The following is a 104811-nucleotide window of genomic DNA, read 5'->3' on the forward strand; positions in this document are numbered from 1 at the left end:
TTGAAGATGCGGGTGGCGTCGCCGCTGTTGGTGTCGCGGAGGTAGAAGGTGGAGTTGCTGGGTCGGAAGACGCCGACGGTGTCGATGCCGTCGTTGTTCCAGTCACCCGAGATCGGCACATCCTCCGAGCGAGGGCCGGCGGAGTTCCAGAGCGAATCGACGATGATCTGCGCGTCCGCCGCCTGGGCCTGGTAACGGTCGGGGTAGGCCGACACCTGCACCGCCTGGCAGACGTCGCCGATCGGGGCGTTGGCCCAGCTGCCGTTGGGATACTTCCTCACCATCGCGTCGAGGAAGGCGTTCGTCGCGTAGGCCGGGTTGAGCCGCTCCGCCCGGGTGCCCCACCACTCCTGCTGCTGGAACAGGCCGAGGCTGGTGTGGTCCACCTCCTCGCTGATGTTCTGCAGGTGGGTCTCGACGATCACCGTGGTGATCGCGATGACCGCAGCGCGCGAAGCGAGGCCTCGTGCCCGCACCGCCTCGACCACCTCTCGCGCGCAGGACACGCGGTACGCCGTCATGTAGCCCCGCATGTCCGAGTTCAGCCGCGAGTTCAGTTGGGTGGCGAGGGTCGCGTCACTCCCGGTAGGCCCGGCGGGGTCGCACGCGACCGTCTGGTAGAGCGCGGTCATCGGAGCGAGGGCCGGCGGCAGGTCCGAGCCCGGCTCCGCGGCCAGGGCGGGGGACGCCCCGAGCAGCGCGGTCGTGGCCAGCGTGACCGTGACGCCGAGGGTTACCGCCTTGGAGGAGAGGTCTTTCACCAGTGACAATCCAATCGCCGAGGTACTCGATGACATGCCCGGCTCCATCGGCCGGGCTTGTTCCCAGAGATTCGCGTATGCCGCTGGCCGAACGCTGACGCGTCGCTGTCAGGACCGAACCTGTACCTGGCCGGCGTCCGGGGGTTCCGGGGGTGGCGGAGGGTGCGCCCGCGGCCCGGATCGGTCAGGATGACCACGGGAGGCCGTCGCCGGGTTGCGCCGCGGCTGACCGGAAGGAGTCCACGTTGTCCTCGTCCGATCTGCTGCTGTCCCGTCGTGACCTCGCGTTCCTGCTGCACGACTGGCTGGACGTGACCAGGCTGACCGAGCGGCCCCGCTACGCCGAGCACTCCCGGGAGACATTCGACGCGGTGCTGGACCTCGCCGCCCAGGTCGCCGCCGAACGGTTCGCTCCGCACAACCGGGCCGCCGACACCGGCGAGCCCACGTTCGACGGGCAGCGCGTGCGGACCATCCCGCAGGTCAAGGCCGCCCTGGAGACGTTCGCCGGCACCGGGCTGCTCGCCGCCACCATGGACGAGTCGGTCGGCGGCATGCAGCTCCCGCACGCCGTGGCCGCCGCCGCCTTCGCCTGGTTCCAGGCCGCGAACGTGGGCACGGCGGCGTACCCGATGCTCACCCTCGGCAACGCCAACCTGCTGCTCGCGCACGGCAGCGCCGAGCAGATCGACACCTGGGTCCGCCCGATGGTCGAGGGGCGGTTCTTCGGCACCATGTGCCTGTCCGAACCGCAGGCGGGCAGCTCACTGACCGACCTCACCACCCGCGCCGAGCCGCAGGACGACGGCACCTACCGGGTCGTCGGCACCAAGATGTGGATCTCCGGTGGTGACCACGAACTGGCCGAGAACATCGTCCACCTGGTCCTCGCCCGCATCCCCGGCGCGCCGCCCGGCGTGAAGGGCCTGTCGCTGTTCATCGTGCCCAAGGTGCTGCTCGACGACGACGGGAGGCCCGGGCCGCGCAACGACGTGGTGCTGGTCGGGCTCAACCACAAGCTCGGCTACCGGGGCGCCACCAACACGCTGCTCAACTTCGGCGAGGGCGTACACCGGCCGTACGGGCGGGCCGGGGCGGTCGGCTACCTGGTGGGACAGCCGCACCGGGGACTCGCGGTCATGTTCCACATGATGAACGAGGCGCGCATCGGCATCGGGGCCGGCGCCACAGCGCTCGGCTACACCGCGTACCTGAAGTCCGTCGCATATGCCCGGCAGCGCCCGCAGGGCCGGCCGGTCGCCGACAAGGACCCCACCACGCCGCAGGTGCCGATCGTGGCCCACCCCGACGTACGCCGGATGCTGCTGGCCCAGAAGAGCTACGTGGAGGGCGCGCTCGCGCTGGTGCTCTACTGCGGACGGCTGCTGGACGAGCAGAAGACCGCGCCCGCCGAGGCCGACCGCGAGCGGGCGCACCTGCTGCTGGACCTGCTCACCCCGATCACCAAGAGCTGGCCGGCGCAGTGGTGCCTGGCCGCGAACGACCTGGCCATCCAGGTGCACGGCGGGTACGGCTACACCCGCGACTACGACGTCGAGCAGCACTGGCGCGACAACCGGCTCAACGCCATCCACGAGGGCACCCACGGCATCCAGGCGCTCGACCTGCTCGGCCGCAAGGTCACCATGCGCGACGGCGCCGCGCTGGAACTGCTGCTGGACACCATCCGAGGCACCGTCACCCGGGCCTGGAAGGCGGAGGGGTTCGCCTCGGAGCTGGCCGGTCAGCTCGGCGCGGCGGTGGACCGGATCGCCGTGGTGACGCGGCGGTTGTGGGCTCCGGGTGATCCGGAGCTGGCGCTGGCGAACGCCTCGGTGTACCTGGAGGCGGTCGGGCACGTGGTGATCGCGTGGATGTGGCTGGAACAGGTCCTGGTGGTGGAGGCGCTGGGGTCGCCGGAGGGGGCCGAGGGGGAGTTCTTGGCGGGGAAGAGGCAGGCGGCGCGGTACTTCTACCGGTGGGAGCTGCCGAAGGTGGCGGCGCAGTTCGACCTGCTGGAAGGGCTGGACCGGACCACGCTGGACATGCGTGAGAGCTGGTTCTGAACTGCCAGGGGTTGCGTGGGGCCGACGGATGCCGCCACCGCGATCCGATCAGGATCCGTGATGAACGCCTTGTGGCAGCTCCGTACGCCCGATGTTGTCCTGCGGTAACTGTTCTTGGTGATCAGGCGGCGCCACGCTCGCTGACCGGCCGGCGGCGCAGGCTCGGGTTCAGCAGGGCCGGGGGCAGGTAGGCCTGGTCGAGCCGGGTGACATCGGTGCCGGGCGCGACGATCTCGTCGATCCGGTCGAGGATCTCGTCGGTGAGCGTGACGTCGACGCCGGCGAGCAGGTCGTCGAGGTGCTCCATCGTGCGCGGGCCCAGGATCGCGCTGGTCACGCCGGGGTGTGCGACGGCGAATGCCATGGCGAGGTGGGTCAACGGCATGCCTGCCTCGTCGGCGAGCGGGACGAGTTGTTCGACGACGTCGATCCGGCGCTCGTCGGTGAGGTGCTTGGAGAAGCGGGCGCGGCGCAGGTCGTTCTGCTCGCCCTTGCGGACCCGGCCGGTGAGCATTCCCTGCCCGAGCGGGCCCCACACCAGCGTGCCCATCCCGTAGCGCTGCGCGGCCGGCAGCACCTCGCTCTCGATGCTGCGGTTGAGGATCGAGTAGGGCGGCTGCTCGGTGTGGAAGCGTTCCAGCCCGCGTCGTTCGGCGACCCACTGCGCCTCGATCATGTCGGATGCGGGCATCGTGGACGACCCGATCGCCCGGACCTTGCCACTGCGGATCAGGTCGGAGAGCGCGGAGAGGGTTTCCTCGATGTCGGTGTCGGGGTCCGGACGCTGGATCTGGTAGAGGTCGATGTGGTCGGTCTGCAGGCGGCGCAGCGAGCTCTCGACCGCGGTCATGATCCAGCGGCGGGATGCGCCTCGCTGGTTGGGGTCGGTGGCCGCGGTTGCGCCCGGCGTCCGGGGCAGCGTGTTCAGCCTCGGAAGGCCCACCTTGGTCGCGAGGACGACGTTGTCCCGGCGCCCCTTGAGGGCCCGGCCCACGATCTCCTCCGAGTCGCCGTACGCATCGGCGGTGTCGACGAGGTTGATCCCCGCGTCCAGCGCCTTGTGAATGACCTTGATCGAGTCGTCAGGATCGGGGTTCCCGATCACCGTGGCGAACATCAGCGTGCCGAGCGCGTACGGGCTGACCTTCATGCCCGTCCGGCCCAGGGTGCGGTACTGCATGCGCGTCTCCCTGCGGTATCGTCGTATGCGGAATCTCTTTCCGGAACTATACGGAAAGCCTTTCCGGAAAAGCAAGGGAGGCGTAGCTGTGTCCGACGACACATCAGACTTCGTTGTTCGCGAACGCGCCCCGCGTCGGAAGCGCACTGACGCACGCCGCAACATCGAGTCCCTGCTCGAAGCGGCGAAGACGGTCTTCAGCACCGTCGGCGTCGACGCCCCCGCCAAAGAGATCACCGATCTGGCCGGCGTCGGCGTCGGCACGCTCTACCGGCACTTCCCGCAGCGCTCGGACCTGATCAAGGCCGTCATCGAACGCGAGATCGACGCCTGCGCCGACGCGGCCCCGGCGCTGGCCGCCGAGCACGAGCCGGGGGTCGCCCTCGCGAAGTGGCTCGATCGGTTCACCGCGTTCGTCGCGACCAAACGCGGCTTCGCCGCGGCCCTGCACTCCGGCGATCCGGCGTTCGACGGCCTGCCCGGCTATCTCATGCAGAAGCTGGGACCGGCCCTCGAGTCCTTGCTCGAAGCCGCGACGGCCAGCGGCGAGATCCAGGCCCGGATCACTGCCCAGGACCTGCTGTACGCCGTGGCGAAACTCTGCGCGCCCATGCCGAACGAGGACCCCGACTACGGCCGGCGCATGGTCGCACTCCTCGTCGACGGACTACGGTCCGGCGAATCCCCGCACTGACGTATTCACCGTCGGCCGGCCATGCGTGAAGCGCCACGGTGCGCTCCGTCGCGCAGCCGATGCTAGGTTCGCCGGCATGACGGGGCAGATCACGGCCGGGCAGTTCCACGAGGCCGACGGTGTCGAGGACTGGCGCTGCCTCTACCACGTGGTCTCGGCGTATTTCCGCACCGCCTCGCTGGCCAAGGGCATAGCGTTCGTCGATGAGGTCGGTCGGCTCGCCGGTGGCGCGGAGCAGCAGTACGTCAGCATCGATCTGCGTCATGCCGGCGTCACGGTGTCCCTGTTGTCGCGCGACGTGGCGCTGGCCCGGCGGATCTCGGCTGCCGCCAGGGAGCTGGACATCCCCGCCGATCCGACCGCCGTGCAGCTCGTCAACGTCACCCTCGACGCCCTGGTCGGCGCGGACGTGCTGCCGTTCTGGCGCGCGCTGCTGGGTTACCGCCAGATCGATGACGACTATCTGGCCGACCCGGCGCGCAGGGGTCCGGGCTTCGGGGTGCAGCCTATGGATGCCCGGCGTCCACAACGCAACCGCATGCACCTTGATGTCGCCGTCCCACATGACCAGGCAGAGGCCCGCATCGCCGCCGCATTGGCTGCGGGTGGCCAGCTGGTCTCGGATGCGCACGCACCGAAGTGGTGGATCTTGGCCGACGCCGAGGGCAACGAGGCGTGCGTCGCCACGTGGGTCGGCCGATGACAGCGGCCCAATGGCTCGACCGTCGGCCACACTTACGGCATGACAACGACGATCGTGCCGGTAGCCCCCGCCCACCCGGCGTTCGATCAGGTAGCTGCTCTGTTCGACGACTACCGGGCGCACTACGGCCAACCGTCAACCCCGGAGATCACCCGCTCCTGGCTGCACGACCAGATCGCACAACACCGGATCTGCGTCGCTGCCGCCATCCGAGCTGACCGCGTCCGCGGCTTCATCACGGTCACGGTCACGCCGGCATCGCTCAGGCTGGGCACCTCATGGTCGATCCGCGACCTCTACGTGGCCCCGCACCATCGCCGAAGCGGTATCGCGAACGCCCTGCTCCAGCACGTCATCCGCAACGCCCGTGCCGCCGGTGCGCATCGCGTCTCACTCCAGACCGAGACCGACAACATCCCCGCCCTGACGCTCTACACCGAGATCGGCTTCCAACCCGTCACCGGCCTGGAACTACTCAACCTCACCTTCGATCCCACCCACCAGAATCCAGGAGACACGGCCTGACTGTTCCACCGCCCGGCCTCGATCGAGGACGTACAGGGATGCGGTCGCAGACACCTACCTCGGAGCCCTCCCATCGCGGTCCGCGACGACAGCATGTAACGCACGCTCATCGGCAGGTGTGAAAGCTGGCGAGGGCTGGGCGGCATCCGGCGTCTATGCCGGGGCGGGCGGGCTCAGCCACGCCATCGGTGCGCCGGTGAGGGCGGCGTCGGCGAGGCGGTGAGCGGAAGCGGTCTTGAGCGCCGCCCGCGAGCTGTCGATCCAGCGCTGAACGTCCGCGACTCCCTGATGCCGGTACTCGACCGCTTGGACGAGGCACTCCAGCTTGTCCGCGTCCCGGGCCACGACCGCTTCCAGAGTTTCGCCGGCCTCGTACTCGGCGACGGCAGCGTTGATCACGTCGGCAACGGCGGGCGGGCAGGCGGCGACCTGGTCGGCGGTGACGGCGGTATTGGGTGCGGCCGTGAGATAGCGCTTGGCGATGTGGGGGATGTCGGTGATCCGGGTCTCCTGCGTGTCGTGCAGGACGCACAACATCGAGACGCGAGCCGGATCGGCGCCCTCCATGGCCGCGAGCATCATGCCGATGAGCGCCGTGCGGAACGAGTGCTCGGCGATCGACTCGGGGTGCTTCACACCGGCGAACCACCATCCGGTACGGGCGGCGCGCTTGAGCACGCCTGCCTCGAAGATGAAGCTCATGGCTCCTGCATGAGGATCGTTGCCCATCGGAAGTGTCCTCTCATCCGGCAAGCTTGTCGACAGCGCATCGCTCGTGCCGACTCGTCAGTCGATGGGAAGGCGGTAGACGAGTTCGTACCGGCCGCCTGGTAGCACGATGTCGGCGGTCTCCACCGGCGTACCGCCCGCCGTGTAGGTCCGCTCGATGGTGTGCACGAACGTGCGGGCCGGCAGGTGGAGCGCCTCGACCTCGTCGGCCGTCGCTGATCGAAGGCTGACGCGCTCCACGACCTCGTCGACCCGTATGCCGATGGCGTCCATGCGTGCGAGGACGCCCTTCACGTCGCTGTCCTCCGGCCACTCGATCGGAGTGCCCCTGGTGAGGGCAAGCGGCTCGTACGACACGGAGAGCTTTATCGGCTCGCCGTCGGAGAGGAAGCGGTACGACGTCCGCATCACCGGCGCTCCCGGTTCGACGCCGAACCGGGCGGCAATCCGCTCATCGGCCTGCTCGCGTCGGCTGTCGTGCTCCCAGGTGCCCTGCTGCCTGGCACCGGCTGCGTCGCGGGCGAACGGAGAAGTCGGGCCGTCGGCGGAGGGGACGTCGCGGCCTCGGGCGTGACGGACCAGCCGGGTGGCGTCCCGGACGTACACGCCGGATCCGGCGCGACCCTCCACGATGCCCTCGCCCTTGAGGACGGCGATCGCCCATTTGGCGACGGTCCGGCTCACCTCGTACTGGCGCATCAGGCCGGACTCGGACGGCAACTTGGCTCCAGCGGGGAGTTCTCCGGACAGGATCGCGGCGCGTAGGTCGGCGGCGATAGCCAAGTAGGCAGGCGGCGTTGGCATGTCGGCGGCACCTCCGGTCAGCCCAACCAGTCGATCACAGAGTGCGGGGGAGCGGCAGGGAGCAACCGCCTCGACGTCAATACAAGAGCAGCGATCCACGTACACTGGCGAACGGGCATGCCGACTCACCGGCCGATGCCGCAGTCCCAGCCCTCGTCCTGGGAGGCAGGCGAGACATGGCGAGCAAGGCCGACACGATCGGCGCCCGGATCCGCTACTGGCGGATGCGCCGTGGCGGAATGAGCCAGGCCGTCCTCGCCGGGCTCGCCGGAGTCAGCCAGTCCTACATCTCCCAGGTCGAGTCCGGTCGCAAGACGATCGACAGGCGCTCCACCCTGGTCGCCGTCGCCGCCGCGTTGCAGATCACGGTCGCGGACCTGCTCGGTCAGGGCACCGAGACGGGCGATCCGGCGCGTGAGCGTGCGGCCGAGTGCGTGCCGGCGATCTGGTCCGCGCTGATCGAGATCGAGGACGGCGAGCGGCGGCCATCGATCCTCACCCGGGAGGAGTTGGCAGCGGGTATCGCGCGCAGTGAGCAGCTTCGCCACCGCTCGAACTTCCCGGCCATGGCCCAGATGCTGCCCGGCCTGCTGCTGGAGGCTGCTGCGGCGAGCGGACCGGCGCTCGCTCAGGTGGCGTACCAGGCGTCGGCCTGCCTGCGGCACCTCGGGTACCGCCACCTGGCGTTGAACGCGGCGCGGGTCGCGGTCGCGGCGGCCGAGGACGTGGAGGAAGCGGCGTGGCTTGGCGCGACCCGTTTCGCGTACGCGCAGAGCCTGCCGATCGAGTCCGCTCCGCTCGCCGCGCGGGCGGCTGACCGCTCCCTTGCAGAGCTGCAGTCCGCCGCCTCCGACGAGCGGGTCCGGCAGATGCTCGGTCAGTTGCACCTGTCGGCGGCTCTCGCCTCGACAGTCAGCGGGCGCCCGGACGTCGCGCGTGACCATCTGACCGAGGCTGCCCGGGAAGCGGCGACCCTCGGCGACCCGGCGGACGGCATGGGATTCAACGGCTGCGGGTTCGGGCCGACGAACGTGACGCTGTGGGAGATGTCCATCGCCGCCGAGTCCGGCGAGCCCGGCCGGGTGATCGAGCTGTCCCGCACGGTGCGGCCGCAGGTGTTGGCGGCGTCGATCCGGCAGATGTCGTACTGGCTCGACCTCGGACGGGCGCTGGCCGATTCCGGTCGCCGGGACAACGAGGCGATCGCGGCGTTCGTACGCGCGGAGCAGGCTGCCCCGGTGCCGTTCTCCCTCAACCCGCTCGCCCAGGACGCGGTCGTCGCGATGGCGCAGCGGGCCAAGCGCCGGGCCGTGCCCAACGAACTGCGCCTGCTGGCCGGGCGGCTGGGCATAAGCCTGGCGGCATAACCAGCGGTAATTTCTCCATCACCAGGCGGCCCTAGTGTCCGTTTTCGGGTGAGGAGACGCCTCATCCTGCCGGCGCGACGTCGCACTCCCTTGTGAAGTGATCCGTCGCGCCGGAGCGGACGGAGGTGGTGATGGGCGGTCGGAACGGCTGGCGCCGAACGGGCCAGGAGGCACAGAGGGCCGAATGGGAGGCGGCGAAGCGGCGGATCCTCGCGCTGGCTGAATTGGATCACGCGCAGGCAGCGCCCGGCGAGTCGACAGCGGGCCAAGCGCCGCACCGGGACGCCGACGTCGTCGCACCAGCCGAGCGGCGCCTGCCGTACGAGGGCTACCTCCTCGCCGTCGCGTCGACGCTCGTACGCCGGCATCGCCCGGCCTGGTCGTGGCGGAAGTGGCGGTGGGTGTGCCGGTGTGGTGCGGAGCTGCCGTGCCGCAACCGCCACCGCGTACCGATCAATCGCGGTCACTGGCCGTCGCAGGAGGACCAGTGATGACTGCGGAACAGGCGATCCTGGCGGTGCACGTACGGGGTCTGGACGGGATGTGCGTGGGTTGTCGGCTGTGGTGGGCGCGGCTGACTCCGTACCCCTGCTGGCAGGTCGCGTGGGCGACCAGCAGGCAGGCGCGCGCGAGCGTCGCCCGCTTCCTGGGGGTGCGCGGGTGAGCACCCACGGGCCGATGCTGCCGGTCTGGTCGTGCGGTGGGTGCGGTGCGCCCTGGCCGTGCGCGTTGCACCGGCGGTTCCTGGGGTGGCTGCGGTGAGCGTGCTGCGGGCCGGCGACGAGAAGTTCCACTACAGCGACGGGTCGCACCGGTGGACGGCGCCGGATCCGGAGTACGACCAGGAGGTGTGGGAGGGAGCAGGTCCGCCAGCACAAGTTGGGGCATCTGCGTAACGAGCGCCCGAGGGTACGCATCCGGCGGATCGGGTGACGCCGGCCTGGTGCGAGACTGGGCCGGTGACTCACCTGCTCGCGCGCCGTGTCTATGACACCTGCCACCTCACCGGAGAGTTCCGTCTCAGGTCGGGGCAGGTCAGCGACGAGTACTTCGACAAGTACCTGTTCGAGGGGAAGCCGGAGTTGCTGCGCGACGTCGCCGAGGCGATGGTGGATCTGTTGCCGGAGTGCGACGTGCTGGCGGGGATGGAGATGGGCGGCATCCCGCTCGCCACGGTGATGTCGCAGCTGACGGGTCTGCCGACGGTCTTCGTGCGCAAGCACGCGAAGGAGTACGGCACCGCGAAGGTGGCCGAGGGCGGGCCGGTGAACGATCTGCGGGTCGTGGTGATCGAGGACGTCGTGACCACGGGAGGCGCGCTCCTGGCCTCGTGCGGACACCTGCGGTCCGTCGGCGCGCAGGTCGAGACGGTGGTCTGCGCCATCGACCGCGAGCAGGGCGGCCGGGAGAACCTGGCGGCCGAAGGGCTGCACCTCCGCTCCGCCCTCACCCGCCGGGATCTGGACGCCTCACTGGTGGCGTGAGGCTCGCACCCCACCTACAGCTGGGGCTGCGCCGGGCCGCTGCTGATGTTGTACGAGTTCTTGGCGGCGACCACGGCCGCCTGGATGTGCTCGGGGTCGACGCCGTGGACGTTGAGCGGCGGGTGCAGACGCCGGACGAGTTCGGCCTCGATGTCCGCCGGCTCGGGGTCCTCCGCCCAGGTCAGGCGCAGGTGTTCGTGCATCCAGGCGGTCAGCCGCGTCTCGTCCTCGGGGATGAGGACGACGCGGTCGGTCCAGGTCGTCCGATAGCCCTCGGACACGAGGAGACCAGCCAGCGTGCGGCGCAGCGTCGAGCTGCCCGACCGTCGCAGGTGGTTGCGCAGGATCCGGCCCCGCAGACTGGTCGCCCGGCCGAGATAGAGCATCCGCCGCGACGGGTCGCTGTTGTTCGGTGGCCCGGGGAGGTCGGGGAGGACCGAGGGTGGGGCCCACCAGGCGTAGACGCCGCTGCCACGGGCGAGGCGCTTGACGGCGACGTCGAGCGCGACCGGCGGGCCGGAGAGCAACCGCAGGGCCTCGTCGACCCGTTCTTCGTCGGTCGGGACGTCGGCGGATCGCCGTTCGGGGAAGGTCACCGGGACCATCCTAGGCGCTTGGCGGGTCGAGGCCGGAGGCTCTCCCCGCAAGGCCCCGGGATGCAGCGGCAGATGGACACGCCCGACTTGACTCTCGACCCGGTCGAGGGCCGACCCTTCCCGGGTGACATATGAGGAGCGCGACAAACGATCAGTCCCTCTCTCGATCGACCTGGAGATGCTGCGGCCGGTGCTGCGCGCCGGCTGGGGAGCGGACACCTGCGACCCGCACGATGTGCAGGATTGGCATGCCGGCAACGCAGCCCGTGGTCAGTGCGGGGTGACCGCATTGATCATCCAGGATCTGCTCGGCGGGGAGCTGATCCTCGGCGAGGTCCACGCCGGAGACGCCAAGGTCGGCTACCACTACTGGAATCGACTGGCCGACGGCCGCGAGGTGGACCTGACGGCTGACCAGTTCCAGCCACCGGAAGTCGTCGTCGGCGGTCAGGTTCAGCAACGCCCGCCGGGCCCACCTGTGCGATGCCGCCGGCAGTACGAGATCCTGCGGGACCGCGTCTTCGCAGCTCTCTACGGCGGGAGGTCAAGGTAACTGATCTGATCTCAACCGCGGTTGAGGTTGCAGGAAGCAAGGCCGAAGCGCGCATGAGCGGTGTTCCCACCTACACCGTCGTCCGCGAGGTCGGTCCCGGACCACAGCGTCTCGACGCCTGACCAGGAGGTGTGGCGCCGGGACCAGGAACAGCAGGGCCCGCTCGGCGGCCCTCGCCGTGCGAGGCTGAACGCGTGGCTTCCCGATCGGCGTGCGCGTGGAAAGCCCGGTTGTCCGGCGGCTCGGTACGCGCCTCGGGCGCGTCGCTGCATCTGAAGACCGGCGAGAGCGCGGTGACTGGCATGCCCCAGTCCCTCAGTCGGCGCGGCGCCTGCCGGTGACGCCCGGATGAGCCTGGCGTCGGCGTTCGTACCGATCTGGATCCTCACCGCGGTCGGCTACGCGGCCTGCCGCTGGGGCCTGCTGGGCGAGGCGGCGGCGTCGGTGCTCGGCCGGTTCGTGTTCCACCTCGCGATGCCGGCCGCCCTGTTCCTGGCCCTGTCCCGGATGCCGCTGTCCGCGTTCGCCGGCCGTTCGCTGCTCGCCTTCGGGGTGAGCACCGCAGCGGTGGTCGGGTTCGGGTGGGCCGGCGCGAGCCGGCTGTTCGGTCGCGAGCCCGGCGAACGGCCGATCTGGGGCATGGCCGCCGGGTACGTGAACTCGGCGAACCTCGGCATCCCGATCGCGACGCAGGTTCTCGGCAGCGTGTCGTTCCTGGCCGAGGTGGTGCTGCTGCACGTGCTGGTGGTGACGCCGGTGATCCTGGTCGCGCTGGACCGGCACCGCGACCCGCACGGGCGGGTGAGGGTGCGCCGGATCGCCTCCCTGCCGGTACGCAATCCGGTGATCCTGGCGTCGCTGCTCGGTGTCGCGTGCTCGGCTGCCGGCCTGCAACCACCGTCGGCGGTCGCCGCGCCGCTCACCCTGCTGGCGGGCGCCGCGGTCCCGGCCGCGCTGGTCGCGCTCGGCGCGTCGCTGCACCACACGGCGCCGTCGCGGGCAGAACCGGCAGAGCCAGCAGAGCCGGCAGAGCCGGCCGGGCCGGCCGAGCTGGCCGCGATCAGCGCGCTGAAGCTCGTCGCGCAGCCGGTCATCGCGTACGCGGCCGGGCTGGCCCTGCACCTGTCCGCGCCGCAGTTGCTCGCCGTGGTGGTGTGCGCGGGCCTGCCGACAGCGCAGAACACGTTCATCTACGCCCAGGAGTACGGCGTCGCCGAGGCGGTGGCCAACCGTGCGGTGGTGGTGACCACGACGCTGTCGCTGGCCACAGTGGCCGCGGCGGCGACGCTGCTCGGGTAACCCGGCCGATCACCGCTACGAGGGGAACCGCCTCCAGTGCCCCTCGGAGACGACCTCGACGGCGCCGTCGGTCACCTTGATGGCCGTCTGGTCGTCGATCGCGTACGCCGGACCGGCGATCTCGGCTGCCCATCTCTCGGCATGAGCCATGGTGTTGTCCGGCTCGAGGCCCAGATGCGGGAAGATCGAGAAGTCGACGAGCCCCAGCGTGCGGTCGTCGGGCGCGGACTGCCATTCGACGAATCCCTTGCCGACCCGTGGGGTCAGCACCATGCTGCCGGCACTCAACCCCACCCAGACGGTGTCGGGCAGCGACGGCAGGAGGTCCGCCAGCCCGGACTGCCGCATCCAGTGGCACAGGTACGTCGCATCGCCGCCGTGCACGAGCATGACGTCGGCCTCGCGGACCCAGGGGACCCACCGCTCCTCGCCGATGCTCGGCAGCGCCGTCAGCTCGAGGACGCCCAGCGACTTCCAGCCCAGCCCGCTCATGGGTAGCGGCGTCTGACCGGTGATGAAGCGCCAGGCCGAGGCCGGTCCGCCCATCGGGTAGGCCGCGGTGGGGATGCAGAGGGCGCTGGATTCGGCGATCGGCTTGCCCAGCAGGTCGACCAGCGCATCCTGGATGCTCGGATTCTGGACGCCCGCGGATGTGAGAAGAAGCTTCACGCTTGCCTCCTGTACGTGGCGGTCATGACGCTCTCCCGGGAGTCGGGGGATCGGGTGCACGGCAATACAGACCGGAAGCCGTAACGAAACTCATCGCCGTTGCGACCCCTCAGGTCCTCCGAGGACGTGGCGTCACTCGCGGATCTCCATCTCTGCGACCAAGCCGTCGTCGAGGCGGTAGACGTGCGTGACGACGTGGTCGGCGATTTTCGCTCCAGCTTTGTCGTGGACGACCTGATGAACGGTGACGGCGATGCGGCCGTCGGCCTCCGTGCCGAACGCGGTCGGCGTGACGACGGGCTCGAGCTGGTCCCACTGCCGGCGCCAGTAGGCACTCACCTGGTCGCGGCCGCGAACGACACCTCCCTCCCAGCCGTTGGGCCACGAGACATCCGGCGTCATGGCGGCCAGCAGCGTGGGGATGTCACGCCTGTTGAACGCCGCGTAGAGGTTCGTGAGCAGGGCCTGGGAGGTAGGGCGTCCCGGTGAATCCACCGAGCCAGCATGGCCGGTGGACGAGGGCGCATGAAGACCTCTTCGCGGTCAGCAGAACGCGAGCAGCGCCGGACGGTAGGGGGAGCGGTGTCGTCGGCGTGGCCACGTGTGCTCACCGTCTTGTGCGGATGCGTCGTACCTCGACGTAGCGGCGGATCTTCTCTGCGGTTCCGCAGTCGTCCATGCTGCACCAACGACGGCTGCGGTTCTTGCTCTCGTCGATGAACAGGAAGCGGCAGCCCGCGCATCGCTTGAGCCGGTCGAGCGCACCCGTGGTGAGAAGCTGGACCGCCGCATGGACCACCGGACGTAAGGGCCGGGCAAGCGTGTGGTCGTCTCGCCAGGACCATGCGAATGTCTTCCCGCGCACGAGCTGTGCGTGGGCGAGCGCGTCGGCTTCGTCGTCGCGCAGCCGGGTCAGCGCCGCGACGCCGGGGTCCTCGCCGACGGCCAGTGGCCGGAACACCTCGTCCAGGTAGTCACGGGTGCGCAGTGCTTGTGCGAAGGCGGTGTCGGTGCTGTCCGGACTGCCGCGGGACAGCCGGCGCAACGCCGCCGCTTGCGTTTCGGTGAGGGTGCCCGCGTACACGCTCCAGGCGATCAGCTCGGTGTAACCGGTGAGCACGTCGTCGTCCGGAGGCCCGACGGGTGGGCCGGCGCGGGTGTTGAGGAAGTCCAGCGCGAGGTCGCCGCCGACCAGGCGCATCCGCGTAACCCCTGCTGTTTCCATCAAAGCCCACTTTACCAGTTGCCCCGCGACAGGAACGTTCCTAGAGTGTTTCCGTCATAGCCGGTTTAGGGGGTAACGATGGGTCAGGCGCATGCACACCGGCGGGCAGTGGGAGCGCTGATCGGCCTCGCCGGCGGAACGTTCCTCTACACCGCGGCCGAGGCGCTGCCGATCGGGCTGCTGTTGCCGATGGCCGTGGACCTGGCCGTGTCGCCGTCCCAAGTGGGCATGCTCGTCACCGTGTACGGCGCAGTGGTGATGGTCGCCTCGGTCCCGTTGACGGCGCTGGTGCGCAGAATCCCTCGCCGGCGGTTGCTGTCGGCGCTCCTGGCGGGCTTCGTCGTGAGCAACGCGATCACGGTGTTCGCGAGCACGTTCACCATGCTGATGGCAGCCAGGATCGCCACTGCGGCCACTCATGCGTTGTTCTGGGCGGTCGTTGTGCCGACCGCGGCTGAGCTGTTCCGGCCCGGGCTGCAAGGACGGGTGGTCGCGGTCGTGTTCGCCGGCGGCAACGTCGCTCTGGTCCTGGGCGTGCCCGCGGGCACCTGGCTGGGTGAACGTGCCGGCTGGCGGGCATCGTTCCTGGCGGTGGCCGGGCTCGGTGCGCTCGTCCTCGCCGTGGTGGCCTGGTTGCTGCCGTCGACGGGGCCGGCGCAGGAGCACGCCGGCCGGGGCAGAACCCCCGACTCCCGCCGATTCTGGCTCTTGGTCGTCGTGGCCGTCCTGTCGACCGCCGGTGCCATCGCCGCCTACACCTACATCGCCCTGTTCGTCACCGAGGTCACCGGATTGCCTGCCGCGTCGATCGCGACCATCCTGCTGGCGCGCGGCGTCGCCAGCGTCCTCGGCATCCTCGCCGCCGGACCGATCGTCGACCGCAGCCCGTGGTCCGCCCTGGTCGCGACGGTCGCACTGCAGTGCGTGGCGCTGCTCGGCCTGTACGCGTTCGGCCACCACCCGGCGGTCGCCGTCGTCCTGATCGCAATCGCCGGACTGGGGTTCGCCGCGTTCACCGCGGCGCTCGGCGGCCTCGTCCTCCAGGTAGCGCCCGGCCGCTCCGACATCGCCGCCGCGACGCTGTCCGCCGCCGTCAACGTCGGCATCACCGGCGGCGCCTTCTTCGGGGCCCTCATGCTGGAGAGCCACGGTGCCGCCAGCACGATGTTGATCGGCGCCCTGCTCGGCGCTGTCGCCCTAGCACTTGCCCTCGGCGAACGACTCATTCCGCCGCCGCACAACAAGGGCGGCGCGGCGACGCCCGCGTCCGTGGCCGCCGCGCCTCCCGACCCGCGTCCTGCCCAATAGGTGAGGACGTCAACTGATCGCGGGCGTGAGCGTGCCGGCAGCGCAAGCCACCCTTGCCGACCTGGTGATCGGTTCCGCCCGCGGCGCCGCCTTTCGCGAGTCGATCCCGGCGGGGCGCCGGCGGTGACGGCGGGGCGTCCGCGATGCTGTGGGCGTGGAGTACGTCTCCAGAGTGCCTCGACCGCCGCTGGACGGGCTCGTCGACGACCTCTACTACCTGGCGGGCACACCGCCGTACGCCCGGCTGACGCTGCCGCCGATGCCGGCTGCGCTGCTCGTCGTCAACCTCGGGGCGCCGTTCCGCATCCGCGGCGGCACCGACATCCAGACGGCCGAGTACGCCGACGGCTGCGTGATCACCACACCCACCCGCGCGTTCGAGTTCGGCTACCCACGCCCCACCCGGTCCGTCGGCGTGCACGTCAAGCCGTGGGGCCTGGCGCCGTTCCTGCCGATGCCCGCGGCCGAGTTGTGTGACCGGCCGGTGACACTGGAGCAGGTCTGGGGTCGGCCCGCAGTCGCCGAGCTGCGCGACCGGCTGGCCACGGCGGACGGACCGCACGAGATGCTGACGCTGCTCGAGGAGGAGCTGATGCGACGGCTGAGCGAAACCGCGGGCCTGAGGCTGATCCGCCATACGAGCGGTGTCATCGCGGCGACCAGCGGTGCGGTGGCGATCGGCGACCTGAGGACGGCAGCCGGCGTCAGCAGCACCCACCTGGCGCAGCGGTTCAAGGAGCTCGTCGGCGTCACGCCGAAGCGGATGGCCCGCACCTACCGCTTCGCGGCCGCCGTGTTCGCGATCGACCCCGCCGGCCCTGTCGACTGGGGCCGGCTCGCCAGTGGGGCGGGCTACTTCGACCAGGCCCACTTCGGCCACGAGTTCCGGGCGTTCACCGGGCTCACACCGACCCGGTACGTCGAGGTCCGGCGGCGGTTCCTGCGCGAACACCCCGGCCACGCGATGGACGGCTGGCCGCTGCCGGCCGATTGATTTCATACAAGAACGGCAGCTCACGGGACGCTAGCTTGGGGGCACCCAAGACAGAGGAGAGCCGGTGTGGGCACTGTGGTCCTGTACAGCTCGGTGTCGGTGGACGGCTTCGTCGCGGACGGGAACGACCAGCCCGGACCGCTGTTCGACTGGTTGACAAGCGGTGACGTCCCGTTGGACGACAGCGGCGCGTTGAAGGTGTCGCAGACGTCCTACGACTACATCCGGCCGTACTGGGACCGGATCGCTGTGACAGTCGTCGGCCGGCACGTCTTCGACCTGACCGACGGCTGGGACGGGACGCCGCCGAGCGGGATCGACCACGTGGTCGTCGTGACGCACCGGCCCGCGCCCGAGGGCTGGGACGCCGAGGCGCCGTTCCACTTCGTCGAGGGCGTCGAGGCAGCCGTGGCCAAGGCGCAGGAACTCGCGGGGGACCGCGTCGTCGAGGTCGCCGCCGGCGACGTCGGAGGCCAGGTGCTCGCCGCGGGCCTGGTCGACGAGGTACGCATGGACGTCGTACCCGTGGTGTTCGGGTCCGGGAAGCGCTACTTCGGCTCGGTCGACGCGCAGCATCTGCTGGAGGATCCGGACGTGGTGCTCCAGGGCGATCGGGTGCTGCACCTGCGCTACCGGGTGCGCCACGGTGTTCGCGCTGCGGGCGACAGATCCGGATGACCGTCGGGCTGCCGGGTAGTGTGTCGAGGCGGGGATGATGTCGGCGTGGACTATCCGCCGCCGCTACCGGATCCAGCCGACGGCACCATCCGCCGCTACGTCATCGTCGCGGCAGAGCCGGAAGGCCCTCGCTACCTGCATCTCCTTCACGGCGGAATCGGCCGGCCGGACGCGCAGCAGAACGTCCCGGTTGTGCAGGCCCTGCGCCAGGATTCTCGACGCATCAGCGATGAGGAACTTGTCTTCCTGCTCCAACCGGGCAGGATGCCGAACTGGCGATCGCGGTTGGTCGCCGCCTATCTCATCGGGATCGATAGACGTACCCGGTTCCGGGAGACCGTCGGCCACCTGCTCCTGTCGAGCGAGGTCTGCTTCAGCGGGCAGGCCTACTGTTTCGCCCTCGCCGCCTTCGGTGACCACCACGACGCCGAGATGCTGACCGCCTACCTCGACCGCTACCTGCCCAGACTCGACCTCCGCTACGACCAGCACTGGGCGCTGGGTGCCCTGCAGTACATCGACCTGCGACTCGGGACGAGCCACGCCGACCGCTACCTCGCCCCGGACGGCATGTGGGAACGCTGGGCCGGCGCTGTCTCCCACCCACCGGCCGTCGACAACTGCCGAGACCTGATCGTCAACCTGTGCGCCCTGTGAGCATGCGCGATGCCATGACCGACGCGGTCAGAGCAGTGCGAGTTGGCCCGGCATCGGCTCGTCGTCGAGGCGGGCGTCGAGCTGCCACAGCCGGAGCTGATCGTCCTCGTGATGACGGGTGAGCCATCGGCCTGGCTGGTACGACGGGTGGACAGCGCCGGATTCGTCCTGGTGCGGGTAGCGCACCTGGGATCGGCACCGGAGGCTGAGCGCCGACAGCAGTAGATGGCCCTCGGCGTCGTCCGGCAGGTCTGCGGCGTTCACGGCGACGAGGATCAGTCCCTCGCTCAGGAACACGGCACGGTCCACGTGTCGGCAGCCCGCGAGGCCTGACGGCGCGCCTGGCAGATCTTCGAGGTGTCGTGCCGTGATCACGGCGTCGGAGGCGACGTCGCGGACGGACAGGAACCCGTCGAGCGTCAGTGTCAGGTAGCGGCCGCCTGCCGGGCTGAAACCGGCAAGATCGCCACCGGCCAACGGTCGCAACACGATGTGCTCGGCGTCAAGCCTGATGAGCAAGGCGCGAACCTGGTCAGGATCGGCCAGCGTCAAGCCGGTCCAGACGCCTTCGGGTGTGTGCAGGAACCAGGCGGTCTCGGGACCGGGCAGCGGCACGCGACGGATCTCCGCGCCGCTCGCACCGTTGACGGCGACAAGTTCCTCGTTATCGGCCAGACGGATCCAGAGGACGCGGTCACCGTCGAGGTGGAAGTCGGCGCCTGCGCCCCCGCCGAGCCGACCCCAGCTGGTGCGCCATCGAACCACGCCGTCGTGGTCGAGCACGACGATCTGATGCTCGTCGCCCGCCGCGACGAGTCGACGGGTGGCGCTGACCTTCATCTGCGGGCCGTCGAGAGGCGCCGCAAGTCGCGCCACGCGACGTAGTTCGTGGTCGAACAGGTTCACAGCGGGACGGTCTTGTTCAGTGACCACCCAGCCGAGACCGGTTGCCTGCGCGACATGGCGAATGCCGGGAAGCCGCACCTGGTTGATCAAGCGGGGTCGCATCGCGGCAGCATAGAGCCACCTCGGCGAGCCCGTCGGGCCGCCTGCGCGGCCGCCCCTGCCGTATGGCGCATCCGTCGGACTCGGTTCAGCGTGGTCCGAGCCCGGTGCGCCCGTCGATCAGCTCGCGCACGGCGTCCAGGTGACCGGCGTGCCGAGCGGTCTCCTCGATGACGTGCAGAATGATCCGTCGCAGGTCGGTGGTCTGCGACGCCAGCGTCTCGTCGGGATGCCGGCCGGCGGGTGTCGCCGACAACGGGGCCGCGGCGATGATCACGTCGGAGATGTCGCACTGGTCGCGATAGAAGCCGAAGACCTGAGACGGCGATCGAGTCGTGCGGAGTGGTGTGTTCTCGTCCGGCCAGGGCAACGGCTCTACGGAACCGCGAAAGACCTCCTGGAACCAGTGGCGTTCCGCATGCCCGAGGTGCTCCACCAGCCCGAGCGGCGACCACCCGGAGGGCAGGACAGGCGCGCGCAACGAGGCCACGTCCAGACCCGCCAGGATGGCTCGGACGCTGACACGCTGGTATTCGAGGAACTCACACAGCGTGGCCTTCTCCAGATCGACCTTCATCACGCCCGCAGGCTAGCGGCCGGCACCGACAGTTCCGCTGCCCCTCACCTCAGTCGATCGACGAGCCGGCAAGCACACGCTCAGTCCGCTTACGTTCTCGACGCCCGGTCGTATGCGATTGACACGTCCAGGTCGGCAAGGGCAGGGTTGCGGTCGGCCACGCGCACCGCGTGGGCACTCTGCATGAGGGAATGACGCCTGTGATCCGGGTAGGCCGAGCGGCCGCCTGAGTGTCGACCACGCGACGGATGACCGTCGCGTGCCTGCGACACGGCGGGGCGGCCCGACGTTTTCCTCCGCCCGTCGCAGCTTCTCTCATGCATCGAGGTTTCCCGTTGAACATGGATGCCCGCATCCAACAGTCCGTCGTCGCCAACCTGTCGCGCCGGCCCGCGCCCGTCGAGGTGGGGCCGTTCGTGATCGGGCTGGACCCGACGACGACCAGCCCATACGTCAACTACGCCACGCCGCGTCCCGGCGCCGCCGTCACCGCGGCCGACGTCGCCGCCCTGGTCGCGGCGTTCCACGCCGCCGACCGCAAGCCCCGCCTGGAGTACGTCACCAGTTGCACCCCCGGCCTGGAGGCGCTGCTGAAGGCGGCAGGCTTCACTGTGGAAGCCCGGCACACCTACCTGGTCTGCGTACCGGGCACGCTGGCGTCTCCACCCGTGCCGCACCACCTGAGGCTGTGCGAACCGCGTGGTGATTCCCAGCGAGCCGCGCTGATCAGCGTGCAGAACGAGGCGTTCGGCGGCGATCCGGTCGCCTCCGGGGCCGACGTGGCTCGCCTGCGGCGCCAGCAGGACGCCGGCGGCGTGGTCGTCATGGCCGCCACCGAGGACGGTGGCTGCGCGGGCGGCGGCGGTGCGGCTGCGCCTGTCGGCGCGGTCAGCGAGGTGGCCGGCATCGCCGTTCGCGTGCCCTACCGCCGCCGGGGACTGGCGTCTGCGATCACCGCCGACGTCACCCGGCGGCTGTTCAGCGCCGGCACGGAGGTCGCCTGGCTGGAGGCCGGCGGCGAGGATTCGTGGCGGGTCTACGAGCGCGTCGGCTACCGGCCCGCCGGTCAGCGGCTCTACATCGCGATGAACTGAGCCCAGGCGAGGTGCCCGGGCTGAGGTTCGACGACCGAGGCCCGGGCCACGGCGGCAAGCCGACCTTCGGACCCTGCGCCGGTTTCTGCTCCCGATCGCGGCCACCGGGACCGGCCGGTACGGTGCGCCGTCGCGTCTCCCCGGTCACCGCGAAGATGTGCAGTTCGTGCTGCTCGGGCGGGTCGTGGCCGGTGCGTACCGAATCGTGGCGGCGGCCGGAGCGAACGGTGCCCCGCTGCGCGGCCGGCTCGGGAGCCCATATCGGCTGGCGGCCGCCGCGCGCTCCGGGTACACCTGGTCGGTGATCCTCATTCAGCGGGTCCGCGTCCGGTGGACCGCCGCCGCCCGCGGTGCGCCCGCGGCGAACGCCCGCCGCGGCCTCGTCCGGGCGATGCCGCCGCCCCGGTCGCTGCCGGACGCCGAGGTGGTCGTCCACGACGTGCTCGCCGACCAGGAGGCCGGCTACGAACACCGAGACGGGGTACGCGCCGGAGGCGTCGCGCTGGCCCGCGAGGTCGGACTGTGGCTCGGGCACGATCGGGTGTCGGTCGTCGTGGACCGGCTACCCGGGTCCGCGGCGTATCCGCGTGCGCCGGCCTCGGCGCGGCTGTTCACGCTCGCACCGGGGCAGGTCGGCCGCTACCGGGCCAACTTCCGGTTCACCGGATGCGCGTGCAACCCGAGCTGGTACTACGAGGAATGGCTGGTGCACGTGTGTCACGGCACGGGGGCGGCTTTCGGGTACGGCGAGCCGGACCGCGACGTCGACCACCGCGTCCGGCTGTACGGGGGTGCGATCGCGCGGCTGCGAGACCCTCCGGGTGACTCACCCCGCGCACGCCGGAGTGAGTGAGCGGTGATCAAGCGGTCCGCTGGTTCGGCCGCTCGCGACTTCCCTGCGGTGTCACGAACGCGGCGTCCGATCCCCGCCGGACAACCGGTCCATCTTTGACCAGGCTTTCCACCATGAACAACGCACTTGACGGCAAGGTAGCTCTGGTCACCGGTGGTGGCCGTGGCATCGGCGCGGCGGTGGCCCTGCGCCTGGCCGAGGACGGCGCCGATGTGGCGCTGACGTTCCAGCAGAATCAGCGTCGCGCCGACGACGTGGTGGAGCAGATCGAGGCTGTGGGACGGCGCGCGATCGCCGTGCGGGCCGACAGCGCCGATCCGGCAGCGGTGGTCGCGGCGGTGGACCGGGCAGCCGGTGAGCTGGGCCGGTTGGACATCCTGGTCAACAACGCGGGCGCGTTCCTGCTCGGGCCGCTGGAGCAGTTGAGTCTCGACGAGTTCGAGCAGACAGTCGCGGTGAACGTCCGGGCGCCGTTCGTCGCCTCGCAGGCAGCGGTGCGCCACATGTCCGCGGGCGGACGGATCGTCAACATCGGCAGCAACACGGCCGAGCGGGCGGTCTTCCCGGGCTTCTCGCTCTACGCGATGAGCAAGACCGCCCTGATCGGTCTGACCAAGGCGCTCGGGCGCGAACTCGGCGGTCGGGCGATCACGGTGAACCTGGTGAACCCCGGTGCCACGGACACCGAGCTGAACCCGGCCGACGGGCCGAACGCGGACACGATCAACGGGTTCACCGCCCTCGGCCACTACGCGCAGCCGGCCGACGTGGCCGCGGCGGTGGCGTTCCTGGCCGGCCCGGACGGGCGTTACGTCACGGGCGCGACGGTGAACGTCGACGGCGGATTCACCATCTGACCGGCTTCCTTCCTGGCACACGGCCGCGGCCCGTCCCCACCCGCTTCACCGGGGACGGGCCGCACCCCGTGCAGGCGCGAGTCAGGCACTGTCACCACCACCCACCAGGCGGCAGCTAGGCTGTGCCGGTGCGGAAGGCGGTGTACCGGGATGACCGCCATGGCTGACGCGGACGACGTCCGCCGGGTGGCGCTGTCGCTGCCGCACGTGGTCGAGATCGACAGTGACGGCTTCGACTTCCGGGTCGCCGGCAAGGGGTTCGTCTGGTCGTATCCCGAGCGCACGCCCGGCAGGCCGCGGCGCATCCGCACCGACATCGCCGTGCTGTACGTGGGCGACGAGGCGGAGAAGCAGGCGTTGCTCCTCGGCGAGCCCGACCTGTTCTTCACCACGCCCGCGTACGACGGGTCACCCCTGGTCATGCTGCGGCTGGCGCACGTCGGCGTCGAGCGCCTGACGGAACTGGTCACCGACGCGTGGCGGATGCGTGCCCCCGATTCGCTGATCGGTGACCCCGAGGAGGGCGCCGGCGCGTGACGTCGGCCGTCTCGACGACGGGCCACGCCGGCCGCTCGCTATCCGTCGAGGATCTGCTCCCGCAGGATGTCCGCGTGCCCGCAGTGCTGGGCGAGTTCGCGCAGGACGTGGAGATACACCCAGCGCAGCGGAAGCGGGCCCCGTCGGTGCCCGGTGAGGATGTCGTCCAGACCTCGCGTGGAGGTCGCCCGGCGTGACGCGTCGCGGGCGTCGCGGTAGGCCCGCCGGACGCCGGCGATCGTGTCGCCGTCGTCGAGGAGGAACGAGTCCTCCGACCGCTCGGGGATGCCGATCTCGGCACGCGACCGGCCCGTGACGGCCTCGTCGAACCAGACCTTCTCGACGAAGGTCGCGTGCTTCACCAGACCCAGCAGCGTGGTCCGGGAGGCCACCAGTGACCGGCGTGCCTGCTCCTCGGTCAGCCCGTCCAGGCAGCGGTCGAGCGCGTCGCGGTGTTCATCGAGAAACGCTTCGAACTGGGGCTGCGCCGGCTGCGCGACGACCTCGGCGGAGAAGGTGGGCGGGAAGGAAGGCATGGGCGAAGCATTCCAGATCGACGCCCGCCGCCCGGCGGACAGACGCCGGGCCGGTGTCGCGGGTGCCCCCGTGCGTCCGGACGAGCGCGGGGCGTCTCAAGCGGTCCGCTGACGTACCGCGACGATCTCGGCATGGTGAGCGACCGCCCATTCGGCCAGCGCGGAAAGCGGCTCCAGAAGGCTGACACCGAGTGGCGTCAGCCGGTACTCCACGCTCGGCGGCAACGTCGGAAACACCTCACGTTCGACCAGGCCGTCGCTCTCCAGCGCACGCAATGTCCGGGTGAGCATGCGCGGGCTGAGGCCCTCCACGGCCCGGTGCAACTCGTTGAACCGGTGCGGATGTCGGCCGAGCAGGGTGATCAGCAACAGCGTCCACTTGTCGCTCACCCGCCGCAGCACGTCGGTGACCGGACAGCGATCGTACTCGCCGACCGGAACCGGCATCGGTAGCCGATGATCGTGCAGCGAGGCACTCACACCGGTGTCACCTGTGGACATGGAAGTGCCTTCTTTCGCCTCCGCCGACCCGCTGCCCAGGATGAGGCAGGTCGATGAGCAAACGATAAGGGGGGCGACGTGGGCGTCGTGGTGGTCAGTGGCGGTACGAACGGGATGGGACGTGCGTTCGCCCTGGGGCGGGCCGAACGTGGCGACCGCGTCCTGGTGCTCGGCCGCAACCGTGAACGTGGCGAGGCGATGGCCGGCGGCCTGATCGCCTTCCTTCCGGTCGATCTGTCCAGCATGGCCGAGACGCGGCAGGCCATCGAGCACATCCTCGGCGAGCACCAGGTCGTGGACGCGTTGGCGCTGTTCGCCAATGCCGTGGCGCCGCGTCGCATCGTGACGGGGGAGGGACTGGAGCGCACGTTCGCGCTCTACTACGTCAGTCGCTACCTGCTCAGTTTCGGTCTGCGTCCGGCGCTGGACCGGGCGGCTGCGCCGGTGATCGTGAACGTCGCCGGTGTCGGAGTCACGAAAGGCGGGGTGAGATGGGCCGATCCACAGATGACGGCGGGCTGGTCGGCCGTCGCCGCGCAGTTGCAGGCCGGTAGGGCCAACGACCTGCTCGGCGTGGGCTTCGCCCGGCGGTCCGGTAGCCGTGCCCGATACGTGCTCTACCATCCCGGGTTCACCAGGAGCGGTGACCGTAGCGCGCTCCCGTTCGTGGTGCGGGGGCTGCTCGCGGTGGCGGCGGCGGTCGCAGCCCGGTCCGTCGCGGACGCGGTGGCGCCGATTCACCGGTTCCTGGACGCGCCGCCGACCACGCCGGTGACCGCCGTCGACCGGGGGAAGCCACTTCCGCTCGATTTCCCGACCCTCGACCCCCATGACGCCGAGCGGTTGATGGACCTCACGGAGAGGCTCCTGCGGTGAGCGCCTGCACGCGCGGCGCGCCGACGCTACGGCTGGAAGTACTCGGACATCATGTCGCCGACCCATTCCGGCTGCCGGACGTCGGCGGGGACGAACTCCTTCAGCACCGGCTTCAGGTCGATGACGGGCGTGCCTGACACCGCGTCGAGGCCCACCACCGTCAGCTCGCGGCCGTCGACGGACTCGATCCGGCAGCAGGTCACGCCGATGCGGTTCGGCCGGCGGGGGCCACGACCGGCGAACACGCCCATCGGCGGGAGGTCGGTCCGGCCCCGGTAGGGGCGGGGCTCCCGGAAGTCACCGCCGTCCGGGAACCGGTCGAAGACGAAGAAGACCTCCACGTGGGAGAACTCCTCCAGGCCCTGGAGGCACGCCTCGCCGAAGCGCTCGTCGACGACGATCGTGCTGCGGACGGCGCCCCAGTTGTCGCTGTGCTGGATGTCCGTCCGGTCGTTGCGGACGGTCCCGATGGAAGTGATCTCGAAGCTGCGCATGATCGGATTCTCCGTTCCGTGGTGGCCGGTCAGGCGGCGAGCAGGAGGGCGCTGATCACCAGCATCACCAGGGCGGTGGCGCCGTGAACGCCGTAGACGGCGGTCGCGGGGCCGTTGCTGCGGCGCACGATCAGCGCGTCTCCGACGGGTATGCCGGTGGCGGCGAGCATGAACCAGCCCAGCAGATGGGGTGTCGCGCCGGCCACCAGGATGAGGAGGAAGACGCCCGAGGCGATGTCGCGTACGGCCTTGACGGTCAGCCAGGCCCGGAAGGTGGGGTCCTCGGTCGGCGTGTCGGGAATGCCGAAGCCGGCGGCAGCCTGCGGCGCCCGGAAGGCGAGCAGTCCCATGAGGACGCAGCCTGCGCCGATCAGTCCGGCGAGCACCGTGGCGACTGTGGTGAGCATGGATGGCATCCCCTCGGTGACGGCGGCGGTCTGCTAGCGGCGCTAGCAGTGAGAGCGACGATAGATTGCCGTCGACAGGATGTCTAGCGCTGCTAGGATGCGGTCATGTCCGCAATCAGCGAGCGCCGCGAACGTGAACGGGCGCAGCGTCATCGACTGATCGTCGCCACCGCGCGCGAACTGGCCGAGACCGAGGGCTGGGAGGCGGTCACCACCAGGCGGCTGGCGGAGCGGGTCGAGTACAGCCAGCCTGTGCTCTACAGCCACTTCGACGGCAAGGACGCCATCGTCGCCGCCGTCGCCCTGGACGGGTTCACCGAACTCGCCGGCCATCTGAGCCGCGCACGGCAGGCCGCGCCCGATCCCGGGCAGTCCCTACGCGCCGTCTGCCACGCCTACCTGGACTTCGCGACCGAGCGACCGGCCCTGTACGACGCCATGTTCGTCCTGCCCACCGAGCTGCGGTTCGCCAGCGCCGAGACCCCGCCGCCGCTGCGAGCCTGCTTCGACCAGTTCGTCAGCTGCTTCGACCCCGGAGACGAGCGGCGGGAGTTGTCCGCGGAGGTCATCTGGAGCGCGCTGCACGGCATCACGGTGCTGTCCCGCAGTGGCCGCATCCCGGCGGGCGGGCAGGAGGAGCGACTCGACTTCCTCGTCGCCCGCTTCGGGACAGCCGAGGACGGGCCGCTGACCTAGGATCGTGATCATGGACGTTCTCCGATACGCGGCGTTCACCGCCGATCCCGCCGGTGGCAACCCGGCCGGTGTCGTCCTGGACGCCACCGGGGCGGGCGACGCGGAGATGCAGCAGGTGGCGGCGCAGGTCGGTTACTCCGAGACGGCGTTCCTCGTGCCCTCGGGCGGGGGTGGGCGGTTCACGGTGCGCTACTTCAGCCCGAAGGCGGAGGTGCCGTTCTGCGGCCACGCGACGATCGCGTCGGCAGTCGCCTACGCGGAGCGGCACGGCCCCGGTGTGCTGCACCTGGACACGCGCGCCGGTCTGGTCGAGGTTGCCACGAGCGTGCCGGCCGACGGCACCACGACCGCCACGCTGACCAGCGTCGCGCCGCGCACCGTACCTCTGCGCGCCGGCGACCTGGCGGCGCTGCTCGCCGCGCTGCGCTGGTCGCCGGACGATCTCGACGCGACGCTGCCGCCGCGTGTCGCGTACGCCGGGGCCTGGCATCCGATCGTGGCCGCCGCGACCCGGCAGCGCCTGGCGGACCTGGACTACGACATGGCGGCGCTGAGCGCGCTGATGGCCGAGCGGGACTGGACGACGATCGACCTGGTGCACCGGGAGTCTCCGCTGGTGTTCCACGCGCGCAACCCGTTCCCGCCCGGCGGCGTGGTCGAGGACGCCGCGACCGGGGCGGCGGCCGCCGCGTTCGGCGGTTACCTGCGCGAGCTGGGCCTGGTGCAGCCGCCCGCGACGGTCACCGTGCGGCAGGGCGAGGACCTGGGCCGTCCGAGCCTGCTCACGGTCGGCATCCCCGCCGGACCAGGCGCCGGGATCGCGGTGACCGGCACCGCCGTGCCCATCCCGGAGGAGGGCGTGCGGTGACGGGCAGCGGGCCACGCGCACATGACGAAGGCGTTCACCGACGCGGGCTGCCGCCTGTCGGATCCGCGGCGGCTCGTTCGTAGTACGGGTGAGAGGCGGCCGGACCGGGCCGCCCGGACAAGGGAGTCATGGCATGCCGCGGTACCTGATCTCGTTCAACGACGGCGCGATGGACCACATCCCCGCCGAGGAGATCCCCCAGGTGGGCAAGGACGCGCACGCGGTCATCCAGGAGGCCGTGAACGCGGGCGTGTTCGTGTACGGCACCGGGCTCGAACGCCAGCAGGCGAGCATCGTGGGTACGGACGGGGTGGTCACCGACGGGCCGTTCCCGGAGACCAAGGAGGTCATCGGCGGGTTCGTGGTCCTCGACGTGTCCTCACGCGACGAGGCGCTGAAGTGGGCCGCCAAGATCGCCGTCTCGTGCCGCTGCGCCCAGGAGGTCCGGGAGATCATGCCCGACCCCGAGACGGAGGCGATGCTCCGCGCGGCCGGTCGGTGACGGCTCCGACGTCGACGCGATGACGGGGTGGGCGTGGCACCCGGACGGCAGCCACGCCCACCATGATCGTTAGCCTCGTGCGGTGAAACGTGAACTCGCCGCACTGTCCCTGCTGTTCGTCTCCGCGTGTGCACCGGCGGAGCCCGCGCCGTCGTCGTCCGCCGCGCCGTCGTCGTCGTCCGCCGCGCCGTCGTCGTCCTCCGCCGCGGCGGCGTCGGCCGCTCCGCAGGCCGGCTCGACCGCGCCCGCGGACAAGGTCGCGACCGGGGCGTGCAACATGGTGGCCCGGGTGATCGAGCAGCAGGACGTCCGCTTCACCTCGAACTCGCCGATCGCCCTGCGGGCCCGCAGGGCGGCCGACCCGGGCGTCCGGGAGGCCGGCGAGCGACTGGCGGTGGTGACGAAGGAATCCGGAGACATGTTCGTCCGGAACGACCCCAACGAGGACACCGGCCCGGTCGACGCGCGCATGGCCGAGGCGCAGCGCGGGCTCCTCACCGCGTGTACGGCGCTGTTCGGCCCGCAGCCGTGGCCGTTCGCCCCGTCGCCGACGGCGACCAACTGAGCCGGGTGCTGCGCGGCGCTCCGTGGTGACGCGGGTTCAAGCCTGGCCGGCGGCCTGAGCGACGACGAGGGTGTGCTGGTATTCGCGCCAGTGGGCCAGCTTGCCGTGCCGGGTGCGCAACACCCCGATGAACGGCGCGGAGGCGGTCACCCCGGTCGTCGTGTGCGTGCCGACGAGTTCGTACTCCACCACTATCACCTCGGGATCGGCGGTCTGGTGTACGACCACGCCGCGGCAGTCGTCGAATCGCACCGGGAACGACGCCCGGCCCGCTTGCGTGAACTGGAGAACGGCTTGTTTTCCCTCGGTGCGCGTCGGATGGCCGGGTGCGGCGAAGGGCGTCTCGATCACCACGTCGTCAGCGAGCGAATCCGCCTCGAAGGTGGGAAGGTTCGCCAGCCACCGGGCGCACATGCCGTCGAAGATCTCCTGTGGTGTCATGCCGACCTCCGAGATAATGAGTGATGACTCGACTTGTCATCGAGAATAATGAGTGGAGGCTCATTTTGGTAGAGGGTCCGCCCTTGCGCGCCGACGCGCAGCGCAACCGGGCACGCATCCTGGACGCCGCCGAGGCGGTCTTCGCCGAGTTCGGCACACGCGCCTCCACCGAGGAGGTGGCCCGCCGGGCCGGCGTCGCCATCGGCACGGTCTTCCGTCATTTCCCCACCAAGGAGGACCTGCTCGTCGCGCTCATGAAGCGACTGCTCGCGCAGCTCGTCGAGGAGGCGGGAAGGCACGACCTCTTCGGGTTCTTCAGGCACACGGTGGCGCAGGCCGCCGCGAAGAAGACCGCTGTCGACCTGCTCGCCGGATCCGGCTTGGGCATCCGGCTTCCGGACGCGGTGGGCCACCTGGAGGAGGCGGTGGGCAGGCTGCTGGAACAGGCCCAGGCCGCCGGCGCCGTCGCCGACTCGGTACGGCTACCCGAGGTGATGGCGCTGCTCGCCGGCATGTGCCAGGGCGCCCTGCACGGTGGATGGGACGAGCACCTGCAGACCCGCACGCTCGCGGTCGTCTTCGCCGGCTTCGAGCACGGCTGACGATCCGGCGTGGAGCACCCGGCACCGGCAGGCCGCGGCCGCCACGGTGAACCGCGAAAACCGGTTGGCGGCCCCCGCGAGCGCTGTTAGCTTTCCGGTGGCCGTGCCGGAGGACGAGGGAGGTGGTACCCGTGACCGCAGTAACGACATGGGTGCTCCCCTCGGGGGTCACGGCCGGGCGATAGGTCGTCCGGGAGCGCCGTCGCACTCCCGAAAGGCACGACCATGCGATTCACCTCCGAACAGCGCCTCGCCGACGGCGTCCGCGAGCGCACGTTCACCCTCGGCGAGATCCCCGGCCTCCTGTGGACGCCCACATCCACGTCCGCGCCGGCCCCGCTGATCCTGCTCGGTCACCCGGGCGGCCTGCGCCGGATGTATCCGCGCCTGGTGGCCCGGGCGGAGGGCTGCGTCGCGCAGGGCTTCGCGGCCGCCACCATCGAGCTTCCCGGTAGCGGCGACCGGCCCGCGTCCGCCGCCGCCGAGCAGGCCCGCGCCGACCTGCGCCGCGCGCTGGCAGCCGGTGAGCCGGTAGCCGACGAGGTCGTCGACCGGCTCGTCCTGCCGCTGGTCGACAAGGCGGTCCCGGAGTGGCGGGCCGCGCTCGACGCCCTCCTCGCGCTGCCCGAGGTCGGAGGCCCGGTCGGGTACGCCGGCGGGGTGATCTCGATCGGCGTACGGCTGGCGTTGGTCGAACCGCGCATCGTGGCCGCGCTCCTGTTCGCCGGGAGCTTCGTGCCGCGCACCATCGTCGAGGAAGCGCGGCGGGTCACCATCCCGCTGCATGTCCTGCTGCAATGGGACGACGAGGGCAACGACCGGCAGATGGCGCTGGACCTGTTCGACGCCTTCGGCTCGGCGGAGAAGACGCTGCACGCCAACATGGGCGGGCACACGGGCGTACCGCATTTCGAGGGGGAGCCCGCGAACCGGTTCTTCGCCCGGCATCTGCGGTAGCGGCGCGCAAGCGCCTGACCCCGGCGGGGCTCGCCGATAGGGTGGGACGCATGGCGCCCGTCACCGGACTCGACCATGTCGTCATCGCCGTGTCCGACTGGCGGGCCGCCACCGGCTTCTATCGCGACGTCGTCGGCGCCGAGGTGATCGGCGTCGGCGGCGACCGCGTCGCCTTCCGGATCGGCCCCCAGCAGTTGAGCGTGCACGGGCCGGGTCTCGACCTCGGCGGCAACGTCGCCCGCGTCCCGGTCCGCCCGGGCAACAGCGACGTCTGCTTCGTCTGGGCGGGGCCGATCGAGGAGGCGGTGGCGCACCTGCTGCGGCACGGCGTCGAGGTGGAGACGGGACCGGTCCGGCGGGTGGGTGCCGGTGGCACTGGGACCAGCGTCTACTTCCGCGACCCGGACGGAAGCCTGCTGGAGTTCATCTCCTACCAGGAGACGCCGTAACGGTGGCCGGTCAGAGCGGGATTCACATCGGCCCGCCGACCGGCGACGCCCAGGTGGGGCGCCGGATCAGGCAGAACGGGTGGCCCGCGGGGTCGGCGTACACGTGGTCGCCCGGCAACCGCCGCGCGCCCAGCGCGAGTACCGCCGCACCCGCCGCGTCCTGGTCGTCGACCATCACGTCCAGGTGCATCTGCTGCGGCACCGCCGGATCCGGCCACGTCGGCGGCGTCAGCCCGGGGGCGCGCTGGAACGCGAGCCCGGACGCCGCCGTACTGGTCGACACGACGGCGAAGTCGTCGTCCGCGTACGTGATCGGGTCGCCGAGGACCGCGCTCCAGAACCGTGCCTCGGTCATCGGATCCGGGCAGTCGACGATCAGGTGGTGGAGCCTGCCGAGCGGCACCGCGATCACCTCGTCAGCTCAGCCGCAGGTCGTGCTCGTCGAGGGCGGCCTCGATGACGCCCAGCGCCTTCGGCCCCATGCCGTGCAGGCGGGCCAGCTCCGCGCGCGGCACCCCGGCGAGCCGGCGCAGCGTGGTGTAGCCGGCGGCGGTCAGCGCTCTCGTGGCCGGTGCGCTGATCTTCGGCAGGCGGTCCAGGGACGACGTCATCGCCCGATGCTAGACCGCTAGGACCAGGCCCGATGTCCCTCCGAGCGCCCGGCCGCCCCGGACGCGAACTCGTCGCCTTCATGTGGCCCTCAGGGCGGACTCGGGGAGAAGGCCCGATGGGCGTATCGGGGCGTTTCCGTATAGGACTCGGGTGGGACGCCGCTGAAGAATCGACGAGTATCCACACACCGGGAGGTGCCGTGTTCCGACGTACCGTGGCCGTCGCTCTGGCCGCGCTCACCGTCCTGGCGGGACTGCCCGGCGCGGCGCGCGCCGATGGTCCGCCGCAGCGGCTCGTCTGGGGCGAGTGCGCCGACGACCTGCCGAACGTCCCGCCGGACGAGCGCGTGCGATGCGCCCGGCTCCGCGTGCCGGTGGACTGGGCCCGGCCGAACGGCCCGACGTTCGAACTCGCCGTGGCACGTCGGCTCGCACGAGCGCCGGAGCGGCGGGTGGGCACGCTGGTCTTCGGGCCGGGCGGCCCCGGCGACTCGGGGGTGGAGCGCATCCGCAAGGGCGACCGGTTCAGCGGCGAGCTGCTGGACCGGTTCGACCTGGTCAGCTTCGACCCGCGCGCCGTGGCCCGCACCGCCGCGCCCGTCTGCACGCCGGATCCGGTGCTGCGCAAGCCGCCCGTCCCGCTGACCGGTCAGGCCGACTTCGACGCCGCGGTGGCCTACAACAGGGCCCTGTGGAGCAGGTGCCGCCCGACCAGCCCGGTGTTCGACCACGCCGACACGCTCAGCACCGTCCGTGACCTCGACGCGTTGCGGCGGGCGCTGGGGGAGCGGCGGCTGTCCTTCCACGGAAGCTCGTACGGCACACTGCTGGGCCAGCAGTACGCCGAGCGGTACCCCGGCCACGTGCGGGCCGTCGTGCTGGAAGGCGTGTTCGACCACAGTCTCGACGTGCGGTCCTTCGTGCGGACACAGGCCGCCGCGTTGCAGGACTCGTTCGACGAGTTCGTGTCCTGGTGCGACAGGTCGGCGGACTGTGTGCTCCACGAACGGGACGTGCGGTCGGTGTGGGCGCGGGTGCTGGCCCGCGCGGACCGTGGCGGGTACGCGCCCCGTACCGCCTTCGACGTCACCGCCGTGGCACTCGGCCTGCTCGCCGGCCCGCGCTGGCCGCAACTGGCCGCGACCGTGCGGGACATGGACGCCGGCACGCCGCCACCGGAGGTGAACCTCCCGCTCTCGGTCGCGGCGTTCTGCGCGGACCGGCCGGCGCGGGTGCGCGACTACACCGACTACGCCGGCCTGGTCCGGGACGCCGTGGCCGTCGCCCCGGACGTCCGGTACGGCGCCGGTCTGCTGGCCGTGCAGACCTGCCTGGGCTGGCCGTCCCCGGTCCGCAACCCGCCGCGCGCGCTGAACGTGCACACCCGCACGCCGCTGCTGCTGCTCAACGCGCGGCACGATCCGCGCACCGGCTACGCCTGGGCGGAGAACGTCGCCCGGCAGTTGGGCCGGCACGGACGTCTGGTCACCTACGAGGGCTGGGGCCACGGCACCTACCAGCGCACCGCCTGCACGGAGGCGGTGGTGGACAGGTACCTCGTCGACCTGACGGTGCCCGCCCCCGGCACGCGATGCCCGGCGAGCTGACCCGGCGCGCCGCTAGAGCACCGGTCCCGGGTCCGACGCGCCGGCGAACGTACGGGCCGCCGGGCGCCGGTGCGGCAGCGCCGCCAGGCCCAGCACGAGCAGCAGCAGGACTGTGCCGACCAGGAACGGCAGTGACAGGGCGGGCTGGCCGAGCCACTCCCACGGCACGTGCCAGCGCGGGTGCGGCTCGTCGAGGTGGTGCGTCAGCATCAGCGGCGCGCCGAGCAGGATCGGCGCGGCCCAGAACACCATCGCGACGCCGTACAGGATCTTCGCGGGCCCCTGCACCAGCGGGCGCCGTCCTTCGGTGCGCCGGCTGGCCCAGCCGAACAGCACCCAGCCGCCGGCAAGGCCCAGCACGAAGCCGAGCAGCCCGGCGGGGTAGGCGGTGCCGGGGGTGGCGCGACTGAGGGTGACGTTCGTCGAGCCGTCGGCGGTGAGTTCCACGGCGAGGATGTGGTCGCCGCGTTCGGCGTACACGGTGATGTCGGAGGGGATGGACGCCGGGTCGCATTGCGGGGTGTCGGGCACGCAGTCGTAGGCGTTGGCGTAGAAGGGCTCGTGGCGCTTCCACCCGGCGGCGTCCAGGCGTTTCCGCAGGTCGGTGAGGCCGCCGGCCGGCGTCTGGTCGAACGACGCGGTCAGCTCCGCCAGTGCGTACTCGCCGCCGTCGCCGAGCAGCAGCTCGGACAGGAGATCCTCGCCGAGCGGGTGCCCGTAGATGAGGAACACGGCGGGCGGGTCGTCCTGGTCGATGTGGCCGGCCTGCCGGTCCGGATAGAGCTGGCCGACCACGGCGGCCAGGTCCCGGTGGTCGAGCGGACGGGAGCCGAGCCAGGCGAGCCAGGTGCCGAACGACGCGGCGAACAAACCGCAGACCACCGCGAAGACCGACGCCCAGGCCACGACGGTACGGCTCGCCGGTCGTCCCAGCCGGGCGCGCAGACCATGGCGTACGAGATTCGCCGCCATCCGGCTGCGCCGGTGGGCCGGGCCGACGTCCCGTACCGTCTCCAGGATCTCGGCCCCGCGCGTGCGGCGGTAGTCACGGGGGTAGGCCAGCAGCAGCCAGCGGTGCACGGGTTTCTCCCTACGAGGCCGTGACGGTGGGGGTCAGGCGGTGCGGGGCCGCAGGGCGCGCAGCCGGGTCTCGGCGGCGGACGCGAGCTGCCGCAGCCGCTCGGTCTGGCGTGCCAGCTCGGCCTGCCCGTCGGCGCGCAGCCGGTAGTAGCGGCGCAGCCTGCCGTCGACCACCTCTTCGTGGCTGGGTTCGACGAGGCCCTGCGCGACCAGGCGGTCCAGGGCGGCGTAGAGCGTGCCCGGCAGCAGGTTGACGCGACCGCCGGACAGGCCGGCGACGTCCTGGATGATCCCGTAGCCGTGGCGCGGCTCGTCGGCCAACGCGGTCAGGATCAGGAAGGTCGCCTCGCGCATCTCACTCACCGAGGCAACATATACAGTCAATCAATACATCGTCAACGGTCGTCGAGCAGTTGCCGCTCCGCCAGGAAGGCGCGCAGCGTCCCGGCTTCCTCGGCGGACATCAGCCAGCGGGGGATCACAGTGGCCGGCATCCGTCCCACGTACACGATCCAGAAGTCCGTGGTCTCGGTGACCCGCGTGACGCCGTCCCAGGCGATGCCGCCGGACTCCGAGCCGCTGCGCATCATGATGTTGCGGTCGTCGATGTCGTAGCCGCCCTCGACGGCGTAGCCGCCGGAGCGGCGCCGGGCCCGCCACCGCACCCACGGCGCGTACAGCATCGACAGCACGCCGGCCACGACGAGCGCGGTCCACAGCGACGCGAAGCGGTCACCCCGCTCCGACGCCTGCGAGGCGACCCACCCGATCACACCGATCGCGGCGAGGCCCGCGCCGATGTAGCCGAACCGGCGCAGCCGCGCGGCGGCCAGCGCGGCGGCCACACGGGCCGGATAGGCGGGGTCGGCCGGTACGGCGAAACGGATCTGCACGCCCGAACGATAGTGCCCCGCCCGCCTGTCCCGGACTGGACCCGCGTGGCGCGCCGATCAGATCCGGCGCAGCACCAGCGTCACGAACCCCAGCACGCCGCGGTATCCCCGCAGCCACTGGTCGCGGTGCTCCCGGGCGGCGGCCAGCGCGCCGGAGGCATCCGGGTGACCCGGGTTGTCCAGCGCCCACTCGGTCAGCGAACCGGTCCACGACCACTCGTAGTCGTCCCACTCGGCGGCGTCGCTGACGTGCGCGTACACCGGGGTCCAGCCGGCCTGCTCCGCGGCCGTGACCAGACCGGCGAGGTCGGTGTGGTCCTCGGGCTTCGCGCCCAGCGCCGCGAGTGCCTCCGGCGTCGGCGGCACCTGCCAGAAGCCGTCGCCCACCATCAGGATGCCGTCGGCGTTCACGTGCCGGCCGGCCAGTTCCAGCGTCCCGCCGAACCCGTCGAACGCGTGCGTCGACCCGACGCAGAGCACCAGGTCGTAGTCGCCGTCCGGCACGTACGACCGGGCGTCGCGTTCGTGCAGCGTGAGCCGGTCGGCGAGGCCGCGCACGGCGGCGGCATCGGTGGCGCGTTCGAGCGCGTGCGGGTTGAGGTCCACGCCGTCGGCGTGCCCGTCCGGGTGGTGCGCGAGTGCCTGCAACGCCCAGGCGGCCTCGCCGCAGCCCAGGTCGAGGATCCGGGCCGCCGGCCGGCGACCGGCCCGGCGCAGCAGCCGGTTGACGTTGACGCCGGAGAGCGGGGCCGCGATCGGGTGGTGCGAGTGCGCGATGCTGCTCAGCCGTTGACGGTCCATCGTCGCAGTCAACACGAGGGCGCCCCGCCCGCGCACCCCGGTTGCCGTGGCGGGGGAAGCCGGGCTGCCCGGCGTGCCCCTAGGGTGACGGCATGGGCGGGAGCGGAGAGATCGTGCGTCTGCAGAAGATCAAACGCCCTGGTGGGGTGTTCTGGTTCGACCTTCGTCAGGTCGGGCAGGACGACGACGGGACGTGGCTGCACGGGCCCGTGGGTTCACCATGGGGCGCTCCGCACGAGTGCGGCGTCCTGGCCGTACCGGTCGTGGTGTTGCTCTCGGCAGGCCGTCCGTGGGCGACATGGTGGGTCGGCGACCCCGCCGACGAACGGATCGAGATCGACGTCTGCCTCCCGCCCGAGGTCGTCGGCACCGGCTGGCGGTACGTCGATCTGGAACTGGACCCGGTGCGCCACGAGCGCGACGGCCGGGTCGAGATCGAGGACTGGGACGAATACGACGAGGCGTGCCGCGACGGCTGGATGACAGCGGACGAGGCGGATCTCGCACGGACCACCGCGGAGCGCTGCGCGGAGGACCTCCGTCGCGGGCAGCCGTTGCTGTCGCGCGGATGGCAGCGTCTTCGGCGGCCGGACTGACACCGGGCGCCGCCTCTCGACGTTCCCGTCCACAGTGACGGCGACAATCAGGTGCGGCAGATGACCGTCGCGTCGTCGGTGGCCACGCCCTCGCGTGCCTCCGCCTCGCGCACCCGGCGGACCACCTCGGCAGGGCCGTCGGTCTCCAGCAGGCGCAGCAGCCCCGGCCAGCCGGTCAGGCCGAACGTGTCGACGAGGCGGCTCGCGCCGTTGCTGAGCAGCGCCGCCGTGCGTACGTCGTCGGCCGGGCACTCGCCGGTGACGGCCTCGTCCACCACCCGGGGGTCGTCCTTGGCGACCCAGAACCCGCCGGGACTATTCCGCCGGGCCCGCAACTCCATGAACAGCCGCCGGTACTCGTCGCCGCCCTCGGGCACGTCCCTCAGCCGCTCCTCGAAGGACCGGGCGATCACCACCTCCCGCGGATCGTGGGCGACGACGGGCTCGCCCACCGCCCGGCCGACCACCACGACCGCGTCGCCGAGGACCAGGTGCTCGACGGTCCCGCCGGAGAACCGGAGCATCGCCACTGCGGCGAACGGGCTGATCGGGTGGGTGACGTCGCAGGTGTCGCGGTGCTGGTCGGTGACCCGCTCGATGCCCTCGGCCAGCACGCCGCGCAGGCTCCGATCCTCGGACAGCGCCCCGAGCAGCGCGCCGCCGAGCCGGGTCGCGTACCAGGCGATGCCGTGGTGGCAGACCTCGCCCGCGCCGGAGATGCCACCGGCGCCGTCGACCAGCACCATGCCGCAGGGGACGGCGCCGGCGAAATCCTCATTGGTACGGCCGGGATGCCCCGCGTCGGTCGCCATCGCTACCCGCATGCGCCCCATCATGCCTGCGTCGGCGGCCATGCGGTGCCCCGCGAGGCTTGACCTCAAGCGCGGTTGAGGTTCTAGCGTCGTGCTCACCCGACCACTGCCGGAGGTAGACCACCATGACGACGCCGCACCTGTCCGACGCCGAACTCGCGGGCCAGCCGGCCGCCTACTGGACGGGCGTCGCGTACGAGTCGCTGATCGCCTTCACCCGCGCCCGGCAGGCCGAACACGGCTTCACCCAGCCCCAGTTCTGGCTCCTGCGCAACCTTTCCCCGAACGACCTGCTGCCCGGCGGCGGCGGGCTGACCGTCCCCGAGCTGCGGCAGGCGATGGCCTCGTATCTGCGGGCCGAGGACGACCTGGACGCCGAGGCGGAGGTGCTGCGCGAACGCGGCTGGCTCAGCCGCGACGTCGACGGCCGGCTGCGGATCACCGAGGCGGGGGAGGCCGCCCGGGTCCGCCTCAAGCAGCACGCGCCGGCGATCCGCGCCCGCATCCACGAGGGCGTCGACGACGCGGACTACGTCACGACGCTCAAGGTGCTCCGGCAGATGATCCGCAACACCGGCGGCACCGGGTAGCGAACCGGCCCGACTCAGGACGCCCGTAGCCGCCGGACGGCCAGGCGCACTCCCTGATGGAGCAGCACGCCGGCGCCGGTGTTGACGACCGCGAGCACCGCCGCGCCGAGCAGTCCGGTGCCGACGGCCATCACGTCGGCCGCGACCAGCACGGCCGGCCAGGCCAGCGCGGCGGCGACGAGCGACGACCGCCACCAGCGCCCGAGGAGAACCCCGAACAGGATCAGCACCGGGATCATCGCGGGCGACCTCCCACCGTCGGCTCGTTCGAGCGTACGCCCAGCTCACCCTGCTCATCGGCCGGTCGTGGCCCGGGCCGCGGCGAATCGGCCGTGCGGCCGCACCCGGGCGTTCAGGATGAGGTGATGCGCGCCAGTCAGAAGATCCGCCACCGGCACGCCGACGTCGACGGACTGGAGGTGTTCCTCCGCGAGGCCGGACGCCCCGGCGACCCGGCGGTGCTGCTGCTGCACGGATTTCCCAGCTCGTCGCACACGTTCCGCGAGGTCATGCCCGCCCTCGCCGAGGTCGCGTACGTGCTCGCGCCCGACCTGCCCGGCTTCGGGATGTCCTCGTCGCCGACAGCCGCCGAGTACGACTACACGTTCGAGAACCTGTCGTGGACGGTCGAGCGCCTCCTCGGCCGGCTCGACGTGGACCGCTTCTTCGTCTACCTGCACGACTTCGGCGCGCCGGTCGGATACCACCTGGCCACCCGCGCCCCGGAACGGATCCGCGGCCTCGTCGTGCAGAGCGGCAACGCGCACGCCGACGGGCTCGGCGCGCAGTGGGACACCGCGCGGGCGTACTGGGCGGACCCGGGCGAGGCCACCCGCGCCGCGCTGCCGGACTGGCTGACCTTCGCCGGCACCCGGGACCAGTACCTCGCGGGGCTGCCCGACCACGTACGCCGGTTGCAGGCGCCCGAGCCGTGGCACCTGGACTGGGCGCGGATGACCCGGCCCGGCAACGTCGAGGCGCAGTTCGCGCTGTTCACCGACTACGCGAACCACGTCGCCCGGTTCGGCGAGATCGCCGCGTACCACAGCGCCCACCAGCCGCCGGCGCTCGTGCTGTGGGGCCGGCACGACGCGTACTTCGACGTGGACGAGGTGCTCGCGTACCACCGCGCGCTGGACCGGATGGACGCGCACATCTACGACGGCGGCCACCTGCTGCTGGAGACCCACGCGGCCGAGTGCGCCGCGCTCATGCGCGCGTTCGTGCGGGACAACTCGTGAGCGGGGAACCCGCCGAGCTGGCCCCGCGGCTGAGACACGAGCTGTACCACAGGCTGCGGCCGATGACCGGTCGTGACCCCGGTGAGAAGGGCCGGTCCACCACGCCGCTGGAGCTGCTGTACGACCTGACGTATGTCGTCGCGTTCGGCGCCGCCGCCGACCAACTCGCCCACGGCATCGGCGACGGGCACGTGGGAGCGGCGCTCGGCGCCTACGCGTTCGCGATCTTCGCGGTGACGTGGGCATGGATCAACTTCACCTGGTTCTCCTCGGCGTACGACAACGACGACGCGTTGTTCCGCGGCGCGACGCTCGTCCAGATGCTCGGCGTCGTCATCCTCATCTTCGGGCTGCCGGTGAGCTTCGACGACACCGCCGAGGGCGGCAGCCCGAACAACCTTCTGCTGGTCGTCGGCTACATCGTCATGCGCGTACCCATCATCGGGCTGTGGCTGCGCGCCGCCCGCCAGGACCCGACGCACCGCCGGACCACCGTCGCGTACGCGGTCACCATCGCCGTCGCGCAGGTCGGGTGGTTGCTGTCCGCGATCCTCCCGCTGCCGGTCGGCGTCGTCGTCGCCGCGCTCGTGCTGCTGGCCCTGGCCGAGATGGTCCTGCCTGTGGTGACGGAACGGCGGCTCGGCAGCCCACCGTGGAACGCCGGTCACCTGGCCGAACGGTTCAGCCTCCTGACGCTGATCACGCTCGGGGAGGTGGTCGCGGCCACGACCGCCGCCGTCGGGGCGCTGATCCGGGAACAGGGGTGGAGCGTCGCCGCCGTCGTGATCATCGCGTCCGGGCTCGTCCTCGCCGCCGCGCTCTGGTGGGCGTACTTCCTCGTGCCCTCCCGGCCCGTCCTGGAACGGTGGCCTGCTCGCGCGTTCGCGTGGCGCTACGCGCACCTGCCCGTCTTCGGCGCCATCGCCGCGGTGGGCGCCGGGCTGCGCGTCGCCACCAGCGCGGTCGAGGAGGAGAAACTCTCCGTCCTCCAGGTGGCGCTCTCGCTCGCGGTGCCGACGGCCGCGCTGCTCGTCATGATCTTCGTGACGTGGAGCGTGCTCCTGCACTCCTACGATCTGACGCACGTGCCGCTGCTGGTGGCGTCGCTCGTACCGCTCGCGGCGGCCGTCGCCGTCCCGTCCGTGCTGGGCGCCACCGGGCCGGTCCATCCGGACGACCGGGCCAGCCTGACCGCGCTCGTCGCCGCGATCGCGTTGGTCGCGCTGTCGGGGATCGTCGAGGTGGTCGGGCACGAGACGGTCGGCTACCGGCACACGATGCGGGCGCTGGACCGGGGCTGACGTCACGACGTGCGCGAGGGCTTCGCCTTCTGCGGGTGGATCGTCTCGTGCCGGGCCAGCATGGCGACGAACTCCCCGATCTTGCGCTGCCGGGTCTCCGCGCGCTTGACCGCGTTGAGCCGGTGGATGAGCGCGAACCTGTTGGCGCTGGTGAGCACGTCGAACATGGCCTGGGCGGCGGGCTCGACGGCGATGGCGGCGAGCAGGTCGGCGGGCACCTCGGCCTCCGACGGCGGCGCGTAGGCCGCCGCCCACCGGCCGTCCGCCTTCGCGGCCTCCACCGCGGCCCGGCCCGCGGGCGTCATCCGCCCCTCCGACTCCAGCCGGGCCACGTGCGCGACGTTGCGCTGCGACCAGGCGCTGCGCGCCCGGCGCGGGGTGTACCGGATCCAGGAGCTCTCGTGGTCGCGCTTGCGGGCCTGCCCGTCGATCCAGCCGAAGCACAGCGCCTCGTCGACCGCCTGCTGCCAGGTCAGCGTCGTGATCGTGCCGCCCTTGCGGCCCAGCGCCAGCCAGACACCGGGCGACGTGTCGTGGTTGGCGGACAGCCACGCGCGCAGCGCGTCCGCGTCGGGCACGATCAGCTCGTCCAACTCCTCGCTCGCCATGGCGGGAAGGCTATGCCAGGGGTACGACGCTACGGCCGGGCCCGCAGCTCAGCCGCCCGCTGGTCGCCCTCGGACGACGAATCGCCCGCGCGCTGCTCGCCGTCGGTCGAGGGGTCGGCCGCCCGTCGCAGCCGCCGTCCGGCGACCAGCATCGCCACGCCGGCGCCGGCGAGCCCCGCGCCGAGCAGCCCGCCCGCGACCCCCGCCGCCGGATCGCGCTCCCGGAACGCGTACGTGACGGCCGACGTGAGGATCGGCGCACCGAGGGCGATGGCCATCCAGCCGCCGAGGATGTCCTCCTTGTCGGCGAAGGCGTTCGTGGTGATGAGGAAGAGCAGCACCATGGCTGCGGCGAGGCCGACGAGGAACAACGCCGCGAGGATCAGCGCGGGGTCGCGGGGGAGCAGCCCGGCGGCCGCGGCGAGCACGTAGATGATCGCCGCCGCGATGAGGTTCGCGAGGACGTTCGTCATCACGTTCGCGACGAACCTTCGCAGGCCGCCGCGCCCGGCGCCGGTCGGTGGCGTCACGACGTCCGCGAATCGTTCGACCGGCGGGCGGCCAGCAACTCGTCCAGGTGCTGCTCGCTCCACCTGCGGGCGGCCGCGACGAGCGTCAGCAGGCTGCGGCCCAGCGGCGTCAGCGCGTACTCCACGCGCGGCGGGTTCTCGTCGTAGGCCGTGCGTGTGACCAGCCCGTCGCGTTCCATCGCCCGCAACGTCTCGGCCAGCACCTTCGGCGTGATCGTGCGCAGCGGCACCCGCAGCTCGGTGAACCGGCGCGGCCCGTGCTCCAGGCACAGCACCACCATCGCGGTCCACCTGTCGCCGATCCGCAGCGGCATCACCCGCGACGGGCACGCGGGATCGAACATGTCCGGATCGAGCGGCGTCACCGTCAAAGCGTAACGCCGGTACCGTTGCGGTAACCGGCACCCGGCGCTCTAGCGTCGCGCCATGACCAGCATCGCCGTCCTCGGCGCGGGCGGCCGCGCCGGCCGTGCCGTCACCGCCGAGGCAAACCGCCGCGGCCACCGCGTCACCCCGGTGGTCCGCGACCCCGCCCGCCACCCCGACCTCACCTCCGCGGTACGCGGCGACGTCACCGACCCGGAGGCGGTCGCCTCCATCGGGTACGGGCACGACGCCGTCGTCCACGCGGTCAGCCCGGCCTCCGGGCCGGAGGCGCTCGCCGCCGCCGGCCCCGATCCGGAGTTCTTCGTCCGGGCGGCCGACGCGCTGCTGCACGGCCTGGCCCGCTCAGGTGTGCCGCGGCTCGTGGCGATCGGGCTGTTCGCCACGCTCACCGACGCGCACGGCCGGCCCCTCTACGACGACCCGGCCGTCCTGCCCGCCGAGTTGCGGCCGTTCGCGCTCAGCCACGCCGCCGGCCTGGACCGGCTCCGTGCGGCGGACACCACAGTCGACTGGCTGGTGCTCACCCCGCCCGCCGCGCTGGACGTGGACGGCGCTCGCACCGGCCGGTACCGGCTCGGCGGCGAGCAGGCACCGGCGTCGGCGCACCTGTCGTACGCCGACCTGGCGGTCGCGGTGGTCGACGAGATCGAGTCGCCGCGCCACCACCGCACCCGGGTCTCCGTGTTCGGCTAGCTAGCCGCCCGCGCCGTTGTGCCGCGCGACCAGGTCCGGCAGCTCGTCCAGCGAGTCGATGCGGAACAGGCACCGGTCGGCCACGCCCGGCAGGTCGAGGATGTGACCCCACGGGCCACGCCGGATCAGGCACGCCGCCATGCCGGCGGCCATCGCGGGCGCGGCGTCGTTGTCCGGCCGGTCACCGACGTACAGGATCGCCGACGCGTCGCCGCCGCCCTCGCGGACGACCCGGGCGAAGAACTCCGGCGCCGGTTTCGCCACGCCCCAGGCCGCCGACGTGCCGATCACGTCCACCGGCAGGTCCAGTGCCCGCAGCGTTGCCTCGGCGTGCTCCGGCTGGTTGCCGGCCAAGCCGACGCGCAGTCCCTGCTCCCGCAGGGCGGCCAGGCACGCCCGCGCGTCCGGGTAGAGATCGTCGGCGCCGAACGACTCCGGGTCGCCGGCCGCGACCCGGCGCGCGAGTTCGGCGGTGAGATCGAAGTCGGGCCGGAAGGCCCGGAACACCTCCTGGTAGTCCAGGCCACGGGCGATCACCGCGCCGAAGACGGCGGAGAACGTGTGCCGTGGAACGCCCAGCCAGTCCGCCCAGGTCGCGAACTCGCGTGCCTCGTCGAGAATCGTCCCGCCCACGTCGAAGAAGACCGCCCGGATCATCAGCGGATCGTACTGTCGTTGATCAGCCAGTGGGGGACGCCCGGGTGGCGCAGACTGCCCGCATGAACCCCGCCTTCCTCCCCGAACCGCCGCAGAGCCCGGCGGCGAAAGCCGCGTACGAGGACGACCTCGCCGCCGACGGCTACGTCAACAACCTCACCCGCGTCTGGTGCTGGCGTCCGGACGTGCTGATGTCGTTCCAGAACACGCGCACCGAGTTGCTGTCCGAGTCCACGTTGTCCTCACGGGAGGTGGCAGTGCTGGTCGCCGCCACGGCCGCCGCCCGCGGCGACTCGTACTGCGCGCTGGCCTGGGGCGCGCGGCTGGCCGGGATGAGCGACGAGACGACCGCTGCCGCGGTGCTGCGCGGCACCGAGGCGGACCTGTCCGAGCGGGAGACGGCGCTCGCCGACTGGGCCCGCCGGGTCGTGACGGACCCGAACGCCACCATCGAGGCCGACACGCAACGCCTGTGCGACGCCGGCCTGAGCGACCGGGAGATCTTCGAGGCGACCGCGCTCATCGCGTTCCGGCTGGCGTTCTCCACCGTCAACGACGCGCTCGGCGCGCGACCGGACGCGCAACTGGCGGAGAAGGCGCCACGGCTCGTCCGGGAGGCGGTCACCTTCGGCCGCCCGGTCTGAACGAGCGGGCCCCGACCATCGGCCGGGTGGCCACGGGACAGCGGCCCGTCAGGCGACCGGAGATCATCATCTGGTGACCGACACCGCCGCGTACACCTTGGCCGTTCCGCCGCTGTTCGCCGCACTGGCCCCGGCACGTGACGTCCTGATCGCCGGCGCCGGTGGCGGCTTCGACGTGTACGCCGGCCTGCCGCTGGCGCTGGCGCTGTGGCAGGCCGGCAGGCGGGTGCACCTGGCCAGTCTCTCCTTCTCGGAGCTGGAACTGCTCGACCGGCAGGTGTGGGTGGACGAGCACGTCGCGGCGATCCGGCCGGACACCCTCAGCCCCGACTGGTACTTCCCGGAGGCGCACCTGGCCCGCTGGCTGGCGGGCCGGGACCTGCCGTCGACCGTGTACGCCTTCCCGCCGCTGGGCGTGCAGCCGCTGCGCGAGGCGTACCGGCACCTGGTCGACCGGCTCGACGTCGACGCGATCGTGCTCGTGGACGGCGGCACCGACATCCTGCTGCGCGGCGACGAGAGCGGCCTGGGCACACCGGTGGAGGACATCACCAGCCTGGCCGCCGTGGCCGGGCTGGACGTGCCGGTGCGGTTGGTGAGCAGCCTCGGGTTCGGCATCGACGCGCACGACGGCGTCAACCACGTCGAGGTGCTGGAGAACCTGGCCGCGCTCGACCGGGAGGGCGGCTACCTCGGCGCGCTGTCCATTCCGGGCTCCAGCCGTGAGGCGGTGCTCTACCGCGAGGCGGTCGCGCACGCCCAGGCCGCCACCCCGCACCGGCCGAGCATCGTCCAGGGGCAGATCGCCGCCGCCACCGGCGGCGCGTGCGGAGACGTACGGTTCAGCCGGCGCACCGGCCACGGCGACCTGTTCGTCAACCCCCTCATGGCGATCTACTTCTCCGTCGACCTGCCCCGGCTCGCCGCCCGCTGCCTCTACCTCGACCGGATCGAGAACACGATCGGGCGGCGTCAGGTCGTCACCCGCATCGAGGCGTTCCGCGACGAGCTGCGGGCCACCCGGATCCCGCGGGCGTATCCGCACTGATGGCCACGCATGTCGTACCGGTGTGGGAGGGTCCGGGCATGACGACGTTCGTGCTCATCCACGGTGGCGGGGGCAGCGCGTGGGACTGGCATCGGCTGGTTCCCGAGCTGGCCGCCCGGGGTCACGACACGGTGGTGCCGGAGCTGCCGATCGGGGACCGGTCGGCGGGGTTCGCCGACTTCCGCCAGGCGGTGATCGACGCCGTCGGCAATCGCGACGACCTCGTGGTGGTCGGGCACTCGTACGGCGCGTTCACCGCGCCGCTGGTCGCCGACCGGCTGCCGGTGCGGCTGCTGGTCCTGCTCACCCCGATGATCCCGCGGCCCGGTGAGAAGCCGGGGGAGTGGTGGGGCAACACCGGCTACCGCGAGCCGGAAGGGGTCAGCGAGGAGCAGCAGTTCTACAACGGCGTGCCGGCCGAGATCGTCGCCGAGGCGCCGGCGCACGGCCGGCAGCAGGTCAGCGCGGAGTGGGACGAGCCGTGGCCGTCGGCCACCTGGCCGGCCGTGCCGACGAGGGTGCTCATCGGCCGCGACGACCGGTTCTTCCCCGCCGACTTCCAACGCCGGGTCGCCGCCGACCGGCTCGGCGTGGTTCCGGACGAGATCGACGGCGGCCATGCGGTCGCGCTCAGTCATCCGGGCCCGCTCGCCGACCGGCTGACCGCCTACCTGGCGGTCTGACCGTCCGGCCGCCGGGTTCGGGAGACCGCAGCGGCCGGGCGTGCGGGCTCCGGGTCGCGCGTGTGCCGACGGGTCGGCAGCAGCAGCGGCGTGGCGAGCAGCAGCACCCCGGACGCGGTGATCGCGGCGAGTGGGCCGACAACAGTGGCGAGGACGCCCCACGCGGTCATCAGCGCGGCCTGGGTGAGCCGGCCGGTGACGCTCCACGCGGTCAGGACCTGTGCGGTGTGCGCCTGCGGGGTCCGGCGCAGGCGCTCGGTCGCGTAGATCGGGTTGAACACGCCCATGCACGTGATGAGCGCCGACTCGACGGCGATCACGGTCAGCAGTCCGGTGGTCCCCGGGTGGGTGAACGCGAGACCGAGCGGAACGATCGACCGCAGCCAGCCGGCCACCGTCATCACCCGCCGCCGCCCGTACCGCCGCACGAGGCGCGGGCTCAGTCGTGCGCCGAGCACGCCGCCGAGTGCGGAGACGCCGAAGACCAGCCCGTACTGCCAGGCCGCCACCCGGTACTCACCCAGCAGGAGCACCGCCAGCAACGGCGCGGTCGCCATGATCAGGCCGCCGACCAGCACCGAGTTGAGGAACAGCCGCCACAGCACCGGGTCGCGGCGCACGAACCGCCAGCCCGCGCCCAGGTCGGCGGCGCGCGAGCCGCCCGCCGGGACGCGGGGCGCCGCCGTGTCGCCGGCCCGGATCCGCCGCACCGCGAACGCCGACAGCAGATGGCTCACGGCGTCGGCGGTGACGGTGACGACCGGGCCGAGCAGCCCGACGAGCGCGCCCCCGAGCGGGGGCCCGGCCGCCGTCGCGGCCCAGCTCGTCGCCTCGAACCGCCCGTTCGCCACCAGCAGCCCGTCACCACGGACCAGGCGCTTCAGGTACGCCCCGGACGCGGCGGTGAACGTGATGCCGGCCGTCCCGCAGACCACCGCGACGACGAGCAACTGGCCGTAGGACAACACCCCGAGCGCGTACGCGGCCGGCACGCTCGCCAGCGCCGCGAACCGGACCAGATCCGTCGCGACCATCACCGGCAGCTTGGGCCGGTGGGCCACCCACGGGCCGAGCGGGACCGCCAGCACCGCCGCCACGGCGAGCCCGGCCGCCTCCAGGAGCGACACCGCGAACGCCGACGAATCCAGCACCCGCACCGCGATCAGCGGAAACGCGCCGAACGCCAGCCAGGTGCCGTACGTGCTCGCCGCGTAGGCCGACCACAGCCACCCGAAATCCGATCCCAGCCTCCGCACGCCCCGCCCCCGTCACCGATGCCCCGCGCATCAGACCGGCCGCGCTGGTGCCGCAGCAAACAACCGCCGCCCGGCGCGCCACAACCATCGGCTGGGGCCGCCTACTGTGGGCCGGTGGACAGCGAGGCGGTGCGGTCGTTCGTGCGGGCGGCCGAACTCGGGCAGTTCCGGCACGCCGCCGACGAGCTGGGCGTCACCCAGCAGGCCGTGTCGAAGCGGATCGCCGCGCTGGAGCGGGAGCTGGGAGTGCGCCTGTTCACCCGTACACCCCGGGGCGTCGAGCTGACAGGCGACGGCCTGGCGTTCCTCCCGCACGCCCGGGGCGTCGTGGCCGGCGCGGACCGCGCGGTCGCCGCGGTCCGGCCCGGCGCGCGGGCGCCGCGCATCGACGTGCTCGGCCTGCGCAGCGCGCAGGCCGTCCTCCTGCACGACTACTGGCGCTGCCACCCGGGCGTGGACCTGGACGTGGTGACGCTGCGGGTCGACGACCCCCGGCAGGTCGCCACGGCGGTCCGGGCCGGCGACGTGGACGCCGCGTTCCGCACCGTCACCGACCCGGCCGCGCTGCCGCCCGAGGTGCGGATGGTCCGCGCCTTCGACTCGCCGCTGCAACTGCTCGCCGGGCCCCGGCATCCGCTCGCGTCCGCCCGCACGCTCACGCCGTCCCGGCTGCGCGGACACCGGCTCCGGGTGCCGGGCATCGTGCCGGGCAGCGAGTGGGGCGAGTTCTACGAGCAGCTCGCCGACGCCTTCGACCTGTGGGTGGACGCGACCGGGCCGAACTTCGGCACCGACGTGCTCCTCGACACGCTCGCGGACTCGGCGGACGTGGCGACGCTCGTCGGCGCCCGGGACCGCTACCTCTGGCCCGCCGGCCACGACCTGCGCCGCATCCCGATCACGGGTCCGGTGCTCGCGTACCCGATCAACCTGATGCTGCCCCGGACCGGCCCGCACCCGGGGCTGCGGCCGGTGATCCGCCACTTCGCGGGCCTGCCGCCGCTGACCGGGCCGGTCTGGCGGCCCTCGTGGGCCGCGTGATCAGGGCCGCGACGTCCGCCGCGCCAGGTGGACCGTGACGTCGGCGGTGACCTCGACCGTACCGGGCAGGGCGTCCCGGACACGGCGGAACACCTGCTCGCGTACGTGCGGCGGCAGTTCGAGATAGGCCGAGACGGTCGACAGCAGACCGACGTAGTCGTCGGCGCTGATCGTGATCCGCCGCTCGATCTCCGACTGGCGCACGTCGGCGAACCACTCGGACGCGCGCAGCTCGGTGCCGGGCCACTGCATGCCGGCCGACGGCGGCGTGCCGTCCGGCGACGGGATCTCGTCGTCGGCGACGAACTCGGAGCGGGCCGCGGCCACCGCGTCGCGCAGCGCCGGGTCGGCCAGCCGCAGCGGGCCGCCGAACGAGGCGAACACGCCATTGGGCGTGAGCAGCCCGGCGATCCGCTCCCACCGGCGGTCCGGGTCCGTCCAGTGCAGGGCTGCCGCCGCGTACACCAGGTCGTGGCGCTCGCCGGCGCGCAACTGCTCGAACGCGGCCTGCCGGACCCGGACGTCCGCGGGCACGTGCCGGCGCAGCTCGGCGAGCATCGCGGCGTCCGGGTCGGTGGCGGTGACCGCGATGCCACGCCGGGCGAACAGCCGGGTCGCCTTGCCGGTCCCGGCCCCGATCTCCAGGGCGGTCCGGACCGGCCGGTCCGCGTACGCCAGCACCAGGTCGGCCAGTTCCTCGGGATAGCCGGGCCGGAACCGCTCGTACGCCTGCGCGGCCGCTCCGAAGCTCAACGCACGACCCGGCATGCCGGCCATCCTCCCACGGTCAGGCCGCCGTCCCTACGCGCCCGGGTCCCACGCGGCGATCCGGTCGAGCACCTGCCGGTCGCCCGCGATGGTGAGCGCGTCCAGCGGTATCCGGCCGTAGAAGGCCAGGACCAGATCACCGGCGCTGGAACTGGCGGCGGTGTCGGCCGGACCCGCATCGGCTCCGGCGGGCAGGCTGGTGACCCGTACGCCGTCGGGGGAGAGCCGCACGCGCCAGGATCCGCCCTCGGTGAGGTGGTAGTCGAGGACGGCCGGCTCGTACGGCCACGGCACCGTGGTCGCGCAGCAGGTGAACAGGAAGTCCTCCACGCCGTCGAGGGCCACCTCGACCGGCACCGGCTGCGGCGCGCCCACGGTGAGCTGGGCGTCGTAGGTGTGCACCGCGATCTCCTGGAGCTGGTGCCGGGCGACGGCGCCGCAGTTCTGCGGCGACTGCGACGTGTCCCACCACGTCCAGCAGCCACGATCGGGGCCGGCGTCGCGCAGCGCGACCAGCAGCCGCTGGGTGGACTCGGCCAGCCAGTCCCGCAGCGCCGTACGCTCCCGGGGCGCGCCCGGCCCGTCCGGCGCGGCCCGCCCGGACGCCTCGGGACCGGCGGCGACGGTGGCCGCCCACGAGCGGCGTCCCTCACCGATGTGCCGGGCCAGGTCGAACAGCGTCCACTCGGGGCAGGTCGGCACCGGCGCGTCGAGGTCCGGCGCGGCGGCGACCGCTTCCCGGAACGCGGCCGCCCGGTCGTCGATCAGCCGCAGCCGATCGGAAAACGTCAGGGGTTCGGTCACCCCGGCTGTCTACCACCGTGCCCGGAGGCCCGACAGCGAGTTTCGGCGCGCACGTGCGCGGCGACGGCGTCGGCCACCTGCTCGGGCGGGGCGGAGGCGTCGACCAGACGGGCGTCGGTCACCGACGCGAACGTGGCGAGCGCCCGGGCGACGTGGTCGTGCCGCCAGGCGCGCGCGCCGACCTCGACCTGGTCGGCGTCGATCCGGGCCCGCAGCCGGCCCTCGGGCAGGGTGAGCACCACCTCGCGGAGGTCGACCCCCGCGGCGCGGATGCCCCCGAGGATCTGCGCGCGGTACGCCGGGTCGAGCAGGCTCATCGGCACGATCCAGACGCCCGGGTGGTGACGGTCCAGCCCGGTGACCGTCTGCACGACGAGGTGACGCCACAGCGGCAGGTCCTGGAAGTCGCCGGTGGGGGAGGTGACGAACGCGGTGAGCATCGAGCCGAGGAACTCCGGGTCGAACAGCCGCGCGTCCGGCAGCGCGCTCGTGAGCAGCCGTGCCGTGGTCGTCTTGCCGACGCCGAAAGCGCCGTTGAGCCAGACAATCATGGGCATGATCATGGCACGAGCGTTGCTAGCCTGATGCGGTGAGCTTCGATGTGGACGCTTCCGCGTACGGCCGCTTCATGGGTCGATTCGCCGAGCCGCTGGCGGTGCGCTTCGCCGACGCCGCGGGTGTCACGCCGGGGCTGCGGGCGCTTGATGTCGGGTGCGGGACCGGCGCGTTGACCGCGGAGCTGGTGGCACGGCTGGGGCCCGACGCGGTGTCGGCCGTCGACCCGTCGGCGCCGTTCGTCGAGGCGGCCCGGGTGCGCCTCCCGGGGGCCGAGATCCGGCGCGCGTCGGCCGAGCTGCTGCCGTTCCCCGACGGCGGCTTCGACGTCACGCTCGCTCAGCTCGTCGTGCACTTCATGACGGACCCGGTCGCCGGCCTGCGGGAGATGGCCCGGGTGACCCGTCCCGGGGGCGTGGTGGCGGCCTGCGTGTGGGACCACGCGGGCGGTCGCGGGCCGCTGACCGTGTTCTGGCAGGCGGTCCGGTCGCTCGACCCGGACGCGCACGACGAGTCGGGGCTCGCCGGGGCGCGGGAGGAGCACCTCGCCGAGCTGTTCACCGCCGCCGGGCTGCGGGACGTGCGGTCCTCGATGCTCACCGTCCGGACCAGTTTCGCGAGCTTCGACCAGTGGTGGGAGCCGTACACGCTCGGGGTGGGCCCGGCCGGGGACCACGTCCAGCGGCTCGACGCGGCGGGCCGCGCGGCGTTGCGCGACCGGTGCGCGTCACTTCTCGGCGAGCGGTGGCCGATGGAGGTCCCGGCCTCGGCCTGGACGGCGATCGGCCGGACACCGTAGACGGTCAGCCGGCGAAGTCGACGCCGGCCAGCGGCACGCCCCGGTACGCGGCCAGGCGCTCGGCCTCCGCGACCACCGCGTCGCGTGCGCTGCCGGTGAGCTTGCGCCACTGCTGAACGGCGACGGTGAAGGTCCGGCCCGACTTGCGGGGCCGCCACGTGCCGACCAGCTCACCGTCGGCCAGCACGGCGCCGGGGCGGCCCAGCACCGGCCACAGCTCCTTGACGCGAGCCGCGTCCGGCACCAGCGTCGCCCGGTCCTTCGCCTGAAGGAACAGGTCGAACGGGCCGAGCAGGCACGTCGCCGTCGTCTCGGCCGACGCCAGCGCGGCCTCGTCGGCAGCGAGCAGCCAGCGCGTCTCGCCGTCAACGCTCACCTCGACCGTGTCGCGGGGCCAGCGAGCCTTGACCTCCTTGACCGGGGCGTCGAGGTAGTCGGCCACGTGCTTCGGGGTGGCCGGGCCGAGCAGCCGCAGGTAGGCGCGGACGAGGTCGAACCGGTCGCCGGGCGCGTCGGCCGGACGGAATCGGGGAATGCGTTCCAGGATCGGCGGCGACGTGTCGAGCCGCAGTTCCAGGCCGGCGCGCACGGCGGCCAGCCGGAACGGCATCTCGTAGAGGTGGGTCGCGTTGCACGGCCGGCAGAACCGCAGGTAGGGCTTCGGCATCACCTCGGCGAGCCGCCCGGAGACCTCACCCTTGACCGTCGGCTTGCGGACGATCTCCCGCATCCGCGCGGCCACCTCGTCGAGCGCGGCGACGATGCCGATGCCCGCCGCCTTCAACGGCTTCGCCGCGTCGTAGATGCGCTTGCCCGCGTCGGCGTCGGAGAACGGCTCGACCGCGGCGGCCACCGCGCCCACGTCGGCACGGCGGTAGAGGTGCGGGGCGCCGCGTACGGTCCAGAGCATGACCACGTCGTCGCCGGTCAGCGGAGCCACGTCGACACCGCGCGCGGCGAGCGCCCACCGGCCGCCGTCGGGGCCGGTGTCCTGCACGCCGATGTCGAGCACGGCCGTGTCGGCGAGCGAGCCCTCGGCCCGGTCGAGCTGCTGGGCGCCCACGCGGAAGGCCATCACCTGACGTCTGTCGACCATCGCCACAGCGTAGGCGCCGGCACCGACACGTCCGGCGCAGCGCGCTGACCGGCGTGGCCGGGTGCTGTCAGCGCGCGGCGCGCGGCACGGAGTCCTGCCGCCGGTCCGGGCCGGAGCGCTTGAGCAGGAACACCCCGCCTCCGATGAACACGAGGCTGAGCACGATCCCGACCAGGTTGCCGTCGGCGAGCGTGCCGAAGATGCCGAGCAGGCCGAGGACGACGGCTACGCCGCCGACCAGGCGCATGACGTAACGACCGACTGACTTACCCCGTGAGTCCACCATGGATGCTCGTCTACCCCTGCCGCCATGACGGCAAACGGGCGGCCCGCGTCAGCGGTCGGCGAGCAGCCGTTCGCGGACCTCGCGGCGCAGGATCTTGCCGATCTGGGAGTACGGCAGCTCGTCGACGATCACGACCCGGCGTGGCACCTTGTAACCGGCCAGGTGGGTGCGGCACGAGGTCCGGATCGCCTCCGGGTCGCCGGCCACCGCCGGGTCGACCACCACCGCGGCGACGACCTCCTCGCCGTCGTCGGTGGGCATCCCCACGGCGGCGGCCTCGCGTACGCCGGGAACGCGGCGCAGCGCCTCCTCCACCTCGGACGGGTAGACGTTGAAGCCGCCGGTGATGATCAGTTCCTTGATCCGGTCGACCACCGTCACGAAGCCGTCGGCGTCCATGGTGACGATGTCGCCGGTACGCATCCAGCCGCCCGGCAGCAGCACCTTGGCGGTCTCCTCGGGCCGGTGCCAGTAGCCGGAGAACACCTGCGGGCCGTGGACCAGCAGCTCACCGGCCTCGCCGGGCGCGCGGTCGCGGCTCGGGTCCTCCGGGTCGACGATGCGCACGTCGGTGGAGGGGAACGGCACGCCCACGGTGCCGGGGCGGCGGGTCGGCGCGACCGGGTTGCCGACGGTGATCGGTGACGTTTCGGTCATCCCGTACCCCTCGACCAGCAGGCCGCCGGTCACCTGCTCCCACAGCTCCACAGTGGCCGGTGGCAGCGACATCGCGCCGGAGAGCGCGTACCGGATGGAGGTGAGGTCGACGCCGCGTTCGCGGGCGGCGGTGGCGAGCTTCGCGTAGACCGGCGGCACCGCGGGCAGGAACGTCGGCGGGCGGCGGCGGACCGCGTCGAGCACCTGGTCGGCGTCGAAGCGGGGGAACAGCACCAGTGTGGCCCCGATGCTCACGGCGAAGGTGAGGCAGAGCGTCAGCCCGTAGGCGTGGAACAGCGGCAGCACCGCGTACACCGTCTCCGCGCCGTCGCGCAGGCCCGGCACCCAGGCGCGGCCCTGCGCGGCGTTGGCGCGCAGGTTGCGGTGGGTCAGCACGGCGCCCTTGGGCTCGCCGGTGGTGCCGCCGGTGTACTGCAGCAGCGCCACGTCACCGGCCTCCGGCGCGGGATGCCCGGCGGGCAGCGGCCCGGCGGCGGCGACCAGGTCCGACCAGGCCAGCGCGCCGGGCGCGGGGGCGGTCATCGCGGCGCGGGCGGCGCGGACCTTCGGCAGCGGCACCCGCAGCGCCCACCGCTTGAGCCGCGGCAGCGCCGCGGTCAGATCGACCGCCACCACGGTACGCACGGCGCCGCGTCCCGCCACCAGCGGCGCGACCTTGTCCCACGCGATCGCGACCGTCGCACCGTGGTCGGTGAGCTGCCGGTCCAGCTCGTCGGCGGTGTAGAGCGGGTTGTGCTCGACGACCACCGCGCCGAGGCGCAGCACGGCGTAGAACGCGACCACGTGCTGCGGGCAGTTCGGCAGCACCAGAGCCACCCGGTCGCCCGGGCCGACGCCGAGCCGGCGCAGCGCCTCGGCGGCGCGGGCCACCTGGTCGGCCAGCTCGGCGAACGTGGTGGTGGCGCCGTAGAAGTCGAGCGCGACCCGGGGACCGAACCGCCCGGCCGCCTCGGTGAGCAGGTCGACGAGTGAGCCGTCCGGCTCGGCGATCTCGGCCGGCACGCCGGGTGCGTAGCTACGGGTCCAGGGTCGCTGGGCGGTCGCGTCCATCGCCGTTACTCCTCGTCGCGCGGATGACGCCCCCAGCCTAACTTAACCGCCGGGTAACCTACGCTTACGTAGGTTGCCGGGTGGGTCACACTCTCCGCAGGTCAGCGTCGGCGGGTCGAATGCTGGTGCACCACCTGCCGACCCTTCACGATAGCGAAGATGATCACCGCGGCGAGCGCGATCACGCCGATGATGACGAGCCAGCGGACCGCTTCCAGCAGCAGCCCGAGCAGGATGAGCACACCGGCGACCACGCCGACCACCCAGAGCAACGCGCGCATGTCCCAGCCTCCCGTCGTACGGTGGGCCGTGCGCTTTCCCGCTGGTCGGGCGGCCATGCGCCGCCGGGTGGATCAGTGCCGGGCCACGTACACGGTGTTCGCCGCCTCCCGCCCCTGCAACGGGTTCGGGAACCGGACGACGTGCGCCACCGAGGTGGGGAACACCTCGGTGAGCGTGCGCTGGAACGCCGTGTCGGGCGGGTCGTTCGACCAGAGCGCGAAGACGCCCTCCGGATGCAGCAGCGCGGCCAGCCGGCGCAGCCCGTCGACCGTGTAGAACGGGGCGTGGCTGGGGTGCAGCACCTGGCGGGGGGAGTGGTCCACGTCCAGCAGCACCGCGTGGAAGCGGCGCCCTGGCTCGTCGGGGTCGAGGCCGCCGCCGGCGACCGCGGCGAAGAAGTCCGCCCGGACGAACCGGGTACGCGGATCGGTGGCCAGACCGGCGGCGAACGGCAGCAGGTCCCGCCGGTGCCAGTCGATCACGTCCTCGATCGCCTCGACCACCACCAGCGACCGCACCCGCGGATCCTCCAGCGCGGTACGCGCGGTGTAGCCGAGGCCGAGCCCGCCGACCACCACGTCCAGCGCGTCACCGGTCAGCGGAGCCAGCCCGAGCCGGGCCAGTTCGATCTCCGCGACCGGGAAGGCGCTGGACATGAGGTACTCGTCGTCGAGCTTCACCTCGTACACCTCGGCGTCCAGCGCCGGGTCACGGCGCCGCCGCAGGCTGATCTCGCCGATCGGCGTCTCACGCCAGGCCAGTTCCTCGAAACGCGCGCCCACCCGGTGTCCTCTCCGCCGATCCGTCCCCGGATGCTACCGGCCGGTCCCGGCCCGGCCCGGCGGAACCGCGGCGGACGGCGGTCAGTCGGCGGGGCGGGTGGCCACCACGACGGTGTCTAGCGCGTCGACGGTGCCGCCGTCGGTGGCCGGCACCGGCCGGCGGGCCGTCTCGGCCCGCTGCACACGCAGCCCGGCCAGCCCGTCGACCACCGACTCCGGCGTGAGCAGCACGTCCGGGTCCTGCGGGCCGCCGATGCCGCCGGAGAGGTTGGCCAGGTCGTGGCCCACCACCACGAGCGTGCCGCCGGGGCGCAGCGCGGACTTCGCCGCGGCGAGCACCCCGGCGAACGCCGGCGCGGTCAGGTGCAGGTAGCTGATCAGCACCAGGTCGTAGCTGTTCGGCACCGGCCGGTACGCGGTCACGTCCGCCACCCGCCAGTCGACCGTCACGCCCCGCGCGGCGGCCAGCTCCCGCCCCCGGTCCACGGCCACCGCGGAGAAGTCCACCGCGTTCACCCGCCAGCCCTGACCGGCCAGCCAGACCGCGTTGCGTCCCTCGCCGGCGGCGACGTCCAGCGCTGAGCCGGGGGTCAGCCCGGTGACCGACTCGACCACGAAACGGTTGGGCTCAGCGCTCCACACCAGTCCGGGCGTGTCGGCGTACCGGCTGTCCCAGGCGCTGCTGTCCACTGTGTTCCCTCCTTCGGCGGCCCCACACCGCCAAGGTGACCGTACCGGCCACGGCAAGCGCTCCCACGGCGAGTCCCCAGACCGGCGGCAACTGCTGCGCGAGCACGAACACGCCCATCACCACGACGAACCAGCCGAATCCCCGGCGCAGCAGGTCGGCCGGGATCCGGCCGGCGAGCCGACCGCCGAGCAGGCTGCCGACGACGGCGGCGGCGGTGACCCCGGCGGCCAGCCCCCAGTGGATCTGCACGCTGGACAGGTAGCCGGCCAGACCGGCGAAGGACTTCATCGCGATGACGACCAGCGAGGTGCCGACCGCGACCGGCATCGGCAACCCGCCCAGCAGGGCCAGAGCGGGTACGACCAGGAAGCCGCCGCCCGCGCCGACCAGACCGGTGACCAGACCGACCACCACACCGTCGACGATCACCCGCAGCATCGGCAGCTCGCACGGCGCCGGCCGGCCCTCGGCGGACCGGCGGCCCCGGAGCATCGCGACCGCGGTGGCGAGCATCATCAGGGCGAACGCGGTGAGCAGGACGCCCGCCGGGACGAACTCGGCCAGTCGGCCGCCCGCGTACGCGCCGGTCATGCCGGCCACGCCGAAGACGAGCCCGGTACGCCAGCGGACCCGGTTCGCGCGGGCGTGCGGCAGCACGGCGACGGCGCTGGTCACGCCGACGACGAGCAGCGAGGTGGCGATCGCCTCCTTGGCGGGCAGGTCGGCGACGTAGACCAGCAGCGGCACGGCGAGGATCGACCCGCCGCCGCCGAGCAGGCCCAGCGTCACACCGATCAGCACCGCGCCGGCCAGCGTCAGCGCCAGCGTCGTCACCTGCGGCTCCCGTCGCGCAACTGCCCCACGATCGTGTCGAGGTCGCAGCTCGCACCGCGGTTGTACGGCAGCTTGCTCAGCAGCATGCCCATGGCGCAGGTGTTGGTGAGCGCGGCGAACGTGAGACCCGCGCCGATGAACGCGGCGACCCACTTCAGGCCCGGCACGAACACCGACGCGACGATCGCGGCGAGCACGATCGAGCCGGCGACGAGGCGTACCTGGCGCTCCAGGTCCCACCGGGCCCGGCCCTGGTTGACCGGGGCGTTCGTGGCCTGCCAGGCCAGCATGCCGCCGTCGAGCACCTTGACGTTGGGCAGGCCGACGGTGCCGAGCGCCTGGCCGGCCTGGCTCGCCCGGACGCCGGAGCGGCAGATCAGCACCACGTCCTCGTCCAGGTGGCCGCGCAGCTCCGCGCGATGCTCCCGGAGCAGGTCCAGCGGCACGTTGTACGCGCCGGGGATGTGCGCCGCCTCGAACTCACCGGGCGTGCGCACGTCGAGCATCCGGGGCGTACGGCCGGCGGCGATCAGCTCGCGCAGGGTCGCCGCGTCGATGGTGGTGGGGGTGGTCGTGGTCATGCTCTGTCTCCTTGACTGTTTTCGGGCAGGGTCCGGCGCCGGCCGGCGTGGGGACACGCCGGCCGGACGCTCGGGGAGAGGTCAGGCGGTGGGCGCCATGCGTACGCCGGCCTCTTCGGCCCGCGCGTACGCGTCGTCGATCAGCACCACGTCCCGGCCGGCGTTGGCGAGCAGGGACGCGGCGGCGGTGGCCCGGTAGCCGGAGCCGCAGTGCACCCAGATCGTTCCGGCGGGGATGTCGGCGAGCCGCTTCGGCACGTCCGGCAGCGGCACGTGCACCGCGCCGTCGATGTGCCCGGCCTTCCACTCGTTGGTCATCCGCACGTCGAGGACGACCTGCGGCTCGGGCAGCCCGGCCGGAGTGTTCCCGGCCTGCGCGGCGGCGAGCGCGCCGAAGTCGGCCACCGCCAGCTGACGTAGCTGCGACGGGTCGGCGGTCCACTGCTCGGGCTCGCCGGTGGCCTGGGCGGCCGGACGGTCGATGCCGATGCGGACCAGTTCCCGCTGGGCGTCGGCGACCTGCTCCGGCGTCTGCGCCAGGAACGTGATCGGCACGCCCCAGTCGATCAGCCAGCCGAGCCACGTCGACATCGGCCCGTCCAGGCCGAGGCTGACGGTGCCGGCCAGGTGCGAGGCCGCGTACGCCTTGCGGTGGCGCAGGTCGACCACCCACTCACCGGCGGCGATGCGACGGCGCAGCTCGCCGGCGTCGGCGCGGGACACCGGCGTGAGGTCGACCGGGGCCGGACCGGCGGCGTTGGCGACGCCCATGTGGGCGTAGTACGCCGGGTAGGCGTCCAGACCGGCCAGCGTCTCGGTGACGAACTGGTCGGCGGCCAGCCGCAGCACCGGGTTGGCCTCCTTCTCCCGGCCGATCGTCGACTCGGGCGCGTCGGCCTGGCTGGCCGAGCAGAAGCTGCCGAAGCCGTGCGTGGGCCACACCTGTGCGCCGTCGGGCAGCAGGTCGGCCAGCTTGCGCGCCGAGGCGTGCTGGTGGTGTGCCAGCTCGTGGGCGTACTGCTGGCCGAGCAGGTCGGTGCGGCCGGTGGTGCCGAACAGCAGCGAGCCGCCGGTGAACACGCCGGCCGGCGTCCAGCCGCCGTCGGTGGCCTCGTCGATCGCGTACGACAGGTGGTGGAAGGTGTGGCCCGGGGTGCCGATCACCCGCAGCCGCATCGTGTCCGACACCGGCACGGTGTCGCCGTCGGACACCGGGGTCCGGTCGAACTCGACCGTGTCGGCGGCGGCCACCAGGTACTGCGCGCCGGTGATCCGGGCCAGTTCCAGGCCGCCGGAGACGTAGTCGTTGTGGATGTGCGTCTCGACCACGTGGGTGATCCGCACGCCCTCGGCGCCGGCCAGGTACAGGATGCGGTCGATGTCGCGCTGCGGGTCGACCACGATCGCGACCCGGCCGTCAGAGGCGAGGTAGCTGCGGTCGCCGAGCGAGGAGCTCGCGATGACGGACACGTCGAGGGTCATGCCGGTTCCTCTCATTGCCTACATACCCCGGGGGGTATATGCGGGACAGTCTGCGGCCTGGGGTCTCCAGGCAGGTGTTTACCCACCCGCGTCGCGATCACGCGACCCGGGCGGGACTCAGTCGGTCAGGCGGACGCCGTCAGGCGAGGGACAGGAAGAGCTTCTCCAGCTCCTCCTCGGTCATCTCCGGCTCCTCGCCGGCCTGGCGGGCGGCGTCGCAGTAGCGCATGCCGGAGGCGATGATCTTGAAGCCGGCCCGGTCGATGGCCTTGGAGACCGCGGCGAGCTGGGTCAGCGCGGCGCGGCAGTCCTCGCCGTTCTCCATCATCTCGATGACGGCGTTGAGCTGCCCCCGGGCCCGCTTGAGCCGGGTCAGCGCCTCGCCTGTCATCTCCGGTCGAAGATTCACGTCATACCTCCTGCCCGCAAACATACCCCAGGGGGTACCCCATCCGCCACTACTCCCGCCCCGCCTCGCCGATCTTGCACTTGGTGCCCGCGGTGTGCCCGTTGTGACCGGTTTGCCGGGGCGGTGAGTGCAAGATCGCGAGGGAGGGATGGGGCGAGAGAGGACACGGAGGGTCGCCGGGGCATCGACGGAGCGCTTATCCTGTGCGCCGACCATCCCGGCGGGAAGGGATCAGATGGCGTCGCGGCAGGACCAGCTGCACTCGTACCAGTTCACCGTCCAGCGGACGGTCGCCGCGCTCGTCATGCGGGAGACCGACCCGCCGCAGTCGCCGTTCCGCCGGCTGGCCGGAGCGGGTCTGGCGAGCGTCCTGGTCGCGGCGATCGCGCTCGGCGGCGTCGCGCTCTACGGCCTGTTCACCGGCGGCGGTGACTCGTGGCGCGAGACCGGCGCGGTGATCGTGGAGAAGGAGTCGGGTGCGCGGTTCGTCTACCGCGACGACAGGCTGCACCCCGTCCTCAACTACGCCTCCGCCCTGCTGATCATCGGCGCGGAGCGCCCGAAGACGGTGCTGGTCAGCCGCCGCGCCATCGACGGGGTGCCGCGCGGCCTGCCGCTCGGCATCGCCGACGCGCCGGACTCGCTGCCCGCGTCGAACCGGCTCGTCCGCGAAGCCTGGACGCTCTGCTCGGTGACGGGCGACGAGGCCGGGCGCGCGGAGACCGGGCGGCCGGCGGCGGGGCGCGGCGAGGCCCGCTCGGTGCTGCTGATCGGGCGGGAGGTCACCGGCGGCCGGGCGCTCGGCGACCAGGGCCTGCTCGCCCGGCATCCGGACGGCGGCCTGCACCTGCTCTGGCACGACCGGCGCTACCTGCTGCGCGACACCGACCGGGTGCTCGCCGCGCTCGCCGCCACCCGGGAACGGGCGGTGCCGGTGGCGGCGGCGCTGCTGAACACGCTCCCGGCCGGCGCCGACCTGGCCCCGCCACCGGTGGACGACCTCGGTGAGCCGTCCGAGCGGGTCACCGGCGCGGCGGTGGGCGACGTCTACCTGGTGCGCAACTCCGGTGGCGGACGGCAGTACGCGGTGGCGCAGCGGGGCGGGCTGGCGGCGATCACCGAGTTGCAGGCCGCGTTGCTGCTGGCCCGCACCGGCCAGCGGGATCCGGAACCGATCACGCTCGGCCGGTTCGCCGCGCTGCCCAAGCTGCCCGGTCTGGTGCCCGGCGGGCCGACCGCGCCGCCGGCCGTACCGCCCCGGCTGGCCGCCGCGGAGGGAGCGCTCTGCGCGCGGGCCGGCGACGACACCGGCGTACGCGAGCTCCGCCTCGGCGTCACCGCGCCGGACCAGTCCGCCGCCGCGCGCACACCGGGCGGCCGGGCCGGGCTCGCCGACGAGGTGGTGGTCGAGCCGGGACGCGGCGCGCTGGTGGAGGCGGTACCCGCGCCGGGCGCGACCGGCGGCGCGATCTGCGTGGTCACCGACCTGGGCCGGCGGTACGCGCTGACCGGTGCCGAGGTGCCCGGCATGCTCGGGTACCCGGGCGTGCGCCCGGCGCGGCTGCCGGCGGGCCTGGTGGACCTGCTGCCGGCCGGCAGCCCGCTCGACCCGGAGGCCGCCCGCACGGTCGCCGCGCCCGCGTGAGCCCTGGTCGGCAGGAGAAGGGTCAGCCGGCGGGGCGGCGCAGCACCGTCACCGCGAAGTCGGCGTCGTCCCGCCAGGGCCGCAGGTCCCAGGTGGCGAAGCGGTGCTCGGGGCGCAGCCCGGCGGCGACCGCGTCGGCGTCCAGGTCGGCCACCGGGTAGCCGCGGTCGGTGCCGAAGCCGACCACCACCAGGCCGTCCGGGCGTACGTGCGCGGCGACGCGGCCCAGCACGTCGCGTTCGGTGCCGGGGGCGACGAAGACCATCACGTTGCCGGCCAGCACCGCGGCGTCGAACGGCTCCGCCTCGCCCTGCGCGGCCAGGTCCAGCTCGGCCAGGTCGGCGACCAGGAAGCGGGGGCCGGGGTGGTCGGCGCGGGCCGCCTCGACCAGCGCCGGGTCGGCGTCCACGCCCACCACGTCGTGCCCGCGTGCGGCGAGCGCGCCGGCGACCCGGCCGGTGCCGCAGCCGGCGTCCAGGACGCGCGCGCCCGGCGGCACGAGCGCGTCCAGCAGCCGCGCCTCACCGGCCAGGTCGGCGCCCTCGGCGGCGAGCTGGCGGAAGCGGTCCACGTACCACTGCGAGTGGCCGGGCTTCGTGTCGGTCACCCAGCGGGTCGGCTTGCCCATGAGGCCACCGTAGCTGATCTTGCGCCAGCGGGTCAGGCGAGCGCCAGGAACGTGCCGGCGGCGAGCGGCCCGCCCAGCGCGACACCGGCCAGCACCTGCGGCCAGGTGTGGTCACCGAGCCGTACCCGGGACCAGCCGACGGCCGCGACGAGCGCCCAGCCGACGTTCGCGGCCGGGCCGGCCAGCGGCACCAGCACGGCGACGGTCGCGGCGGCCACCGCCGCGTGGATGCTCAGCTTCCACCAGTGGTTCACCAGCGCGCAGGCCGCGCCGACCACGAAGACCACCACGATCACGGCGAACAGCTCGGCGGGCGCGCGTACCGCGGCCAGCAGCAGCAACCCGGCCGCCACCGAGGCCAGCCCGATCGACAGCGGCCGGGCCCGCTGCGTGCGGTCGCCGACGTGCCGGTCGGTGAGCCGCCCCCGGCGTACGCCGTGCACGAGCACGCCGATCGGGATGACGGCGCAGAACGTCAGCGCGATGCCGCCCCAGAGCACGAACTGACCCGCCGAGCGGCTGACCCGGGCGGCGGCGATCAGCGGCAGCGCCGTGACCAGGACGGTCGGGGCGAGCGCCTCGGTGAGCAGCCGGGCCGCCCGCGCACCGGCCCGGTCCTCCCGTGATGCTCGCACCCGATCATCCTGGCACGGACGCTCACCCCTTCTCGGCTCCGCTGGTGAGTCCCTCGGTGAGCAGGCGTTCCCCGGCGAAGAACAGCACCACGATCGGCAGCGTGAGGATGACCGAGCCGGCCATCAGCACGGTCTTGGGCACCTCGACGCCGTCGGCGAGCAGCGACAGCCCCAGCGACACGGTCCACCGGTCCGGCCGGTCGACCAGGAACAGCAGCGCGAACAGGTACTCGTTCCAGGCGATCATGAAGTCGTACAGCGCGACCGCCATCACCGACGGCGCGGCCAGCGGCAGGCTGACCCGGCGGATGATGCCGAGCCGGCCGGCGCCGTCGATCGCCGCGGACTCCTCCAGGCTGATCGGGATGGTCTCGAAGTAGTTCTTCAGCATGTAGACCGACACCGGCAGCGTCTGCGAGATGTAGACGAGCACCAGCCCGGTCAGCGACCCGCGCAGCCCGGCCCGGGTGAAGACCACGAACAGCGGGATCGCGATGACGATCGACGGGAACAGGTAGACCGCCAGGAACAGCGCGCTCACCTGCCGACGGCCGAAGAACCGCAGGCGGGACACCGCGTACGCGCCGGGAATGGCGATCACCAGGGTGAGCGCGGTGGCGGCCAGCGCCACCAGGCCGCTGTTGCGGATGAACGTGAGGAAGCCCTGGCCGCCGTCGGAGACGGACTTCAGCACCTCCGCGTACGTGGCGACGGTCAGCTCGCCGAACGGCACCCAGAGCGAGCCGGGTTCCAGCAGCAGGCGTTCGATCGGGCGTACCGACAGCACCAGCATGTACCAGAACGGCAGCAGCGTGACCACCAGGAACCCGGCGATCACCAGCCGGCGCAGCCAGCGCAGGCTGACCGTCTCGATCCGGTCCCGGTCCATCACGCCTCCCGTCGCGCGCCGAAGAAGCGCAGGTAGATCGCCACGAACACGAGCAGCACCACGGCCAGGACGACCGCCTGGGCGGCGGCCGCGCCGATGTCGGTACGGGCGGTGAGGAACTGGTAGACCCGGACGCTCACCACCTCGGTGCCGGCCGCGCCGCCGGTGAGCAAATAGACGTCGTCGAACTTGTTGAACGTCATGATGAACCGCAGCACGCCGATCAGCGCGATCACCGGCATGAGCTGCGGCAGCAGGATGTGCCGGAACCGCTGGGTGGGTGTCGCCCCGTCGACCCGGGCGGCCTCCTCCAGCTCACCGGGCACCGCCTGGAGCCGGGCCAGCAGGAACAGGAACGCGAACGGGAAGTAGCGCCACGCCTCGAACGCGATCACCGTCCACAGCGCGGTGGACTCCTGGGACAGGAACGGCACCGGCTGATCCCAGCCGAGGAAGCGCTTCCCCCAGTCGTTGACGATGCCGAGCTGGGGATCGAGCATGACCTGCCAGACGAACGTCATGGCGACCACCGGCGCCACGTACGGCAGCAGCATCGACGCGCGTACGAGAGTGCGGCCCCGGAACGGCCCGCGTACCGCGAGCGCCGCCGCGAGGCCCACCACTATCGAGCCGGCGGTGCCGCCGACGCTGTAGAGCACCGTGGTCCAGAGCGTGTCGGCGAACCCGGGCGTGTGCAGCACCCGGTCGATGTTGTCCAGGGTCAGCTCGCCGAACAGGCCGGTCTTGCGCAGTGTCGCCAGGCGTACCCGTTGGAAGGCCAGCACCACGGTCCAGACGATGGGTATGCCGATCACCGCGACCACGACGAGCAGGGTCGGGGTGACCAGCGCGAGCCCGGCGCGGGACTCGCGGCGGCGCAGGGTCAGCGGGCGTCGGCCGGGTCGGCGGGGTCGCTCCGGTGCGGGGGAGCGGCCGGCCTCCGGCGCGGTGGTGGTCAATTGACGCCCTTGGCTATCGCCTCGACGTCCTTGCGGGCGCGTTCGGCGGCGGCGCGGGCGTCGGACTTGCCGCCGACGACGTCGGCGAGCGCCTTGGGTACGGGCAGCTCACCGAGGATCGCGCCGACGAGCTTGCCCTGGTTCTCGGTCAGGCCCCAGCGCTGGAACGTGTCCGGACTCTTCCGGAGCGTGGCGAGCACGTCCTCGCCGTAGACCTCCGACAGCGGCTTCTTGGTGTCCACGCCGGCCGGGCTGGTGTTCCAGGCGGTCCGGAACTTCTGCTTGTCCTCCGGAGTGCCGGTGCGCACCGGGAAGCGCCCCTCGGGGGACATGCCGAACCAGCGCGGGTAGCCGTCGGAGAGCATGTACTCCACGAACGACTTCGCCGGGTCGGCCGCGCCGTCGAGCACGGCCCAGGAGCTGACCTCGCCGTACTGGGCCGGTTCGGTGCCGTTCGGGCCCTTGATCGCGGTGACGAAGCCGCTGTTCTTGGCGAGCCAGGCCGGGTCGGACTGGCACTGCGGGCAGGTCGGCCGCGCGTCGGCGCGCAGCCCGGCCAGCTCGTCGAGGATGAACGGCGACCAGATCAGCATGGCCGCCTTGCCGGCGAAGTAGGTGGCCCGGGTGGTGTCGACATCCTGGGCGCCCTTGACCGAGTTGTTGCGCATCAGGTCGCCGTAGAAGCGGAACGCCTCGACGCACTCGGGGGAGTCGAGCGTGACCTTGCCGGAGTCGTCGGTGAGCCGGCAGTTGTTCGCCAGCGCCAGGTGCTCGAACGTCTGCTGGGTGAACACGTCGCCGGGGGAGGTGGCCGCGGTGATGCCGGCGACGCCGCCGGTGTTCAGCTTCGCCGCCGCGGCGGCGATCTTCTCGTACGTGTCGGGCACCGGCAGGCCGGCGGCGTCGAACAGGTCCTTGCGGTAGACCAGCAGCTGGCCCCACCCGTCGCTCGGCACGGCGAGCTGCTTGCCGCCGTCGCCGGTGAGTTCCAGCGCGCGGGGCGTGAACGTGTCCCGGCCGAGCCGGTCGACGACGGCGGCGTTGGCGTCGGCGTCGAGGAGTTCGTTCGCGGACAGCGTGCGCACCCCGGCCAGGGAGACCGAGCCGACCACGTCGGGCAGGTCACCGGCGGCGGCGCTGGAGGCGATCAGGGACGGGAACTGGTCCTCGTTGACGGTGACCAGGTTGACCTTGACGCCGGTCTTGGCGGTGTAGTCGGCGATGATCGCCTTGGTGGCGGCGACGCGGTCCGCCACGTCTTCCAGACTCCAGACGGTGATCTGCGAACTGTCGGATTTCTGCCCGTCGTCGCTGCATGCGGCCATGCCGGTCCCGGCCAGTGCCAGGATCAGGCTGATTGCGAGCCGCCGCGTGGAGGGTGATGACATCGGTGGCACTCCTCTCGAAAGAGCACGGCCTGTCGCTAATACCCATCGATTCATCAATCTAATCAGATATGCCCATTTTTTGGGTTAGAATCGAGGTCGGCACTTCTCTCGGAGCGACGCCATGAGCAACTGGGTTGTCTCTCTGGCCGGGCCCCGGCACGTACGCCTGGAGCCCTGCCCCACGGACCGGCTCGGTCCGGGCCAGGTCCGCGTCCGCACCCGCTACTCGGGCATCTCCGCCGGCACCGAGCTGACGCTCTACCGGGGCAGCAATCCGCGCCTGCGCAAGGACTGGGACGCCGGCTCCCGCATGTTCGTGCCCCGCCAGGCCGCGCCCGCGTACCCGGTGGTGGGTTTCGGCTACGAGGAGGTCGGCGAGATCGTCGAGGTCGCCCCCGACGTCGCCGACCATCGAGCCGGCCAGCTCGTCTGGGGCATCTGGGGGCACCGCGCCGAAGCGGTGCTCCCCGCGACGGCGGCGCATCCGCTGCCACCCGGCCTCGACCCGCTCGCCGCCGTGTTCGCCCGGCCCGGCGCCATCGCGCTGACCGCCGTGCTCGCCGGTGACCTGCACCTGGGCGACTGGGTGGGCGTGTTCGGGCAGGGCGTGATCGGGCTGCTCGGCACGCGCCTGGCCGCGCTCTCCGGCGCCCGTGTGGTGGCCGTCGACCGGATGCCCGGCCGGCTCGCGTACGCCACCCGGCTCGGCGCCCGCCGGGTGGTCGACGTCGCCGTCGAGTCGCCCGCCGCCGCGCTGCGGGCCGCCACCGACGGCCGGGGCGCCGACGTCTGCCTGGAGCTGTCCGGGTCGTACCCGGCGCTGCACGAGGCGATCCGGGCCACCGCGCACGCCGGCCGCGTCGTCGCCGCCGGCTTCTACCAGGGGTACGCCCACGGGCTGGAACTCGGCGAGGAGTTCCACCACAACCGGATCCAGCTCGTGGCCGCCCAGGTCTCCGGGCCGGACCCGGCACCCGGCACGGCCGGCCGGTGGTCCGGGACGCGGATCGCACGCACCTTCATGGACCTGGTGGCCGAGGGCAGCGTGGACCCGCTGCCGCTGGTGAGCCACGTCGTCGACGCGGGCGCGGTGGCCGACGCCCTGACGTTGCTCGACCGCGGTGACGGTGACGTCCTCCAAGTGGTGCTGAGGTTCTGATGGACATTCCGCTTGCCTGCCAGGAACAACTGCTTCCCGGCGCCGACCTGACCCGGAAGTACGCCCTCGCCGTCTCCCTCGGCTACCAGGGCGTCGAGCTGCGCGGACGGGGAGACCTCGCCCTGGCCCGGCGGCTGCCGGAACTGCGCCGCGCCCGCGCCGCCGGAGTGGTGATGCCGACCGTCTGCGTCGAGATGGACCACTTCATCGGCGACTTCGACCCGGACCGCTCCCGCGACGCGGTGGACAACCTGCGCTCCCAGCTCTCGGTGATCGCCGAGCTGGGCGGCGTCGGCGCGATGACCCCGGCGGCGTGGGGCATGTTCTCCCGCCGGCTGCCGCCGTTCGAGCCGCCCCGGTCACCCGACGGCGACCGGCAGGTGCTCGTCGACGCCCTGGGCACGCTGGGCGAGCACGCCCGGGCCGAGGGGGTCACCGTGTTCCTGGAACCGCTCAACCGGTACGAGGACCACATGGTCAACCGGCTCGACCAGGCGGTCGAGCTGTGCCGCGCGGTCGGGTCACCGGCGGTCCGGGTGGCCGCCGACACCTACCACATGAACATCGAGGAGGACGACCCGCACGCCGCGCTGCGCGCCGCCGCGCCGTACCTCGGGCACGTGCAGGTCAGCGACTCCAACCGGCACCAGCCCGGCGCCGGGCACCTGGACTGGGGCGCGCTGCTGGCCACACTCGACACGATCGGCTACACCGGCTGGCTGGCGCTGGAGTGCCGGCTGCGCGGCGAGCCGGTCGCCGCGCTGCGCCAGGCCGCCACCGCGCTGGCCCAGGCTCGTCCCCGGCGGGCCGCCGCATGACGCTGACCACCGGGGTACGCGCCGACGCCGACCGGCACGCCCGGCTGCGCCGCCTCGCGCTGGCCACCCTGGACGCCAACTGGGAACACGACCACACGGTGCCGTCGCGCACGCTCTACCCGCACCAGTGGAGCTGGGACTCGGCGTTCATCGCGATCGGCCTGGCCCACGTACGCCCCGACCGGGCCTGGCGGGAGCTGCGCACGCTGTTCGCCGCGCAGTGGGTCGACGGGCGGGTGCCGCACATCGTGTTCAACCCGGCCTCGCGCGCCGGGCCGTACTTCCCCGGGCCGCAGTTCTGGGACTCGGCGCGCGCCGACGGAGCACCGACCCGGGCCACCTCCGGGATCGTCCAGCCGCCGGTGCACGCCCCGGCCGCCTGGCTGGTGCACCGCCGCGCGCCCGGCGAGGCGTCGGTGGCCGCGCTGCGCTGGCTCTACCCGAGGCTCGTCGCGCAGCAGCGCTACCTGACCGGGCGACGCGACGCCGGGGGCGGCGGGCTGGCGTCGATCGTGCACCCGTGGGAGTCCGGTCTGGACAACAGCCCCGCCTGGGACGCGCCGCTGGCCGCGGTGCCGGCCGACGAGGCGGTGATGCGCGCGTACCGCCGGCACGACACCGCGCACGCCGACGCGGCGCAGCGCCCCACCGACCTGGACTACGCGCGCTACGTCGCGCTGGTGGAGAGCTACCGGGCCGGCCGCTACCGGGACGAGGGACTGCTCGGGCGGCACCCGTTCCTGGTGGAGTGCCCACTGGTGAACGCCGCGCTCGGCGTCTCCGAGTACGCGCTGGCCCGCATCGCCACCGTCATCGGCGCCGACCCGGGACCGCACCGCGACCGGGGCACCCGGATCACCGAGGCGCTCGTCACCCGGCTCTGGGATCCGGTGACCGGCACGTTCCGTCCCCGCGACGTCCGCGCGGACCGGCTCGTGCCGTCCCGGACCGTGCTCGGGCTGATGCCGCTGGCGCTGCCGGAGCTGCCCGCGGCGCAGGTGTCCGCGCTGCTGGCCGAGGCGTGTTCGCCGCGCTTCGGGCTGGCCGCCCGGATGGACCGGCCGCTGCCCACGTACGACCGCACCGCGCCGGACTTCGAGCCGCTGCGCTACTGGCGCGGCCCGAGCTGGATCAACACCGGCTGGCTGCTCTGGCAGGGCCTGCGTACCCACCGCCGCGCCGACCTGGCCACCGGGCTGCGCGAGTCGCTGCTCGACCTGGTCGACCGGGCCGGCTGCCACGAGTACTTCCACCCGGACACCGGCACCGGACTCGGTTCACCTGCGTTCAGCTGGACCGCCGCGCTGGTGCTGGACGCGCTCGCCCAGGAGTGACACCGGTGGACGCCGGGTACGCCGGCGCCCACCGGGCCCGTCCGGGCTCAGGCAACTCCGGCCGGGGTGCCGCCGCCGATACGCAGGGCCGCCATCGGCGCGTCGTCGGTCGCGTAGCCGAGCGCGTCGACCACCTCGACCACGCCGCTGACCTGCCGGGTCAGGCGCACCGCGAGCTGCGCGGTGGACCGGCGCTCCACCTGGCCGGTGAGCGTCACCACGCCCCTGTCGACTGTCACGTCCACCACGCCGTCGCGGACGCCGAGGCTGCGCCACAGCACCTCCTCGACCACGTCGCGCCGGATGCCGGCGTCCGGACGCAGGTGCACCTTGAGCAGGTCGCCGCGGGTGACGATGCCGACCAGCCGGCCGAGGTCGTTCACCACCGGCAGGCGTTTCACGCCGCGCGCGTCCATCAGCCGGGCCGCCTCGACGATCGTCGCGTCCGGCGTGACGGTGACCGCGGGAGCGGTCATCAGATCGGCGGCGAGCGTCGCGCCGGCCTTCGCCCGCGCCTCACGGCGGTGCCGGTCCGGCAGGATCCGCCGCTCCCGGGGCTGGCCCAGGAACTCCACCTTGTACATCAGGTCCGCCTCGGACACCACGCCCAGCACCCGGCGGGTCTCGTCCACCACCGGCGCCGCCGTGACGTGTCGTTCGGTCAGCACGTCGACGATCTCCCGGTACGCCGTGCCCTCCCGTACCGACGCCACGTCCCTGGTCATCACGTCCTGCACCTGCCACGTACGCATGGCGAACCTCCCTGTTGTCCGCCTCCGACGCTAGGCGGCGGAGCAGGGCCGGAGCAGGGGCGCAAAGACCAGGTGAGGGGGCCGGAGGTCCCGAATCACCCGGCCGCGACGGGCTCGGCGACCTCGTCGAGGGGCGGCTCGGCGGTCAGCAGGCCGGCCGGCACCGGCTCGACCTCCACCCGGCAGTCGTGGAACGTGGGCGCCTCGCCCAGGTCGGTGTCCCGGACGCCGGTGACCGCGTTGACGGTGGACCGCCCCGGGCTGCGCCGCGCCCAGTACGCCTTGTACGTGAACGCCAGGCCCGGACGGGCCGCCTCGTCGACGGCCACCGCGGCGAGGAACGCGCCCCTGTCGTTGTGCACGCGTACCGCGTCGCCGTCGGCGAGACCGCGTGCCGCCGCGTCGGCCGGGTGCAGGTGCACCCGGGGCGGCCCGGCGCGGCGGGTGTGCCACGGCAGCGAGGCGAACGTGGAGTTCATCAGGTAGCGGTTGGCCGGGGTGAGCAGCGTCAGCGGGAACCGGCGGGCAAGTTCCGCGTCGGCCGCCTCGGCCGGTGGTGTGTATCCGGGCAGCGGGTCCACCCCGAGCGCGGCCAGCGCCGGGTCGTGCAGCCGGGCCCGCCCGTCGGCCGTCGGGAAACCGCCCTCGGCGTACGGCGCGGAACCCACCGGCACGCCGGTGAGCCGGGCGTACGTGCGCTCGCGCAGCTCCTCGTACGTGATCGGGGCGCCGGCCAGCAACTGCCGGGCCAGGTCCTCGTCGCTGTCCCGGAACGCGGGGTGGTCGATCCCGAGCGCGGCGGCGATCCGCCGGAAGATCTCGGTGTTCGGCAGCGCCTCGCCGGGCGCGCGGGTCACCGGCAGGTTCAGCGTCGTGTAGTGGTGCCCGTAGGACGTCTGGAGGTCCAGGTGCTCGGGCTGCATCGTCGCGGGGAGCACCACGTCGGCGTAGTCGCAGGTGTCGGTCCAGCGCTGCTCCAGCACGACTGTGAACAGGTCGGCGCGGCCGAGCCCGGTCAGCAGCCGGGCCTGGTCCGGGGCGGTCGCCGCCGGGTTGGCGTCGAACACCACGAGCGAGGTGACCGGCGGGTCGGCCTCCCCGGTGAGCACGGCGGCCAGCCGGCTCATGTTCAGCGACCGGGCCGCCGGGGCGGGCATGCCGGCCGGCCGGATCACCGGGCCGTTGTCCACCGGGTGGTGACCGCTGGTGGTCACCAGCGCCCCGCCGCCGGGGTACCGGAAGTCGCCGGTGACCAGCGGCAGCGCGCAGATGGCCCGGATCGCCTGCCCGGCGCCGTGGTGCCGTTGCAGACCCAGCCCGACCCGTACCGCTGTCGGGCGGGTGGTGGCGATCCGGTCGCCGAGGCGGCGTACCGTCTCGACCGGCAGGCCGCACTCGGCCGCGGCCCGCTGCACCGGCCAGTCGTCGAGCCGGGCGGCCAGCTCCGGCCAGCCGGTGGTGTGCGCGGCCAGCCACGCCTCGTCGGCCGCCCCGGCGTCGCGGACGTGCCGCATCAGCCCGAGCGCGAGCGCCGCGTCGGTGCCGGGCAGCGGCGCGACGTGCTCGTCGCTGCGGGCCGCCGTGTCGGTACGCAGCGGGTCGATCGTCACCACGTACGCCCCGCGCTCGCGGGCCTGCTGCACGAACGGCCACAGGTGCAGGTTGGTGACGAGCGGGTTGGCGCCCCAGAGGACGACCAGTTTCGCCTCGACGATCGACTCCGGCTCGAAGCCGACCGAGGCGCCGTAGAGCGAGCGCAGCGCCGCCCGCGCCGCCGCCGTGCAGATGGTGGTGTCCAGCCGGGACGCGCCCAGGTGGGCGAAGAGCCGGGGCCCCATGCTCCAGCCCTGGACCAGGCCCATGGTGCCGGCGAAGTAGTAGGGCAGCACCGACTCCGGGCCGTCCCGTTCGATGCTCGTCCGCAGCCCGGCGGCCACCCGGTCGAGGGCCTCGTCCCAGCCCGCCGGCCGGTACGCGACCCGGCCGGCGCCCTTCGGGCCGGTGCGGACCCAGGGCGTGGTGAGCCGGTCCGGTCCGTTGACCGCGTCCAGGTAGCGGTTCACCTTGCCGCAGAGCGCGCCCCTGGTGAACGGGTGGTCGCGGTCGCCGCGCAGCGCGACCGCCCGGCCGTCGTCGACGGTGAGCTGCCAGACGCAGGTGTCCGGGCAGTCCAGGGGGCAGGCGCCGGGGTGGGTGGTGACGGGTCCCATGCGCGGATGCTACCGACGCGACCGGCCACTGCCCTCCGGCTTTTTCCGCCTCCCGGTGGGTGGGGCGTTTGACCGGCGTGGGTGCGGGTACCCGCCGGGGCCGACCGCGTGGCGTGGTGCCCGCCGGCGGCGAGGGGAGGGGTGGGATGCGGTTCCCCCTGTTCGTCGAGGCGGTGGCGCGGCGGGCCGAGTTGCCCACTGATGAGGCCGCGACCGTCTCCCGTGCGGTGTTGCAGACCCTCGCCGACCGGATCATCGCGGACGAGGCGACGGATCTGGCCGCGCAGTTGCCGGACGACGTGGGCGGCTATCTGGAGCCTGGCGGCACGGCCACCACCGGTGGCGCGGTGGACTTCCTGTACCGCGTGGCCGAACGCGCGGCGGTGGACCCAGCGGTCGCCGAGGTGGGCGCCGTGGCGGTGCTCGCCACGTTGCGCGACACGGTGACGGTGGGGGAGTTCCACGACCTCGTCGCGCAGCTCCCGAAGGGCTTCGACGCCATGGTGGACCCCATTCCGCGCCCGCCGTACGATGTCTGAGCAGGCTCCCCGCGAACCGGGTCGAGCTGCGGCACCGAGGCCGTCTGCGGCGAAGATTCCACGGCCTGGAAGTATTTTCACCGTAAAATAACTCGTGGGTGGCCACGTACGCTGAAAATCGTCTACGCGCTAGAGGGATGATCGGACGATTTCCTCCGTCCGAGGTTCCAAGGTGCCGTCCCCTCTTCGGCTCAAGCCTCATCGCCGCTCTTCCGGCGCAGGGATCGAGCCATATTCTGCTTCCAATGTGAAGTCCTGGGGGGGATCAATGATCACATTCGTCGATTGCTGCCTGCCTGCCCTCTGTGGAGCGCAACCCGCTTCCTGACATGGCAGAGACGATGATCATCAATCGTTTCGGCGCGATCTCGGCGGTACACGGCGGACGTCCGGCACTGCTCGGTGAGACCTACGAGGTCACCTACACCGAGCTGGCCGGGGCGGCCGGCGGGCACGCTGCCGTGTTCGCCGCCGCGGGCCTGCGCGCCGGAGACCGGATCGCGCTGCTCACCGCGCACGGTGCGCCCACCGTGGCGGCGCTGCTCGGCGCCCTCGCCGCCGGGTGCGCGTACGTGCCGCTGGACCCGGGCTTCCCGGTCACCCGGCTGCGCCACATGGTCGACGCCGCCGGCGTCACCGCCGTGGCCTGCGCCGCCGAGCACCGCGACCTGGCGTCCACGCTGGCCGGTGAGCGCCCGGTCGTCGCGCTGGACGAGGTGCCGCCGGCCCCGCTGCACCCGGTCGCGGCCGACCCGGACGCGCCGGCGTACGTGCTGTTCACCTCCGGCTCCACCGGCGTGCCCAAGGCGGTCGGGCAGACCCACCGCAACCTCGCCCACGTCGTCGGCAACCAGATCGCCGCGCTCGGCGTCGGCCCGGACGACCGGCTCAGCCTGCTCGCGTCGTTCAGCTTCGACGCCGCCATCCCCGACCTCTACCCGGCGCTGCTCACCGGCGCCGCCGTCGTCCCGGTCGACCTGCGCCGCCAGGGACTCGCGCACGCCGTCGACCAGCTCGACCGGCACCGCGCCACGGTGCTGCACTGCACGCCCACCGTCTACCGCTTCCTGCTCGACACGCTCGGCTCGCGCCGGCTGCCCACCGTGCGGGCGGTGCTGCTCGGCGGCGAGCAGGCCACCTGGGCCGACGCGGCCCGCGGCCGGGACCGGTTCGCCCCCGACTGCGTGCTCGTCAACGGCTACGGCGCCACCGAGATGACGTTCGCCGCCCGGCACGTGCAGCGGCTGTCCGAGGTGGACCCGGACGCCCGCGGGCCGCTGCCGGTGGGCGTCGCGTTCCCCGGCTACCGGCTTGACCTCGCACCGGACACCGGCGAGATCGTGGTCCGCAGCCGCCACCTCGCTCCCGGGTACCTCAACCAGGACAGCGACCGGTTCGGCGCCGACGCCGACGGGGTGCCGTCGTACCGCACCGGTGACCTGGGCCGGCTGCTGCCCGGCGGGGAGCTGGTCTGCCTCGGCCGGCTCGACCGGCAGGTCAAGGTGCGTGGGCACCGGGTCGAGCTGACCGAGATCGAGGCCGTGCTGTCCGCCCAGCCCGGCGTCGCGGGCGTCCGCGCCGTCGTCCGCGACGGCGAACTGCTCGCGTACGTCCGGCCGTCCAGCGCCCGCCCGGACCCGGTGGCGCTGCGCGCGGCGCTGGCCGCCGTGCTGCCCGGCTACGCGGTGCCCCGCGCGGTGGTGGTGGTCGACGAGTTCCCGCTCACCGTCACCGGCAAGGTCGACGAGCGGGCGCTGCCCGACCCGGTCACCGAGGTGCCGGCCGAGGAGGCCCCGGCCACCGAGACCGAGCGCGCCGTGCACGACATCTGGTGCGCGGTGCTGGGCCGCGACGCGGTCGCCCGCACCGCCAGCTTCTTCGACGTGGGCGGGCAGTCGCTGCTGCTGGGCCAGGTGCAGCAGCGCCTCGCCGAGCGGTTCGGCGTGCGGCTGCCGATGCTGCGCCTGTTCGACCACCCGAGCGTCGCCGCCCAGGCGGCGCTGCTGGACGCCCCGCCCGAGGCGGTTCGCGCCCCGGTGCTGCCCGCCCCGGCCGCGCCGGTCCGCGCCGCCCGCGAGTACACCGGCGACGAGATCGCCGTGGTCGGCGTCGCCGGGCGGTTCCCCGGGGCACCCGACGTGGCCACGTTCTGGTGGAACCTGTGCACCGGCGTCGACTCGGTGCACGACCACACCGACGAGGAGCTGGCCGCGCTCGGCGTCGGCCCCGGCCTGCGCGCCGACCCCCGGCACGTGCGCGCCACCGGCCGGCTCGACGGGGTGGCCGACTTCGACGCCGAGTTCTTCGGCTTCGGCGCCGACGAGGCGGCCCGTACCGACCCGCAGCACCGGTTGTTCCTGGAGACCGCCTGGGAGGCGCTGGAGGACGCCGGGCACGACCCGGCACGCTTCCCCGGCCTGGTCGGCGTCTACGCCGCCACCTCGGCCAACCGCTACTTCCTGTTCCACCTGATGGACAACCCGGCGGTGGTCGGCGACGTCGACCCGGACGACTGGGAGGCCCGGCTCGTCGGCCGCCAGTCCACCGATCACCTGCCCGGTCAGGTGGCCTACCGGCTCGGCCTGACCGGCCCGGCGATGGCCGTGCAGAGCGCCTGCTCCAGCTCGCTCGTCGCGGTCTGCGTGGCCGCGCAGAGTCTCGCCGACTACCAGTGCGACCTGGCGCTGGCCGGCGGCTCCACGGTGATGTGGCCCCGGCACCGCTCGGGCGGGCTCGCCTCGCCCGACGGCCGGTGCCGCGCCTTCGACGAGGCCGCCGCCGGCTCCGGCTTCGGTTCCGGCGCGGGCGTGGTGGCGTTGCGCCGGCTCGCCGACGCGCAGGCCGACGGCGACCGCATCTACGCGATCCTGCCGGGCTGGGCGGTCACAAACGACGGCCCGGACCGGGCCGGCTTCGCCGTGCCCGGTCCGGCCGGACAGGCCGCCGCCGTCGCGACCGCGCTGGCCACCGCCGAGGTCGCACCCGGCGAGGTCCGCTTCGTCGAGGGCCACGGCAGCGGTACGCCGCTCGGCGACGCCATCGAGGTCGCCGCGCTGCACGAGGTGTACGCGGGCGCCGCGCCCGCCGACTCCACAGCGCTCGGCTCGGTGAAGACGAACATCGGTCACCTCGACGCCGCCGCCGGCATCGCCGGGCTGATCAAGACGGTGCTGGCCGTCCGGCACTCGGTGATCCCGCCGAACCTGCACTTCACCCGCCCGCACCCGGAGATCGACCTGGCCGCCGGACCCTTCTACGTGCCCACCAAGGCGCGGGACTGGCCGGACGACGCACGCCGGGTCGCCGGGGTGAGCGCGTTCGGCCTGGGCGGCACCAACGCACACGTCGTGGTGGAACAGCCGCCGCCCGCCGAGCCGGCCGACCCGCCCGGCGAGGGGCCGTGGCTGCTGCCGGTCTCCGCGCGTACCCCGGCGGCGCTGCGGTCCGCGCTGGAACGCCTGCGGACCCACCTGACCGGGGCCGCCCCGGCGCTGCCCGACGTGGCCGCCACGCTGGCGCTGGGCCGGCGGGCGTTCGCCCACCGGGCGGCGGTGGTCGCCGCCGACCTGCCGGGCGCGTTGTCCGCGCTGGACGTACTGCTGGACACCGACGTGCGCATCGCCGGTGACGGTGGCCCGTTGCGCGAGACGGCCGCCGATTGGGTCGCCGGGCGCGACGTCGACTGGCACGCGTTGCACCCCGAGGGCACGGTCCGGCGCACCGGACTGCCCACCTACCCGTTCCAGCGCCGCCGGCACTGGATCGACCCCGTGCAGAAAGGTCCGCGGTGAACTGGTTCGTCTCCGCCGGAAGCCGACCCGAGGCGCCGGTGCGTTTGTTCTGCCTGCCCTACGCCGGAGCGGGCGCCAGCGCGTTCCGGCGCTGGGCGGCCGAGTTCGGCGCCGGCGTCGACGTGGTGCCGGTGCAACTGCCCGGCCGGGAGAACCGGATCACCGAGGACCCGCGCTTCAGCGTCGCCGACGTGGCCGACGCCGTCGCCTCCCGCGCCGACCGCCCGTACGCGATCTACGGCCACTCGATGGGCGGACGGCTCGGCTTCGACGTGGTCCGCGAGCTGCGGCGTACCGGCCGCCCGCTGCCACTGCGGCTCTACGTCGGCGGCGCCCGCGCCCCGCATGCCGACGGGCCCGGCCCGTTCGACGGGCTGTCCCGGGCGAGCGACGAGGAGCTGCTGCGCCGCCTCGGCGACGGCGGCGGCCTTCCCGCCGACCTGCTCGACCACCCCGAGCTGGTGGAACTGCTGCTGCCGCTGCTGCGCGCCGACTTCGACCGGGTCGACAGCTACCGCCACGTGCCGGGCGAGCCGCTGCCGGTGCCGATCGTCGTGTTCGCCGGCCGTGGCGACCGGGCGGTCAGCCGGGAGCAGAGCGCGGCCTGGGCCGAGCACACCGCCGCCGGGTTCACCCTGCACGAACTGGACGGCGGGCACTTCTTCCTGCACGACCGGCTGCCCGAACTGGCCGCGCTGATCCGGGCCGACCTGACCGCCGCGTCCACGAACACCCGCGCCGGCACGCCGGACGCGGGTCCGGACCCGGTGCGCGCCGCCGGTCGCGGGACCGCCGGCGCCGCGCACCGGGTCCCCCTGGGCGACACCGGCTGGTCGGTGTGGCGCGACGCGGTGCTGCGGACCACCGGCTTCCCGGCCGACGGGCTGGATCTGTTCACCGCGCCCCGGGCCGCCGCGGCGGCCGACGAGCTGCTCGCCACCGGCGCCGGTGAGGACCAGTTCGACAAGGAGTTCGAGGAGGCGCTGCGCGCCGGGGCGCGGCGGCTCACCGACCTGGCCGCCGACCCGCTGCTGCGCGAGGCGGTCACCTGGCAGAACCGGGGCGCGCTCGTCGCGTTCGACGGCCTGGTGCGCGGCGGCGCCGACGCGGCCCGCAACGTGCGCCGCCGCGACCGGGAACGGGCACTGCTGAAGTACTGGCAGCGCTACTGCGGAAAGAACGAGACGGTCGGCTTCTTCGGCCCCGGCTGCTGGGTCACAGTCGATCCGGCGCACCCGGAAGTTGCCCGGGTCAACCCAGGCGACGGGTTGACCCGGCGGCGCCGGGTGTGGTTCGAGTCGTGGGCGCTGTCCGCGTACGCCGAACGGATCGGCGCGGACCTGACGGTGCGACGGTGGTGGCCGCCGATGCTCCGGGCCCACCTGGCCGTCCGGGACCGGGACGTGCTGCGGCCCGGCCGCCCGCCGCTGACGCTGACCCCGGTCGAGGCGGCGCTGCTGCGCGCCGCCGACGGCCGGCGTCCCGCCGCCGATCTGGTCGCCGACCCGGCGATCGGGCTGCGCCGCCCCGAGGACGGCTACGCGCTGCTCGACCGGCTGGTCGAGCGGGAACTGATCACCTGGGACGCCGGCCTGCCGGTGAGCCCGGACGTCGAGCGGGTGCTCGCCGAGCGGATCGACGCGATCGGCGACGAGCCGGCCCGCGCCGCCGCCCGTGCCGGGTTCGACCGGCTGCGCGCCGCCCGCGACGTGGTGGCCGCCGCGGCAGGTGACGCGGACGGGCTGCGCACCGCCCTGGACACCCTGGACGCCACGTTCACCGAGCTGACCGGCGTGCCGGCGGCACGCCGGGCGGGACAGATGTACGCCGGGCGGACGGTCTGCTACGAGGACAGCGCCCGGGACCTGGACGTGGTGTTCGGCGCGCCGCTGCTGGCCGAGCTGGCCGCCCCGCTGGACGTGCTGCTGCGCGCCGCCCGCTGGCTGGCCAACGCGCTCGCCCGCGCCTACCTGGACGTGCTGCGCGGCCTGTACGAGGAGCTGCGCGCCGATTCCGGCGCCCCGGTGCCGCTGGCCGACCTGTGGTTCCTGGCCCAGGGCATGTTCTGGGGCGACGGGGAACGGCCGGTCGACGCCGTCGCGGCGGACTTCGCGGCCCGCTGGGCCGGGCTGTTCGGCCTGGACGCGCTGCCCGCCGGCACCACCGACGTACGGCTGCGCGCGGCCGACCTCGCCGGCCGCGTCGACGCGGTGTTCCCCGGCGACGGCCCGGAGTGGTCCAACGCCGCCGTGCACAGCCCCGACCTGCAGATCTGCGCCACCGACGCGGACGCGCTGCGGCGCGGCGACTACACGGTGGTGCTCGGTGAGCTGCACGCCGCCTGGTCGTCCTTCGACTGCGCCGTGTTCACCCTGGCGCACCCGGACGTGGAACGGCTGCGCGACGCGCTCGCCGCGGACCTCGGTCAGCGGCGGGTCCGGCTGCTGTTCCCGGCCGACTGGCCCCGGCGGACCAGCCGTACCGCCGAGTCGCTGACCGGCCCGACCGACCGGCACCTGGCGTTCCTCGACGCCCCGGGCGCCGACCCGGCCCGCGTGCTGCCCACCGTCGACCTGGTCGTCGACGAGGTGGACGGCGAGCTGGTCGCCACCGCCCCGGACGGGCAGCGCTGGCCGCTCGTCGAGGTCTTCGCCCAGCCGCTCAGCGCGCACGCCGTGGACGGCTTCAAGCTGGTCGCCGCCGCGCCGTACACGCCCCGGATCACGGTGGACCGGCTGGTGCTGGCCCGGCAGACGTGGCGGACCACTGTCGGCGAGAGCGGCCTGGCCACCGCCACCGGCGAGCGGAACCGGTTCCTCGCCGTCCGGGACTGGCGCCGCCGGCTCGGCCTGCCCGAGCAGGTGTACGTCAAGCTCGGCACCGAGACCAAGCCGTGCTTCGTGGACCTGGCCGCGCCCGGGTTCGCGGTCATGCTCTGCGCGATGGTGCGCGCCGCCTGGGTCCACGGCGGCGACGACGTGTCGTTCACGGTCAGCGAGATGCTGCCCACGCCGCAGCAGGCGTGGGTGCCCGACGGCGTGGGCCGCCGCTACTTCAGCGAGCTGCGCCTGCACATCACCGACGCCCGGCGGGAGGACCACCGGTGAGCCACCTGCTGCCCCTGGGCGACACCGGCTGGTCGGTGTGGCGGGACGTGGTCCTGCGTACCGCCGGTTTCCCGGCCGCCGGGCTGGACCGGTTCGCCGCGCCGGACTGCGCCGCCGCCGCGGACGCGCTGCTCGCCGGCGACACCGGCACCGAGGTGTTCGACAAGGCGCTGGCCGAGGCGTTCGCCGAGTCCTCGGCGGTGGCCGGCGAGCTGGCCGCCGACCCGCTGCTGCGCGAGGCGGTGACCTGGCAGAACCCGGACATGCTCATCGCGCTGGACGGGCTGCTGCGCACCGACCCGCAGGTCCGCAACGTCCGCCGGCGCAAGCGCGAGCTGAGCCTGCTGCGCTACTGGCAGCGCTACTGCGGCAAGGCCGAGACCATCGGCTTCTTCGGCCCGGTCTGCTGGGGCACGTTCGACACCACCCGGCCCGGCGTGCACGCCGGGCCCGGTGACGCGCTGGTGCACCGGCGGCGGGTCTACTTCGAGGCCTGGGCGCTCATCGCGTACGCCGACCGGCTCGCCGACGACCTCGCGGTGCGCCGCTGGTGGGCGCCCGCCCTGCAACCGCACCTGACCGTCACCGGCCGGGAACTGCGCTGGCCGCTGCACCCGCCGATCGCGCTCACCCCGGTCGAGGCGCTGGTGCTCGGCGCCTGTGACGGGCGTACGCCCGCGGTGGAGCTGGCGGAGCGGCTGTGCGGCGCCGGCGAGGTGCACAGCGCCGACGACGTCTACCTGCTGCTGGACCGCTGGGTCGAGCGCGGCCAGGTCAACTGGGGCGCCAACCTGCCGATCGCGCCGGACGCCGAACGGGTGCTCGCCGCGCGGATCGCCGCGATCGGCGACGAGCCGGTCCGCGCCGCGACGGCGGCCGAGTTCGGCCGGCTGCGCGCCGCCCGCGACGAGGTGGCCGCCGCGGCCGGCGACCCGGACCGGCTCGGCGCCGCGCTCGCCGCGCTCAACGCCGGGTTCACCGCCGTCACCGGCCGCCCGGCCACCCGGCACAGCGGACAGATGTACGCCGGCCGCACCGTCTGCTACGAGGAGACCGCCCGCGACCTGGAGTTCCGGATCGGGTCGGCGGTCATCGACGCGCTCGCCGAGCCGATGGCGGTGGTGCTGCGTACCGCCCGGTGGTTCACAGGCGAGGTGGCCGCGCGCTGCGGCGACCTCTTCACCGAGCTGCACGAGGAACTGGCCGCCGATGGCGAACCGGTGCGGCTGGCCGACCTGTGGCTGCTGGCCCAGGGCACGCTCGTCGCCCCGGACGGCCCGATCGGCCGGGCCGGCGCCACGCTCACCGCACGCTGGGCCGAACTGTTCGGCCTGGCCGACCTGCCCGAGGGGCAGGCGGAACTGCGGCTGCGCGCCGCCGAACTGACCGACCGGGCCCGGGAGCTGTTCCCGGCGACGCGGCCCGGCTGGCCGTCGGCCCGGCTGCACAACCCGGACGTGCAGCTCAGCGCCGCCTCGCCGGAGGCCGTCGAGCGGGGCGACTTCCTGCTGGTGCTCGGTGAACTGCACCCGGCCTCGGTCGCGTTCGACAGCGCGGTGCTCAGCCCGTTCCACCCGGACCCGGCCGCGCTGCGCGCCGACCTCGACGCCGACCTGGGCCCGGTCCGGCTGCGGGTGCTCTGGCCGGACAGCTTCCCCCGCCGCACCACCCGCACCACGTACGCGCTGACCGGCCCCGCGGACCGCCAGCTCGGCATCGACACCGCGCACGGCGCCGACGTCGACCGGCTGGTCCCGGCCACCACGGTGCTCGTGGAGCGCACCGGCGACACGCTCACCGCCGTCTTTCCCGACGGTGCCCGCTGGCCGCTGATGGAGGTGTTCGCCACGCTGCTCGGCTCGCTGCTGCTGGACGCGTTCAAGCTGCTCGGCGCCGCCGCGTACACGCCCCGCATCACCATCGACCGGCTGGTCGTGGCCCGGCGCACCTGGCGCACCACGGCCGGGGCGTGCGGGCTGGGCGGCCACTCCGACGAGACCGCCCGCTACCTGGCGGTACGCCGCTGGCGCGCCGAGACGGGCCTGCCCGAGCGGGTCTTCGTCAAGGTCGGCACCGAGATCAAACCCTGCTACGTGGACCTGACCGGCCCGCTGTACGCGCAGTCGCTGTGCGCGATGGTCGACGCCGCGCTGCGTACCGGGCCGGACGTGCCGGTGGTGGTCTCCGAACTTCTGCCCGCACCCACCGAGGCCTGGGTGCCCGACGCCCGGGGCCGCGGCTACGTCAGCGAACTGCGCCTCCAGATCACCGACCCGGCCGAGCACCTTGGAGCACTCCGGTGACCGACACCCTGACCGTCAGCGCCGTCCACGGCCCGGACCTGCTCTGGCCGGACGCCACCCTGGCCGACCTGATCACCGCGCAGGCGGCCCGCACCCCGGACGCGGTGGCGGTGCGCCAGTGGGACACCCGGCTCACCTATCGGCAGCTCGTCGACCGGGCCGCCGGGGTGGCCGCCGCGCTGCGCGAGCACGGCGCCGGCCGGGGCGACCGGGTCGGCGTGTGCGGCGCGCGTACCCCCGACCTGGTGGTCGCTGTGGTCGGCGTGCTGCTCGCCGGCGCCGCGTACGTGCCGCTGGAGCCGGGCGGCCCCCGTGCCCGGCTGCGCGGGATCGCCCGCGACGCGGGCGTGCGGGTGGTGGTCGGTGACGGCGCGGCGGCCGAGTTCGGCGACGAGCCCGGTGTGACGGCGCTCCGCCTGCCCGGCCCGGCCCTGCTCGCACCCTGCCCGGCCCGCCCCGGCGACCCGGCGTACGTGCTGTTCACCTCCGGCTCCACCGGCCGCCCGAAGGGCGTGCTGACCACCCACCGCAACGCGGTCGAGTTCGTCACCGGCGTCAGCGCGCTGACCGGCGCCGACGCCTCGGTACGCAGCCTCGGCATCGCCTCACTCGGCTTCGACGCGGCCACCATGGACCTGTTCGTGCCGCTTACGCTCGGCGGCGCGGTGCAGCTGCTGGGCGCCGACGACCGGGCCGACCCGGTACGGCTGGCCCGGTTCGTCGCCGAGCACGAGGTGACCTGGGGCTTCATCACCCCGACCGTGCTGGCGCTGCTGGACCCAGCCGGGTTCCCGTCGTGGCGGGTGCTGCTCTGCGGCGGCGAGGCGGTCCCGGCCGAGCTGGCCGCCCGCTGGGCGCCGGGCCGGCGGTTCCTCAACGGCTACGGCCCGACCGAGACCACAGTGCTGGCGGTCACCTGCGACCTCACCCCGGCCGACACCGACCCGATGCCGATCGGCCGGCCGCTGCCCAACCACCGGGCGTACGTGGTCGACGCCGACCTGCGTCCGGTGCCGGCGGGGGAGACCGGCGAGCTGCTGATCGGCGGGCCGGGACTGGCCGACGGCTACCTGAACCGGCCCGGCCTGACCGCCGAGCGGTTCGTGCCCGACCCGTTCGGCGACGTCCCCGGCGAGCGGCTCTACCGCACCGGCGACCTGGTCCGGCAGGGCCCGGACGGCCGGATCGTCTACCTCGGCCGCGCCGACCGGCAGGTGAAGGTACGCGGCCAGCGCATCGAGCTGGGCGAGATCGAGGCCGTGCTCGCCGCCTGCCCGGGCGTCGAGCGCGTCGCGGTGGAGGCGGTACCCGGCCCGGCCGGCGCCGAGCTGGTCGCGTTCCTCACCCCGGCCGGCGCCCCGGACGACGACGGGCTGCGGGCGTACGCGGCGTCGCGGCTGACCACCGCGATGCTGCCGGCCCGGACGGTGCGGCTGGACGCGCTGCCGGTCAGCGCGACCACCGGCAAGCTGGACCGGCCGGCGCTGCGCGAGCTGGCCGCCGCGACCCCGGCCACGGTGGACGACGTACCGGCTGACGACGACCGGGTGACCGGGGCGGTCCGGCGGATCTGGACGCGGCTGCTCGGCACGGCGCCCGCCCCGGACAGCGACTTCCTCGCCGCCGGTGGCAACTCCGTCGCCGCGATGCGGCTGGTCGCCGCGCTGCGCGCCGAGCTGGGCCGGCAGGTGGACACGCGGGTGCTGTTCGCCGACCGCACGTTCGCCGCGCTCGTGGACCGGGTCCGTGCCGCCGACCCCGCCGACGCCGACGGGCTGACCACCGGCAATCCGCCGACGCTGTCCCCGCCGCAGCGGCGGCTGTGGTTCATGGACCAGCTCGCCCCGTCCAGCGCGCCGTACAACATCGCCGTCGCGCACCGGCTGCGCGGGCCGCTGGACGTCACCGCGCTCGGCGCCGCGCTGCGGGCCGTCGCCGAACGGCACGACGTGCTGCGCTGGCGCATCCCGTGCAACGGCGGCGTGCCGTACGCGGTCCGCGAGGAACCCACCGACGTGGCGGTGCCGGTGGTCGACCTGACCGGCGCCGCCGACCCGGACGGCGAGCTGGCCGGCATGCTCGCGGCCGGCGCCGGGCACGCGTTCGACCTGGCCACCGGCCCGCCCTGGCAGGTGACCGTGTACCGGCTCGCCGAGGAGCACGTGCTCGCGGTGACGCTGCACCACGCGGTCTTCGACGGCTGGTCCGAGGCGCTGCTCTACGACGAGCTGGCGCTCGCGTACGCCCGCGCGCTCGGCCGGTCCGTGCCGGGCCGCCCGCCGCTACCCGCCACGTACGCCGACTACGCGGTGTGGCGCGCCGGCCGGGACCGGCGCCGGGGCGAGACCGACCTGGCCTGGTGGACCGCGCACCTGGCCGGCGCGCCCACGGTGCTGGACCTGCCCCGCGACCGTCCCCGCCCGGCCGTGCAGACGTACGCCGGCGCGGAGGCAGCGGTACGGCTGGACGAGCCCGCCGACCGGGCCGTACGCGACCTGGCCACCCGGCGCGGCACCACTGTCGCGGCGGTGCTGCTGGCCGCGTTCGGCGAACTGCTGCGCCGCGTCACCGGCAACGACGAGCACGTGCTCGGCGCGATCGTCGCCGACCGGCGGATGGCCGCGTTCGACGAGGTGATCGGGTTCTTCATCGACACCGTGCCGGTGCGGGTCCGCTCCGGCGGCGCGAGCTTCGCCGAGCAGGTCGACCGGGCCGCCGCCGAGCTGCACGACGTCACCGCCCACCCGGGCGCGCCACTGGAACGCATCGTCGAGGCGCTCGGCGTGGGCCGGGACACCTCCCGGGCCCCGCTGGTGCAGGTGCTGTTCAACGTGCTCAACTTCGTCGCGCCCCGGCTGGCGCTGACCGGCCTGGCCGCCGAGCCGGTGCCGGTGCCCAAGCCCGGGTCGCCGTTCGACCTGACCGTCTACGTGGTGGAGCGCGACGGGCGGGCCGGCGTCGAGGTGGTGCACAACCCGGACCTGTTCACCGGCGAGCGGATCACCGCGCTCCTGGCCGACCTGGCCGACCTGGTGGGCGCGCTCGCCGCCGACCCGGACGCGCCGGCCGCCGAGGTCGCGCCCGAGCTGCCCCGCCCGGCGGTACGGGTCGCGGCGCTCGGCGCGATGAGCGTCGCCACTGCCGAACCGGCCCGCGCGCCGCTGCCCGCCGGCTCGGACGCGCTCACCGCGACCGAGGAGCTGATCGCCGGGATCTGGCGGGACGTGCTCGGCCGCGACGCGGTGGGCGTGAGCGACAACTTCTTCGACATCGGTGGCCACTCGATGGCCCTGGCCGCCGTGCACGCCCGGCTCACCGAGGCCACCGGCCGCTCGATCACCATGCTCGACCTGTTCCGCCACCCGACCGTGCGGGCGCTCGCCGCCAGCCTCGACGGGGCCGCCGACCGGCCGGAACTGGCCCGCGCCGCGATGCGCGCCGCCGCCCGGCGGGGCCGCGCCCGCCGTACCCCGCCACCTCGCCGACCTCACCCGTGACGCGATCCCTTGTGAATGAAGGAACCCCCATGCAGAACGACATTCCGGCCGACGACGGCGTCGAGCCCATCGCCATCGTCGGGCTCGCCGCCCGCCTGCCCGGCGCGGCCGACGTCGACGAGTTCTGGCGCAACCTGGTCGACGGCGTGGAGTCGACGACCGAACTGACCCGCGAGGAGCAGCTCGCCCGCGGCGCCCAGCCGCAGGAGGTCGACGACCCGGGCTGGGTCAACCGCGCCCCGCTGGTGGACGGCTACGACGAGTTCGACGCCGGCCTGTTCGGGATGACCGCCCGCGAGGCCGAGATCACCGACCCGCAGCACCGGCTGTTCCTGGAGACCTGCTACACCGCGTTGCAGGACGCCGGCTACGACCCGGGCCGCTACGACGGCGCGGTCGGCGTGTACGCCGGCACCGGCGGCAACACGTATCTGCACCGCAACGTGCTGCGCAACAAGCGGGTCGGCGGCAACCCGCACAGCATTGTCTCGCTGGCCACCGGCAACTCGCCGAACTACGTGGCCACCAACGTGTCGTACCGGCTGGACCTGCGTGGGCCCAGCATGACCGTGCACACCGCCTGCTCCACCTCCCTCGTGGCGTTCCACCTGGCCTGCGAGGCGCTGCGCAACGGCGAGTGCGACATGGCCCTGGCCGGCGGCGTCAACATCGAGCTGCCGCACGTCGGCTACCTCGGCATGGACGGCTTCACCTCGCCGGACGGGCGGTGCCGGCCGTTCGACGCCGGAGCGAACGGCACGGTGTGGGGCAGCGGCGTCGGCGTGACGCTGCTCAAGCGGCTCTCCGACGCGATCGCCGACGGCGACACCATCCGCGCGGTCGTGCTCGGCAACGCGATCAACAACGACGGCGCCGGGAAGGTCGGCTTCACCGCCCCCAGCATCGACGGGCAGATGGAGGCCGTCGCCCAGGCCGTCGAGTTGGCCGGCGTCGACCCGCGCAGCATCAGCTACGTCGAGGCGCACGGCACCGGCACCGCGCTCGGCGACCCGATCGAGATCGCCGCGCTGTCCGCCGTGTACACCAAGGACACCGACGAGCGCGGCTGGTGCGGCATCGGCTCGGTGAAGTCCAACATCGGCCACCTCAGCCAGCCCTCCGGCATCGTCAGCGTGATCAAGACGGTGCTGGCGATGGAACACGGCCTGATCCCGCCGACCATCAACTACGAGACGCCGAACCCGGCCGTCGACTTCGCCGACACCCCGTTCTACGTGGCGAACACGCTGACCAAGTGGGACACCGACGGCGGCCCGCGCCGGGCCGGCGTCAGCTCCTTCGGTATCGGCGGCACCAACGCGCACGTCGTGCTGGAGGAGGCCCCGGCCGCGGGCCGGCACCAGCCGTCCGCCCGCCCGGCGCACCTGCTCCAGGTGTCGGCGAAGACCCCGACCGCGCTGGACACCGCCGTCCGGCGGCTCGCCGACCACCTGGAGAGCGGCAGCGACGTGGCGCTGGCCGACGTGGCGCACACGCTGCGCGTCGGCCGCCAGGTGTACGCCCACCGGGCCGCTGTGGTCGCCGGCGACCCGGCGTCCGCCGCCGCCGCGCTGCGCGAGCGGCGCAAGGGTCACCGGGGCGCCGCCGAGGGGCCTGCGCCCCGGGTGGCGTTCCTGTTCAGCGGCCAGGGCTCGCAGTACGCCGGGATGGGCGCCGAACTGTACGCGCAGGACAGCGCGTACGCCGCCGCCGTCGACGAGTGCGCCGAGCTGCTCCGCCCCGAGCTGGGCCTGGACATCCGCGACCTGATCCTGGGCCGCGACCCGGACGCGCCGGACAAGCTCACGCAGACCTGCTGGACCCAGCCCGCCCTGTTCACAGTCGAGTACGCCCTCGCCGCCGCCTGGCGGGCCGCCGGGGTCACCCCGGCCGCGATGATCGGCCACTCCATCGGCGAGTACGTGGCCGCGACGGTGGCCGGGGTGCTCGACCTCGCCGACGCGCTGCGCGTGGTGGCCGCCCGGGGCCGGCTCATGCACTCGCTGCCGGCCGGCTCGATGCTGGCGGTCACGCTCGACGAGTCGGAGGTGGCCGGCCGGCTGCCCGAGGGCCTGTCGGTGGCCACAGTCAACGGCCCCGGCACCTGCGTGGTCGCCGGTGAGACCGCGCTCGTGGAGGAGTTCGCGGCGAGCCTCGGCGGTAGGAACAAGTCGAAGCTGCTGCGCACCTCGCACGCGTTCCACTCGCCGATGACGGACCCGATCCTGGACGACTTCACCGCGCTGATGGCGACGGTGCCGCTGCGCGCCCCGGCGGTGCCGTTCGTGTCGAACGTGACCGGCACCTGGATCACCGACGCGGAGGCCACCGACCCGGCGTACTGGGCCGCGCACCTGCGCCGCCCGGTCCGCTTCGGCGCGTGCGTGGCGACGCTGCTCGCCGAGGGCACCTGGGCGCTCGTCGAGTGCGGTCCCGGCCGGCAGCTGGCCAACCTGGCCCGGATGCAGGTCGCCAAGGCCGGCGAGGCGCAGCGCGCACTGACGCCGCTGGGCAGCCTGCCCGGCCCCGGCGAGCAGACCGGTGACGTGGCCGCGCTGCTCGGCACGGCCGGCGCGCTCTGGTGTGCGGGCGTGCCGGTCGGACTCCCGGCCGACCCGCACGCGCGGCGGGTGCCGCTGCCCACGTACCCGTTCGAGCGGCGCCGCTACTGGATCGACCCGGACCCGGAGCAGGAACTGACCGCGGCGCCCGCCGAGACCGGCCCTCGCCCGCTGCCGGAGTGGTTCGCGGTGCCGGCGTGGCGGCAGGCCCCGCCGGTCCGTACGGCCGAGCCGCTGGGCCGCTGCCTGGTGCTGGCCGACGGCCCGCGCGGCGAGGCGCTCGTGGCCGCGTTGCGCGCCGCCGGTGACGACCCGGTCGAGGTACGCGCCGGCGAGGCGTTCACCGCCACCGCGAGCGGCTTCCGGCTGCGTCCCGGCGTACGCGCCGACGCCGAGGAACTGGTCGCCGCGCTCGGCGCCGACCTGCCCCGCCGGATCGTGCACGCGTTCGCGCTCGACGGCGAGCCGGCCGGCATAGACCCGGCGGCCGCCTGGGCGGCGCAGGAGCGCGGCTTCTTCGGCGCGCTGCACCTGGTGCAGGCCCTCGCCGGCGCCGGTGTCACGGCCGACGAGGCGGGCGTACGGCTGGACCTGGTCACCGCCGGCATCGGTGACGTACGCGGCGACGACCTGGTCCGCGCCGAGCACGCCACGCTGGCCGGTCTGGCCCGGGTGCTCCCGGCCGAGCTGCCCGGCCTGACCGTGCGGCTGCTCGACACCGACCCGGCCGCGCGCGGCGTCGCCGCCCTGGTGGCCGAGCTGCGCAGCCCGGTCGACGCCGAGCACCCGGAGGTGGCGCTGCGCGGCGACCGCCGCTGGCTGGCCGGCTACGAGCAGGTCACCGTGGCCGCCGAGGACGAGCCGGGCGTGCTGCGCGAGGAGGGCCGCTACCTGATCACCGGCGGTCTCGGCGGCATCGGCGTCACCCTGGCCGAGGACTTCGCTCGCCGGGTCCGCGCCAAGCTGGTGCTGCTGGCCCGGTCCGGGCTGCCCGAGCGGGCCGACTGGGACGCGCACCTGGCGGTGCACGGCGGCGCCGACCGGGCCGGGCGGGCGATCGCGGCGATCCGCCGGATGGAGGCCGCGGGCGCCGAGGTGCTGGTGCTCGCCGCCGACGTCACCGACCCGGACGACCTGCGCCGGGTCCGCGACGAGGCGGAGCGCCGGTTCGGCGGGCTGGACGGCATCGTGCACGCCGCCGGTCTGCCCGGCGGCGGCATGGCCGAGGTGAAGGAACGCGACGAGGCGCGGCGCGTGCTGGCCCCGAAGCTGGCCGGCACCCTGGCGCTGGCCCGGGTCTTCGGTGACCTGCCGCTGGACTTCGTCGTGCTCTGCTCCTCGATCACCGCGGTGATCGGCGGGTTCGGCCAGGTCGACTACTGCGCCGCGAACAACTTCCTGGACGCCTTCGCGCGCTCCGGCACCGGGTTCCGCGCGCCGGTGGTGTCGCAGAACTGGGGCGGCTGGGCCGAGGTCGGCATGGCGGTGGAGACCGCCGCGCCGGCCGCGTTCCGGGCCGCCGGGCGGGGCACCGTCACCACCGCGGTGACGCATCCGGTGCTCACCACGATGGTCGCCGGTCCGGACGGCACGGTCCTGCACGGGCTGGTCTCGGCGGACACCCACTGGCTGCTCGACGAGCACCGGATCGGCGGGGTGCCGGTGGTGCCGGGCACCGCCCACCTGGAGTCGGTGCGTGCCGCCGTGGTGGCCGCGCTGCCCGCGCCGGGGCCGGACGCCGCGGTGGAGTTGCGTGACGTGGTGTTCCTGGAGCCGTTCCCGGTGCCGGACGGCACGGTGGCCCAGTACCGGGTCGAGCTGACCTCGACCGAGGACGGCACCGACTTCACGGTCGCCAGCCTCGCCGCCGGCCAGGCGCGCACCCACGTACGCGGCACCGCCGGGTGGACCACCGACGCGGCCCCGCCGGCCGCCGTGCCGGCGGTGGCCGGGCGGCGGGTCGACGACGACGCCTCGTTCGGCCGGGGACGCACCAGCATGCTCACGTTCGGGCCGCGCTGGGCGGCGCTGGCCGAGCACCACCTCGCCGACGGCGAGGAGCTGGCCCGGGTGCAGGCGCCCGCCGCCGCGCTCGGCGACCTGCCCTCCTGGGGCATGCACCCGGCGATGCTGGACGTGGCCACCGCGTTCGGCCGCGGGCAGGGCTCGGGCACCTACCTGCCGCTGTCGTACGGCCGGATCGTGGTGCGCGGCCCGCTGCCGGCGACGTTCCACAGTCACCTGCGGCACCGGCCCGCCGCCACCGACGAGGTGGTCGCCGCCGACCTGTCGCTGCGCGACCCGGACGGCCGGGAGCTGGTCGCGATCAGCGACTTCGTGCTGCGCCGGGTCGACCAGGACGCGGTCACCGGCAACCTGGCCGAGTCCCCGGCGGCGGACGCGGACGCCCCGGCGCCGGTCACCGAGGACATCCGCCCGGTCGACGGCGCGGAGGCGTTCCGCCGCAGCCTCGCCGCCGGTCTCGGCGCCCAGGTGGTGATCACCACCCGCACCGTGGCCGACATCCGGCACCGGGCGGCCCGGGTCACCACCGACAGCCTCGAAGAGGAGACCGACGCGCCGGCCGGCCCGGCGGCCGCCACCGGCGGCGGCTCGGCGGCACCCGGCACCGAGCTGGAGAAGACGATCGCCCAGGTGTGGCGCGACGGCCTCGGCGTCACCGACGTCGGCGTGGACGACGACTTCTTCGCCCTCGGCGGCAACTCGCTGGTCGCCGTGCAGCTCATCGCCTCCATGCGCAAGGCGACCGGCGTGCGGCTGCCGATGCGCAGCCTCTTCGAGACCCCCACGGTGGCCGGACTGGCCGCCCGGATCGAGGAGCTGCGCGCCGAGGCGCCCGCCGGCGCACCGGCCGCCCCGGCGGCGATCCCGGCCATCCCGCGGCTGCCCCGCGGCTGACATCCCGACGCACACAAGGAGACACCGCACCATGAGCGAGACAACCGCGACGCTGCCGGTGGTCGTCGAGAGCGACGGCCGGGCGCTGACCGACCTGATCACGGCCCGGCGCGCCGAACTGCGGGACACCCTCGTCGCCAGCGGAGGGCTGCTGTTCCGCGGCTTCGACGTGGGCGGCGTGGACGGCTTCAACCAGGCCGTACGCGCGCTCGCCGGCGAGCCGCTGACCTACACCGAGCGCTCCTCGCCCCGGCACTCCATCAAGGGCCGGGTCTACACCTCGACCGACTACCCGCCGGACGAGGAGATCTTCCTGCACAACGAGAACTCGTACCAGGCGCGCTGGCCGCTGACGCTGTTCTTCTACTGCGTCACGCCGCCGCAGACCCGGGGCGCCACGCCGCTGGCCGACGTGCGCCGGGTCTACGAGCTGATCGACCCGGCGGTCCGCGAGGAGTTCGTCAGCCGCCGGTGGATGCTCGTGCGCAACTTCCACGGCGACTTCGGCACCCGCTGGCAGGAGGTCTTCAACACCGAGAGCCGCGCCGAGGTCGAGGCGTACGCGGCGGACAACGGGATCACCGTGGAATGGGTCGGCAAGGACGGCCTGCGTACCCGCGCGGTCCGCGACGTGGTGCACCACCGGCCCGGTTCGGACACCCCGCGCTGGTTCAACCACGCCACCTTCTTCCACCTCAGCACCCTGCCGAAGGACTACCAGGAGGGGCTGCTGGCCATGTTCGGCGCCGACGGGCTGCCGTCGAACACCTACTACGGCGACGGCGGCGAGATCCCCGCCGACGTCATGGACCACCTGCGCGCCGCCTACCGGGCGGCCACCGTCCGCTTCGACTACCAGCGCGACGACGTGCTGGTGGTGGACAACATGACCGCCGCGCACGGCCGGGAGCCGTTCACCGGTCCCCGCAAGATCGCCGTCGCGATGGCCGAGCCGCACACCCCCGAGAACGCAGGAGCGAACTGACATGGCCGAACCCCGATTCCTGGTCGTCCGCAACGACGAGGAGCAGTACTCGATCTGGTCGGCCGACCGGGACCTGCCCGCCGGCTGGCACGACACCGGCTTCGCCGGCAGCCGCGAGGAGTGCCTGGCCCACGTGGACGAGGTCTGGACCGACATGCGTCCCCGCTCCGTGCGCGAGGCCCTCTCATGAGCACGAGCCAGGAGTGGACCTTCCCGGCCTCCTACGCCCAGGAGCGGGTGTGGATGGCCAACCAGCTCGACGCCGGTTCGCCGGTGTTCAACGTGTCCTTCCCGTGGCTGTTCCCGGCCGGCGTGGACGCCGACACGGCCAGCGACGTGGTCAACCGGGTGGTCGCCCGGCACGAGGCGCTGCGTACCCACCTGCGGACCGACGACGGCGCGCTGGTGCAGGTCGTACGCGCCCACGAGCCGGCGCCGCTGCCCGTCACCGACGTCACCCACCTGCCCGCCGGTGAGCAGCGGGCCGAGTTCGAGCGGATCCGCGGCGAGATGGCGCGGCTGCCGGTCCCGCTGGACGCGGCGCCGCTGTGGCGGGCCCGCCTGATCCGCATGGAGGAGGGCTTGGCGCTGGCGTTCGTGGTGCACCACGCCGTCTTCGACAGCCACTCGGCGGTGCTGTTCCACACCGAGCTGCTCGCGTTCTGCGAGGCCGCGCGCACCGGCGCCGAGCCCGCCGTGCCGGAGCTGCCCATCCAGTACGCCGACTTCGCGGTCTGGCAGCGCCAGCAGCTCACCGGCGAGGAGCTGGACCGGCAGCTCGCGTTCTGGACCGGTCACCTGGCCGGCGCGCCGCCGGTCACCGGCCTGCCGCTGGACCGGCCCCGCCCGGCCCAGCTCGGGTTCGCCGGTGACGAGGTGCGATTCAGGCTGCCCGACGGGCTGCTGGACCGCGTCGGCGCGCTGGCCACCGGCGCGCAGGCCACCCCGTACATGGTGCTGCTGGCGGGTTTCGCGGCGCTGCTGTCGCGGATCTCCGGCGACGCCGACGTGGTGGTCGGCGTCTCCACCGCGGGCCGGGACAACCCGGAGCTGACGCCGCTGATCGGCATGTTCGTCAACCCGGTGGCGCTGCGCTGCGACGTCTCCGGCGACCCGACGTTCGCGGCGCTGCTCGGCCGCGTCCGCAACGGACTGATCGACGCCATGGAGCACGGGCAGACGCCGTTCCAGAAGATCGTCGAGGCGGTCGATCCGCAGCGTGACCCGTCGGTGCAGCCGATCTTCCAGACCGCGCTGAACTGGATCCCGGACTCCGGCCTCGACCCGGTGGAGCTGGGCACCACGAAGGACGACCTGGCCTTCGACATCACCACCGGCGACTGCCGCCTGGTCTACCGCACCGACCTGTTCGACCGGGCCACGGCCGAGACGGTGGTCGACCGCTACGTACGGCTGCTCGCTGCCGCCGTCGCCGAGCCGGAGCGTACGGTCGGCGCGTTGCCGCTGCTCACCGACGCCGAGCGGGACCGGGTGCTCGGCGCCCGGAACGACACCGCCTGCGACGTGCCGGTGACCACCGTGGTCGACGAGGTGCAGCGGCAGGCCGCCGCCACCCCGGACGCGCCGGCGCTGGTGTGCGACGGCGTGACGCTCGGCTACGGCGAGCTGAACACCGCCGCGAACCGGCTGGCCCGGCTGCTGGTGGCCCGTGGCGCAGGCCCGGAGACCCGGGTCGCGCTGGCGCTGCCCCGCTCCTGCGACCTGGTCGTGGCGATGCTGGCGGTGCTCAAGGCGGGCGCCGCGTACGTGCCGGTGGACACCGCGTACCCGGCCGGGCGCATCGCGTACCTGCTGGAGGACGCCGCGCCGGCGCTGGTGGTGACCACGCCGGACACCGCCGCCCTGGTGCCCGGCGACGCGCTGGTGCTCGACGGCGAGGTCGGCTCGGACCAGTCCGGCGACGACCTCACCGACGCCGACCGGGTCGCGCCGCTGCGCCCGGAGCACCCGGCGTACGTGCTCTACACCTCCGGCTCCACCGGCCGCCCGAAGGGCGTGGTGGTCGAGCACCGGGCGGTGACCGCGTACCTGGCGTGGGCCCGCGCGACCTACCCGGGGCTGGCCGGGGTGGCGCTGCTGCACTCGCCGGTGTCGTTCGACCTCACCGTCACCGGTCTGCTCGGCACGCTCACCGCCGGCGGCACGGTACGGCTCGCCGGGATCGACGACCCGGCCGCCCGCGCCGGTGGCCGGCCGGCCTTCCTCAAGGTCACGCCGAGCCACCTGCCTCTGCTCGACGGCGAGCTGTCGCCGACGGCCGACCTGGTGATCGGCGGCGAGGCGCTGGCCGGGGAGCAGCTCGCCGCCTGGCGGGCCGCGCACCCCGACGTGGCGGTGATCAACGAGTACGGCCCGACGGAGGCCACAGTGGGCTGCGTCGCGGCCCGGATCGCCCCCGGCGAGCCGGTCCCGGCCGGTCCGGTGCCGATCGGCACGCCCACCTGGAACACCCGGGCGCTGCTGCTCGACGCCGCCCTGCGGCCGGTGCCCCCGGGCGTGGTGGGGGAGCTGTACGTCACCGGCACCCAGCTCGCGCGCGGCTACCACGACCGGCCCGGCCTGACCGCCGAGCGGTTCCTGCCCTGCCCGTACGGCCCGCCCGGCGCCCGGATGTACGCCACCGGCGACCTGGCCCGCTGGCGTGCCGACGGCACGCTGGACTACCTGGGCCGCCGCGACGACCAGGTCAAGGTGCGCGGCATGCGCATCGAGCTGGGCGAGGTCGAAGCCGCGCTGCTGGCCCACCCGGACGTGCGCGCCGCCGCCGCGGCGGTACGCACCGAAGGCGGCGAGCCGACGCTCGTCGGCTACCTGGTGGGCCCGGCCCACGAGGACTCGGTCCGCGCCGAGCTGGCCCGTGAGCTGCCCGCGCACCTGGTGCCGGCCGCGCTGGTCCGGCTGGACGCGCTGCCGCTGACGCCCAACGGCAAGCTGGACCGCGCCGCGCTGCCCGCCCCGGCGGCGGCCGAGCCGGAACAGGACAGCTACGTCGCGCCCCGCACCGACGCCGAGGGCCTGGTCGCCGAGGTGTACGCCGAGATCCTCCAGGTGGAGAAGGTCGGCGCCCTGGACGACTTCTTCGCCCTCGGCGGCAACTCGCTGCGTGGCATGCGGGCGATGGCCCGGATCCGCGCCGAGGTGGACGTCGACCTGCCCATGCGGGCGCTGTTCGGCAGCCCCGTGGTGGCGGACCTGGCCGCCCAGATCGAACAGCGGATCGCCGCCGAACTCGACGGGCTCTCCGACACCGAGGTCGCCGCGCTGCTCGCGGCGGAAGAGGGAACCAACTGATGACCGACCTGAAGGATCCGGCCCGCGAGGCGGCCCGGCAGGCGCTGATCGCCCGACGGCTACGCGCCCGCCAGACCGCCCCCGCGGCCCGGATCACCCCCCGCCCGGCCGGCGCGGAGGTGCCGCTGTCCTACGCCCAGGAGCGGGTCTGGTTCATGGACCAGCTCGCCCCGGGCGAGGCGGCATACCACATCGCGGTGCCGCTGCGGGTACGCGGACCACTGGACGTGGACGCGCTGCGCGCCGCGCTGACCGCGCTGGCCGACCGGCACGAGTCGCAGCGCACCCGCTTCCCGGCCGACGCCGACGGCCGTCCCACAGTCGTCGTCGCGGACACCGCCGAGGTGCCGCTCACAGTGGTGGACGCGCCGGACGAGGCCGCCGCGCAGGCGCTCGTCGACGCGGCGGCGGCCGAGCCGTTCGACCTCGCGAGCGGTCCGCTGCTGCGGGCCCTGCTGATCCGGCTGACCGCCGACGACCACGTGCTGTTCCTCGCCCAGCACCACATCGTCGGCGACGGCTGGTCGGTGGACGTGCTGCTGCGCGACCTGATCACGCTCTACCGGGGCGGCGAGCCGCCCGCCCTGCCGATCCAGTACGGCGACTTCGCCGTCTGGGAGGCCCGGGAGCTGGACGGGCCGCAGGCGCGGGCGCACGTGGACTACTGGAAGCAGCGGCTGGCCGGCGTCACCCCGCTGGAACTGCCGCTGGACCGGCCGCGCCCGGCCACCCAGACGTACCGGGGCGACTTCGTCGAGTTCCAGCTCGACCCGGCCGCCACCGAGGCGCTCAGCGCGCTCACCCGGGACAGCGGCGGCACGCTGTTCATGACGCTGCTCGCCGCGTACCAGGTCCTGCTGGCCCGGCACGCCGGCCAGGACGACTTCGCGATCGGCGCCTCGGTGGCCGGCCGGTCCGCACCGGAGCTGGAGAACCTCGTCGGCATGTTCATCAACATGCTGCCGCTGCGCGCCGACCTGGCCGGCGACCCGACGTTCACCGAGCTGCTGGAGCGCACCCGCCGTACCGTGCTCGACGGTTTCGAGCACGCCGAGGTGCCGTTCGCCAAGGTGGTGCACGAGCTGGGCCTGCCGCGCGACGTCAGCCGCTCCCCGGTGTTCCAGGCCATGTTCGTGCTCCAGAACTACGAGATGGGCCGGTTCACCGGTGTGTCCCGCACCGACGAGGTCACGTTCTCCTGGACCCCGATGGAGTTGCAGGCCACCCGGTTCGACTTCGAGCTGCACGCGGTGGAGACCGTCGACGGGCTCTGGGGCAAGCTGGTCTTCAACACCGACCTGTTCGACCGGGCCACTGTGGAGCGGATGGCGCAGCGGTGGACCGCCCTGCTGGACGCCGTCGTCGCCGCGCCGGACACCCCGGTGTCCCGGCTGCCGCTGCTGCCGGCCGCCGAGCGGGAGCTGCTGGCCGCCTGGAACGACACCACGGCCGACTTCCCGCACGCCGAGACGCTGCACGGCCCGGTCGAGGAGCGCGCCGCGGCCACCCCGGACGCCGTCGCGGTCACCATCGACGGGCAAAGCCGCACGTACGCCGAGCTGAACGCGCAGGCCAACCGCGTCGCGCACCGGCTGCGCGCGGCGGGCGTCGGCCCGGAGACCCTCGTCGGGGTCTGCGCGGAACGCTCCGTGGAACTGGTCGCCGGGCTGCTCGGCGTGCTCAAGGCCGGCGGCGCGTACCTGCCGCTGGACCCGGAGTACCCGGCCGACCGGCTCGCGTTCATGGTCGGCGACGCGGACGCGCCGGTGGTGCTGGTCCAGTCGCACCTGCGCGACGTGCTGCCCGACACCGGCGCCACCGTGCTGGAACTGGACGACGCCGCGGTCTGGGCCGACCGGCCCGACACCGACCCGGCGCCCGTCGCCGGGCCGGAGCACCTGGCGTACGTCATCTACACCTCCGGGTCCACCGGCCGCCCGAAGGGCGTGCCGAACACGCACCGCGGCATCGTCAACCGGCTCGACTGGATGCAGAAGACGTACGGCCTCGGCGCCGACGACGCGGTGCTGCAGAAGACCCCGGCCAGCTTCGACGTGTCGGTGTGGGAGTTCTTCTGGCCGCTGCGCACCGGCGCCCGCCTGGTGCTGGCCAGGCCCGGCGGCCACAAGGACGCCGGCTACCTGCGCGACCTGCTGGTGTCCGAGCGGATCACCACCGCCCACTTCGTACCGTCGATGCTCACCGTCTTCCTCGCCGAGGACGGTGTCGAGGCGGCCACCGCGCTGCGCCGCGTGATCTGCTCCGGTGAGGAGCTGCCGCTGGCGTCGGCGGCCGACTTCACCGCCCGGCTGCCCTGGTGCGGCCTGCACAACCTGTACGGCCCGACCGAGGCGGCCATCGACGTGACCGCCTGGGCGTGCGAGCCGGACCGGCTCGCCGGGGTGACGAGCGTGCCGATCGGCGCGCCGATCGCCAACCTGCGGCTGCACGTGCTGGACCCGTCCGGCGCGCAGTGCCCGGTCGGGGTGGCCGGTGAGCTGCACATCGGCGGCGTCGGCCTGGCCCGCGGCTACCACCGCCGGCCGGCGCTGACCGCGGAGAAGTTCGTCCCCGACCCGTTCTCCTTCGAGCCGGGCGCCCGCCTCTACCGCACCGGCGACCTGGCCCGCTGGGTCGTCGGCCCGGACGGCGCCGGGGTGATCGAGTTCCTGGGCCGCATCGACCACCAGGTCAAGTTGCGCGGCCTGCGCATCGAGCTGGGCGAGATCGAGAGCGCGCTGCGCGAGCAGCCGGGCGTCACCGAGGCCACGGTGATCGTCCGCGAGGACAGCCCGGGCGACAAGCGGCTCACCGCGTACCTGGTGGGGGAGGCCGAGCACGCCGCGCTGAAGGTGGCGCTGAAGGACACGCTGCCGGAGTACATGGTGCCGGCCGCGTTCGTCACGCTCGACGCGCTGCCGCTGACGCCCAACGGCAAGCTGGACCGCAAGGCGCTGCCCGCGCCGGTGGTCACCCGCGAGGCGTCGGTGGCGCTGGTGGAGCCGCGCGACGACACCGAGCGGGCGCTCGCCGCGATCTGGTCCGAGGTGCTGGGCGTGGACACGCTCGGCATCGACGACGACTTCTTCGACCTGGGCGGGCACTCGATGCTCGCCACCCAGGTGGTCGCCAAGATCCGCAAGGCGGAGCTGGGCGGCCGGGCGGTCGGCGTGATGGACCTGTTCCAGCAGCGCACCATCCGCGACCTCGCCGCGTTCATCTCCGGCGACGCCGCGCAGCAGGGGCCGCGCCGGCTGCTCTACGAGCTGACCAAGCCGATCCCCGCCGGCAAGCGGGTGCTGACGTACGTCTGCGTCCCGTACGGCGGCGGCAGCGCCATCGTCTATCAGCCGCTGGCCGACGCGTTGCCGGCCGGGTACGGGCTGTGGTCGCTGGCGATCCCCGGCCACGACGTGGGTCTCAGCGAGGACGCGCTGCCGTTCGACGAGCTGACCAGCCGGGTGGCCGACGAGATCCTGGGGCGGGTCGAGGGGCCGGTCGCCCTGTACGGCCACTGCGGCGTGGGCAGCGCCATCCTCGCCGACGTGGCCCGCAAGGTCGAGGCGGCCGGCCGGAACCTGGAGGCCGTCTACATCGGCGCCATGTTCCCGTTCGCCCGCCCGAAGGGCGTCATCGCGGCGCTCCGCGACCGCCTCGAACGGCTCAGCAGCAACAGGCACTCCGCGAGCTGGCTCAAGTCGATGGGTGTGGACACCGACGAGCTGGACCCGGAGCAGGCCGACCGGATCATCAGCAACATGCGGGCCGACTCCCGCGCCTCGGAGGAGTACTTCACCCGGCTGCTGGACCAGCAGGCGACGAAGCTGCGCGCGCCGATCATCTCGGTGGTCGGCTCCGAGGACCCGGTGACCGACTACTACCGCGAGCGGTACGCCGAGTGGCAGTTCCTCAGCGACACGCTCGGCCTCGTGGTCCTCGACCAGGCCGGGCACTTCTTCCTCAAGTACCGGGCCGAGGAACTGGCCGAGATCGTCACGCGGGTGCACCCGGCGGTGTCGGCCGGTGACGTCGGCGCGCTGACGCCGGAGGCCCGGGGTGAGGACGCCGGCTGGGTGGTGGCCGACACGCTGCGGGTGGGGGAGACCCGCAAGCCAACCACGACCGTGAAGCCGAGCATGGGCCGGTTCATGGCCATCACGACCGGGCAGCTCATCTCCAGCACCGGTTCCGCGCTGACCGCGTTCGCGCTGCCGATCTGGCTGTTCAACCGCACCGGCTCGGTGGCGAACCTCGGCCTGCTCTGGGCGCTCGCGCTGATCTGCGGTGTGCTCATGCTGCCGGTGGCCGGCGCTCTGGTCGACCGGGTCAGCCGGCGGCGGATCATGATGACGGCGAGCTGCTTCGCCGGTTCCGTCCAGCTCGTGCTGGCCGCCCTGCTGTGGACCGACAGCCTGATGCTCTGGCACATCTACATGCTGGTGGCGCTGAGTTCGGTGGCCGGTTCGTTCCAGCGGATCGCGTTCCAGTCGGCGGTGCCGCAGCTGGTGCCCAAGCGCTACCTCGGGCACGCCATGGGCATCACCCAGCTCTCCACCGGTGTGGCCACGCTGCTCATGCCGGCGTTCGCGGCCGGCCTGCTCGCCACCATCGAGCTGAAGGGCATCCTGCTGGTCGACGTGGCCAGCTACGTGTTCGCGGTGCTCACCCTCGCCGTGGTCCGCTTCCCGGACGCGCTGGGCTGGCGGCCCCGGGAACGGCTGCTGGTGGCCATCGCGAACGGCATGCGCTACTCCTGGCGGCACCGCGGGTTCCGGCTGATGCTCGGCTACTTCGCGCTGGGCAACATCTTCCTGGCGCCCGCGCTGGTGCTCATCACGCCGCTGGTGCTGTCGTTCGGCAGCCCGACGCAGGTGGCGCAGGTGGCGCTGGCCGAGGCGGTCGGCGCGGTGCTCGGCGGCGTGCTCATGTCGCTGTGGGGCGGTCCGCGCAAGCGCCGCATGATCGGCGTGCTGGTCGGCAACCTGGGCACCGCGATCGGCTGCGTGCTGATCGGTCTGGACGCGTCGGTGGCGATGATCTGTGTCGGCTTCTGCTGGCTGGCCATGTCGATGACCACCGCGCAGTCGATCTACGCGACGATCGTCCAGGTGAAGGTGCCGCAGCGCTTCCACGGCCGGGTGTTCAGCCTCAACCAGACCATCTCCTGGTCGACGCTGCCGATCGGCTTCGCGCTGCTCGCGCCGGGCGCCACCGCCCTGTTCGAGCCGATGCTCGCCCCGGGCGGGGCGCTGGCCGGTTCGGTGGGCGCGGTGATCGGCACCGGTCCGGGGCGGGGCATCGGTTTCGCGTACATCTGCTTCGGCGTGGCGCTGATCCTGATCACGCTGGGCGGTTTCGCGATCCGGTTGCTGCGCCGCTTCGACATCGAGGTGGAGGACTCCCTGCCGGACGACCTGATCGGCGCCCAGGAGCGGGAGAAGCGCCTGGCCGCCAAGGCCGAGAAGAAGGAGCTCGTCTCGGTCTGACCGTGTCGATCACGGAGTTCGCGTCGGTTTCGGGCACCCGGCCGACGCGAACTCCGTGGTCACCGGGCGGGGGCCCGGTCGGCCATCCCGTGCGAACGCCGGGGCTGCACGATGAGCAGCACCACCAGCAGATGGGTGACTGCTACCGGCATTGTCGCCTTCGCACCGGCCACGCCGAACGCGAGCAGCGGGAACGGCACGGCGACGAGCAGGACCGCGGCCAGCCGGAACCGGTACCACCGGGCGTCGGCCAGCAGGCGCAGCAGTCCCAGGCTGCCGGCGGCCAGGGCGCTCACGATCAGCCCGCCCCGGCTGACGATCACGGACGACACCTCGGTGAGGGCCCGGCCGGAGACCTCGACGAGTCCGCCGGCCGGGGTCAGCTGCCACAGCACCGGGACCGCGATGGCGATGCCGAGGTAGAGCAGCAGGTGGATGCTCAACCAGGGCAGGGCGGGTAGGGCCGCGACAGCCTGGATCGGGCGCCGGCGAGGCACATCGACGTTCATGGCGGGAGCGTATCGAGAACCCGCCGACGTGCGACTAGCCTCGATGCCGTGATCGACGACATCACCGAAGGGCTGCTGCGGGAGGTGGCCCGCCTCGATCCGTGTGCGGCCGTGGTCGAGGCCGGTGAGCAGGACGTCGACGGGCTCACCGACTACAGCCCGGAGGGTCACCAGGCCCGCGCCGATCTCGCCGCGCACGCCCTGCGCCGGCTCGGGACGCTGCCCGCGACCCCGCTGCACGAGCACCTCGCCGAACGGCTGCGCGCCCGGCTCGCCTTCCACGAGGCCGGGGAGGACCTGCGGGAACTGCACGCCGCGGCAACCGGCCCGCTCCAGCTCGTCCGCCAGTGCGTCGAGTCGGCGGTGCCGGGCCGCGACGCCGGAGGCGCGGCCCACGAGGACGGCTGGGCCCGCGTCGGCGCGCGCCAGGCCGCGATCCCGGCCGCGCTCGACGGGTACGCCCGCAGCCTCCTGCTCGCCGCCGGGCGCGGTCACCTGCCGGCCCGGCGCCAGGTGGAGCTGGTGACGCAGCGCTGCCGCGCCTGGATCGACGACGACATGACCCTGGTGGACCGGTACGGCGACGGCCCGCAGCAGCGGTCGTTGCAGGCGGCGGCGCGCGATGCCCAGGCGGCCTACCGCAGGTTCGCCGCGACGATCACCGCGGACCTCGCGCCGCGGGCGCACGACGACGAGGCGTTCGGCCCGGCGCGGTACGCGCTCTGGGTGCGGGCCTTCCTCGGCGCGGAACCGGACCTGCGCGAGCTGTACGAGTGGGGCTGGGACGAGTTCACCACGCTCGAGGCGGAAGTCGTCGCCGAGACGAAGGCCCTCGGGGGCACCGTGCCCGAGGTACTGGACCGGCTCGACCGCCCCGACGCACCCGGCGTCCTGCACGGCCGGGACGCGTTCGGCGCCTGGCTCCAGGAGCTGCTGGAGGCCACCACCGAGCGGCTGCACGGCACCCACTTCGACATCCCCGCGCCGCTGCGGCGCATCGAGTCACGGGTCACCGCGTCGGGCGGCACCGCCTACATCGGTCCGTCGCGGGACCTGACGCGGCCGGGCCGGGTCTCGTGGCTGCTGCCCGAGGGCCGGGAGTACTTCCCCACCTGGTGGGCGTACAGCACCGCGTACCACGAGGGCGTCCCCGGCCACCACCTGCACCTCGGCTCCGAGGCGTGCCGGGGCGGCCCCGGGCAGCGGCTGAACCTGCTCGGCGGGCTCTCCGGCGCCCAGGAGGGCTGGGCCCTGTACGCCGAGCGGTTCATGGACGAGCTCGGACTCTACGAGCAGCCGGGCGCCCGGCTGGGACACCTGTTCATGCAACTGCTGCGGGCGGCCCGGGTGGTGCTCGACATCGGCCTGCACCTGCGACTGCCGATGCCCTCCGGCGGCGGCGCGCCGTGGACGCCGGGCGCCGCGCTGGACCTGCTGCGCGACCGCTGCCACCAGGGGCAGTACGCGCCACTGGAACTGGCCCGGTACCTCGGCCGGCCCGGGCAGGCGCTCACCTACAAGGTGGGAGAGCGGGTGTGGCGCGACGGCCGCGCGGCGTTCCCCGGCGATCGGCGGGCGTTCCACAACCGGGCGCTGGAACTCGGCTCGCTGGGACTGGACCAGCTCGCGAGCGCGCTCGCCGCCTATCCGGCCTCGTCGGCGGGCAGCTCCTCCGGGTCGGCCACCCAGGCGGAGTAGACGGGCAGCGCGTGCCACGGGCCGCCGGCCGGGTCGGTGGTCACCGCTACCACCGCGTACGGGTGACCGAACCGCAGCTCGGCGATGCGGGCGACGCCCTCCGGCGGCAGCGCGGTCGCCCGGCCGAACGCGGTCACCGCGGCCGCCTCGAAGCCGTAGCGGCCGAACCGGGCCACCGCCGACTGCGCGGCGTCGAACTCCGGCCCGGTCAGGCCCAGCAGCTCGCCGAGCGCCCGAGCCGCCGCGTCGAAGCCGAACCCGGGCGCGGTGAGGTCGTGGCGGCTCTGCGCCGACCAGCACGGCAGCACCGCCGTGGCGCGTTCCTCCCGGCCGTCGGCCGCGTACGTCCGGGTCGGCTCCTCCCGTAGCGCCCACAGTGGCGTCTCGCCCAGCGGCAGGTCGAACAGCGACCGGTGACCCGGTACGGCGTCGGGGGCGAACGCGGCGGCGCTCGCCAGCTCCTGAGCGGCGGCCAGCACGTCGGCGGCCGGCACCTCGGCCGCGGCGGCCACCGACACCACGAGCATCCCGGCGCCGTCGTCGCCCGTGCCGGCCGGAACCGCGTGCACCACCACGTCCCCGGCCCGGCCGGTGGCCGAGACCCAGCAGCGGTGCCCGAACGACGGCGTACGCAGCACCTGCCGCAGGCGGCTCGACCAGGCGCTGCCGGCGCCCAGTTCCGCGCCCGGCGCCGTGTCGAACGGGTCGGCCCACGACACCCGGGTCGCGAGCGCACTGGCCAGGAGCAGCAGGGTGTCCGGGGCGACGTCGACCGGGAAGCGTTCGATCAGCCCGCCGGTACGCTCCCGGGCCCAGGCGTCGAGCGCCGCCTGGTCGGGCAGCGCACCGCGCTCGGTGTCCTCCGGGAGGGCGGCCCGCCAGGCGGCCAGCTCCGCCGCAGGGGTGCGCTCCCACAGCGCGGTGGCGGCGGCGACCATCGGGTGCGGCGCGGCGAGCAGCGCCCGGGCCTCGGCCGCGGCGTCGTCCGGGTCGGCGCCGAGCGCCTCGGCCAGCGCCGCCCGGGCGTCGCCGGTCGCGGTCGGGCCGGTCAGCGCCAGCAGCAGCCAGGCGCCCAGCGGGGAGGCGACGTGGTGGGTGTCACCGGCGGCGCGGTGCAGCCGCTCGGCGTAACGGGCCAGGGGTGCGCGCAGAGGAGTCACGGCTCCACTCTGCCCGGTGAGGCGCCCGGCGGCACGCCGCAGGTCAGGACCACAGCTCGAACGGCTCGTCGATCTCCTCCCCGGCCAGGAACGCCGGCAGCAGCTCCGGCAGCCGCCCGGGATAGCAGCGCGGCCGTTCGGCGAGCACCTCGGCCAGCGGCCACCAGCGGAAACCGAAGTAGTCCTCCACCTCGTAGTCCAGCCGCAGCGCCTCGTCCACGTCCGGCCCGGGGCCGGGCAGCCGTACTGTCACCACCACCTCGTCCTGGAGGTGGCGGCGCTGCCGGTGCCGGAAGCTGGCCCGCCGCCGCCACGTCGGCGCGCCCACCTCGTCCGGGCCGATCACGATGCCGGTCTCCTCGCGCAGCTCGCGTACCGCCGCCTCCCGGTACGTCTCACCGGGGTCCAGCCCGCCGCCGGGCAGCTCCCACCACACGCCGAGGTCCGGGTGGTCCGGGTCCCGGGTGTGGAACAGCAGCAGGCGGTCGGCGGCGTCGAGCACCACCAGCCGCACCGCGCTGCGCTCGAACAGCGGCAGATCGTCGGGTAACTCCACGCTCCCAGCCTAGGGAAGGGGGCCGCGCCGCCTCGCGACCGCCGGGCACCGCCGACTAGGCTGCCCGCCGTGGCAGGTCTGTTGAAGAACGTGGCGTCCCGGCTCGGCCGGATCACCCGGGGCGTGCCCGCCCCGGCCCGCACCGGCGGGCCGATCCCGGCCCAGGTCGCGCGCCGCCGTCAGGTCAGCGCGTTGCAGCGCCGCGAGCTGTCGTACGCCCCGGAGCCGGACGGCCAGGCCGACCCGGGCGAGATCGTCTGGACCTGGGTGCCCTACGAGGACGACCCGCGTCAGGGCAAGGACCGCCCGGTGCTGGTGGTCGGCCGGCACAGCCGCACGCTGTTCGGGCTGATGCTGTCCAGTCAGAGCGACCGGGACGGTCAGCGGCACTGGCTGGCGCTCGGCCCGGGGGAGTGGGACCGGGACAACCGGCCGAGCTGGGTACGCCTGGACCGGGTGCTCACCATGCGCGAGGACAGCATCCGCCGCGAGGGCGCGGTGCTGGACCGGCCTCGGTTCGACCGGGTCGGGCAGGCGTTGCGCGCCGGCTACGGCTGGCGCTGACCGGCCGGACCGAGCCCGGCCGGCACCGCGACGAGCCGGCGGACCCGGCTCAGCGCCGCGCGACGAGCCTGGCTCAGCCTGTTCAGCACTCCGCGACGAGCTGGCGGGCCGGGGGGGCGGGG

The 104811-nt window shown here is 73.4% G+C and carries 101 protein-coding genes and 2 pseudogenes; 52 read left to right on the top strand and 51 right to left on the bottom strand.

The window, feature by feature from the left end; all coding sequences use genetic code 11:
• A pseudogene (locus F8279_RS02875) lies at positions 1 to 797 on the bottom strand (hypothetical protein); the annotation flags it as partial.
• Between the two features lie 209 nt (positions 798 to 1006).
• On the opposite strand from F8279_RS02875, the gene F8279_RS02880 reads away from it, so the two are divergent.
• Complete coding sequence (locus tag F8279_RS02880) at positions 1007 to 2827, top strand: acyl-CoA dehydrogenase (RefSeq protein WP_151498981.1); 1821 nt, start codon at positions 1007 to 1009, stop codon at positions 2825 to 2827.
• A 121-nt stretch (positions 2828 to 2948) separates the two neighbouring features.
• Here F8279_RS02880 and F8279_RS02885 read toward each other — a convergent pair whose 3' ends face one another.
• Positions 2949 to 4007: an aldo/keto reductase gene (locus tag F8279_RS02885; RefSeq protein ID WP_151498982.1), complete on the bottom strand. Its 1059-nt coding sequence runs from the start codon at positions 4005 to 4007 to the stop codon at positions 2949 to 2951.
• 88 nt (positions 4008 to 4095) lie between these two features.
• Here F8279_RS02885 and F8279_RS02890 point away from each other — a divergent pair, with 88 nt between their 5' ends.
• The 3 genes from F8279_RS02890 to F8279_RS02900 all read left to right on the top strand — a co-directional run bounded on the left by F8279_RS02890 (position 4096) and on the right by F8279_RS02900 (position 5929).
• The gene (locus F8279_RS02890; protein WP_151498983.1) at positions 4096 to 4701 is read left to right on the top strand and encodes a TetR/AcrR family transcriptional regulator; all 606 of its coding nucleotides are present in this window, start codon (positions 4096 to 4098) and stop codon (positions 4699 to 4701) included.
• A gap of 76 nt (positions 4702 to 4777) precedes the next feature.
• Positions 4778 to 5404 carry a VOC family protein gene (locus F8279_RS02895; RefSeq protein ID WP_091427337.1) on the top strand — a complete coding sequence of 209 codons (627 nt, stop codon included), beginning with the start codon at positions 4778 to 4780 and terminating at the stop codon, positions 5402 to 5404.
• 39 nt (positions 5405 to 5443) lie between these two features.
• Complete coding sequence (locus F8279_RS02900) at positions 5444 to 5929, top strand: GNAT family N-acetyltransferase (RefSeq protein WP_091427333.1); 486 nt, start codon at positions 5444 to 5446, stop codon at positions 5927 to 5929.
• Between the two features lie 153 nt (positions 5930 to 6082).
• Here the strand turns inward: F8279_RS02900 and F8279_RS02905 are convergent, their stop codons facing one another.
• Positions 6083 to 6658 carry an HD family hydrolase gene (locus F8279_RS02905; RefSeq protein ID WP_091427330.1) on the bottom strand — a complete coding sequence of 192 codons (576 nt, stop codon included), beginning with the start codon at positions 6656 to 6658 and terminating at the stop codon, positions 6083 to 6085.
• Between the two features lie 57 nt (positions 6659 to 6715).
• On the bottom strand, positions 6716 to 7462 hold the full coding sequence (locus tag F8279_RS02910) for a GntR family transcriptional regulator (protein WP_151498984.1): 747 nt from the start codon (positions 7460 to 7462) through the stop codon (positions 6716 to 6718).
• 176 nt (positions 7463 to 7638) lie between these two features.
• Here F8279_RS02910 and F8279_RS02915 point away from each other — a divergent pair, with 176 nt between their 5' ends.
• From F8279_RS02915 to pyrE, 3 genes and pseudogenes are all read left to right on the top strand, one after another.
• A complete protein-coding gene (locus F8279_RS02915) occupies positions 7639 to 8829 on the top strand; it encodes a helix-turn-helix domain-containing protein (RefSeq protein ID WP_091427326.1) in 1191 nt (396 codons plus the stop codon).
• Between the two features lie 319 nt (positions 8830 to 9148).
• Positions 9149 to 9493 (top strand): annotated as a pseudogene (locus F8279_RS30935) (hypothetical protein); the annotation flags it as partial.
• 295 nt (positions 9494 to 9788) lie between these two features.
• The gene (pyrE, locus tag F8279_RS02925) at positions 9789 to 10313 is read left to right on the top strand and encodes an orotate phosphoribosyltransferase (RefSeq protein ID WP_151498985.1); all 525 of its coding nucleotides are present in this window, start codon (positions 9789 to 9791) and stop codon (positions 10311 to 10313) included.
• Between the two features lie 14 nt (positions 10314 to 10327).
• Here the strand turns inward: pyrE and F8279_RS02930 are convergent, their stop codons facing one another.
• Entirely contained in the window at positions 10328 to 10918 is a 591-nt protein-coding gene (locus F8279_RS02930) for a GIY-YIG nuclease family protein (protein ID WP_151498986.1), read from the bottom strand.
• A gap of 115 nt (positions 10919 to 11033) precedes the next feature.
• Here F8279_RS02930 and F8279_RS02935 point away from each other — a divergent pair, with 115 nt between their 5' ends.
• Positions 11034 to 11462 carry a hypothetical protein gene (locus F8279_RS02935; protein ID WP_225853098.1) on the top strand — a complete coding sequence of 143 codons (429 nt, stop codon included), beginning with the start codon at positions 11034 to 11036 and terminating at the stop codon, positions 11460 to 11462.
• A gap of 348 nt (positions 11463 to 11810) precedes the next feature.
• On the top strand, positions 11811 to 12761 hold the full coding sequence (locus F8279_RS02945; protein WP_151498987.1) for an AEC family transporter: 951 nt from the start codon (positions 11811 to 11813) through the stop codon (positions 12759 to 12761).
• A gap of 15 nt (positions 12762 to 12776) precedes the next feature.
• Here the strand turns inward: F8279_RS02945 and F8279_RS02950 are convergent, their stop codons facing one another.
• The 3 genes from F8279_RS02950 to F8279_RS02960 all read right to left on the bottom strand — a co-directional run bounded on the left by F8279_RS02950 (position 12777) and on the right by F8279_RS02960 (position 14631).
• Positions 12777 to 13430 carry a Type 1 glutamine amidotransferase-like domain-containing protein gene (locus tag F8279_RS02950; protein ID WP_151498988.1) on the bottom strand — a complete coding sequence of 218 codons (654 nt, stop codon included), beginning with the start codon at positions 13428 to 13430 and terminating at the stop codon, positions 12777 to 12779.
• Between the two features lie 132 nt (positions 13431 to 13562).
• Positions 13563 to 13925, bottom strand: a complete 363-nt coding sequence (locus F8279_RS02955; protein ID WP_091427316.1) for a nuclear transport factor 2 family protein — start codon at positions 13923 to 13925, stop codon at positions 13563 to 13565.
• 112 nt (positions 13926 to 14037) lie between these two features.
• Positions 14038 to 14631, bottom strand: a complete 594-nt coding sequence (locus tag F8279_RS02960) for an ABATE domain-containing protein (RefSeq protein ID WP_192580608.1) — start codon at positions 14629 to 14631, stop codon at positions 14038 to 14040.
• Between the two features lie 132 nt (positions 14632 to 14763).
• On the opposite strand from F8279_RS02960, the gene F8279_RS02965 reads away from it, so the two are divergent.
• The 4 genes from F8279_RS02965 (at position 14764) to F8279_RS02980 (ending at position 18292) form a co-directional block, all read left to right on the top strand.
• Positions 14764 to 15963, top strand: a complete 1200-nt coding sequence (locus tag F8279_RS02965; RefSeq protein WP_192580609.1) for an MFS transporter — start codon at positions 14764 to 14766, stop codon at positions 15961 to 15963.
• A gap of 154 nt (positions 15964 to 16117) precedes the next feature.
• Entirely contained in the window at positions 16118 to 16957 is an 840-nt protein-coding gene (locus F8279_RS02970; protein ID WP_225853099.1) for a helix-turn-helix domain-containing protein, read from the top strand.
• A gap of 66 nt (positions 16958 to 17023) precedes the next feature.
• Positions 17024 to 17635, top strand: a complete 612-nt coding sequence (locus F8279_RS02975; RefSeq protein ID WP_091427310.1) for a dihydrofolate reductase family protein — start codon at positions 17024 to 17026, stop codon at positions 17633 to 17635.
• Positions 17636 to 17680: 45 nt separating this feature from the next.
• Positions 17681 to 18292 (top strand): DUF6000 family protein, encoded by a 612-nt coding sequence (locus F8279_RS02980; RefSeq protein ID WP_139135504.1) that lies wholly within the window; start codon positions 17681 to 17683, stop codon positions 18290 to 18292.
• Between the two features lie 27 nt (positions 18293 to 18319).
• Here the strand turns inward: F8279_RS02980 and F8279_RS02985 are convergent, their stop codons facing one another.
• Both F8279_RS02985 and F8279_RS02990 read right to left on the bottom strand, forming a co-directional pair.
• Positions 18320 to 19300, bottom strand: coding sequence for a hypothetical protein (locus F8279_RS02985; protein WP_091427304.1), 981 nt, complete (start codon positions 19298 to 19300; stop codon positions 18320 to 18322).
• An 85-nt stretch (positions 19301 to 19385) separates the two neighbouring features.
• Positions 19386 to 19874 (bottom strand): DinB family protein, encoded by a 489-nt coding sequence (locus tag F8279_RS02990; protein WP_151498991.1) that lies wholly within the window; start codon positions 19872 to 19874, stop codon positions 19386 to 19388.
• A gap of 341 nt (positions 19875 to 20215) precedes the next feature.
• On the opposite strand from F8279_RS02990, the gene F8279_RS02995 reads away from it, so the two are divergent.
• From F8279_RS02995 to F8279_RS03010, 4 genes are all read left to right on the top strand, one after another.
• Positions 20216 to 20968, top strand: a complete 753-nt coding sequence (locus tag F8279_RS02995) for a GNAT family N-acetyltransferase (protein WP_151498992.1) — start codon at positions 20216 to 20218, stop codon at positions 20966 to 20968.
• A 166-nt stretch (positions 20969 to 21134) separates the two neighbouring features.
• Positions 21135 to 21821, top strand: a complete 687-nt coding sequence (locus tag F8279_RS03000; protein ID WP_225853100.1) for a hypothetical protein — start codon at positions 21135 to 21137, stop codon at positions 21819 to 21821.
• 113 nt (positions 21822 to 21934) lie between these two features.
• Complete coding sequence (locus F8279_RS03005; RefSeq protein WP_151498993.1) at positions 21935 to 22678, top strand: SDR family NAD(P)-dependent oxidoreductase; 744 nt, start codon at positions 21935 to 21937, stop codon at positions 22676 to 22678.
• A gap of 159 nt (positions 22679 to 22837) precedes the next feature.
• Positions 22838 to 23215, top strand: a complete 378-nt coding sequence (locus tag F8279_RS03010) for an MmcQ/YjbR family DNA-binding protein (RefSeq protein ID WP_175438892.1) — start codon at positions 22838 to 22840, stop codon at positions 23213 to 23215.
• 38 nt (positions 23216 to 23253) lie between these two features.
• Here F8279_RS03010 and F8279_RS03015 read toward each other — a convergent pair whose 3' ends face one another.
• Complete coding sequence (locus tag F8279_RS03015) at positions 23254 to 23751, bottom strand: DinB family protein (RefSeq protein WP_151498994.1); 498 nt, start codon at positions 23749 to 23751, stop codon at positions 23254 to 23256.
• A 96-nt stretch (positions 23752 to 23847) separates the two neighbouring features.
• Entirely contained in the window at positions 23848 to 24252 is a 405-nt protein-coding gene (locus F8279_RS03020; RefSeq protein WP_151498995.1) for a helix-turn-helix domain-containing protein, read from the bottom strand.
• A gap of 78 nt (positions 24253 to 24330) precedes the next feature.
• Between F8279_RS03020 and F8279_RS03025 the strand changes: the two genes are divergently transcribed.
• Positions 24331 to 25128: an SDR family NAD(P)-dependent oxidoreductase gene (locus F8279_RS03025; RefSeq protein ID WP_225853101.1), complete on the top strand. Its 798-nt coding sequence runs from the start codon at positions 24331 to 24333 to the stop codon at positions 25126 to 25128.
• A gap of 26 nt (positions 25129 to 25154) precedes the next feature.
• On the opposite strand, the gene F8279_RS03030 is transcribed toward F8279_RS03025, so the two are convergent.
• Together F8279_RS03030 and F8279_RS03035 are read right to left on the bottom strand one after the other, a co-directional pair.
• Entirely contained in the window at positions 25155 to 25622 is a 468-nt protein-coding gene (locus F8279_RS03030) for an SAM-dependent methyltransferase (protein ID WP_091427292.1), read from the bottom strand.
• A 29-nt stretch (positions 25623 to 25651) separates the two neighbouring features.
• Entirely contained in the window at positions 25652 to 26029 is a 378-nt protein-coding gene (locus F8279_RS03035) for a DUF4267 domain-containing protein (RefSeq protein ID WP_091427290.1), read from the bottom strand.
• A 105-nt stretch (positions 26030 to 26134) separates the two neighbouring features.
• Here F8279_RS03035 and F8279_RS03040 point away from each other — a divergent pair, with 105 nt between their 5' ends.
• The 4 genes from F8279_RS03040 to F8279_RS03055 all read left to right on the top strand — a co-directional run bounded on the left by F8279_RS03040 (position 26135) and on the right by F8279_RS03055 (position 28660).
• Positions 26135 to 26725: a TetR/AcrR family transcriptional regulator gene (locus F8279_RS03040; RefSeq protein WP_151498996.1), complete on the top strand. Its 591-nt coding sequence runs from the start codon at positions 26135 to 26137 to the stop codon at positions 26723 to 26725.
• A gap of 10 nt (positions 26726 to 26735) precedes the next feature.
• Positions 26736 to 27593, top strand: coding sequence for a PhzF family phenazine biosynthesis protein (locus F8279_RS03045; RefSeq protein ID WP_151498997.1), 858 nt, complete (start codon positions 26736 to 26738; stop codon positions 27591 to 27593).
• 133 nt (positions 27594 to 27726) lie between these two features.
• The gene (locus F8279_RS03050) at positions 27727 to 28095 is read left to right on the top strand and encodes a YciI family protein (RefSeq protein WP_091427285.1); all 369 of its coding nucleotides are present in this window, start codon (positions 27727 to 27729) and stop codon (positions 28093 to 28095) included.
• A gap of 82 nt (positions 28096 to 28177) precedes the next feature.
• Positions 28178 to 28660 (top strand): hypothetical protein, encoded by a 483-nt coding sequence (locus tag F8279_RS03055; RefSeq protein WP_151498998.1) that lies wholly within the window; start codon positions 28178 to 28180, stop codon positions 28658 to 28660.
• Positions 28661 to 28696: 36 nt separating this feature from the next.
• Here the strand turns inward: F8279_RS03055 and F8279_RS03060 are convergent, their stop codons facing one another.
• Positions 28697 to 29101 (bottom strand): nuclear transport factor 2 family protein, encoded by a 405-nt coding sequence (locus tag F8279_RS03060; RefSeq protein ID WP_091427281.1) that lies wholly within the window; start codon positions 29099 to 29101, stop codon positions 28697 to 28699.
• Positions 29102 to 29184: 83 nt separating this feature from the next.
• Here F8279_RS03060 and F8279_RS03065 point away from each other — a divergent pair, with 83 nt between their 5' ends.
• From F8279_RS03065 to F8279_RS03075, 3 genes are all read left to right on the top strand, one after another.
• Positions 29185 to 29703: a TetR/AcrR family transcriptional regulator gene (locus tag F8279_RS03065; protein WP_225853102.1), complete on the top strand. Its 519-nt coding sequence runs from the start codon at positions 29185 to 29187 to the stop codon at positions 29701 to 29703.
• 225 nt (positions 29704 to 29928) lie between these two features.
• On the top strand, positions 29929 to 30660 hold the full coding sequence (locus F8279_RS03070) for an alpha/beta hydrolase (protein ID WP_151499000.1): 732 nt from the start codon (positions 29929 to 29931) through the stop codon (positions 30658 to 30660).
• Positions 30661 to 30710: 50 nt separating this feature from the next.
• Positions 30711 to 31109: a VOC family protein gene (locus F8279_RS03075; protein WP_151499001.1), complete on the top strand. Its 399-nt coding sequence runs from the start codon at positions 30711 to 30713 to the stop codon at positions 31107 to 31109.
• Positions 31110 to 31131: 22 nt separating this feature from the next.
• Here F8279_RS03075 and F8279_RS03080 read toward each other — a convergent pair whose 3' ends face one another.
• Both F8279_RS03080 and F8279_RS03085 read right to left on the bottom strand, forming a co-directional pair.
• Entirely contained in the window at positions 31132 to 31521 is a 390-nt protein-coding gene (locus F8279_RS03080; protein WP_151499002.1) for a VOC family protein, read from the bottom strand.
• Between the two features lie 4 nt (positions 31522 to 31525).
• Entirely contained in the window at positions 31526 to 31720 is a 195-nt protein-coding gene (locus F8279_RS03085) for a DNA-binding protein (protein WP_151499003.1), read from the bottom strand.
• Between the two features lie 200 nt (positions 31721 to 31920).
• Between F8279_RS03085 and F8279_RS03090 the strand changes: the two genes are divergently transcribed.
• Complete coding sequence (locus F8279_RS03090) at positions 31921 to 33327, top strand: alpha/beta hydrolase (protein ID WP_151499004.1); 1407 nt, start codon at positions 31921 to 31923, stop codon at positions 33325 to 33327.
• A 12-nt stretch (positions 33328 to 33339) separates the two neighbouring features.
• On the opposite strand, the gene F8279_RS03095 is transcribed toward F8279_RS03090, so the two are convergent.
• The 4 genes from F8279_RS03095 to F8279_RS03110 are packed head-to-tail and all read right to left on the bottom strand — an operon-like array spanning position 33340 to position 36101.
• On the bottom strand, positions 33340 to 34407 hold the full coding sequence (locus tag F8279_RS03095; RefSeq protein ID WP_151499005.1) for a hypothetical protein: 1068 nt from the start codon (positions 34405 to 34407) through the stop codon (positions 33340 to 33342).
• A 33-nt stretch (positions 34408 to 34440) separates the two neighbouring features.
• Positions 34441 to 34761 carry a PadR family transcriptional regulator gene (locus F8279_RS03100; RefSeq protein ID WP_151499042.1) on the bottom strand — a complete coding sequence of 107 codons (321 nt, stop codon included), beginning with the start codon at positions 34759 to 34761 and terminating at the stop codon, positions 34441 to 34443.
• 41 nt (positions 34762 to 34802) lie between these two features.
• Positions 34803 to 35300 carry a YcxB family protein gene (locus F8279_RS03105; RefSeq protein WP_151499006.1) on the bottom strand — a complete coding sequence of 166 codons (498 nt, stop codon included), beginning with the start codon at positions 35298 to 35300 and terminating at the stop codon, positions 34803 to 34805.
• Positions 35301 to 35357: 57 nt separating this feature from the next.
• The gene (locus F8279_RS03110) at positions 35358 to 36101 is read right to left on the bottom strand and encodes a cyclopropane-fatty-acyl-phospholipid synthase family protein (protein WP_151499007.1); all 744 of its coding nucleotides are present in this window, start codon (positions 36099 to 36101) and stop codon (positions 35358 to 35360) included.
• Between the two features lie 92 nt (positions 36102 to 36193).
• On the opposite strand from F8279_RS03110, the gene F8279_RS03115 reads away from it, so the two are divergent.
• Entirely contained in the window at positions 36194 to 36697 is a 504-nt protein-coding gene (locus F8279_RS03115; RefSeq protein WP_151499008.1) for a DUF402 domain-containing protein, read from the top strand.
• A 47-nt stretch (positions 36698 to 36744) separates the two neighbouring features.
• On the opposite strand, the gene F8279_RS03120 is transcribed toward F8279_RS03115, so the two are convergent.
• A complete protein-coding gene (locus F8279_RS03120) occupies positions 36745 to 37521 on the bottom strand; it encodes a hypothetical protein (RefSeq protein WP_225853103.1) in 777 nt (258 codons plus the stop codon).
• Positions 37522 to 37634: 113 nt separating this feature from the next.
• On the opposite strand from F8279_RS03120, the gene F8279_RS03125 reads away from it, so the two are divergent.
• A complete protein-coding gene (locus F8279_RS03125) occupies positions 37635 to 38099 on the top strand; it encodes a MarR family winged helix-turn-helix transcriptional regulator (protein ID WP_151499009.1) in 465 nt (154 codons plus the stop codon).
• A gap of 14 nt (positions 38100 to 38113) precedes the next feature.
• Here the strand turns inward: F8279_RS03125 and F8279_RS03130 are convergent, their stop codons facing one another.
• Entirely contained in the window at positions 38114 to 38338 is a 225-nt protein-coding gene (locus tag F8279_RS03130; RefSeq protein WP_151499010.1) for a hypothetical protein, read from the bottom strand.
• A 126-nt stretch (positions 38339 to 38464) separates the two neighbouring features.
• Between F8279_RS03130 and F8279_RS03135 the strand changes: the two genes are divergently transcribed.
• Together F8279_RS03135 and F8279_RS03140 are read left to right on the top strand one after the other, a co-directional pair.
• Positions 38465 to 39340, top strand: coding sequence for an alpha/beta fold hydrolase (locus tag F8279_RS03135; RefSeq protein WP_151499011.1), 876 nt, complete (start codon positions 38465 to 38467; stop codon positions 39338 to 39340).
• A gap of 62 nt (positions 39341 to 39402) precedes the next feature.
• Positions 39403 to 40641 (top strand): low temperature requirement protein A, encoded by a 1239-nt coding sequence (locus F8279_RS03140; RefSeq protein WP_225853104.1) that lies wholly within the window; start codon positions 39403 to 39405, stop codon positions 40639 to 40641.
• A gap of 2 nt (positions 40642 to 40643) precedes the next feature.
• On the opposite strand, the gene F8279_RS03145 is transcribed toward F8279_RS03140, so the two are convergent.
• The 3 genes from F8279_RS03145 to F8279_RS03155 are packed head-to-tail and all read right to left on the bottom strand — an operon-like array spanning position 40644 to position 42144.
• On the bottom strand, positions 40644 to 41249 hold the full coding sequence (locus tag F8279_RS03145; protein ID WP_091427257.1) for a YdeI family protein: 606 nt from the start codon (positions 41247 to 41249) through the stop codon (positions 40644 to 40646).
• Positions 41250 to 41278: 29 nt separating this feature from the next.
• The gene (locus F8279_RS03150) at positions 41279 to 41779 is read right to left on the bottom strand and encodes a diguanylate cyclase (protein ID WP_225853105.1); all 501 of its coding nucleotides are present in this window, start codon (positions 41777 to 41779) and stop codon (positions 41279 to 41281) included.
• Positions 41776 to 42144: a winged helix-turn-helix transcriptional regulator gene (locus tag F8279_RS03155; RefSeq protein ID WP_368668733.1), complete on the bottom strand. Its 369-nt coding sequence runs from the start codon at positions 42142 to 42144 to the stop codon at positions 41776 to 41778. Before F8279_RS03155 ends, F8279_RS03150 begins: the two co-directional genes overlap by 4 nt.
• A gap of 61 nt (positions 42145 to 42205) precedes the next feature.
• Between F8279_RS03155 and F8279_RS03160 the strand changes: the two genes are divergently transcribed.
• Positions 42206 to 42859, top strand: coding sequence for an NAD(P)-dependent oxidoreductase (locus F8279_RS03160; protein ID WP_151499012.1), 654 nt, complete (start codon positions 42206 to 42208; stop codon positions 42857 to 42859).
• On the opposite strand, the gene F8279_RS03165 is transcribed toward F8279_RS03160, so the two are convergent.
• Positions 42860 to 43516, bottom strand: coding sequence for an HAD family hydrolase (locus F8279_RS03165; RefSeq protein WP_151499013.1), 657 nt, complete (start codon positions 43514 to 43516; stop codon positions 42860 to 42862).
• Between the two features lie 62 nt (positions 43517 to 43578).
• Between F8279_RS03165 and F8279_RS03170 the strand changes: the two genes are divergently transcribed.
• The 3 genes from F8279_RS03170 to F8279_RS03180 all read left to right on the top strand — a co-directional run bounded on the left by F8279_RS03170 (position 43579) and on the right by F8279_RS03180 (position 45891).
• Positions 43579 to 44160 carry a carboxymuconolactone decarboxylase family protein gene (locus F8279_RS03170; RefSeq protein WP_225853106.1) on the top strand — a complete coding sequence of 194 codons (582 nt, stop codon included), beginning with the start codon at positions 43579 to 43581 and terminating at the stop codon, positions 44158 to 44160.
• Between the two features lie 73 nt (positions 44161 to 44233).
• The gene (locus tag F8279_RS03175) at positions 44234 to 45208 is read left to right on the top strand and encodes a DUF1152 domain-containing protein (RefSeq protein ID WP_151499015.1); all 975 of its coding nucleotides are present in this window, start codon (positions 44234 to 44236) and stop codon (positions 45206 to 45208) included.
• Positions 45209 to 45246: 38 nt separating this feature from the next.
• Positions 45247 to 45891: an alpha/beta fold hydrolase gene (locus tag F8279_RS03180; RefSeq protein ID WP_091427375.1), complete on the top strand. Its 645-nt coding sequence runs from the start codon at positions 45247 to 45249 to the stop codon at positions 45889 to 45891.
• Here the strand turns inward: F8279_RS03180 and F8279_RS03185 are convergent.
• Positions 45876 to 47147: an MFS transporter gene (locus F8279_RS03185; protein WP_151499016.1), complete on the bottom strand. Its 1272-nt coding sequence runs from the start codon at positions 47145 to 47147 to the stop codon at positions 45876 to 45878. The genes F8279_RS03180 and F8279_RS03185 overlap by 16 nt on opposite strands.
• A gap of 114 nt (positions 47148 to 47261) precedes the next feature.
• Between F8279_RS03185 and F8279_RS03190 the strand changes: the two genes are divergently transcribed.
• Entirely contained in the window at positions 47262 to 48188 is a 927-nt protein-coding gene (locus F8279_RS03190; RefSeq protein ID WP_192580610.1) for a LysR family transcriptional regulator, read from the top strand.
• On the opposite strand, the gene F8279_RS03195 is transcribed toward F8279_RS03190, so the two are convergent.
• Genes F8279_RS03195 through F8279_RS03205 form a run of 3 tightly spaced genes read right to left on the bottom strand, consistent with a single transcriptional unit; the run spans position 48189 to position 50311 of the window.
• On the bottom strand, positions 48189 to 48956 hold the full coding sequence (locus F8279_RS03195) for a trans-aconitate 2-methyltransferase (protein ID WP_151499017.1): 768 nt from the start codon (positions 48954 to 48956) through the stop codon (positions 48189 to 48191).
• Between the two features lie 33 nt (positions 48957 to 48989).
• Positions 48990 to 49760 (bottom strand): maleylpyruvate isomerase N-terminal domain-containing protein, encoded by a 771-nt coding sequence (locus F8279_RS03200; RefSeq protein ID WP_151499018.1) that lies wholly within the window; start codon positions 49758 to 49760, stop codon positions 48990 to 48992.
• Positions 49757 to 50311, bottom strand: a complete 555-nt coding sequence (locus F8279_RS03205) for an AAA family ATPase (protein ID WP_151499019.1) — start codon at positions 50309 to 50311, stop codon at positions 49757 to 49759. Before F8279_RS03205 ends, F8279_RS03200 begins: the two co-directional genes overlap by 4 nt.
• A 38-nt stretch (positions 50312 to 50349) precedes the next feature.
• Here F8279_RS03205 and F8279_RS03210 point away from each other — a divergent pair, with 38 nt between their 5' ends.
• On the top strand, positions 50350 to 51114 hold the full coding sequence (locus F8279_RS03210) for a class I SAM-dependent methyltransferase (protein WP_151499020.1): 765 nt from the start codon (positions 50350 to 50352) through the stop codon (positions 51112 to 51114).
• 4 nt (positions 51115 to 51118) lie between these two features.
• On the opposite strand, the gene F8279_RS03215 is transcribed toward F8279_RS03210, so the two are convergent.
• From F8279_RS03215 to F8279_RS03260, 10 genes are all read right to left on the bottom strand, one after another.
• Positions 51119 to 52210 (bottom strand): winged helix DNA-binding domain-containing protein, encoded by a 1092-nt coding sequence (locus F8279_RS03215; protein WP_151499021.1) that lies wholly within the window; start codon positions 52208 to 52210, stop codon positions 51119 to 51121.
• Between the two features lie 67 nt (positions 52211 to 52277).
• Complete coding sequence (locus F8279_RS03220) at positions 52278 to 52496, bottom strand: hypothetical protein (protein ID WP_151499022.1); 219 nt, start codon at positions 52494 to 52496, stop codon at positions 52278 to 52280.
• Between the two features lie 48 nt (positions 52497 to 52544).
• On the bottom strand, positions 52545 to 54224 hold the full coding sequence (locus F8279_RS03225) for a long-chain-fatty-acid--CoA ligase (RefSeq protein WP_151499023.1): 1680 nt from the start codon (positions 54222 to 54224) through the stop codon (positions 52545 to 52547).
• A gap of 101 nt (positions 54225 to 54325) precedes the next feature.
• Positions 54326 to 54505, bottom strand: coding sequence for a hypothetical protein (locus tag F8279_RS03230; RefSeq protein ID WP_091427234.1), 180 nt, complete (start codon positions 54503 to 54505; stop codon positions 54326 to 54328).
• A gap of 72 nt (positions 54506 to 54577) precedes the next feature.
• Positions 54578 to 55288 carry a spermidine synthase gene (locus F8279_RS03235; RefSeq protein ID WP_091427232.1) on the bottom strand — a complete coding sequence of 237 codons (711 nt, stop codon included), beginning with the start codon at positions 55286 to 55288 and terminating at the stop codon, positions 54578 to 54580.
• A gap of 81 nt (positions 55289 to 55369) precedes the next feature.
• Positions 55370 to 55978 carry a class I SAM-dependent methyltransferase gene (locus tag F8279_RS03240; RefSeq protein ID WP_151499024.1) on the bottom strand — a complete coding sequence of 203 codons (609 nt, stop codon included), beginning with the start codon at positions 55976 to 55978 and terminating at the stop codon, positions 55370 to 55372.
• Positions 55917 to 56813 carry a sulfite exporter TauE/SafE family protein gene (locus F8279_RS03245; RefSeq protein WP_151499025.1) on the bottom strand — a complete coding sequence of 299 codons (897 nt, stop codon included), beginning with the start codon at positions 56811 to 56813 and terminating at the stop codon, positions 55917 to 55919. The genes F8279_RS03240 and F8279_RS03245 overlap by 62 nt, the downstream gene beginning before the upstream one ends.
• Positions 56810 to 57394 (bottom strand): rhodanese-like domain-containing protein, encoded by a 585-nt coding sequence (locus F8279_RS03250; protein WP_091427226.1) that lies wholly within the window; start codon positions 57392 to 57394, stop codon positions 56810 to 56812. Before F8279_RS03250 ends, F8279_RS03245 begins: the two co-directional genes overlap by 4 nt.
• 81 nt (positions 57395 to 57475) lie before the next feature.
• Positions 57476 to 58876 carry an MBL fold metallo-hydrolase gene (locus F8279_RS03255; RefSeq protein ID WP_151499026.1) on the bottom strand — a complete coding sequence of 467 codons (1401 nt, stop codon included), beginning with the start codon at positions 58874 to 58876 and terminating at the stop codon, positions 57476 to 57478.
• 139 nt (positions 58877 to 59015) lie between these two features.
• Positions 59016 to 59285 carry a metal-sensitive transcriptional regulator gene (locus tag F8279_RS03260; RefSeq protein WP_013285930.1) on the bottom strand — a complete coding sequence of 90 codons (270 nt, stop codon included), beginning with the start codon at positions 59283 to 59285 and terminating at the stop codon, positions 59016 to 59018.
• A 235-nt stretch (positions 59286 to 59520) separates the two neighbouring features.
• On the opposite strand from F8279_RS03260, the gene eccB reads away from it, so the two are divergent.
• Positions 59521 to 60930, top strand: a complete 1410-nt coding sequence (gene eccB / locus F8279_RS03265; RefSeq protein WP_151499027.1) for a type VII secretion protein EccB — start codon at positions 59521 to 59523, stop codon at positions 60928 to 60930.
• A 22-nt stretch (positions 60931 to 60952) separates the two neighbouring features.
• Here eccB and F8279_RS03270 read toward each other — a convergent pair whose 3' ends face one another.
• The 5 genes from F8279_RS03270 to F8279_RS03290 are packed head-to-tail and all read right to left on the bottom strand — an operon-like array spanning position 60953 to position 65429.
• Positions 60953 to 61558, bottom strand: a complete 606-nt coding sequence (locus tag F8279_RS03270; protein ID WP_091427220.1) for a bifunctional 2-polyprenyl-6-hydroxyphenol methylase/3-demethylubiquinol 3-O-methyltransferase UbiG — start codon at positions 61556 to 61558, stop codon at positions 60953 to 60955.
• Positions 61559 to 61590: 32 nt separating this feature from the next.
• A complete protein-coding gene (locus tag F8279_RS03275; protein WP_151499028.1) occupies positions 61591 to 62193 on the bottom strand; it encodes a phosphatase PAP2 family protein in 603 nt (200 codons plus the stop codon).
• A 22-nt stretch (positions 62194 to 62215) separates the two neighbouring features.
• On the bottom strand, positions 62216 to 63082 hold the full coding sequence (locus F8279_RS03280; protein WP_091427216.1) for a carbohydrate ABC transporter permease: 867 nt from the start codon (positions 63080 to 63082) through the stop codon (positions 62216 to 62218).
• Positions 63082 to 64041 (bottom strand): carbohydrate ABC transporter permease, encoded by a 960-nt coding sequence (locus tag F8279_RS03285; RefSeq protein WP_091427214.1) that lies wholly within the window; start codon positions 64039 to 64041, stop codon positions 63082 to 63084. Before F8279_RS03285 ends, F8279_RS03280 begins: the two co-directional genes overlap by 1 nt.
• A complete protein-coding gene (locus F8279_RS03290) occupies positions 64038 to 65429 on the bottom strand; it encodes an ABC transporter substrate-binding protein (RefSeq protein WP_091427212.1) in 1392 nt (463 codons plus the stop codon). The genes F8279_RS03285 and F8279_RS03290 overlap by 4 nt, the downstream gene beginning before the upstream one ends.
• 121 nt (positions 65430 to 65550) lie before the next feature.
• Here F8279_RS03290 and F8279_RS03295 point away from each other — a divergent pair, with 121 nt between their 5' ends.
• Genes F8279_RS03295 through F8279_RS03305 form a run of 3 tightly spaced genes read left to right on the top strand, consistent with a single transcriptional unit; the run spans position 65551 to position 68740 of the window.
• Complete coding sequence (locus F8279_RS03295; RefSeq protein WP_151499029.1) at positions 65551 to 66588, top strand: zinc-binding dehydrogenase; 1038 nt, start codon at positions 65551 to 65553, stop codon at positions 66586 to 66588.
• Positions 66588 to 67406 carry a sugar phosphate isomerase/epimerase family protein gene (locus F8279_RS03300; RefSeq protein WP_151499030.1) on the top strand — a complete coding sequence of 273 codons (819 nt, stop codon included), beginning with the start codon at positions 66588 to 66590 and terminating at the stop codon, positions 67404 to 67406. The genes F8279_RS03295 and F8279_RS03300 overlap by 1 nt, the downstream gene beginning before the upstream one ends.
• Complete coding sequence (locus tag F8279_RS03305) at positions 67403 to 68740, top strand: hypothetical protein (RefSeq protein WP_151499031.1); 1338 nt, start codon at positions 67403 to 67405, stop codon at positions 68738 to 68740. Before F8279_RS03300 ends, F8279_RS03305 begins: the two co-directional genes overlap by 4 nt.
• Before the next feature lie 47 nt (positions 68741 to 68787).
• Here the strand turns inward: F8279_RS03305 and F8279_RS03310 are convergent, their stop codons facing one another.
• Both F8279_RS03310 and F8279_RS03315 read right to left on the bottom strand, forming a co-directional pair.
• Complete coding sequence (locus F8279_RS03310) at positions 68788 to 69492, bottom strand: CBS domain-containing protein (protein ID WP_151499032.1); 705 nt, start codon at positions 69490 to 69492, stop codon at positions 68788 to 68790.
• A 95-nt stretch (positions 69493 to 69587) separates the two neighbouring features.
• Positions 69588 to 71702 (bottom strand): molybdopterin-dependent oxidoreductase, encoded by a 2115-nt coding sequence (locus tag F8279_RS03315; protein ID WP_151499033.1) that lies wholly within the window; start codon positions 71700 to 71702, stop codon positions 69588 to 69590.
• A gap of 146 nt (positions 71703 to 71848) precedes the next feature.
• On the opposite strand from F8279_RS03315, the gene F8279_RS03320 reads away from it, so the two are divergent.
• The 10 genes from F8279_RS03320 to F8279_RS03365 all read left to right on the top strand — a co-directional run bounded on the left by F8279_RS03320 (position 71849) and on the right by F8279_RS03365 (position 100202).
• Positions 71849 to 72241, top strand: coding sequence for a DUF2267 domain-containing protein (locus F8279_RS03320; RefSeq protein ID WP_151499034.1), 393 nt, complete (start codon positions 71849 to 71851; stop codon positions 72239 to 72241).
• A 329-nt stretch (positions 72242 to 72570) separates the two neighbouring features.
• Complete coding sequence (locus F8279_RS03325) at positions 72571 to 76032, top strand: AMP-binding protein (protein WP_151499035.1); 3462 nt, start codon at positions 72571 to 72573, stop codon at positions 76030 to 76032.
• A complete protein-coding gene (locus F8279_RS03330; RefSeq protein WP_151499036.1) occupies positions 76029 to 79139 on the top strand; it encodes a thioesterase domain-containing protein in 3111 nt (1036 codons plus the stop codon). The genes F8279_RS03325 and F8279_RS03330 overlap by 4 nt, the downstream gene beginning before the upstream one ends.
• On the top strand, positions 79136 to 81442 hold the full coding sequence (locus F8279_RS03335) for a lantibiotic dehydratase (RefSeq protein WP_091427192.1): 2307 nt from the start codon (positions 79136 to 79138) through the stop codon (positions 81440 to 81442). The genes F8279_RS03330 and F8279_RS03335 overlap by 4 nt, the downstream gene beginning before the upstream one ends.
• Entirely contained in the window at positions 81439 to 84939 is a 3501-nt protein-coding gene (locus F8279_RS03340; protein ID WP_151499037.1) for a non-ribosomal peptide synthetase, read from the top strand. The genes F8279_RS03335 and F8279_RS03340 overlap by 4 nt, the downstream gene beginning before the upstream one ends.
• A 29-nt stretch (positions 84940 to 84968) precedes the next feature.
• A complete protein-coding gene (locus F8279_RS03345) occupies positions 84969 to 90419 on the top strand; it encodes a type I polyketide synthase (RefSeq protein WP_151499038.1) in 5451 nt (1816 codons plus the stop codon).
• A 31-nt stretch (positions 90420 to 90450) separates the two neighbouring features.
• Positions 90451 to 91404, top strand: coding sequence for a TauD/TfdA family dioxygenase (locus tag F8279_RS03350; RefSeq protein ID WP_151499039.1), 954 nt, complete (start codon positions 90451 to 90453; stop codon positions 91402 to 91404).
• A gap of 1 nt (position 91405) precedes the next feature.
• The gene (locus F8279_RS03355; protein WP_013285950.1) at positions 91406 to 91594 is read left to right on the top strand and encodes an MbtH family NRPS accessory protein; all 189 of its coding nucleotides are present in this window, start codon (positions 91406 to 91408) and stop codon (positions 91592 to 91594) included.
• Positions 91591 to 94716 carry a non-ribosomal peptide synthetase gene (locus F8279_RS03360; RefSeq protein ID WP_151499040.1) on the top strand — a complete coding sequence of 1042 codons (3126 nt, stop codon included), beginning with the start codon at positions 91591 to 91593 and terminating at the stop codon, positions 94714 to 94716. The genes F8279_RS03355 and F8279_RS03360 overlap by 4 nt, the downstream gene beginning before the upstream one ends.
• Positions 94716 to 100202 (top strand): non-ribosomal peptide synthetase/MFS transporter, encoded by a 5487-nt coding sequence (locus F8279_RS03365; RefSeq protein WP_091427181.1) that lies wholly within the window; start codon positions 94716 to 94718, stop codon positions 100200 to 100202. The genes F8279_RS03360 and F8279_RS03365 overlap by 1 nt, the downstream gene beginning before the upstream one ends.
• Positions 100203 to 100261: 59 nt before the next feature.
• Here F8279_RS03365 and F8279_RS03370 read toward each other — a convergent pair whose 3' ends face one another.
• Positions 100262 to 100711 (bottom strand): hypothetical protein, encoded by a 450-nt coding sequence (locus F8279_RS03370; protein WP_139135501.1) that lies wholly within the window; start codon positions 100709 to 100711, stop codon positions 100262 to 100264.
• A gap of 48 nt (positions 100712 to 100759) precedes the next feature.
• On the opposite strand from F8279_RS03370, the gene F8279_RS03375 reads away from it, so the two are divergent.
• Complete coding sequence (locus tag F8279_RS03375) at positions 100760 to 102409, top strand: DUF885 domain-containing protein (protein WP_091427179.1); 1650 nt, start codon at positions 100760 to 100762, stop codon at positions 102407 to 102409.
• On the opposite strand, the gene F8279_RS03380 is transcribed toward F8279_RS03375, so the two are convergent.
• Positions 102355 to 103569 (bottom strand): hypothetical protein, encoded by a 1215-nt coding sequence (locus F8279_RS03380; protein WP_091427177.1) that lies wholly within the window; start codon positions 103567 to 103569, stop codon positions 102355 to 102357. The genes F8279_RS03375 and F8279_RS03380 overlap by 55 nt on opposite strands.
• A 43-nt stretch (positions 103570 to 103612) precedes the next feature.
• Positions 103613 to 104125, bottom strand: a complete 513-nt coding sequence (locus tag F8279_RS03385; protein WP_091427175.1) for an NUDIX hydrolase — start codon at positions 104123 to 104125, stop codon at positions 103613 to 103615.
• A 69-nt stretch (positions 104126 to 104194) separates the two neighbouring features.
• Between F8279_RS03385 and F8279_RS03390 the strand changes: the two genes are divergently transcribed.
• Positions 104195 to 104689 carry a type II toxin-antitoxin system PemK/MazF family toxin gene (locus F8279_RS03390; protein ID WP_091427174.1) on the top strand — a complete coding sequence of 165 codons (495 nt, stop codon included), beginning with the start codon at positions 104195 to 104197 and terminating at the stop codon, positions 104687 to 104689.
• Positions 104690 to 104811 lie beyond the last annotated feature (122 nt).

It is taken from the genome of Micromonospora sp. AMSO1212t (assembly GCF_008868145.1).
Classification (GTDB): domain Bacteria; phylum Actinomycetota; class Actinomycetes; order Mycobacteriales; family Micromonosporaceae; genus Micromonospora; species Micromonospora tulbaghiae.

Coding starts and splice junctions, on each gene's coding strand:
- F8279_RS02885 (WP_151498982.1), bottom strand. CDS start 4,007: ATGCAGTACCGCACCCTGGGCCGGACGGGCATGAAGGTCAGCCCGTAC.
- F8279_RS02895 (WP_091427337.1), top strand. CDS start 4,778: ATGACGGGGCAGATCACGGCCGGGCAGTTCCACGAGGCCGACGGTGTC.
- F8279_RS02900 (WP_091427333.1), top strand. CDS start 5,444: ATGACAACGACGATCGTGCCGGTAGCCCCCGCCCACCCGGCGTTCGAT.
- F8279_RS02905 (WP_091427330.1), bottom strand. CDS start 6,658: ATGGGCAACGATCCTCATGCAGGAGCCATGAGCTTCATCTTCGAGGCA.
- F8279_RS02910 (WP_151498984.1), bottom strand. CDS start 7,462: ATGCCAACGCCGCCTGCCTACTTGGCTATCGCCGCCGACCTACGCGCC.
- F8279_RS02915 (WP_091427326.1), top strand. CDS start 7,639: ATGGCGAGCAAGGCCGACACGATCGGCGCCCGGATCCGCTACTGGCGG.
- F8279_RS02930 (WP_151498986.1), bottom strand. CDS start 10,918: ATGGTCCCGGTGACCTTCCCCGAACGGCGATCCGCCGACGTCCCGACC.
- F8279_RS02945 (WP_151498987.1), top strand. CDS start 11,811: ATGAGCCTGGCGTCGGCGTTCGTACCGATCTGGATCCTCACCGCGGTC.
- F8279_RS02960 (WP_192580608.1), bottom strand. CDS start 14,631: ATGCGCCTGGTCGGCGGCGACCTCGCGCTGGACTTCCTCAACACCCGC.
- F8279_RS02985 (WP_091427304.1), bottom strand. CDS start 19,300: ATGCGACCCCGCTTGATCAACCAGGTGCGGCTTCCCGGCATTCGCCAT.
- F8279_RS02990 (WP_151498991.1), bottom strand. CDS start 19,874: ATGAAGGTCGATCTGGAGAAGGCCACGCTGTGTGAGTTCCTCGAATAC.
- F8279_RS02995 (WP_151498992.1), top strand. CDS start 20,216: ATGGATGCCCGCATCCAACAGTCCGTCGTCGCCAACCTGTCGCGCCGG.
- F8279_RS03005 (WP_151498993.1), top strand. CDS start 21,935: ATGAACAACGCACTTGACGGCAAGGTAGCTCTGGTCACCGGTGGTGGC.
- F8279_RS03010 (WP_175438892.1), top strand. CDS start 22,838: ATGGCTGACGCGGACGACGTCCGCCGGGTGGCGCTGTCGCTGCCGCAC.
- F8279_RS03015 (WP_151498994.1), bottom strand. CDS start 23,751: ATGCCTTCCTTCCCGCCCACCTTCTCCGCCGAGGTCGTCGCGCAGCCG.
- F8279_RS03020 (WP_151498995.1), bottom strand. CDS start 24,252: ATGTCCACAGGTGACACCGGTGTGAGTGCCTCGCTGCACGATCATCGG.
- F8279_RS03030 (WP_091427292.1), bottom strand. CDS start 25,622: ATGCGCAGCTTCGAGATCACTTCCATCGGGACCGTCCGCAACGACCGG.
- F8279_RS03035 (WP_091427290.1), bottom strand. CDS start 26,029: ATGCTCACCACAGTCGCCACGGTGCTCGCCGGACTGATCGGCGCAGGC.
- F8279_RS03040 (WP_151498996.1), top strand. CDS start 26,135: ATGTCCGCAATCAGCGAGCGCCGCGAACGTGAACGGGCGCAGCGTCAT.
- F8279_RS03045 (WP_151498997.1), top strand. CDS start 26,736: ATGGACGTTCTCCGATACGCGGCGTTCACCGCCGATCCCGCCGGTGGC.
- F8279_RS03050 (WP_091427285.1), top strand. CDS start 27,727: ATGCCGCGGTACCTGATCTCGTTCAACGACGGCGCGATGGACCACATC.
- F8279_RS03060 (WP_091427281.1), bottom strand. CDS start 29,101: ATGACACCACAGGAGATCTTCGACGGCATGTGCGCCCGGTGGCTGGCG.
- F8279_RS03070 (WP_151499000.1), top strand. CDS start 29,929: ATGCGATTCACCTCCGAACAGCGCCTCGCCGACGGCGTCCGCGAGCGC.
- F8279_RS03075 (WP_151499001.1), top strand. CDS start 30,711: ATGGCGCCCGTCACCGGACTCGACCATGTCGTCATCGCCGTGTCCGAC.
- F8279_RS03085 (WP_151499003.1), bottom strand. CDS start 31,720: ATGACGTCGTCCCTGGACCGCCTGCCGAAGATCAGCGCACCGGCCACG.
- F8279_RS03100 (WP_151499042.1), bottom strand. CDS start 34,761: ATGCGCGAGGCGACCTTCCTGATCCTGACCGCGTTGGCCGACGAGCCG.
- F8279_RS03110 (WP_151499007.1), bottom strand. CDS start 36,101: ATGGACCGTCAACGGCTGAGCAGCATCGCGCACTCGCACCACCCGATC.
- F8279_RS03115 (WP_151499008.1), top strand. CDS start 36,194: ATGGGCGGGAGCGGAGAGATCGTGCGTCTGCAGAAGATCAAACGCCCT.
- F8279_RS03120 (WP_225853103.1), bottom strand. CDS start 37,521: ATGCGGGTAGCGATGGCGACCGACGCGGGGCATCCCGGCCGTACCAAT.
- F8279_RS03125 (WP_151499009.1), top strand. CDS start 37,635: ATGACGACGCCGCACCTGTCCGACGCCGAACTCGCGGGCCAGCCGGCC.
- F8279_RS03130 (WP_151499010.1), bottom strand. CDS start 38,338: ATGATCCCGGTGCTGATCCTGTTCGGGGTTCTCCTCGGGCGCTGGTGG.
- F8279_RS03135 (WP_151499011.1), top strand. CDS start 38,465: ATGCGCGCCAGTCAGAAGATCCGCCACCGGCACGCCGACGTCGACGGA.
- F8279_RS03140 (WP_225853104.1), top strand. CDS start 39,403: ATGACCGGTCGTGACCCCGGTGAGAAGGGCCGGTCCACCACGCCGCTG.
- F8279_RS03145 (WP_091427257.1), bottom strand. CDS start 41,249: ATGGCGAGCGAGGAGTTGGACGAGCTGATCGTGCCCGACGCGGACGCG.
- F8279_RS03160 (WP_151499012.1), top strand. CDS start 42,206: ATGACCAGCATCGCCGTCCTCGGCGCGGGCGGCCGCGCCGGCCGTGCC.
- F8279_RS03165 (WP_151499013.1), bottom strand. CDS start 43,516: ATGATCCGGGCGGTCTTCTTCGACGTGGGCGGGACGATTCTCGACGAG.
- F8279_RS03170 (WP_225853106.1), top strand. CDS start 43,579: ATGAACCCCGCCTTCCTCCCCGAACCGCCGCAGAGCCCGGCGGCGAAA.
- F8279_RS03180 (WP_091427375.1), top strand. CDS start 45,247: ATGACGACGTTCGTGCTCATCCACGGTGGCGGGGGCAGCGCGTGGGAC.
- F8279_RS03195 (WP_151499017.1), bottom strand. CDS start 48,956: ATGCCGGGTCGTGCGTTGAGCTTCGGAGCGGCCGCGCAGGCGTACGAG.
- F8279_RS03205 (WP_151499019.1), bottom strand. CDS start 50,311: ATGATTGTCTGGCTCAACGGCGCTTTCGGCGTCGGCAAGACGACCACG.
- F8279_RS03215 (WP_151499021.1), bottom strand. CDS start 52,210: ATGGTCGACAGACGTCAGGTGATGGCCTTCCGCGTGGGCGCCCAGCAG.
- F8279_RS03220 (WP_151499022.1), bottom strand. CDS start 52,496: ATGGTGGACTCACGGGGTAAGTCAGTCGGTCGTTACGTCATGCGCCTG.
- F8279_RS03225 (WP_151499023.1), bottom strand. CDS start 54,224: ATGGACGCGACCGCCCAGCGACCCTGGACCCGTAGCTACGCACCCGGC.
- F8279_RS03230 (WP_091427234.1), bottom strand. CDS start 54,505: ATGCGCGCGTTGCTCTGGGTGGTCGGCGTGGTCGCCGGTGTGCTCATC.
- F8279_RS03250 (WP_091427226.1), bottom strand. CDS start 57,394: ATGACCACGACCACCCCCACCACCATCGACGCGGCGACCCTGCGCGAG.
- F8279_RS03255 (WP_151499026.1), bottom strand. CDS start 58,876: ATGACCCTCGACGTGTCCGTCATCGCGAGCTCCTCGCTCGGCGACCGC.
- eccB (WP_151499027.1), top strand. CDS start 59,521: ATGGCGTCGCGGCAGGACCAGCTGCACTCGTACCAGTTCACCGTCCAG.
- F8279_RS03270 (WP_091427220.1), bottom strand. CDS start 61,558: ATGGGCAAGCCGACCCGCTGGGTGACCGACACGAAGCCCGGCCACTCG.
- F8279_RS03280 (WP_091427216.1), bottom strand. CDS start 63,082: ATGGACCGGGACCGGATCGAGACGGTCAGCCTGCGCTGGCTGCGCCGG.
- F8279_RS03290 (WP_091427212.1), bottom strand. CDS start 65,429: ATGTCATCACCCTCCACGCGGCGGCTCGCAATCAGCCTGATCCTGGCA.
- F8279_RS03295 (WP_151499029.1), top strand. CDS start 65,551: ATGAGCAACTGGGTTGTCTCTCTGGCCGGGCCCCGGCACGTACGCCTG.
- F8279_RS03300 (WP_151499030.1), top strand. CDS start 66,588: ATGGACATTCCGCTTGCCTGCCAGGAACAACTGCTTCCCGGCGCCGAC.
- F8279_RS03305 (WP_151499031.1), top strand. CDS start 67,403: ATGACGCTGACCACCGGGGTACGCGCCGACGCCGACCGGCACGCCCGG.
- F8279_RS03310 (WP_151499032.1), bottom strand. CDS start 69,492: ATGCGTACGTGGCAGGTGCAGGACGTGATGACCAGGGACGTGGCGTCG.
- F8279_RS03315 (WP_151499033.1), bottom strand. CDS start 71,702: ATGGGACCCGTCACCACCCACCCCGGCGCCTGCCCCCTGGACTGCCCG.
- F8279_RS03320 (WP_151499034.1), top strand. CDS start 71,849: ATGCGGTTCCCCCTGTTCGTCGAGGCGGTGGCGCGGCGGGCCGAGTTG.
- F8279_RS03325 (WP_151499035.1), top strand. CDS start 72,571: ATGGCAGAGACGATGATCATCAATCGTTTCGGCGCGATCTCGGCGGTA.
- F8279_RS03345 (WP_151499038.1), top strand. CDS start 84,969: ATGCAGAACGACATTCCGGCCGACGACGGCGTCGAGCCCATCGCCATC.
- F8279_RS03350 (WP_151499039.1), top strand. CDS start 90,451: ATGAGCGAGACAACCGCGACGCTGCCGGTGGTCGTCGAGAGCGACGGC.
- F8279_RS03355 (WP_013285950.1), top strand. CDS start 91,406: ATGGCCGAACCCCGATTCCTGGTCGTCCGCAACGACGAGGAGCAGTAC.
- F8279_RS03360 (WP_151499040.1), top strand. CDS start 91,591: ATGAGCACGAGCCAGGAGTGGACCTTCCCGGCCTCCTACGCCCAGGAG.
- F8279_RS03365 (WP_091427181.1), top strand. CDS start 94,716: ATGACCGACCTGAAGGATCCGGCCCGCGAGGCGGCCCGGCAGGCGCTG.
- F8279_RS03370 (WP_139135501.1), bottom strand. CDS start 100,711: ATGAACGTCGATGTGCCTCGCCGGCGCCCGATCCAGGCTGTCGCGGCC.